General features: G+C 58.1%; 89 protein-coding genes, 8 tRNA genes and 3 pseudogenes (2 of these 100 running past the window's edge). 48 read left to right on the top strand and 52 right to left on the bottom strand.

Annotated elements, in window-relative coordinates; all coding sequences use genetic code 11:
- Positions 1–1,593, top strand: partial view of a carboxy terminal-processing peptidase gene (locus tag OQ460_RS08165; protein ID WP_410021319.1) — the 3' portion only. 483 nt of this gene lie to the left of the window's left edge; the window shows 1,593 of its 2,076 coding nt (coding positions 484–2,076); its start codon lies beyond the left edge, outside the window; it ends in the stop codon at positions 1,591–1,593.
- A 188-nt stretch (positions 1,594–1,781) separates the two neighbouring features.
- Here the strand turns inward: OQ460_RS08165 and OQ460_RS08160 are convergent, their stop codons facing one another.
- The 5 genes from OQ460_RS08160 to OQ460_RS08140 all read right to left on the bottom strand — a co-directional run bounded on the left by OQ460_RS08160 (position 1,782) and on the right by OQ460_RS08140 (position 4,492).
- Positions 1,782–2,168, bottom strand: coding sequence for a tetratricopeptide repeat protein (locus OQ460_RS08160; RefSeq protein WP_410021951.1), 387 nt, complete (start codon positions 2,166–2,168; stop codon positions 1,782–1,784).
- Between the two features lies 1 nt (position 2,169).
- Positions 2,170–2,541 carry a hypothetical protein gene (locus OQ460_RS08155; protein WP_410021318.1) on the bottom strand — a complete coding sequence of 124 codons (372 nt, stop codon included), beginning with the start codon at positions 2,539–2,541 and terminating at the stop codon, positions 2,170–2,172.
- Positions 2,538–2,879: a helix-turn-helix domain-containing protein gene (locus OQ460_RS08150; protein WP_410021317.1), complete on the bottom strand. Its 342-nt coding sequence runs from the start codon at positions 2,877–2,879 to the stop codon at positions 2,538–2,540. The genes OQ460_RS08155 and OQ460_RS08150 overlap by 4 nt, the downstream gene beginning before the upstream one ends.
- Before the next feature lie 96 nt (positions 2,880–2,975).
- Positions 2,976–3,431: a YkvA family protein gene (locus OQ460_RS08145; protein WP_410021950.1), complete on the bottom strand. Its 456-nt coding sequence runs from the start codon at positions 3,429–3,431 to the stop codon at positions 2,976–2,978.
- Positions 3,432–3,754: 323 nt separating this feature from the next.
- Positions 3,755–4,492: an FKBP-type peptidyl-prolyl cis-trans isomerase gene (locus tag OQ460_RS08140; protein ID WP_410021316.1), complete on the bottom strand. Its 738-nt coding sequence runs from the start codon at positions 4,490–4,492 to the stop codon at positions 3,755–3,757.
- Between the two features lie 257 nt (positions 4,493–4,749).
- Here OQ460_RS08140 and OQ460_RS08135 point away from each other — a divergent pair, with 257 nt between their 5' ends.
- Together OQ460_RS08135 and OQ460_RS08130 are read left to right on the top strand one after the other, a co-directional pair.
- Positions 4,750–6,558 (top strand): di-heme-cytochrome C peroxidase, encoded by a 1,809-nt coding sequence (locus OQ460_RS08135; protein ID WP_410021315.1) that lies wholly within the window; start codon positions 4,750–4,752, stop codon positions 6,556–6,558.
- A 29-nt stretch (positions 6,559–6,587) separates the two neighbouring features.
- The gene (locus OQ460_RS08130) at positions 6,588–7,724 is read left to right on the top strand and encodes a catalase family protein (protein WP_410021314.1); all 1,137 of its coding nucleotides are present in this window, start codon (positions 6,588–6,590) and stop codon (positions 7,722–7,724) included.
- Between the two features lie 98 nt (positions 7,725–7,822).
- Here OQ460_RS08130 and OQ460_RS08125 read toward each other — a convergent pair.
- A tRNA-Asp gene (locus OQ460_RS08125) sits at positions 7,823–7,899 on the bottom strand.
- A gap of 19 nt (positions 7,900–7,918) precedes the next feature.
- A tRNA-Val gene (locus OQ460_RS08120) sits at positions 7,919–7,994 on the bottom strand.
- A gap of 243 nt (positions 7,995–8,237) precedes the next feature.
- On the opposite strand from OQ460_RS08120, the pseudogene OQ460_RS08115 reads away from it, so the two are divergent.
- Positions 8,238–8,441 (top strand): annotated as a pseudogene (locus OQ460_RS08115) (hypothetical protein); the annotation flags it as partial.
- A gap of 154 nt (positions 8,442–8,595) precedes the next feature.
- Here OQ460_RS08115 and OQ460_RS08110 read toward each other — a convergent pair.
- Positions 8,596–8,672, bottom strand: a tRNA-Asp gene (locus tag OQ460_RS08110).
- A 19-nt stretch (positions 8,673–8,691) separates the two neighbouring features.
- A tRNA-Val gene (locus tag OQ460_RS08105) sits at positions 8,692–8,767 on the bottom strand.
- 160 nt (positions 8,768–8,927) lie between these two features.
- Here OQ460_RS08105 and rdgC point away from each other — a divergent pair.
- The 3 genes from rdgC (at position 8,928) to sugE (ending at position 11,405) form a co-directional block, all read left to right on the top strand.
- Positions 8,928–9,848, top strand: coding sequence for a recombination-associated protein RdgC (gene rdgC, locus OQ460_RS08100; protein ID WP_169898978.1), 921 nt, complete (start codon positions 8,928–8,930; stop codon positions 9,846–9,848).
- 159 nt (positions 9,849–10,007) lie between these two features.
- Positions 10,008–10,973 (top strand): bile acid:sodium symporter family protein, encoded by a 966-nt coding sequence (locus OQ460_RS08095; RefSeq protein ID WP_410021313.1) that lies wholly within the window; start codon positions 10,008–10,010, stop codon positions 10,971–10,973.
- 117 nt (positions 10,974–11,090) lie between these two features.
- A complete protein-coding gene (gene sugE, locus OQ460_RS08090) occupies positions 11,091–11,405 on the top strand; it encodes a quaternary ammonium compound efflux SMR transporter SugE (RefSeq protein WP_410021312.1) in 315 nt (104 codons plus the stop codon).
- 75 nt (positions 11,406–11,480) lie between these two features.
- On the opposite strand, the gene OQ460_RS08085 is transcribed toward sugE, so the two are convergent.
- The 4 genes from OQ460_RS08085 to OQ460_RS08070 all read right to left on the bottom strand — a co-directional run bounded on the left by OQ460_RS08085 (position 11,481) and on the right by OQ460_RS08070 (position 16,234).
- Entirely contained in the window at positions 11,481–13,355 is a 1,875-nt protein-coding gene (locus tag OQ460_RS08085; RefSeq protein ID WP_410021311.1) for an MFS transporter, read from the bottom strand.
- A 67-nt stretch (positions 13,356–13,422) separates the two neighbouring features.
- Positions 13,423–14,577: a TDT family transporter gene (locus OQ460_RS08080; protein WP_410021310.1), complete on the bottom strand. Its 1,155-nt coding sequence runs from the start codon at positions 14,575–14,577 to the stop codon at positions 13,423–13,425.
- A 106-nt stretch (positions 14,578–14,683) separates the two neighbouring features.
- Complete coding sequence (locus OQ460_RS08075) at positions 14,684–14,995, bottom strand: cupin (protein ID WP_410021309.1); 312 nt, start codon at positions 14,993–14,995, stop codon at positions 14,684–14,686.
- Positions 14,996–15,040: 45 nt separating this feature from the next.
- Complete coding sequence (locus tag OQ460_RS08070; protein WP_410021308.1) at positions 15,041–16,234, bottom strand: MFS transporter; 1,194 nt, start codon at positions 16,232–16,234, stop codon at positions 15,041–15,043.
- A gap of 90 nt (positions 16,235–16,324) precedes the next feature.
- Here OQ460_RS08070 and OQ460_RS08065 point away from each other — a divergent pair, with 90 nt between their 5' ends.
- Positions 16,325–16,891: a TetR/AcrR family transcriptional regulator gene (locus OQ460_RS08065; protein ID WP_410021307.1), complete on the top strand. Its 567-nt coding sequence runs from the start codon at positions 16,325–16,327 to the stop codon at positions 16,889–16,891.
- Positions 16,892–17,009: 118 nt separating this feature from the next.
- Here OQ460_RS08065 and OQ460_RS08060 read toward each other — a convergent pair whose 3' ends face one another.
- The 4 genes from OQ460_RS08060 to OQ460_RS08045 all read right to left on the bottom strand — a co-directional run bounded on the left by OQ460_RS08060 (position 17,010) and on the right by OQ460_RS08045 (position 20,174).
- The gene (locus OQ460_RS08060; RefSeq protein WP_410021306.1) at positions 17,010–17,789 is read right to left on the bottom strand and encodes an ABC transporter permease; all 780 of its coding nucleotides are present in this window, start codon (positions 17,787–17,789) and stop codon (positions 17,010–17,012) included.
- Positions 17,786–18,718 carry an ABC transporter ATP-binding protein gene (locus tag OQ460_RS08055; protein ID WP_410021305.1) on the bottom strand — a complete coding sequence of 311 codons (933 nt, stop codon included), beginning with the start codon at positions 18,716–18,718 and terminating at the stop codon, positions 17,786–17,788. The genes OQ460_RS08060 and OQ460_RS08055 overlap by 4 nt, the downstream gene beginning before the upstream one ends.
- Before the next feature lie 135 nt (positions 18,719–18,853).
- Positions 18,854–19,471, bottom strand: a complete 618-nt coding sequence (locus OQ460_RS08050; RefSeq protein WP_410021304.1) for a glutathione S-transferase family protein — start codon at positions 19,469–19,471, stop codon at positions 18,854–18,856.
- 43 nt (positions 19,472–19,514) lie between these two features.
- The gene (locus OQ460_RS08045) at positions 19,515–20,174 is read right to left on the bottom strand and encodes a transglutaminase-like domain-containing protein (protein WP_410021303.1); all 660 of its coding nucleotides are present in this window, start codon (positions 20,172–20,174) and stop codon (positions 19,515–19,517) included.
- A gap of 199 nt (positions 20,175–20,373) precedes the next feature.
- On the opposite strand from OQ460_RS08045, the gene OQ460_RS08040 reads away from it, so the two are divergent.
- Complete coding sequence (locus tag OQ460_RS08040; protein ID WP_410021302.1) at positions 20,374–22,821, top strand: acyl-CoA dehydrogenase; 2,448 nt, start codon at positions 20,374–20,376, stop codon at positions 22,819–22,821.
- Between the two features lie 75 nt (positions 22,822–22,896).
- The gene (locus OQ460_RS08035) at positions 22,897–23,304 is read left to right on the top strand and encodes a PA2817 family protein (RefSeq protein ID WP_410021301.1); all 408 of its coding nucleotides are present in this window, start codon (positions 22,897–22,899) and stop codon (positions 23,302–23,304) included.
- 2 nt (positions 23,305–23,306) lie between these two features.
- Here the strand turns inward: OQ460_RS08035 and OQ460_RS08030 are convergent, their stop codons facing one another.
- A complete protein-coding gene (locus OQ460_RS08030) occupies positions 23,307–24,266 on the bottom strand; it encodes a LysR family transcriptional regulator (RefSeq protein ID WP_410021300.1) in 960 nt (319 codons plus the stop codon).
- A gap of 89 nt (positions 24,267–24,355) precedes the next feature.
- Here OQ460_RS08030 and OQ460_RS08025 point away from each other — a divergent pair, with 89 nt between their 5' ends.
- Positions 24,356–24,982, top strand: coding sequence for an alanyl-tRNA editing protein (locus OQ460_RS08025; RefSeq protein ID WP_410021299.1), 627 nt, complete (start codon positions 24,356–24,358; stop codon positions 24,980–24,982).
- A 180-nt stretch (positions 24,983–25,162) separates the two neighbouring features.
- Complete coding sequence (locus OQ460_RS08020) at positions 25,163–26,902, top strand: dipeptidase (RefSeq protein ID WP_410021298.1); 1,740 nt, start codon at positions 25,163–25,165, stop codon at positions 26,900–26,902.
- Between the two features lie 103 nt (positions 26,903–27,005).
- Here OQ460_RS08020 and OQ460_RS08015 read toward each other — a convergent pair.
- From OQ460_RS08015 to OQ460_RS08000, 4 genes are all read right to left on the bottom strand, one after another.
- Positions 27,006–27,081, bottom strand: a tRNA-Gly gene (locus tag OQ460_RS08015).
- Positions 27,082–27,083: 2 nt separating this feature from the next.
- Positions 27,084–27,159, bottom strand: a tRNA-Glu gene (locus OQ460_RS08010).
- 104 nt (positions 27,160–27,263) lie between these two features.
- Positions 27,264–27,339: transfer RNA gene (locus OQ460_RS08005), tRNA-Gly, on the bottom strand.
- A 2-nt stretch (positions 27,340–27,341) separates the two neighbouring features.
- Positions 27,342–27,417: transfer RNA gene (locus OQ460_RS08000), tRNA-Glu, on the bottom strand.
- Between the two features lie 369 nt (positions 27,418–27,786).
- Between OQ460_RS08000 and OQ460_RS07995 the strand changes: the two genes are divergently transcribed.
- Positions 27,787–28,545, top strand: coding sequence for a hypothetical protein (locus OQ460_RS07995; protein WP_410021297.1), 759 nt, complete (start codon positions 27,787–27,789; stop codon positions 28,543–28,545).
- 123 nt (positions 28,546–28,668) lie between these two features.
- A complete protein-coding gene (locus tag OQ460_RS07990) occupies positions 28,669–29,481 on the top strand; it encodes an alpha/beta fold hydrolase (RefSeq protein WP_410021296.1) in 813 nt (270 codons plus the stop codon).
- Positions 29,482–29,737: 256 nt separating this feature from the next.
- On the opposite strand, the pseudogene OQ460_RS07985 reads toward OQ460_RS07990, so the two are convergent.
- A pseudogene (locus tag OQ460_RS07985) lies at positions 29,738–31,161 on the bottom strand (PLP-dependent aminotransferase family protein).
- Between the two features lie 206 nt (positions 31,162–31,367).
- Complete coding sequence (locus tag OQ460_RS07980) at positions 31,368–32,129, bottom strand: SDR family oxidoreductase (RefSeq protein WP_410021295.1); 762 nt, start codon at positions 32,127–32,129, stop codon at positions 31,368–31,370.
- Positions 32,130–32,354: 225 nt separating this feature from the next.
- Between OQ460_RS07980 and OQ460_RS07975 the strand changes: the two genes are divergently transcribed.
- Positions 32,355–33,362: an NADP-dependent oxidoreductase gene (locus OQ460_RS07975; protein WP_410021294.1), complete on the top strand. Its 1,008-nt coding sequence runs from the start codon at positions 32,355–32,357 to the stop codon at positions 33,360–33,362.
- A 40-nt stretch (positions 33,363–33,402) separates the two neighbouring features.
- Here the strand turns inward: OQ460_RS07975 and pyrF are convergent, their stop codons facing one another.
- From pyrF to OQ460_RS07925, 10 genes are all read right to left on the bottom strand, one after another.
- Positions 33,403–34,101: an orotidine-5'-phosphate decarboxylase gene (gene pyrF / locus OQ460_RS07970; RefSeq protein WP_410021293.1), complete on the bottom strand. Its 699-nt coding sequence runs from the start codon at positions 34,099–34,101 to the stop codon at positions 33,403–33,405.
- A gap of 119 nt (positions 34,102–34,220) precedes the next feature.
- Positions 34,221–35,282: an AI-2E family transporter gene (locus OQ460_RS07965; RefSeq protein WP_410021292.1), complete on the bottom strand. Its 1,062-nt coding sequence runs from the start codon at positions 35,280–35,282 to the stop codon at positions 34,221–34,223.
- Positions 35,283–35,354: 72 nt separating this feature from the next.
- Entirely contained in the window at positions 35,355–36,173 is an 819-nt protein-coding gene (locus OQ460_RS07960; protein WP_410021291.1) for a DUF4892 domain-containing protein, read from the bottom strand.
- A gap of 102 nt (positions 36,174–36,275) precedes the next feature.
- The gene (locus tag OQ460_RS07955) at positions 36,276–37,130 is read right to left on the bottom strand and encodes an alpha/beta hydrolase (protein WP_410021290.1); all 855 of its coding nucleotides are present in this window, start codon (positions 37,128–37,130) and stop codon (positions 36,276–36,278) included.
- Positions 37,127–37,936: an alpha/beta fold hydrolase gene (locus tag OQ460_RS07950; RefSeq protein ID WP_410021289.1), complete on the bottom strand. Its 810-nt coding sequence runs from the start codon at positions 37,934–37,936 to the stop codon at positions 37,127–37,129. The genes OQ460_RS07955 and OQ460_RS07950 overlap by 4 nt, the downstream gene beginning before the upstream one ends.
- A gap of 97 nt (positions 37,937–38,033) precedes the next feature.
- Positions 38,034–38,477: a hotdog fold thioesterase gene (locus OQ460_RS07945; RefSeq protein ID WP_410021288.1), complete on the bottom strand. Its 444-nt coding sequence runs from the start codon at positions 38,475–38,477 to the stop codon at positions 38,034–38,036.
- A 30-nt stretch (positions 38,478–38,507) separates the two neighbouring features.
- Entirely contained in the window at positions 38,508–40,175 is a 1,668-nt protein-coding gene (locus tag OQ460_RS07940; RefSeq protein ID WP_410021287.1) for an AMP-binding protein, read from the bottom strand.
- A gap of 143 nt (positions 40,176–40,318) precedes the next feature.
- Positions 40,319–41,563, bottom strand: a complete 1,245-nt coding sequence (locus tag OQ460_RS07935) for a lipoprotein-releasing ABC transporter permease subunit (RefSeq protein ID WP_410021286.1) — start codon at positions 41,561–41,563, stop codon at positions 40,319–40,321.
- Positions 41,564–41,621: 58 nt separating this feature from the next.
- Positions 41,622–42,305, bottom strand: coding sequence for a lipoprotein-releasing ABC transporter ATP-binding protein LolD (lolD, locus tag OQ460_RS07930; RefSeq protein ID WP_165447422.1), 684 nt, complete (start codon positions 42,303–42,305; stop codon positions 41,622–41,624).
- Positions 42,306–42,312: 7 nt separating this feature from the next.
- Positions 42,313–43,563: a lipoprotein-releasing ABC transporter permease subunit gene (locus OQ460_RS07925; RefSeq protein WP_410021285.1), complete on the bottom strand. Its 1,251-nt coding sequence runs from the start codon at positions 43,561–43,563 to the stop codon at positions 42,313–42,315.
- 94 nt (positions 43,564–43,657) lie between these two features.
- On the opposite strand from OQ460_RS07925, the gene OQ460_RS07920 reads away from it, so the two are divergent.
- Positions 43,658–44,242, top strand: coding sequence for a PilZ domain-containing protein (locus OQ460_RS07920; protein ID WP_410021284.1), 585 nt, complete (start codon positions 43,658–43,660; stop codon positions 44,240–44,242).
- A gap of 43 nt (positions 44,243–44,285) precedes the next feature.
- Positions 44,286–45,008 carry a glycerophosphodiester phosphodiesterase gene (locus OQ460_RS07915; RefSeq protein WP_410021283.1) on the top strand — a complete coding sequence of 241 codons (723 nt, stop codon included), beginning with the start codon at positions 44,286–44,288 and terminating at the stop codon, positions 45,006–45,008.
- A 42-nt stretch (positions 45,009–45,050) separates the two neighbouring features.
- Here the strand turns inward: OQ460_RS07915 and sthA are convergent, their stop codons facing one another.
- Both sthA and OQ460_RS07905 read right to left on the bottom strand, forming a co-directional pair.
- Complete coding sequence (sthA, locus tag OQ460_RS07910; RefSeq protein ID WP_339530484.1) at positions 45,051–46,445, bottom strand: Si-specific NAD(P)(+) transhydrogenase; 1,395 nt, start codon at positions 46,443–46,445, stop codon at positions 45,051–45,053.
- 190 nt (positions 46,446–46,635) lie between these two features.
- The gene (locus tag OQ460_RS07905) at positions 46,636–47,649 is read right to left on the bottom strand and encodes an FAD:protein FMN transferase (protein WP_410021282.1); all 1,014 of its coding nucleotides are present in this window, start codon (positions 47,647–47,649) and stop codon (positions 46,636–46,638) included.
- A gap of 265 nt (positions 47,650–47,914) precedes the next feature.
- On the opposite strand from OQ460_RS07905, the gene OQ460_RS07900 reads away from it, so the two are divergent.
- Complete coding sequence (locus tag OQ460_RS07900) at positions 47,915–49,213, top strand: MFS transporter (protein WP_410021281.1); 1,299 nt, start codon at positions 47,915–47,917, stop codon at positions 49,211–49,213.
- A 171-nt stretch (positions 49,214–49,384) separates the two neighbouring features.
- Here the strand turns inward: OQ460_RS07900 and OQ460_RS07895 are convergent, their stop codons facing one another.
- On the bottom strand, positions 49,385–50,848 hold the full coding sequence (locus tag OQ460_RS07895) for a glyceraldehyde-3-phosphate dehydrogenase (protein WP_410021280.1): 1,464 nt from the start codon (positions 50,846–50,848) through the stop codon (positions 49,385–49,387).
- 338 nt (positions 50,849–51,186) lie between these two features.
- Between OQ460_RS07895 and mfd the strand changes: the two genes are divergently transcribed.
- From mfd to OQ460_RS07880, 3 genes are read left to right on the top strand one after another with little or no spacing between them, the layout of a single operon-like run.
- Positions 51,187–54,636: a transcription-repair coupling factor gene (mfd, locus tag OQ460_RS07890; protein WP_410021279.1), complete on the top strand. Its 3,450-nt coding sequence runs from the start codon at positions 51,187–51,189 to the stop codon at positions 54,634–54,636.
- Between the two features lie 10 nt (positions 54,637–54,646).
- Entirely contained in the window at positions 54,647–55,216 is a 570-nt protein-coding gene (locus OQ460_RS07885) for a CsiV family protein (RefSeq protein ID WP_410021278.1), read from the top strand.
- A gap of 9 nt (positions 55,217–55,225) precedes the next feature.
- Positions 55,226–57,919, top strand: coding sequence for an SNF2-related protein (locus OQ460_RS07880; protein WP_410021277.1), 2,694 nt, complete (start codon positions 55,226–55,228; stop codon positions 57,917–57,919).
- A gap of 19 nt (positions 57,920–57,938) precedes the next feature.
- Here the strand turns inward: OQ460_RS07880 and nagZ are convergent, their stop codons facing one another.
- Together nagZ and OQ460_RS07870 are read right to left on the bottom strand one after the other, a co-directional pair.
- The gene (nagZ, locus tag OQ460_RS07875; RefSeq protein WP_410021276.1) at positions 57,939–58,949 is read right to left on the bottom strand and encodes a beta-N-acetylhexosaminidase; all 1,011 of its coding nucleotides are present in this window, start codon (positions 58,947–58,949) and stop codon (positions 57,939–57,941) included.
- A gap of 156 nt (positions 58,950–59,105) precedes the next feature.
- Entirely contained in the window at positions 59,106–59,813 is a 708-nt protein-coding gene (locus OQ460_RS07870; RefSeq protein WP_410021275.1) for a TetR/AcrR family transcriptional regulator, read from the bottom strand.
- A gap of 262 nt (positions 59,814–60,075) precedes the next feature.
- On the opposite strand from OQ460_RS07870, the gene lexA reads away from it, so the two are divergent.
- Positions 60,076–60,684, top strand: coding sequence for a transcriptional repressor LexA (lexA, locus tag OQ460_RS07865; protein WP_003172575.1), 609 nt, complete (start codon positions 60,076–60,078; stop codon positions 60,682–60,684).
- Positions 60,685–60,694: 10 nt separating this feature from the next.
- Complete coding sequence (gene sulA, locus OQ460_RS07860) at positions 60,695–61,168, top strand: SOS-induced cell division inhibitor SulA (RefSeq protein WP_410021274.1); 474 nt, start codon at positions 60,695–60,697, stop codon at positions 61,166–61,168.
- 156 nt (positions 61,169–61,324) lie between these two features.
- On the opposite strand, the gene OQ460_RS07855 is transcribed toward sulA, so the two are convergent.
- From OQ460_RS07855 to OQ460_RS07825, 7 genes are all read right to left on the bottom strand, one after another.
- Entirely contained in the window at positions 61,325–61,558 is a 234-nt protein-coding gene (locus tag OQ460_RS07855) for a hypothetical protein (protein ID WP_410021273.1), read from the bottom strand.
- A 101-nt stretch (positions 61,559–61,659) separates the two neighbouring features.
- Positions 61,660–62,181 carry a DUF6586 family protein gene (locus OQ460_RS07850; RefSeq protein WP_410021272.1) on the bottom strand — a complete coding sequence of 174 codons (522 nt, stop codon included), beginning with the start codon at positions 62,179–62,181 and terminating at the stop codon, positions 61,660–61,662.
- 86 nt (positions 62,182–62,267) lie between these two features.
- Entirely contained in the window at positions 62,268–64,889 is a 2,622-nt protein-coding gene (topA, locus tag OQ460_RS07845) for a type I DNA topoisomerase (RefSeq protein ID WP_410021271.1), read from the bottom strand.
- Positions 64,890–65,003: 114 nt separating this feature from the next.
- Positions 65,004–65,240, bottom strand: coding sequence for a DUF1653 domain-containing protein (locus OQ460_RS07840; RefSeq protein ID WP_410021270.1), 237 nt, complete (start codon positions 65,238–65,240; stop codon positions 65,004–65,006).
- Between the two features lie 96 nt (positions 65,241–65,336).
- Positions 65,337–66,512 carry an acetyl-CoA C-acyltransferase FadA gene (gene fadA / locus OQ460_RS07835; RefSeq protein WP_029300086.1) on the bottom strand — a complete coding sequence of 392 codons (1,176 nt, stop codon included), beginning with the start codon at positions 66,510–66,512 and terminating at the stop codon, positions 65,337–65,339.
- Positions 66,513–66,541: 29 nt separating this feature from the next.
- Positions 66,542–68,689 (bottom strand): fatty acid oxidation complex subunit alpha FadB, encoded by a 2,148-nt coding sequence (gene fadB / locus OQ460_RS07830; protein ID WP_410021269.1) that lies wholly within the window; start codon positions 68,687–68,689, stop codon positions 66,542–66,544.
- Positions 68,690–69,089: 400 nt separating this feature from the next.
- Positions 69,090–69,527, bottom strand: coding sequence for a hypothetical protein (locus OQ460_RS07825; RefSeq protein WP_410021268.1), 438 nt, complete (start codon positions 69,525–69,527; stop codon positions 69,090–69,092).
- A 105-nt stretch (positions 69,528–69,632) separates the two neighbouring features.
- On the opposite strand from OQ460_RS07825, the gene OQ460_RS07820 reads away from it, so the two are divergent.
- Positions 69,633–70,073 carry a universal stress protein gene (locus OQ460_RS07820; RefSeq protein WP_410021267.1) on the top strand — a complete coding sequence of 147 codons (441 nt, stop codon included), beginning with the start codon at positions 69,633–69,635 and terminating at the stop codon, positions 70,071–70,073.
- Between the two features lie 182 nt (positions 70,074–70,255).
- Here OQ460_RS07820 and OQ460_RS07815 read toward each other — a convergent pair whose 3' ends face one another.
- Positions 70,256–72,175 carry an ATP-binding cassette domain-containing protein gene (locus tag OQ460_RS07815; protein ID WP_410021266.1) on the bottom strand — a complete coding sequence of 640 codons (1,920 nt, stop codon included), beginning with the start codon at positions 72,173–72,175 and terminating at the stop codon, positions 70,256–70,258.
- A gap of 213 nt (positions 72,176–72,388) precedes the next feature.
- On the opposite strand from OQ460_RS07815, the gene OQ460_RS07810 reads away from it, so the two are divergent.
- Complete coding sequence (locus tag OQ460_RS07810; RefSeq protein ID WP_410021265.1) at positions 72,389–74,317, top strand: transglycosylase SLT domain-containing protein; 1,929 nt, start codon at positions 72,389–72,391, stop codon at positions 74,315–74,317.
- Between the two features lie 54 nt (positions 74,318–74,371).
- Here the strand turns inward: OQ460_RS07810 and OQ460_RS07805 are convergent, their stop codons facing one another.
- Positions 74,372–76,138 carry an ABC transporter transmembrane domain-containing protein gene (locus OQ460_RS07805; protein ID WP_410021264.1) on the bottom strand — a complete coding sequence of 589 codons (1,767 nt, stop codon included), beginning with the start codon at positions 76,136–76,138 and terminating at the stop codon, positions 74,372–74,374.
- A 253-nt stretch (positions 76,139–76,391) separates the two neighbouring features.
- Here OQ460_RS07805 and OQ460_RS07800 point away from each other — a divergent pair, with 253 nt between their 5' ends.
- The gene (locus tag OQ460_RS07800; RefSeq protein WP_410021263.1) at positions 76,392–76,565 is read left to right on the top strand and encodes a PA1571 family protein; all 174 of its coding nucleotides are present in this window, start codon (positions 76,392–76,394) and stop codon (positions 76,563–76,565) included.
- Positions 76,566–76,698: 133 nt separating this feature from the next.
- Here OQ460_RS07800 and pdxB read toward each other — a convergent pair whose 3' ends face one another.
- A complete protein-coding gene (gene pdxB, locus OQ460_RS07795; RefSeq protein ID WP_410021262.1) occupies positions 76,699–77,847 on the bottom strand; it encodes a 4-phosphoerythronate dehydrogenase PdxB in 1,149 nt (382 codons plus the stop codon).
- A 144-nt stretch (positions 77,848–77,991) separates the two neighbouring features.
- Between pdxB and OQ460_RS07790 the strand changes: the two genes are divergently transcribed.
- Positions 77,992–79,374: an MATE family efflux transporter gene (locus OQ460_RS07790; RefSeq protein WP_410021261.1), complete on the top strand. Its 1,383-nt coding sequence runs from the start codon at positions 77,992–77,994 to the stop codon at positions 79,372–79,374.
- Here the strand turns inward: OQ460_RS07790 and tusA are convergent.
- Positions 79,371–79,622, bottom strand: a complete 252-nt coding sequence (gene tusA / locus OQ460_RS07785; RefSeq protein ID WP_410021260.1) for a sulfurtransferase TusA — start codon at positions 79,620–79,622, stop codon at positions 79,371–79,373. The genes OQ460_RS07790 and tusA overlap by 4 nt on opposite strands.
- 18 nt (positions 79,623–79,640) lie before the next feature.
- Positions 79,641–80,714 (bottom strand): 23S rRNA (cytidine(2498)-2'-O)-methyltransferase RlmM, encoded by a 1,074-nt coding sequence (rlmM, locus tag OQ460_RS07780; RefSeq protein WP_410021259.1) that lies wholly within the window; start codon positions 80,712–80,714, stop codon positions 79,641–79,643.
- A 192-nt stretch (positions 80,715–80,906) separates the two neighbouring features.
- On the opposite strand from rlmM, the gene acnA reads away from it, so the two are divergent.
- From acnA to OQ460_RS07730, 10 genes and pseudogenes are all read left to right on the top strand, one after another.
- Positions 80,907–83,648, top strand: a complete 2,742-nt coding sequence (gene acnA / locus OQ460_RS07775) for an aconitate hydratase AcnA (protein WP_410021258.1) — start codon at positions 80,907–80,909, stop codon at positions 83,646–83,648.
- 743 nt (positions 83,649–84,391) lie between these two features.
- The gene (gene wecB, locus OQ460_RS07770; RefSeq protein ID WP_410021257.1) at positions 84,392–85,546 is read left to right on the top strand and encodes a non-hydrolyzing UDP-N-acetylglucosamine 2-epimerase; all 1,155 of its coding nucleotides are present in this window, start codon (positions 84,392–84,394) and stop codon (positions 85,544–85,546) included.
- The gene (gene wecC / locus OQ460_RS07765) at positions 85,543–86,805 is read left to right on the top strand and encodes a UDP-N-acetyl-D-mannosamine dehydrogenase (RefSeq protein ID WP_410021256.1); all 1,263 of its coding nucleotides are present in this window, start codon (positions 85,543–85,545) and stop codon (positions 86,803–86,805) included. The genes wecB and wecC overlap by 4 nt, the downstream gene beginning before the upstream one ends.
- 14 nt (positions 86,806–86,819) lie before the next feature.
- Positions 86,820–92,939: a methyltransferase domain-containing protein gene (locus OQ460_RS07760; RefSeq protein ID WP_410021255.1), complete on the top strand. Its 6,120-nt coding sequence runs from the start codon at positions 86,820–86,822 to the stop codon at positions 92,937–92,939.
- 55 nt (positions 92,940–92,994) lie between these two features.
- On the top strand, positions 92,995–93,414 hold the full coding sequence (locus tag OQ460_RS07755; protein ID WP_410021254.1) for a hypothetical protein: 420 nt from the start codon (positions 92,995–92,997) through the stop codon (positions 93,412–93,414).
- Between the two features lie 93 nt (positions 93,415–93,507).
- The gene (locus tag OQ460_RS07750) at positions 93,508–95,241 is read left to right on the top strand and encodes a hypothetical protein (RefSeq protein ID WP_410021253.1); all 1,734 of its coding nucleotides are present in this window, start codon (positions 93,508–93,510) and stop codon (positions 95,239–95,241) included.
- A 12-nt stretch (positions 95,242–95,253) separates the two neighbouring features.
- The gene (locus OQ460_RS07745; protein WP_410021252.1) at positions 95,254–96,504 is read left to right on the top strand and encodes a glycosyltransferase family 4 protein; all 1,251 of its coding nucleotides are present in this window, start codon (positions 95,254–95,256) and stop codon (positions 96,502–96,504) included.
- Positions 96,501–97,808 carry a glycosyltransferase family 4 protein gene (locus tag OQ460_RS07740; RefSeq protein ID WP_410021251.1) on the top strand — a complete coding sequence of 436 codons (1,308 nt, stop codon included), beginning with the start codon at positions 96,501–96,503 and terminating at the stop codon, positions 97,806–97,808. The genes OQ460_RS07745 and OQ460_RS07740 overlap by 4 nt, the downstream gene beginning before the upstream one ends.
- Positions 97,809–97,940: 132 nt before the next feature.
- Complete coding sequence (locus tag OQ460_RS07735; protein ID WP_410021250.1) at positions 97,941–99,506, top strand: methyl-accepting chemotaxis protein; 1,566 nt, start codon at positions 97,941–97,943, stop codon at positions 99,504–99,506.
- Between the two features lie 1,233 nt (positions 99,507–100,739).
- A pseudogene (locus OQ460_RS07730) lies at positions 100,740–102,638 on the top strand (acyltransferase family protein).
- Positions 102,639–102,985: 347 nt separating this feature from the next.
- Here OQ460_RS07730 and OQ460_RS07725 read toward each other — a convergent pair.
- The gene (locus tag OQ460_RS07725; RefSeq protein WP_410021249.1) at positions 102,986–103,702 is read right to left on the bottom strand and encodes an alpha/beta family hydrolase; all 717 of its coding nucleotides are present in this window, start codon (positions 103,700–103,702) and stop codon (positions 102,986–102,988) included.
- A 79-nt stretch (positions 103,703–103,781) separates the two neighbouring features.
- On the opposite strand from OQ460_RS07725, the gene ccoN (OQ460_RS07720) reads away from it, so the two are divergent.
- From ccoN (OQ460_RS07720) to OQ460_RS07670, 11 genes are all read left to right on the top strand, one after another.
- Positions 103,782–105,206: a cytochrome-c oxidase, cbb3-type subunit I gene (ccoN, locus tag OQ460_RS07720; protein WP_410021248.1), complete on the top strand. Its 1,425-nt coding sequence runs from the start codon at positions 103,782–103,784 to the stop codon at positions 105,204–105,206.
- A gap of 10 nt (positions 105,207–105,216) precedes the next feature.
- Positions 105,217–105,825: a cytochrome-c oxidase, cbb3-type subunit II gene (gene ccoO / locus OQ460_RS07715; protein ID WP_029300055.1), complete on the top strand. Its 609-nt coding sequence runs from the start codon at positions 105,217–105,219 to the stop codon at positions 105,823–105,825.
- Positions 105,826–105,828: 3 nt separating this feature from the next.
- A complete protein-coding gene (locus OQ460_RS07710) occupies positions 105,829–106,047 on the top strand; it encodes a cbb3-type cytochrome oxidase subunit 3 (RefSeq protein WP_029300053.1) in 219 nt (72 codons plus the stop codon).
- Positions 106,044–106,991, top strand: a complete 948-nt coding sequence (ccoP, locus tag OQ460_RS07705; protein ID WP_410021247.1) for a cytochrome-c oxidase, cbb3-type subunit III — start codon at positions 106,044–106,046, stop codon at positions 106,989–106,991. The genes OQ460_RS07710 and ccoP (OQ460_RS07705) overlap by 4 nt, the downstream gene beginning before the upstream one ends.
- Positions 106,992–107,340: 349 nt before the next feature.
- Positions 107,341–108,783: a cytochrome-c oxidase, cbb3-type subunit I gene (gene ccoN / locus OQ460_RS07700; protein ID WP_410021246.1), complete on the top strand. Its 1,443-nt coding sequence runs from the start codon at positions 107,341–107,343 to the stop codon at positions 108,781–108,783.
- On the top strand, positions 108,783–109,391 hold the full coding sequence (ccoO, locus tag OQ460_RS07695) for a cytochrome-c oxidase, cbb3-type subunit II (RefSeq protein ID WP_410021245.1): 609 nt from the start codon (positions 108,783–108,785) through the stop codon (positions 109,389–109,391). The genes ccoN (OQ460_RS07700) and ccoO (OQ460_RS07695) overlap by 1 nt, the downstream gene beginning before the upstream one ends.
- Before the next feature lie 5 nt (positions 109,392–109,396).
- The gene (locus tag OQ460_RS07690; protein ID WP_003175465.1) at positions 109,397–109,582 is read left to right on the top strand and encodes a CcoQ/FixQ family Cbb3-type cytochrome c oxidase assembly chaperone; all 186 of its coding nucleotides are present in this window, start codon (positions 109,397–109,399) and stop codon (positions 109,580–109,582) included.
- Positions 109,579–110,556 carry a cytochrome-c oxidase, cbb3-type subunit III gene (gene ccoP / locus OQ460_RS07685; RefSeq protein ID WP_410021244.1) on the top strand — a complete coding sequence of 326 codons (978 nt, stop codon included), beginning with the start codon at positions 109,579–109,581 and terminating at the stop codon, positions 110,554–110,556. The genes OQ460_RS07690 and ccoP (OQ460_RS07685) overlap by 4 nt, the downstream gene beginning before the upstream one ends.
- 347 nt (positions 110,557–110,903) lie before the next feature.
- Complete coding sequence (gene ccoG / locus OQ460_RS07680; protein ID WP_410021243.1) at positions 110,904–112,319, top strand: cytochrome c oxidase accessory protein CcoG; 1,416 nt, start codon at positions 110,904–110,906, stop codon at positions 112,317–112,319.
- 14 nt (positions 112,320–112,333) lie between these two features.
- A complete protein-coding gene (locus tag OQ460_RS07675) occupies positions 112,334–112,873 on the top strand; it encodes a FixH family protein (RefSeq protein ID WP_410021242.1) in 540 nt (179 codons plus the stop codon).
- A gap of 113 nt (positions 112,874–112,986) precedes the next feature.
- Positions 112,987–115,343: the 5' portion of a heavy metal translocating P-type ATPase gene (locus tag OQ460_RS07670; RefSeq protein ID WP_410021241.1), read on the top strand. The gene runs 94 nt beyond the window's last position; 2,357 of the gene's 2,451 nt are visible here — the first part of the coding sequence; it begins with the start codon at positions 112,987–112,989; its stop codon lies off the right edge, out of view.

The following is a 115,343-nucleotide window of genomic DNA, read 5'->3' as shown; positions in this document are numbered from 1 at the left end:
CTGGATGACCTGTGGCGCAAACGTGTCAAGGATGAAGTGCTGCGTCTGAAGATAGCCGGCAAAGAGCCCAAGGCGATCCAGGAACTGTTGACCAAGCGCTACAAGAATCAACTGGCACGCTTGAACCAGACCCGCGCTGAAGACATCTTCCAGGCCTACATCAATACCTTCGCGATGTCCTACGATCCGCACACCAATTATCTGTCGCCAGATAACGCGGAAAATTTCGATATCAACATGAGTCTATCCCTGGAAGGCATCGGTGCCGTCCTGCAAAGCGACAATGACCAGGTCAAGATCGTGCGCCTGGTACCGGCTGGCCCTGCGGACAAGACCAAGCAAGTCGCCCCGGCGGACAAGATCATCGGCGTGGCCCAGGCCGACAAAGAAATGGTCGACGTGGTCGGCTGGCGCCTGGACGAAGTGGTCAAGCTGATCCGTGGGCCCAAAGGCAGCGTGGTGCGCCTGGAAGTGATTCCGCACACCAATGCACCGAACGACCAGACCAGCAAAGTCGTGTCTATCACTCGTGAAGCGGTGAAGCTGGAAGACCAAGCGGTGAAGAAGTCAGTGCTCAACCTCAAGCAGGATGGCAAGGACTACAAGCTGGGCGTCATTGAAATCCCGGCCTTCTACCTCGATTTCAAGGCGTTCCGTGCCGGCGACCCCGACTACAAGAGCACCACTCGCGACGTCAAGAAGCTGCTGACTGAACTGCAGAAAGAGAAAGTAAATGGCGTCGTCATCGACCTGCGCAACAACGGTGGCGGCTCGTTGCAGGAAGCCACCGAACTGACCAGCCTGTTTATCGACAAAGGCCCGACCGTCCTGGTGCGCAACGCAGATGGCCGCGTGGATGTACTGGAAGACGAAAACCGCGGCGCCTTCTACAAAGGGCCGATGGCACTGCTGGTCAACCGTCTCTCGGCCTCGGCCTCGGAGATCTTCGCCGGTGCGATGCAGGACTATCACCGCGCGCTGATCGTCGGCGGGCAGACCTTCGGCAAAGGCACCGTGCAGACCATTCAGCCACTCAATCATGGTGAGCTGAAACTGACCCTGGCCAAATTCTACCGGGTTTCCGGACAGAGCACCCAGCATCAGGGCGTGCTGCCGGACATCGATTTCCCATCACTCATCGACACCAAGGAAATCGGCGAAAGCGCCCTGCCCGAAGCCATGCCGTGGGATACAATCCGCCCGGCCATCAAGCCTGCGTCGGACCCGTTCAAACCGTACCTGGCCCAGCTCAAGGACAACCATGACGCGCGCTCCGCCAAGGATGCCGAGTTCGTGTTTATCCGCGACAAGCTGGCCTTGGCGACGAAGCTGATGGCCGAGAAAACCGTCAGCCTCAATGAAGTGGATCGTCGTGCGCAGCACACCAGCATCGAGAATCAACAGCTTGCCCTGGAAAACACCCGCCGCAAGGCCAAAGGTGAAGACCCGCTCAAAGAGCTGAAGAAAGAAGATGAAGATGCGCTGCCTACCGAGCCGGAAAAGACCAAGCCGGAAGATGATGCCTACCTGAGCGAGACCGGGCGGATTCTGTTGGACTACCTAAAGATCAGCAAGACGGTAGCCAAGCAGTAGCCGATGGCAGTTTGATGTGATCGCAGGCAGATCATCAAATAGAGATCACTCTCGTGAAAAAAGACCGGTCGCCCCAGGCACCGGTCTTTTTTTCGATACCAAGAACGCCATGGCCGAACATCTGAACGATTCTGGCGAGGCTATTTCGGCCTGCGGTTATGGTCCGGATCGCGCCCGACCTGTGGCGATCAGAGTTGTTCCAGGCGGATCTGCGCGAGCGGGTGTCCGGCCTTGGCAGCGATTCTCCACCAGCGCGCGGCCTCTACCGGGTCTGGCGCCTTGCCCAGGCTACCCGCCAGGCTCAATACGCCAATCTGATACGCGGCTTTGCCGTCGCCAGCCTGCGCCGCCAGGCGCAGCAACCGTACGCCCTCTTCGCGAGCACCCAGGCCTTGGCCGCGAAAGGTCAGGATATGCCCGTAGAAGCTCTGCGCTGGCACATGACCGAGGTTGGCCATGCGTGCGAACTGACCCTCCAGCCAGCGCCAACCCCACGCTTGGTGCATCAACCAGGACCAGTGAAATAATTTGCGTGCCAGCCAGTAGCCGGCATGCGCCTTGAGTTTCCAGAACATGTCAGGCCTGCACTGTTTCAGGGTATTCATACTCAAAAACCCGGACCACTTCCGAGGCATGCCACGACGCGGCAGCCACGCCATCGGAGGGCCCGCAAAAGCGTCCAAGGCGCTCGACACACTCAAAAAAACCCGTGCGGGGCAAGCGGCTGGCCCCTTGGCTGATCACCAAAGAACTGCGCAATGGCTGATCGGCCTTGGCATCCAGGGCCGCCAGATGCTCCAGTGCAGCCGTCAGGGTTTGCATGGCCGGTGTTGGAAACTGCAGGCGCTCCAACAATGCGCGATAAGTCAAAAGGTGTCGCTGGCGCCGCGCCTGATCAAGTTCGTTGAGCAATCCATCCCAATGTTGACGGCTGATGCGCACGCTCACATGTCTTCCCTCCAACCGGCGATTCCCAATTCCCAGGCCAGACTGCGGCGAATAGCAGCATCCGGCTGGCGCTCGCCACTTTCAATCAGCCCCAGGTAAGACGGGCTGATGCCCACAGTACGCGATAGCGCTTCGATAGCCAGGCCCTTGGCTTCACGCAAGTTGCGCAGGTGCGCCAGTGGGCGAAAATCCTGCCCGGAAGCGGCGTCGGGTGTGCTTGAAGAAGGCATCGGCGCCTGTTGCTGTAGGCCGGCAGCTTTTAACAGCGCCTCGTATTGAGCCCATTGCAGAACCGCGTATTCGGGCTCGCCGTCCCGTGAAATTATTTGAATATCCATGACTGCCCCGTAGGATTACAGCACTTACTCAGTAAGTACTTTCCTTAGGAGTGTAATCCTAACAGTCCTGAAGAGCGCAGCGGGATAGTTGGCTGTTCAGTTTTTTTTCAGGTTTTCCTCCTGCAAAAGCTCAGGCGTGGCAGGCAAGCGCTCCACCACCACTAGTTTTTCCGGGCTCTGACGTTCACGCCAGACACGAAAAGCACTGAGTTCGCCATCCAGGGTTTTCATGATCCAAGCCAGTACGGCAATGTCGTCCAGCATGCCGAACATCGGCAGAAAGTCTGGGATCGCATCGATCGGGCTGAGGAAGTACATCAGGCCTGCCACCACCGACACCAGTGCCTTGGGGCTGATCGCACGGTACTCGCCGCGCCAGTATGCCAGGCACAAGGCCTGGAGCAGTTTCAGATCATCCTTGAGCTTACCCAACCGGCCACCTTGGCTGGAGCCTTTGGCAGCGACCGCGAACAATAACGTCGGCAAGCGACCGCGACCGATCAAGCGTGCGGCCAAGGGTAGGAAACGGGCGAAATTCCAGGGTGCTTTCATCATCACTCCAGTTCCAGGCAAGAGAAAAGGTTATCCACACAACTTGTGGATAACCTTGTGAACAGAGCGCATTTTCACGGCTGAAAGCCCCGTTTTACAAGGGCCACAGTCAGATCGGGCGTTTTTTGCGCACATAAAAAAAACCCAAGATTTCATTGACTTGGGGAGCATCTGCGGCTAACCGCGCCCAACTTCCCATCTGACTGCTCTAAGTCGCAGGGGTTCGTTTGGATTTGCACAGGCTCGCAGCAGATACCGGCAAATCCATCATCCAGATACAACAACGCCCCGTCGAGACGGGGCGCTGCGTGTTCAGATGCCGCTTACTTGGCAGCCGGTGCTTCCGGTGCTTCTGGAGCCTCAGCCTTGGCCGGGTCCTTGATAGCCAGCAGCTCCAGGTCGAACACCAGCACGGAATTGGCTGGAATCGCCGGGCTCGGGCTCTGGGCGCCGTAGGCCAGGTCAGACGGGATGTACAGCTTGTACTTTTCGCCGACGTGCATCAGTTGCAGGCCTTCGACCCAACCCGGAATCACGCCGCTGACCGGCAGGTCAATCGGGCTACCGCGATCCACGGAGCTGTCAAAGGTAGTGCCGTTAGTCAGCTTGCCGGTGTAGTGCACAGTCACTACGTCAGTCGGCTTTGGCTGGGCGCCGTCGGCTTTCTTCACGACTTCGTACTGCAGGCCCGAAGCGGTAGTGACGACACCTGCTTTCTTGCCGTTTTCTTCAAGGAATTTCTTGCCGGCAGTTGCCGACTCTTCACTCAGCTTGGTCATACGTTCTTCGGCACGCTTTTGCAGTGCGGCGAACGCCTCGACCAGCTCGTCATCCTTGAGCTTCTGCTCTTTCTTGCCGACGGCATCTTCAATGCCCTGGGCAACCGCTTTGGAGTCCAGGTCGTCCATGCCTTCCTGGGCCAGACTCTTGCCCATGTTCAGGCCGATACCGTAGGAAGCTTTCTGCGCCGGGGTTTTCAGCTCTACGCTGGTCTGCGAATCACAACCCGCAAGTACCAGGCTAACCAGGGCCACCGCCGCCGCCAACCGATGCTGTTTCATGCTATTTCCTTGTTCATGCGCCAAAAGGGCATTCGAATAAAGTCGCGAGCTTATCAGGCGGCCACGACCAATGGCTACCGGCATGTGAGCAGGAAATATCTGATAAGTTCACGTGTTTAAAAGCATTTTCATCTGTTTCAGGGCCTGCGAGCGGACAGCATGAGCGCTGAAATCGGCGCAATACACCGATCATGGCCACTTGCCGCATACTGTACGCAATGGCATAAGAACCAAACAACTCGACAAGGATAGTTATCTTGCGCACTTTTTCCCGTGTATTACTCCTGCTCGCGGCATTGCTGGCACTGATCCTGGCCGTGGTGCTCTATTACACCGTCAACCCGAAACTGCCCGACTACGTGCCTGTCCAGCAGGTGCATTACCAGGATCAGTGGAGCGCCACCGATCGCCAGACCTATTACTTCACGCCGCAGGGCACACAAGTCAAGGGCTTGCGCTATGAGTGGTTCACCGCCCTGGAACTGCCGTTTAACGAACAGCGTTTTGCCACGCCCGCGTACCTGGCGCGCTTCGGTTTTCTGGTGGACCCCGGACAACAGGCCACGCCCCTGAACCCCGGTAACCTGCCAGTGGGCTTTACCCGACATAAAAACCCGGGCAGCAATGAGCAGTTTCTCGACATCACCTGCGCCGCCTGCCACACCGGCGAGCTGCGCTTCAACGGTCAGGCCCTGCGCATCGACGGCGGCGCAGCCCAACATGTGCTGCCTTCCAGCGTACCGACCTTGCGTGGCGGAAGTTTCGGACAGGCCTTGGTAGCCAGCCTCGCCGCCACTTACTACAACCCCTGGAAGTTCAAGCGCTTTGCCCGCAATGTGCTGGGAGATCAGTACGAGACCCAGTACGATCAATTGCGCCAGGACTTCAAGACGTCCCTGGATACCTTTCTCAAGGTCGCCTGGAATGACACACACCGCGGCCTCTACCCCACTGAAGAAGGCCCGGGCCGCACCGATGCATTCGGCCGCATTGCCAATGCAAGTTTTGGTGACGCCATTTCTCCCGACAACTACCGTGTTGCCAACGCGCCAGTGGATTACCCGCAACTGTGGGACATGTGGACATTCGATTGGGTGCAATGGAACGGCTCGGCCCAGCAGCCGATGGCCCGCAATATCGGGGAAGCGCTCGGCGTTGGTGCGACCCTGGCCTTTTTCGACAGCGCCGGCCAACCGCTCAAGGGTGATGCGCGCTATCCATCCAGCGTGCGCGTTCGCGACCTGAACCTCATTGAGGAAACCCTGCAACGGCTCAAGCCACCCACCTGGCCTGAAGAACTGTTCGGCGCCATCGACAAACCTTTGGCTGCACAAGGCCGCACCCTGTTCAGTGAAAACTGCGCCGGTTGCCACGTACCTGCCGTCACGCAAGAAAACGGCCGCCTGGTGCAACAACTGAAAATGCTCCCGGTGGAGGTAATCGGCACCGATCCCGGCAGTGCCAATAACATTGCAGATCATCGCTACGACCTCAGCGCACTGCAGTGGGATACTGCAGAGCTGGCGCAGTTGAACGTCGAGCTGCACCCGACGCCCACTGAGCCTCTGGACCTGCGCAACCTGTCGGTGGCCAAGGGCCTGGCCTACGTCACCGCGTTCGTCGAAGAACACGCCTATCGCGCCGCTGGCGTGACCCCGGCTGAGCGCCCTCGACTGGACGGATTCGGCTTGCCTATTGGTGTACTCGAACAGCGGGCCTACAAGGCTCGCCCGCTGGCCGGCGTATGGGCCACACCGCCGTTCCTGCACAACGGCTCGGTGCCAACGATCTATCAGTTGCTCTCGCCTCAGGATGAGCGCAGTCGCACCTTCTATAAAGGCACCTTCGATTACGACCCGAGTCATTTAGGCTATCGCACTGAAGCCTTTAAAAACGCATTCCAGTTCGATACCAGCATCACCGGCAACCACAATAGCGGCCACGAATTCCGTGCCGGCAAGCGTGGCAACGGGGTTATTGGTCGCGAGCTTGCACCGCAGGAGCGCTGGGCGCTGCTGGAATACTTGAAAGTACTGGGCGGCCCACTGGAGCAACAACTGCCATGACCTCCCCTCTTCGCCAAAAGGATCGTTCAATGCTCGCTCGACTGTGGCTGCGCCTTGGCGCATTTTTCGGCAAAACCCTGTTGTGGCTAATCGGCCTTGGTTTACTTGGCTGGTTGCTTTCCACACTGTGGTTCGCCTGGCGCCACAGCGGACCGGTCTCGCCGAACGAGCAGATTCCTGCGGGGGAAGCTGCAATGACCCAAGGCATCATTCAAACCGCCGTACGCATCGTCGATCAGCACCGTGAGGGCACCCGCTACCTGCGTGATGCCCATGCCAAGGCCCATGGCTGCGTAAAGGCCGAAGTCAGCGTACTGGCGGATCTCGACCCGGCGTTGCGTCAGGGGGTGTTTGCCGAACCGGGCAAGACCTGGCAGGCGATGATGCGCCTGTCCAACGGCAATGCCTATCCGCAATTCGACAGCATCCGCGATGCTCGTGGCATGGCGATCAAGCTGCTGGCCGTGCCGGGCAAGCAACTGCTGGCCGATCAGCAGGCGCGTACGGAACAGGACTTTGTGATGTTCAGTCACCCGAACTTTTTCGTCAGTGATGTGGCTGAGTATGCCCAGAACGTCGGCGCCCAGGCCGATGGCAAGAAGGTGATGGCATTCTTCCCGAGCATCGATCCGCGCAGTTGGCAGGTGCGGCATTTGTTTATCGCCCTGGCAACCCTGGCGCCAGCGCCGGCCAGCCCGACACAGACCACCTACTTTTCGGTATCGCCCTACAAGTTCGGCGCGGCCAATGCCAAATTCCGTGTCGCACCAGACCCACAAGGCTGCCCGCACTATGACTTGCCGCAGCAGAATCAGGCGCTGCCGAATTTCTTGCGCAGCGCCTTGAGCCAGCAATTGTCCACCGACCGCGTGGATGCCTGCTTTGTACTGCAGATCCAGCGCCAGGACCCGCAGAAGTACATGCCCATCGAGGACACCAGCATCGAGTGGAAGGAAAGCGACGCGCCGTACGAAACCGTGGCCCGTGTGCGCATTCCCGCGCAGGATTTTGATACCCCGGCGCAGAACCTGGCGTGTGACAACCAGTCGTTCAACCCTTGGTTCGGTATCGAAGAGCATCGGCCAATCGGCGGGATCAACCGCCTGCGCAAGGCGGTGTACGAGGCCGTCAGCGACTATCGCCATAGCCATAATGCGCAGCAGTGATCAGGCCCGCCGTCACGGAATGGCGGGCACAAAAAAGCCCGCTATATAAGCGGGCTTTGCGTGGCGACCTGGCGTTCAGCGTTCCAGATAACCGAATATGGCGCAGCGGACGGGACTCGAACCCGCGACCCCCGGCGTGACAGGCCGGTATTCTAACCGACTGAACTACCGCTGCGCGTAACACATCAAGCGAATGGTGGGTGATGACGGGATCGAACCGCCGACCCTCTGCTTGTAAGGCAGATGCTCTCCCAGCTGAGCTAATCACCCTTCACTTTCGGTGTGGGCCGCATCATATACGAAAAAATCGCAATGTGTTGATTTAAATGCATTTTATTAAAAATAAATTTTTGCGCGCCCCAAGCACGCACGAAGCACACGCTTCTGGCGCTCAAACGCGACTCTATTGCGCTACCCGGCCACAGGCATGACAATTAAAAACCTTTCTCAATAACGCCCAGATCACACCGATACCTGTGGAGCGTGGGCTAGCAGGACATCCACAACAACTCACACAAGGGCTATGAAGAGTTTTCCCAGCAAGCCTACTGGCTGGTGGACCTGATGAGCCGCTATCAGATCAGCAAGAACGGGTCGGCGACGCTTAATCTCAATAATATTTTCGACAAGTCCTACAACACCAACATCGGCTTCTACAACTCCGCTGCTTACGGCGAGCCACGCAATGTCATGGTGAGTACATGCTGGAATTTCTAAACGCCCAATAAAAATGCCCCCGACTATTGGAAATAGTTCGGGGGCATTTTTATGAGTACCCAGGTATTTTGACAAAACCCAGACAGCAAAAAGCCCGCTCGATGAGCAGGCTTTTTGTGGTGACCTGGCGTTCAGCGTTCCAGATAACCGAATATGGCGCAGCGGACGGGACTCGAACCCGCGACCCCCGGCGTGACAGGCCGGTATTCTAACCGACTGAACTACCGCTGCGCGTAACACATCAAGCGAATGGTGGGTGATGACGGGATCGAACCGCCGACCCTCTGCTTGTAAGGCAGATGCTCTCCCAGCTGAGCTAATCACCCTTCACTTTCGGTGTGGCGCGCATTCTACGGAGCGGCCCAACCTCTGGCAAGCACTTTCTTAAATCTTTTTTTTCAGGCCTTCCAATGGCTTAGGCGGGGTTGGCCTCAGACGCTACGAAGAGAATAATGCCCCCCTTTGTGTAAAGGAGAGACTCACCCCATGTGGTTCAAGAACCTGCTTATCTATCGCCTGACCCAAGATCTGCCTGTTGATGCCGAGGCGCTGGAAACTGCAATGGCCACCAAACCGGCGCGCCCTTGTGCAAGCCAGGAGTTGACCACTTACGGTTTCGTCGCCCCGTTCGGTAAAGGTGAAGACGCGCCACTGGTACACGTCAGCGGCGATTTCCTGCTGATCGCCGCACGCAAGGAAGAACGTATCCTGCCGGGCAGCGTTGTGCGTGACGCGGTGAAGGAAAAGGTCGAGGAGATCGAGGCCGAGCAAATGCGCAAGGTCTATAAAAAGGAACGCGACCAGATCAAGGACGAAATCATCCAGGCGTTCCTGCCTCGTGCCTTTATCCGTCGCTCGTCGACCTTCGCTGCCATCGCGCCGAAACAGGGCCTGATCCTGGTCAATTCGGCCAGCCCCAAGCGCGCCGAAGACTTGTTGTCGACCCTGCGCGAAGTGATTGGCACCCTGCCCGTGCGTCCACTGACCGTAAAAACCGCGCCGACAGCGATCATGACTGACTGGGTGACCACGCAAAAACCAGCCGATGACTTCTTCGTGCTCGACGAGTGCGAGTTGCGCGACACCCACGAAGACGGCGGCATTGTGCGCTGCAAGCGCCAGGACCTGACCGGCGAAGAAATCCAGCTGCACCTGACCACCGGCAAAGTCGTGACCCAGCTATCCCTGGCCTGGCAGGACAAGTTGTCCTTCATGCTCGACGATAAAATGACAGTCAAGCGTCTGAAATTCGAAGACCTGCTGCAAGACCAGGCCGAACAGGACGGCGGCGACGAGGCCCTGGGCCAATTGGATGCCAGCTTTACTCTGATGATGCTGACATTTGGAGACTTCTTGCCGGCGCTAATCGAAGCCCTGGGCGGCGAAGAAACCCCACAAGGCATTTAAGCCTGGCGAAGATCAAAAATGTAGGAACGGGCTTGCTCGCGATTGCAGTGAATCAGCTTGCACATGTGTTGATTGACACACCGCAATCGCGAGCAAGCCCGCCCCCACATTTTGATCCAGTGCTCACCCGACTACCTCTCTAATAATAAGGACATTCCCATGCGCGCACTCGCCGCCTTGAGCCGCTTCGTCGGCAATACCTTCGCCTACTGGGTGCTGATATTTGCCGTGCTCGCCTTCCTGCAGCCCAGCTGGTTTATCGGCCTGAAAGGTGCCATCGTCCCGCTGTTGGGGCTGGTGATGTTCGGCATGGGGCTGACCCTCAAGCTTGCAGATTTCGCGGAGGTTGCCCGCCATCCATGGCGAGTGGCCCTGGGCGTGGTCGCACAATTTGTGATCATGCCGTGCGTGGCCTGGCTACTGTGCCAGGCCTTCAACCTGCCTGCGGAAATTGCCGTGGGCGTGATTCTGGTCGGTTGCTGCCCAAGCGGCACCTCATCCAATGTCATGACCTGGCTGGGCCGTGGCGACTTGGCGCTGTCGGTGGCCATCTCCTCGATCACCACCCTCCTTGCCCCGTTTCTGACGCCCGCGCTGATCTGGATGCTGGCCTCGGCCTGGTTGCCGGTATCGTTCATGGAACTGTTCTGGTCAATCCTGCAGATGGTGTTGCTACCCATTGTGCTCGGTGTATTGGCACAACGCCTGCTGGGTGAACGCGTACGCCATGCCGTCGAGGTGCTGCCGCTGGTTTCAGTGGTCAGCATCGTAATCATCGTCGCGGCCGTGGTAGCTGCGAGCCAGGCGAAAATCGCCGAGTCAGGCCTGCTGATCATGGCCGTGGTAATGCTGCACAACAGCTTTGGTTACCTGCTCGGTTACCTCACTGCTCGTGTATTCAGGCTGCCGATGCCGCAGCGCAAGTCCTTGGCGCTGGAAGTCGGCATGCAGAACTCGGGGCTGGGCGCCGCCCTGGCGAGTGCGCACTTTTCGCCACTGGCGGCCGTGCCCAGCGCGCTGTTCAGCGTCTGGCACAATATTTCGGGAGCATTGCTGTCCACGTACTTCCGGCGCATGAGCGAGAAAGAAGACCGTGACCTGCTGGCCCGATCACGCCCGGACTGACACCTGAAGCTTGATCGCACGCAGGATTTTGGGCACTCTGACGAACTTCGCGGGGACGACCCCGCGACTCGATCGAGTGCCTATCCGGGGACGACCCCATCCACTGATGGAGACATCATGTCCTGGATCATTCTGTTTTTTGCCGGCCTGTTTGAAATCGGCTGGGCCGTCGGCCTGAAATACACCGATGGCTTCAGCAAGCCCCTGCCTACCGCACTGACGATTGGCGCCATGGCTATCAGCCTTGGTCTGTTGGGGCTGGCAATGAAGGAGTTGCCGCTGGGCACCGCCTATGCCATCTGGACCGGAGTCGGTGCAGTGGGCACGGTGATCGCCGGGATCATTCTGTTCGGCGAGTCCATGGCGTTGTTCCGCCTGGCCAGTGTGGCGTTGATCATTTGCGGGCTGGTTGGACTCAAGATCAGCACTTAAGTTGTTTTCAGCGCCTTTGCGGGCTGGGGCCCGGACATGCCTCCCCAGCCCCATTGCCTGCAATGAAGCCAAACGCTAGCGGACACTCCCTCGCAACCCCCCCACCACCCCCTGCAACTGCGCAGGCGTCGCAGCCTCGAGCGCTATCGGCTCGCCCGCCACCAGCGTCACCCGCGACCAGATGCGGTGAAAGAACCCCTTGTTCGGATCCCGACTGAAAAAGCTTCCCCACAGGCCTTGCAACGCCAAAGGAATCACCGGCACCGGCGTTTCTTCGAGGATGCGTGTCACACCCCCACGGAACTCATCGATCTCACCATCGGCAGTCAGCTTGCCTTCCGGGAAAATGCATACCAGCTCGCCCTCTTTCAGGTACTGGGCGATCCTGGTGAAAGCCTGCTCATAAATCTGAATATCTTCGTTGCGCCCGGCAATCGGGATCGTGCCAGCGGTACGGAAGATAAAGTTGAGCACCGGCAAACGGTAAATTTTGTAATACATCACAAAGCGAATCGGCCGACGCACTGCGCCGCCAATCAGCAACGCATCGACAAACGAAACATGGTTGCACACCAGCAACGCCGCGCCTTCGTCCGGGATGTTTTCCAAATTACGGTGCTGCACGCGGTACATGGAATGGCTGAGCAGCCAGATCATGAAGCGCATGGTGAATTCGGGAACAATCTTGAAGATGTAGGTGTTGACCGCAATGTTGAGCAACGACACCACCAGGAACAGCTCGGGGATCGACAGCTTGGCCATGCTCAGCAGCACAATCGAGACAATTGCCGAGACCACCATGAACAGCGCATTCAGAATATTGTTTGCAGCAATCACCCGCGCCCGCTCGTTTTCGGCGGTCCGCGACTGGATCAGCGCGTACAACGGCACAATATAGAAGCCGCCGAACACCCCAAGACCAAGGATATCCAGCAACACCCACCATGCCTGGCCATAACCGAGCACGGCGAGCCAGTCATTGGCCTGCACGTTCTGCGCAAAGCTGCCCGAATGCCACCACAACAGCAGGCCGAACACGGTGAGCCCGAACGAGCCAAAGGGCACGAGGCCGATTTCTACCTTGCGTCCGGAAAGCTTCTCGCAGAGCATCGAACCGAGGGCGATACCTACCGAGAACACCGTGAGGATCAAGGTAACCACGGTCTCGTCGCCGTACATCCACTCCTTGGCATACGCCGGGATCTGTGTCAGGTAGATCGCACCGACAAACCAGAACCACGAGTTGCCGACAATCGAACGCGACACAGCCGGCGTCTGGCCCAGACCCAGGCGCAAGGTGGCCCAGGACTGGCTGAAGATATTCCAGTTCAAGCGCATCTGGGGAGTCGAGGCCGCCGCGCGCGGAATGCCGCGACTGGCCAGGTAACCCAACACCGCGATACCGACTATGGCGCCGGACACCAGCGGTGCGTAATGGGTGGAAGACATCATGATGCCAGCACCAATGGTCCCGGCCAGGATCGCCAGGAAAGTGCCCATTTCCACCAGGCCGTTGCCGCCCACCAATTCATCTTCACGCAATGCCTGCGGCATGATCGAATACTTCACCGGGCCAAACAACGCAGAGTGGGTGCCCATGGCAAACAGCGCCAACAGCATCAACTCAAGGTGGTTGGTCATGAAGCCCACGGCGCCGACGGCCATGATCACGATCTCACCCAGCTTGATCGCGCGAATCAATGCATCCTTGTTGAATTTCTCACCAAACTGCCCGGCCAGGGCCGAAAACAGAAAGAACGGCAAAATAAACAGCAAAGCGCACACGTTGACCCAGATCGAACGGTCACCTTCAATGGCCAACTTGTAGAGAATGGCCAGGATCAACGACTGCTTGAAGATATTGTCGTTGAACGCACCCAGTGCCTGAGTAATGAAAAACGGCAGGAAACGCCGTTTGCGCAGCAAGGTGAATTGCGAGGGATGGCTCATCGTCCGTGTTCCTGCGTGGCCTGGAGGTTGTTATGGATTTTCCGGCCACGACTTTACCTAATCCTGATTACTTATTCCCTAAACCTGCAATGCAAGGTGAAACAAACAGCTCGCCTTTGTAGGCACCTTGCACTGTGCGCCTGGCGACAATCAGCCACATCACGGCCAGGGCGGCGACCAGCACACTGCCAGCAACGCTGAAAAACGCCAGGTGCAAAGTACTTCCCAATTTCAAGGTGGTCAGGGCATACACCCCCAGCGGGAAGGTAAACCCCCACCAGCCCAGATTGAAGGGAATGCCCGTGCGCAGGTAACGCAGCGTGATCAGCACTGCGATCAACATCCACCACAGGCCCAGCCCCCAAAGGGTTATGCCGGCGACCAGCCCCAAGCCTTGGGCAATTTCACCAATACCAACAAAACCATTGGCGGCGAAGATCAGCGGTGCGTCATTGCCCAACAGCAACATGCCAAGGGCACCGGTGCCAATCGGGCCGAGGGCCAACCAACTCGAGGCAGCCATATTGGCGTGGGGCAGTTTATGCAAGGCCATGCGCAACATCAGGATTGTCAGGATGCTGAACGCCACCGGCAGGGAAAACGCCCAAAGCACGTAGCTGGTAACCAGCATCACCAATTGCGAATGCGCGTCGGCCAGATGCGGCGCCAGCAACCCCCCGCTGGCGGCAGCGACTTCGGCGGCCACGACCGGCAACAGCCAGACGGCAGTCATCTGGTCGATGCTGTGTTCCTGGCGAGTGAACATCATGTACGGGATCAATACCCCGCAAGCCAGCGACATGGCCACGTCCAGCCACCACAAGACCTCAGCCAGTTGCACTACGCCATCGCCCCAGCGCGGCAGGCCGAACAGCAGCAGTCCATTGATAATGGTTGCCAGACCCATGGGAATGGTGCCAAAGAACATCGAAACCGTAGAGTGCCCGAAGATCCGCCGCGCCTCGTGGAAAAACATCACCCAGCGCGCGGTGTACAGAGCACTGAACAACCCAAACAGCAAGACTGTCAGCAGCCACAGTCCTTGCGCGATGAGGTGTACGCCCGGCAGGTCGATGGGCAACTGGGCCAAGGCCAGGGCCAATACCCCGGTGCCCATGGTGACCGCGAACCAGTTCGGGGTGAATTGACGAATCACTTCCCGGGGGCTGACCAGATGGCTGAACGGTTTGTAGGGGTTGGTGATGCTATTGGGGCACGTCATGGCTAACTCCTCTTCCTCGTATGAGGTTGAGACCATGATAGAAGCAAATCGAATATCTATATAACGGGTAATTTCTCTATAAGTTATCTATTTTGCTTATATAGAGTTATTCGCTGCCTTCTGATTCAACCACCAGAATCCGCGCCACTCCCTGCGGGTGGGCCACATGTTCGGTGCCTGCACCGGCGTAGAAAATGTCGCCGCTGTTCAGTTGCGCGCTGTGCTCGATGCCGTTCTCACGGTAGTGCATCTGTACCTGGCCATCGAGCACCACAAACACTTCCTGCCCATCGTTGATGTGCCAGCGGTACGGTTGGTCAGTCCAGTGCAAGCGGGTGGTGATCCCATTCATATTGGCAATATCCAGCGCTTCCCAGGCACGGCTGCCGGTGAATTCCTTGCTGCGGATTATCTTCATGGGTGGATCTCGATCAGGCTCGACAAGATGGTCGATAGTACTGGCTCAACTGCGCGACGTCGCCCTGCGCCTGCCAGCATCCTGCAGGTTCAAGCCGATCAAGGCACCGAGCGCTAACACAATCAGCACCGCGCCATAGCCATCAGTGGTGGCGATCAAGCCAAAGCTGCGGGTCAGATTGCCCGCCAACAGGGTGGGCAGGCAGAACGCCAGGTAACTCAACACATAGAATGCCGACATCAAGCCCGCACGCTCGTGGGGCAACGCCAGCGGTACGACACTGCGCAAGGCGCCGAGAAAACCGGCGCCGAATCCGCTACCGGCTATCAAGGTTGCGAAGAAAAACAACGTCAGGCTGCCGGTGTGAACGGCAACCAGGATCAGCGCGACACCCATCGCCAGCAGCCTCGCCCCCAGACGCAAGACTTTGTCCGCCGGCTGATGGCGCAAGCTGAAAATCATCAGCGCACCACTTAGCGTCAGCACCGCAACCAATGCGCCACCGACCAGATTGGAGGTCGATCCGGTTGCGGCCCGCACCAGCGAAGGCGCCAAAGACAGGTAAAAACCTCCCATCGCCCAGACCGCGATATCCACCGGTAACGATAACCACAGGGCACGACGCGCCTGGGACGGCACATGCAAGGTCGGCCGAAGCGAGGCAAGCGCCCCTGGGATACGACTCACACTTTCCGGCAGGCGCCAGACGTAGACGCCTTGCACGAGCATCAAGGCAAACAGTGCACCGTAGACCAACTGGGTAGGCAACGGTGCAAACTCCACCAGCAAACTGCTGCCCATCGCGCCACATGCCATGCCCAGCAACGGCGTAAGGCTATTGACCAGCGGCCCCTGCTGGCGGTCAATATCGAGCAGCGCAGCGCCCAGCACGGCAGTCGCCATACCCGTGGCAAACCCTTGCAAGGTCCTGGCAGCGATCAACCAGGCGACGCTGTCGGCGTTGATAAACAGCAGCATGGCAATCATCTCCAGCACCAATGCGACAAAGATCACTGGCTTGCGCCCCAGATGATCGGACAGCGAGCCGACTGTCAGCAACGCCATCAACAGACTCAAGGCGTAAACGCCAAAAATCAGGGTCAGGGTACCGGAGGAAAAGTGCAGGCCTTCCTGATAAAGGTGATACAAGGGCGTCGGCGCGCTGGAGGCAGCGAGGAAGGTCAGCAAGGTGATCGCCAGGAACACCAGGCTGAAACGCCGAGAGGTAATGCTGGACATGGGCAAACTCCGCTAAAGCTAATATTTTGCTTTTGTGAAGTGTGCTACCACTGCCAGCTTAAAGCAAATTCTTTGTGTTAAGGTCGCAGCATGGCAATAAAAGAAGGCCTTCGCCCGGGGGGCCGCAGCGCCCGGGTCCAGGAATCAGTGCATACGGCGGTACGCGAACTGCTGCAGGAGCAGGAACGAGCCAGTATCACCGTGCCGCAAATCGCCACGCGCGCGGGTGTCACACCCTCCACTATCTATCGGCGCTGGGGCGACCTTGCGGCCCTGCTCGCGGACGTCGCGCTGGCACGCCTGCGGCCCGACAGCGAACCGGCCGACACCGGCAGCCTGCGGGGCGACCTGCAAGCCTGGGCCGAGCAATACCTGGACGAGATGAGTTCGGAACCGGGGCGCAATATGATGCGCGACGTGCAATGCAGCCAGACGCCGGGATACTGCGTGACAATCCTTGGCGGGCAGTTGCAGGCCATCCTGGATCGCTATGCCGACAGCGCCGGGCCCCTCCCCAGCGTCGAGCACCTGATCAACCTGCTGGCGGCGCCGACGGTGTTCAGGGTTCTGTTCTCGACAGCGCCGTTGAGTGTGGAGGAGTTGCATCAGCTTATAGAGCTGGCGCTGGCCCCCTCGCTCCCCAATCCAAGCAGCTAGCTAAGCGAAGGCAATGCTCAAGATGGCGAAAATCAAATGTGGGAGCTGTCTCGCCCTGCGAGACAGCTCCCACACTGGTTTGCCGCACTTGTGGGAGACCGTTTTTTTCAAGGCACAATCAAGTCCGCATCCCGCGCCCACTCACCAGCAATCGCGCGCAACCGATGTACAACACTACGGTGGCCACTAGCATGAAAGTGATCGCCACGCTGATTCTGATATCCGACACCCCCAGGATCCCGTAACGAAACGCATTGACCATGTGCAGCACCGGGTTGGCCAGCGAGACCGTCTGCCAGAATGGCGGCAGCAATGTAATGGAGTAGAACACCCCGCCCAGGTAGGTCAACGGCGTGAGTACAAATGTCGGGATGATGGAGATGTCATCAAAGTTGCGCGCAAAAACCGCGTTGATGAACCCCAGCAGCGAAAAGATGGTTGCCGTCAGCACCACCACCAGAATGGTCACGCCCAGGTGATGCACCTGCAACTCGGTGAAGAACATCGACAGGATCGTCACGATCACCCCGACCATCAAGCCGCGCAGCACGCCACCCAAGGTGTAGCCGATCAGAATGGTGTGGGGCGACACGGGCGACACCATCAATTCCTCTATGGAACGCTGGAATTTGCTGCCGAAGAAACTCGACACCACGTTACCGTAGGAGTTGGTGATCACCGACATCATGATCAGGCCAGGCACGATATATTCCATATAGGTGAAACCACCCATATCGCCAATCTGCCGGCCAATCAGGTTACCGAAAATCACAAAGTACAGAACCATGGTGATCGCCGGTGGCAGCAGGGTTTGCGGCCAGATCCGGGTAAAGCGCTTCACTTCGCGGTAGACAATGGTTTGCAGCGCAACGAGGTTGGGTTGCAGTTCGGAACTCATACCGCCACCTTCGCCAGATTTTTCTCCACCAGGGACACGAATAACTCCTCGAGGCGATTGGTTTTGTTGCGCAAGCTCAACACTTCGATGTTCTGGGTTGCCAACTGAGCGAACAGCGCGGTAATGCCGACGGCTTTGTCCACCTGAACCTCCAGGGTATGACTGTTCACCAGCCGACTCGGGTAACCGAGCAATTGCGGTGGTACCGACAAATTGTTTTTCAAGTCCAACAGGAACGTCTCGACATGCAACTGGCCGAGCAAGTTACGCATACTGGTATTTTCGACAATGACGCCGTGGTCGATGATGCCAATGTTGCGGCACAGCTGCTCAGCCTCCTCCAGATAGTGGGTAGTGAGGATAATGGTGATGCCCTTTTCATTCAGCTCGGTGAGAAAGGACCACATTGAGCGTCGCAACTCTATGTCCACACCCGCAGTCGGTTCGTCGAGAATCAGCAAGCGCGGTTCGTGCACCAACGCACGGGCGATCATCAACCGACGCTTCATGCCGCCGGACAGAGAGCGTGAAGGCACGTCGCGCTTGTCCCACAGGCCCAGTTGCGTGAGGTATTGCTCGGCGCGGTCCTTGGCAACCTTCGGCGGGATGCCGTAATAGCCCGCTTGGGTCACGACGATATCGAAGGTCTTTTCAAACTGGTTGAAATTGAACTCCTGGGGCACCACGCCAATGCTGCGCTTGAGCGCGGCCGGGGATTTGTCCAGGTCGTGACCAAAGATATTCACGGTGCCGCTGGTCTTGTTGACCAGAGTCGAAAGAATGCCGATGGTGGTGGATTTTCCGGCGCCGTTGGGACCGAGCAAGGCGAAAAAATCACCTTCGGCGACATCCAGATCGATACCACTCAAGGCCTGGAAACCGTTGCCGTACGTTTTGGTTAACTGCCGGATGGACAGAGCGGAACTCATATCGGATTACGCACCAAGAAGAAGGGAGAGATGAAGTAGATAAGGGCGCGTCGCATCAAATGCAACGGCGCCGCATGGTAGGCATGGTGCTGGCCCGCGCCGCACAAGTACAGTCACCTGTATTAATAGTCAGTATTAAGTCAACGCGGTCATAACCGCCTTGCGGTAGGCTGCACGTTGTTGCAAACGTCGATACCAGGCCTCTAGCGCGGGCATTGCAGGGCGCTCGATGGGCATCTCGAACCAGGCGTAGATAAAGCTGCCCAAGGGGATATCACCCATGCCGATCTCGGCGCCGGACAGATATGGCTGCGTGGACAGGGTCTGCTCGACTGTCTGCAACACCTCGATGCAAGCTTGGCGGCCGGCGTGGATGGCGTCCCAGTTCTGCTTCTCGGCGGGAGTACGCAACACCCCCCAGAATACGGTTTTGAAGGGCTCGGCGAAGGTCGAGGTGGTCCAGTCCATCCACTTTTCCGCATTGGCCCGGGCCTTCAAGTCGCTCGGATACCAACCCGATTCCTGCTTGGCGCACAGATAACGCACGATGGTATTGGATTCCCACAGCACGAAGTCGCCGTCCTCGATCATCGGCACCCGGCCATTGGGGTTCAACGCGCGATATTGTGGGGTATCGACCACACCAAAAGCCCCGCCCGCATCAATTGCCTCATAGTCCAGGCCAAGTTCCTCGGCGCACCACAGGGCTTTCCTGACGTTTGACGAATTTTTACGACCCCAGATCTTCAGCATGACCGCTCCCCGATGGATGAATGCCGGGGCAGCATACGCCGGTTCAGCCGCGGCTTAAATCGTCCTGCATATCCCCCAGCAGTTGCGGCATCTGTTCGCCAAACAGGTGCGGGTAACATTTTTCCAGGTGAGCGAAGAAAAATTCTTCAGGCACATCGGCAAATTGCCCGTGGTCCACCACGTACTCCATGGAGCGCTGGCCCTTGCGGTTGAACGGGTGGAAAACACTGTCGTTGATCCCATCAAAATCCAGTGGTGGCACATCGAATAACTCGCACAGTTGCTGGTTGAACGCCGGAGTGGCCTTGACCCAATGGCCCTGCAAATACAACTCGGTGTAGCCGTGCATGGCGAACACGTCACTTTTGAGCAGCTCAATCAAACGCGGGGTCGACAAGTGATTACGCACATCGGCCAGGCCAATGCGTGACGGTATGCCGCAATGCCGGGCACAAGCGGCCAGCAATGTGGCCTTGGGCACGCAATAACTCTGGCCTGCGGCCAACGCGTAGCTGGCACTGAGGGTCTGCGGATCCCGACTGAAGGTGTATGGGTTGTAGCGCACCGCCTCACGCACGGCGTAATAGAGGCTGACTGCCTGGTCACGCGGGTCGAGGCTAAAACCACGATGTTGTTCAGCGAACTCCACCACCGCAGGGTGGTCACTATCGATGAAGCGGCTGGGACGCAAGTACGCTTTCATGGGGACTTTCTCCGAGGCGGACCTGAAGTCTAACCACAGGTCCGGCCCTGGGATAACGACGATTCGGCCAAATGTCGGCGCCTCACGCCTATGACTGAATCGTACTTCCCGGCACAACACGTAACACCCTCGGCACGCGCTTTTTCGGATGCCGACTAAGCTTTGAGGGTGTTTTGCCCCTGGTTTCGGAGGAATGAATATGCTGTTGTTGTGGATACTGGTTCTGGTGCTTGCCATTGCCTACCTGGCACACCGCCGCACCGCGCCCCTGCCTGCCCTGGGTGTGGTGGCCGTCTTCCTGCTGGCGATGGGCGCCTTCAGCCATGCACCGGGCTGGCTGCTGCTGGTTTTCTGGATATTGCTGGTGATGGTCGCCGCGCCACTGTTACTACCGGACCTGCGTCGCCGGTATTTCACCGCACCGCTGTTTACCTGGTTCCAGAAAGTATTGCCACCGATGTCCGAGACCGAGCGCGACGCAATCGACGCCGGTACCGTCTGGTGGGACGGCGAGCTGTTCAGCGGTCGCCCCGACTGGGACAAACTGTTGGCCTATCCCAAGGCGCAACTGACCGAAGAGGAACAGGCGTTTATCGACGGCCCCACCGAAGAACTGTGCGCCATGGTCACGGACTGGGAAATTGGCCAGGCCATGGACCTTCCGCCCGCGGCCTGGGAGCACATCAAACAACATGGCTTCTTCGCCCTGATCATTCCCAAGGAGTTTGGCGGCAAGGGCTTCTCCGCCTACGCCCACTCCCAGGTCGCGATGAAACTGGCGACCCGCAGCGGCGACCTTGCCTCCACCGTGATGGTCCCCAACTCGCTGGGCCCGGCCGAATTGCTGCTGCATTACGGCACCGATGAACAACGTAATCACTACCTTCCGCGCCTGGCCCGTGGCGACGATATCCCGTGCTTTGCCCTTACCGGCCCGCTGGCGGGTTCCGATGCCGGCGCCATGCCCGACACCGGCGTGATCTGCAAAGGGGAATGGGAAGGCAAGGAAACCCTCGGCCTGCGCCTGAACTGGGAAAAGCGCTATATCACCCTTGGCCCGGTAGCTACCTTGCTGGGCCTGGCCTTCAAGGCCTACGACCCTGATCATCTGTTGAGCGATGAAGAAGACCTAGGCATCAGCCTGGCGCTGATCCCCACCGACACACCTGGAGTGGAAATCGGCCGTCGTCACCTGCCATTGGGTGCGGCGTTCATGAACGGCCCCAACTCGGGCAAGGACGTGTTCATTCCGCTGGATTTCCTGATCGGCGGCCAGGACATGCTCGGCAAGGGCTGGATGATGTTGATGAACTGCCTGTCTGTCGGCCGTTCGATCTCTCTGCCCGCAGTGGGTACCGGCGCAGCCAAGTTCACCAGCCTGGTGACCGGCCAATACGCTCAGGTACGCGAACAGTTCAACGTGCCGCTGTCGGCATTCGAAGGCATCCAGGAAGCACTGGCACGCATTGGCGGCAACGCCTGGCTGATGGATAGCGCACGGATACTCACCGCCAATGCCGTTGACCTCGGGGAAAAACCCTCGGTGCTTTCGGCAATCCTCAAGTACCACCTGACCGAGCGCGGCCGCGAGTGCATCAGCCACGCAATGGATGTACACGGCGGCAAAGGCATCATCATGGGGCCCAATAACTACCTGGGTCGCAGTTGGCAAGGGGCGCCGATTTTCATCACCGTGGAAGGCGCAAATATCCTGTCGCGCAACCTGATGATCTTCGGCCAGGGGGCTATTCGCTGCCATCCCTTTGTTCTCAAGGAAATGGCACTGGCCGGTCGTGAAGATCATGACCAGGCCCTCAAGGAGTTCGATGGCCTGCTGTTGCAGCACATCGGTTTTGCCGTCAGCAACGCCGCCAGCACCCTGATCTTGAACCTCGGCCTGGGACATTTCGAAAAAGCCCCGGGCAACCGCCTCAGCCAAGGTTACTTCCGCGCCCTCAACCGCCAGGCCGCTGCATTTGCGTTGCTGGCCGACCTGAGCATGATGCTGCTGGGTGGCGAATTGAAGCGTCGGGAACGCCTGTCGGCACGGCTGGGCGATGTGCTCAGCCATATGTACCTGGCCTCGGCGGCACTCAAGCGCTACCACGACCTTGATTCCCCTGAGCATTTGGAGCCGCTGTTTGCCTGGGCCATGGAAGAAAGCCTGGGCCAGTCGGAACGGGCGCTGGATGAACTGCTCGACAATTTCCCCAACAAGGTGCTGGGTTGCCTGTTGCGAGTGATCGTGTTCCCGTTCGGTCGTCGCCACAAAGGCCCTTCCGATGCGCTGGATGCCGAAGTCGCGGCGGTGATTGGCCGTGCCAAGGGCGATCCGACCCTCGAAGCGTTGTTGGCCGGTTGCTATCGCCCACAATCGGCCGAGGACCCGGTGGGCGCATTGCAACATGCCTACGATCTGCTGGGCGCAAGCCATCCACTGCAGAAAAAACTCCACGGCGCCCTCAAGAGCGGCCAGGTCAAACCGAACGCCGGGGAAAACGCCATCGACGCCGCACTGCAGGCAGGCGCACTGCAGCCGGCCGAGGCGCAGACGCTACATGATGCTGAGTCGGCGCGGCGCAAGGTGATTGATGTGGATGATTTCAGCAAGGAGGAACTCGCCCAAGCGCCAGGTAGAGTCCGCTGAACCCGGCGGTCATATAAAAACGGGCGCGGGAGTTATATACTCCCGCGCCCGTTTTTGCTTTTGAGGACTTATCTCGTGTCCAACGTCGTTGCCGATCATCTCGTCTTGCTCGACCACCTGCGCAGTATCCTGGTTGCCGTCGGCGAAGCCGAGCAGGTTCCCGAGGAAAGCCACTCGCTGTTCCTGGAACGCTTTGATGAGCTGCGCGCCCTGCTGCCTATCGACCCTATCGAAAGCCAGTATCTGGGCCAGGACCTGATGAGCCAGGTCATCCTGCGCTACCCGCAGATTGCTCACCTGGTACCTCGCGACCTACTGTGGTTCTTTGGCGGTGATTGCCTGCACTTTATGCCAGACGAAGAGCTGGATCTGTACCAAGCTCTGGAAGAACGCCGCTATGAAGCCGAGCAGAACGACGAACCGTTCGACTGGAATCAGGAAAAGCAACTACTGTCCATGCCCGACGACCAGTCCAAGCACTGATTTCATGCAGGAGCTGGCTTGCCGGCTCCTGCCTGTCGACGCAATGTCGGCTCTTTCGCCATACACTCCACCAGATAATCAATAAACACCCGCAACTTGGGTGGCAGATACCGCGTAGGCGAATGCAGCAACCAGGCATCGCCGTGGTATGAAGCAATAAAGTCCCACTCAGGTAACACCTGCACCAATCTTCCAGCGTCCAACGCATGTCGCGCTGTAAAGTACGGCAAGCTAGCTATCCCCACATCCTGCAACACCGCATCCAGCCGAACACCAGTATGGTTGGCCGCATAGCGCCCGCGCACCCCGACAGCCACCGACTTGCCATCCTGACGAAATTTCCAGCGCGCATCGCCCGGCGTCTCACCCAGATAAATGCAACTGTGCTCCAAAAGGTCCCGGGGGTGCCCAGGCGTACCGTGCCCAGCCAGATAATGCGGGGTGGCGCAGAGCAGGTGTTCGACAGGCAGCAACTGCCGACCCACCAAGCCCGGCGGCGGACTGTCGGTGATGCGGATACTCAGGTCGACGTTGTCATCGATCATATCCACATGCCGGTCTTCCAGGATCAAATGCACATCCACCTTGGGATAGCGCCGCAAGAACTCCGGCATATGCGGATGCACCACAAACCGCCCCACCGCCTTGGGCACGCTGACCCGCACCAGACCTTCGGCTTCATGGGTGTACTGACCGCTGATTTCCATCACCGAGCGCGCCGCATTAACCATCTCCTGACAGCGCCGCAAGACCTCTTCACCGCCTTCACTCAGGCGCAACTTGCGAGTGGTGCGTTGCAGCAAACGAGTGGCCAGGGCTTTTTCCAGGCGCGAGATACTGCGGCTCACAGCGGACGGTGACGCCCCCAATTGGCGCGCGGCCTCAGAGAAGCTGCCGGTTTCCACCACCTTGACGAAAATCGCCATCTCGTTCAGCAACGGCAAAGGAAGATTGATGCTCATAGTGCACAAGTCCATTGAATTCTCAGTGGATTATCACCCATTAACGCACTACTTATACTGGCAGACAGAACTTTGGATGGATGTAGATAATGACCGAGCGCCTGTTTTTCACCCATGACCACCTGACTGCCGATGTCGAGGTGCTGGAATGCACGCCCTCTGACGAGCTATTTGCAGTAGTACTGCAATCAACCCCCTTTCATCCTCAGGGCGGCGGCCAGCCATCCGACACCGGTTGGCTGGGAGCCAGCCAAATGCTGAAAGTTGTACAGGAAGCCGACCGAATCGTGCATTACGTCGACCAGCCGCTCAAGCTTGGTACGACGCAGGCGCGTGTCGACGGCACGCGTCGAGCCCTGCATACCCGCCTGCATTCCGCTGGACATTTGATCGGCAATGCCGGGGAAAGCCTGGGCTGGATGCCAATCAAGGCCCACCATTGGCCAGGCGAAGGCAAGATCACGTTTGTGCGCGGGGAGTCAGCGCAAACCATCGATGCGGGCGTATTGCAGCGCCAGGTCAATCAATGGATCAACGCAGATTTACCTCGGCATATGCTGCTGGACGGCAACACACGGAAAATTGGCTTCGGTGAACTGCCGGCCTATGCCTGTGGTGGCACTCATGTGCAGACCCTGGCGCAGGTGGGCGAAATCAGCATTCTCGCCCTATCGGAGAAAAAGGGAGCGCTGTCGGTGCGCTACACCATTGATTGAGCCCTCGCTCATAAATGCTAGACGCAGGTTTTGCTTGCAAGCGACGTTTTGATGCTTGCATCGGCAATACACACCCCATGCCCTCCCCTCTGCTTCCTGGCTGGTGATAATGTGTGGAGATGTTTCTGACATATAAATCAGAAGCCTCCACAAACTATCTGCGAAGGAATGCCAACAACTATGGATTTTTCACTCAAGCACCTGGCCGCCGCAACCCTGATGGTCGCCAGCCTGTCGGCGTTTACGGCCCCTGCCTTTGCCAATATCACACCGCAACAAAGCGCGACCATCCTCAAGACTTTCGATGACGCATCGGTCAAGGACTTCCGTGCATTCCTCGCCAACCTGGCCAAGAGCGACGTAGCCAAAACCGCCGGTCTCGGTCCAGCAATCAAGACCTTCCTTGATAAGCAGGCGCTTTCAACTGAACAACGGAACGAAATCCATCGCCTGCTCGGCCTTTATGCACGGGTGAAGTATGGCGCCGCTGCGACCGAGACCTTGCGTGAACTGGTGGCCATCCCGACTTTCCAGGTTGAAGGCCTGGCCCAACACGACAATCCTGAATTCATCAAGATCGCCGACAAGATCAAGGACCTCGCCCAGTCTTTTAACCTGAACTTTCGCAACGTCGATAACCGCGTCTATGAAATTTCCCTGGAAAGCACCGGCGACCAGGTAGTTGGCATTCACGCCCATGCCGATGTGGTTCCGGTGACACCTGAAAATTGGGTGCTGGCTGATGGCACCAAACTTGATCCTTTCAAGGTCACGTTGATCGGTGACCGCATGTATGGCCGTGGCACCGAGGATGACAAGAACGGCATTGTAGTGACGCTGTATGCCATGAAGGTCATCAAGGAAGAAAACCTGCCGCTGGCGAGAAACTTCAAGCTGCTGGTGGACACCACCGAAGAAACCACCGGTGCCGCCATCCCTTATTACTTTGAACGCAACCCCACGCCGAGCTACAACCTGGCCCTGGACGGCGGCTACCCGGTGGTGATTGCCGAAAAAGGCTATGGCACCGTCATGGCGAGCTTTACCAAGCGCAAGGCAGAGGGCGAAGGTGCCGAAATCATCTCAATGACCGGTGGCCTGGCAACCAACCAGATCCCATCGGCTTCGGTGGCTATGCTGCGCAGTGCCAAGCCCGCCGAATTGGCCACCGACCTGCAAAAGGCCGGTGCTGCCTACGCCAGGGCCAACGGTGCTGATTTCAAGGTGCAAGCCAAAGTAGTCGGCGAGGAGGTCAAGCTGACAGTGACCGGTGTCTCCGCCCACTCCTCCGACCCCGAATCGGGCATCAACCCGGTAGCCAGGATGCTCGACCTCATCAACAGCCTGGACGGTAAAGTGGCACTTAAACGCAACGAAATTACCGATGCGGCCCGCTACGCTGCAGACAACTGGGGCCTGGACTACCTCGGTGGCAAGCTGGGCGTAGGTTTCTCGGATGCCTTTATGGGACCGCTGACTGCCTCCCTGACATTTGTCGGCATGGATGAAAAAGCCTTCAAGCTGGCGGTCAACCTGCGGGTGCCGAAAGGCAAGTCACCAGAAGTACTCAAGAAGGAAATCGCCGACAAGCTCACGGCCTGGAGCAACAAGACCCATATCGCGCCGACCTTCGACTACTCGATCGCCGAGCCGATGTACCGCAACCCAGAGGGGGAATGGGTCAAGGCGTTGCTGGCGGTGGCCACGGAAAACCTGGGCATGGAACACAAGTTCGGCACCTCGGCCGGCGCAACATCAGTGCATGAACTGCCCAACGGCGTGCAGTTTGGCCTGGCCCGGCCTGAAGCAAAGTACACCGGGCATACCGATAATGAGTTCAAGACTGTCGAGCAATTTCTGCTGGATCTGCAGATCGTGACTGAGATGATGGGACGTATCGGGCAATTGCCGAAACTCTGATCAGGATGTCTGGACCCGCGTTGCAGGCGGGTCCAGCCCCCCACCCACAAATCGCCGGCAAACAAAAACGCCGCTCATTACTGAGCGGCGTTTTTATTGAATATGGAGCGGGAAACGAGACTCGAACTCGCGACCCCGACCTTGGCAAGGTCGTGCTCTACCAACTGAGCTATTCCCGCAATGGCGTCCCCTAGGGGACTCGAACCCCTGTTACCGCCGTGAAAGGGCGGTGTCCTAGGCCACTAGACGAAGGGGACACGCTAACTGAAACACATGGTGTGTATTCCAGTGCCCAGACCCTAGCCCGAAGACTTGGTCCTGGTTTCACTCAGTGTCGCCCGAAAGCAACACTGCTTAAATTTGGAGCGGGAAACGAGACTCGAACTCGCGACCCCGACCTTGGCAAGGTCGTGCTCTACCAACTGAGCTATTCCCGCAATGGCGTCCCCTAGGGGACTCGAACCCCTGTTACCGCCGTGAAAGGGCGGTGTCCTAGGCCACTAGACGAAGGGGACACACGTACAACATTCACTACTTACCGCGTTTCGCTGTGTGCTTTACGCTGTAAGTGGCGCGCATTCTATGGATGGATTGAAAGGTCGTCAACCCCCAAGGATAAATTTATTTAAATCAATGACTTCGCCCTGCTTTAACAGCGCGGGCGGGGTTTCTCGCGATACAGGGTTTGGCGCCTATATTCTGGCACCCGACAAGGCGCTATAGTTCGCACCAGCAGATGATGGCAATGTGCATCTACAGAGGAACGCCTACTTATATATAGGGGAAAGACTGCTCAACTCGTCGAACAGTCCTATCCGCCACATGCCTCAATCACTACACTTTAACGCCCCCCCCATAAAGAGGTCACACCGGTGACACCACTCATGATCACCCTGCTGGTAGTAACCGGGATCGTAATATTGATCGCCATTGGCTACATGAACCATGTGGTGGAAAACAATAAACTGGAAAAGGCCCGAGCTCAGATCGAGCTCAACGACCGGTTACGCCGCTGTGGCGAGATCACCGAAACCTTCCCCGGCCAGCTGATGACTCCGGCACTCAAATTGCTGCTGACGCGTCTGGAATTGAACGTCAACCAGCGCATGCTTCACCTCAATAAATCCAGCGCGACTCTCAAGGCGCGTATCGCGGAACTTGAGGCGCTGATCGGCCAGGGTGAATCAATTCCGGTAAACAACCCGCCCGGCCCGATCCAGACCGAAGCCAAGGCCAAGGATGTGCGTTTTCTGTTAGAGGCGCTTCACGGTCAGGTAACTCGTGCAGCCCAGGACGGCTTCTTGCCGAACAATGAAGCCAAGTACTGGATCAAGGAGATTCGCCACCTGCTGGTGCTGCTGCACATCGAATTTTTCAACAACCTCGGCCAGCACGCCTTGCAACAGACTCAACCCGGCCAGGCGCGCCTGGCGTTCGAACGCGGCGTGCAATATCTGCGCAAACAGCCAGAACCTGCGGCATACAGCCAACAGTTGCGAGCGCTGGAAGCACAGTTGGCCCGTGCCAATGCCATGGTGCTGACCAATAGCCAGCCGGTCGCGGACGAGGTCAATGAGTTGACCGAAGGTTTAAAAGTCGTGGATGCGGACGCCGACTGGAAAAAGAAAGCCATTTACGACTGATCCCTTCCCGCCTTGCCTACGGGCGTAGATACTTTGCGCCCGAGCCATCACTTTGCATCTATCCCTTGGCGCGCAACTCGCGTAAAAAAGTGCACTTCCTTCTGTTAACGAAAGAGGCCCGCTATGCCCTTCGTCGTCATTGATGATCAACCACTGCATTACCTGGACCAAGGCCACGGCCCAGCGGTCCTGCTTGGCTCAAGTTATCTGTGGGACGGCAATATGTGGGCGCCGCAGATAGAGGCCCTGTCGCAACAGTACCGAGTAATTGTTCCCGAGCTTTGGGGCCATGGCGAATCAGGTCAGTTACCTACCTCCGTGCAATCCCTTGACGACCTCGCACGCCAGGCCCTGGCCCTGCTGGACCATCTGGACATCGCACACATCAATCTGGTGGGCTTATCGGTCGGTGGCATGTGGGCCGCACGCCTGGCGTTGCAAGTTCCTGAGCGGATCAACAGCTTGGTGCTGATGGACACCTATCTCGGTGCAGAACCCGAGGCGGCCCGCCAATATTACTTCTCGCTGCTCAAGATGATCGAGGATGCGGGCGCCATCCCCGAGTCGTTGCTGGATGTGATCGCCCCCATCTTCTTCCGCCCATGCATCGATCGCGAGTCCGCGCTGTATCAGGATTTTCGCCAGGCGTTGCAGAACTTTTCCAAAGAACGCCTGCTACAAAGCATCGTCCCTCTTGGACGACTGATCTTTAGCCGCACCAATATTCTGGATCAACTGCCACACTTGGACGCGAACACCACCTTGGTGATGTGCGGTGAGCATGACAAGCCACGACCACCCGCCGAGGCCCGGGAAATGGCCGACCTCATCGGCTGTTCATTGAAATTGATCCCCGACGCGGGCCATATTTCCTGCCGGGAAAACCCTGACTTCGTCAATGAGGCACTGCTCACTTTCCTGGTCAATCACGCCTGATCAAAGACGACAGCGCCCCACCGACCATTCCATACCAGGCCCTTGGCCTGGGTCAGTTCGACGGACTCGTCGAACACCTAGCGGTAGGCGTCGAGGGGCGTAACTTCAGCAAACCACTGCTGAGCGAGGACATGCCTTTGAGGCTTTTGAATCGATGGCCGATGGTTTGCAGTAATCACAAGCCCGGTATCCATGCCGCGAGATTCGCAACCGCAAGCCAGGCACACAAGACGTCAGCCCCCGTTAATGGCAAAAACTATATCTGCGTCGCTTTCAAAATGGTGGACTCGATCCTGCAGGGCCCATGGCCCGGAACAGCGCCTGCGCGCGCCGATCACCGGCATACGCTACATTGATCCGCTGCCAATCACTGCGCTCGCCCGTCGGGCTGAACAAGGCGCCAGGCGAAAGCAGGACCCCGAGCCGACGAGCATGGGCATGCAGTGTCGAACGCTCCTCCACACCTGGCCTCGCCCAAAGAAACATCCCCCCCGCCGGCACGGCAAAAACCTCCCACTCTTCGTCCTCCAGCAGTTGCAAGGTCGTCGCCATTTCTACGCTCAATCGCCGACGCAAACGCTGGACCCATTTGCGATAAGTGCCATTGGCCAGAAGCGTAGCCACCACGGCTTCGGCAAAGCGCGATGTGCCCATGCCAGTCAACGTCTTGACCTTGACCAGTTGCGCAATGGTGGCCTCGTTGGCGGTGAGATAGCCGACCCGCAGCGCGCTGCTCAGCGTCTTGGAAAAACTCGCGACGTAGATAACCCTATCGTCATGCGGCAAGGCGGCCAGCCGGGTACACGACGCATGTTGCAGGTCTCCGTAGACATCTTCCTCGATGATCAGGAAATCCCGCGCATGCGCCAGTTGCAGCAAACGCTCCGCCACCAACAATGAAAGGCTGGTGCCGGTCGGGTTGTGGTAAAGACTGTTGATGAACAGGCATTTGGGATGATGAATTGCCAGCAACGCTTCCAGGACCTGCAGATCCGGTCCACTGCGTGTCCTGGGCACCTCCAGCAACTTGACCCCGTGAAAGGTCAGCAAACTATAAAGATTGCCGTAGCCTGGGCTTTCGATCACGACCGTATCGCCGGCCTTGAGGAGCGTGCGTATCAACAAGTCCAGGGCATGACTGGCACCGTGAGTCGTCAGAATGCGGTCGACGCTGGAAGCCACTTGGATCTGGGTCAGGCGCTTGAGCAATTGCTCGCGCAACACTGGCAACCCAAGAGGCGTGCTGTAGTTGAATACCCCGGCAATGTCGGTACGGGTAATTTCACGAATCGCATAACTGATGTCGTCGTTCTCGCGCCAGGAGTCCGGCAACCATCCACATCCCAGCTTCAACTCGCCCAACGGACTATCGGTAAACACGCCCCAGTCCCGCTCCGCACCTTCATACCATTGGCATTCCGTGGCCGGGCCGCTGACAGCAGGCTGCGCCGCGACGAAAAAAACCGAACCGTGCCTTGAGGCTAACAGCCCTTCGGCCACCATTCGATCGAACGCCTCGATAACGCTGGACTGGCTGAGCAAATTGTCATGGGCCAACTGCCGGATGGAAGGCAGGCGTGTTCCAGGACTGACTCCACTTTCCCGAATCCACGCGGCCACCGCGCTGACAATCTGCTGAACCACCGGGATCAGGGCTTGCCGATTGATCTCCAAATCCATGAGCCATCCCCTTTTAACTGTTTGGCATTTAACTCAAACCAGTTAAGCACAGATGCCCCTGAAGACCTTGCCCATAATTTTATTAAAGCTTTGATTTTATTGAGTTTTTTACCTATTGAAACACAATGGATCGAGGCATCTGGCCATCTGCGGAAAGGTCTCACAGACTTCCAAAAGGCTTTCTGAATGCTGTTGGGCATCAGGTCCTAGATGGCCGTCGCACCACCGTCCACCGCCAGGGCGTGACCGGTGGTGAACGCCGCACCATCGCAACATAAGTAAAGGACCGCACTGGCAATTTCCTCGACCTTGCCGATACGCCCGACCGGGTGCATGGCGGCGGCAAAATCCGCCTTGCGCGGATCGGCTTCATGGGCTCGGCGGAACATATCGGTATCGATCACCGCCGGGCATACGGCATTGACGCGAATCTTCTTTTTCGCGTACTCAATCGCCGCCGACTTGGTCAAGCCAATTACCGCGTGCTTGGAGGCTGCATAAATACTCATCTTCGGTGCTGCGCCCAATCCTGCCACCGATGCCGTGTTGACGATGGCCCCGCCACCCTGGGCCAACAACAGTGGCAACTGGTATTTCATGCACAACCACACACCCTTGACGTTAACCCCCATGATGGCGTCGAACTCATCCAACGTGCCGTCCGCCAGCTTGCCTTTCTCGATTTCAATTCCGGCATTGTTGAACGCATAGTCCAACCGACCATAGACGGCGATCACCCGCTGCATCAGGTGCTGTACATCCGCTTCTTCGGTAACGTTACACCTTACGAACACAGCGCTGCCGCCCGCCCGGTGGATCAACGCGACCGTTTCCTCGCCGCCCACCATGTCCAGGTCGGCGACTACTACCTTCAAACCTTCATTAGCAAATGCCAGTGCCGTAGCGCGGCCAATACCTGCTGCGGCACCCGTCACCAGGGCAACCTGGCCGGAAAACGTCATACTCATGCTTATGTCCCTGGATGTTGAATCGTCGGCCCAGCATAGCCAGCGCGCACAACCGAACGTCAGCACTATCAAAAGGCCAGTTAGGCTTTCATGCGCCACAGTGATAAGTGTGTCGACCGCACTATCAATCCAGCCTATCGACAAGCATTCGCACTCATCGATCAAGCTTGCTCCCCGCGTCGGGAGGGGCTATCACTCTAGGCTCATTTATCCAGAGTCGCTGCCATGACTGCCCAGACCAATCGCCAATTTCTTCTCGCCAAACGCCCGGTCGGCGCGGCCACGCGGGATACATTCAGCTATCAGGAAGTGCCGGTGGGCGCCGTTCAGGACGGCCAGATCCTGGTACGCAACGAGTATTTGTCCCTCGACCCGGCCATGCGTGGCTGGATGAATGAAGGCAAGTCCTATATCCCACCCGTGGGCATCGGCGAAGTCATGCGCGCACTGGGCGTCGGACAGGTTATCGCTTCGAACAACCCGAAATTCAACGTGGGCGATTACGTCAACGGCGCGTTGGGCGTGCAGGACTACTTCCTGGGCGAGCCCCGTGGTTTCTATATGGTCGATCCCAAACTGGCACCGCTGCCGCTTTATCTGTCGGCGCTGGGCATGACCGGAATGACCGCCTACTTTGCCCTGCTCGATACCGGCGCGCCGAAAGCTGGGGAAACCGTGGTGATTTCCGGCGCTGCCGGCGCAGTGGGCAGCATCGCCGGGCAGATCGCCAAGATCAAAGGCTGTCGAGTTGTGGGCATTGCCGGAGGAGCCGACAAATGCAGGTTTTTGCTCGATGAGCTGGGGTTTGACGCGGCCATCGACTACAAAAGCGAAGACGTGGCGACCGGCCTCAAGCGCGAGTGCCCGAAAGGCGTAGACGTGTACTTCGATAACGTTGGCGGTGACATTCTCGACGCCGTACTGAACCGTCTGGCCTTGAAGGCACGGGTGGTGATCTGCGGCGCCATCAGCCAATACAACAACAAGGAAGCCGTGAAAGGGCCGTCCAATTATTTGTCACTGCTGGTCAACCGGGCGCGCATGGAAGGGTTTGTGGTGATGGATCACGCCGCGAACTTTGCGGCAGCCGGGCAGGAGATGGCTGGCTGGATGGCTCAGGGCAAGCTCAAGAGCAAGGAAGATATTGTCCAGGGGCTGGAGACGTTCCCGGAAACGCTGATGAAACTGTTCAACGGCGAGAACTTTGGCAAGTTGGTGTTGAAAGTCAGCTAAGCCTGTGGGGGGGGGCCGGTGAACCGCCCCCCACACCAGATCAGGCGATCTGGGCAACTACCGCCGCCAACGCCTTGGCCGGATCGGCCGCCTGACTGATCGGGCGGCCGATAACCAGGTAATCGGAGCCTGCATCCAACGCCTGGCGTGGCGTCAGGATCCGTCGCTGGTCATCCTGGGCGCTGCCCGCCGGGCGAATTCCCGGTGTCACCAATTGCAGCGACGGGTGGGCAGCCTTCAACGCCTGGGCTTCCAGCGCCGAACATACCAGGCCATCCAGGCCGGCCTTCTGCGCCAGGGCCGCCAGGCGCAGCACTTGTTCCTGCGGCTCGATATCCAGGCCGATCCCGGCCAGGTCTTCACGTTCCATGCTGGTCAGCACGGTCACGCCGATCAGCAACGGCTTGGGACCGCTGCGCTGCTCCAGCACTTCGCGGCAGGCCGACATCATGCGCAGACCACCGGAACAATGCACGTTGACCATCCACACGCCCATCTCGGCTGCAGCCTTGACCGCCATCGCGGTGGTGTTGGGGATGTCATGGAATTTCAGGTCGAGGAATACTTCGAAGCCTTTGTCACGCAAGGTGCCCACAATTTCGGCGGCGCAACTGGTGAACAGCTCCTTGCCGACCTTGACCCGGCAAAGCTTGGGGTCCAACTGGTCAGCCAGCTTCAGTGCGGCGTCACGGGTGGGGTAATCCAGGGCGACGATGATAGGAGTCTGGCAGACGGACATTGGAATGGGCTCTCTGGCAAGTCGAAATCGGCGCGGATTGTAGCGCAAGCAGCGCCCTTGCGGGATCCGATGATCAGTAAATCGTCAGGATCCGCGGATTTTGTCCGCGCCTGGGGCGGCTACCCCACCTCATCTTCCCGTCGCACCTGAGCCTGGCTGGCGCTCCAATCAGTCAACAGACTATAAGCCACCGCCAACAATGTCGGCCCGATAAACAACCCGATGAAGCCGAACGCAATCAACCCACCGAATACCCCAAGCAATACGATCACCAGCGGCAGGTTACCACCACGACTGATCAGATAAGGCTTGAGCACGTTGTCCACGCCGCTGATGATGAAGGTCCCCCAGACACCGAGGAACACCGCATAGGTGTAATCGCCCTTGAACACCAGCCAAGCCGTGGCAGGAATCCACACCAGCGGTGGTCCCATGGGTATCAGGCTCAACAGAAAAGTGACGACCCCCAACACCAGGGCCCCCGGCACGCCGGCAATCAGGAAACCGACCAGCGCCAGCAATGCCTGGGCCGCTGCCGTACCAATCACACCGTTGACCACCCGCTGCACCGTACCGGCAACCAGTTCGATGTAGTATCCGGCACGGTCGCCGATCAACCGTTCCAGCAACCGATGGACGAACATCGCCAGACGCGGCCCGTCCCGGTAGAAAAAGAACACGAACACCAAACTCAGGGTCAGTTCCAGAATGCCGCCGCCAATCTGCGCGCTACGCGCCAGCAACCAGTTGCCGACCTGTCCCAGATAGGGCTTGATCGTGACCATCAAGGCGGCGCCCTGCTGATCGATGCTGTCCCACATGCCCAACAGGCGCTCGCCGACAAAGGGAATGGACCCCAACCAGGTTGGTGCCTGAGGCAAGCCATCGACCTGGATATCCTTGATCAACGCCACGGCGTCACGCACATGGTCCGCCAGGTTGAACCCCAGCCACACCAGCGGCACAGCCACCAACAGCATCCACCCCAGCGTCAGGATCCCCGCTGCCAGGGATTCACGGCCACCCAGCGTACGGGTCAGCAGACGCATCAGTGGCCAACTGGCAAACGCCAGCACCGCGCCCCAGAACAGCGCCGACCAGAACGGCGCCATCACCCAGAAGCTGGCACCAAACAGCACCAGGAGCAGGATCTGCACCAGCAGGCGATCGTTGTTGAGCATGTGGTCTCTCGAGAAAAAGTCGTTAGGAGCAGAGTTTAGGCGAACGGCGCGGGTCCGCTCGCCCTGGAGTAGTCAGCGAATCAATTGCAGGCGCAAACCCTTGGCTTCGGAAGCAATGGTTTCCAGCCGCGCAGCTCGTACGCCCTTGCCGATCAAGCCCTCACGCCAGGTTTCAGCATTTGGCCCGGTCAAACTGACCCGCAAAGTGGTATCCAGGTTCAACCCGCGGGAGATCAGCGTGAGCCAGGTGGGGTCAAGCTCGCCGCCCAGATTGGGAAAATCCAGCTCGCCGGTGCTTTTCAGTTCACGCAACAGCGTGGCAGACGTAGGCAGCAATACCGGCATGGGGGTGCTGGCATCCAGTTGCTCGACATGCAGATATGCCCGGCGATTGCCCCTGGTGATGCCATACAGTGCAACCAAGGAGTTGTCCTGTGGCGCGGCGAGGCGTAGCAGCAGGAACTCCTGCTGGCCGTCGGCGCCCACCAGCTTGGCACTGCCCAGCACATCGTTGGCCCACAGGCTGCTTTCGCCGCAATCACGGGCCTGGCACCAGAACAACAGTTGCGCACCCTGCTCTTGCAGCGCCTCACGCGTGGCCTTGAAGGCAGCGCTGGAGGTATGTTCGACAGGCAGTTCGTAGGTAATGCCAGTAACCTGGCCGCGAGCAGTGGCTTGGCCGTCATAGCGCAACTTGCCGCTGATCTTGCGGATCGCCCCCATCGGGTAGATGCGTTCCTTGTCTTCGGCCGGGCGGTAATCGACGATTTGTGCATCAACCGGACGAGTTACGGACGGAAGATCCTGGCTCCCCGGCAAGTCTGCGGCAAACACCAACGGGCTAAAACAGCACAGCCCCAGAAAACGGATAACGCCTTTGGTCCTGATCATCGGATGGATGCGCCTGGGCCGTTGGATGCCTTCACATTGTTCAGATTGCTCATGGTTGACTCCCTTTCAATCCGCCCAGCCTCGGCAGTTGATCGCCCCAAGTCAAGGCGTGGTGAAAAACCGATTGAAACAGTCTGCAACAAGCATGGCGCCCGACTCGTCGTTAAGGTGTAAATGATGGCCACCAGCAAGCGTCGCTACCGAAAAAGGCAGTTGGGAAAGCAATTCGGAATGTTTCGCCAGCATGCCGTCTTCTGCGACTACCAATTGCGTCGGGCAGGCGACCCGCCGCACGAAAGCCATGGCCTGCTCTTGCGTCAAGCGCATCGGCGAGGCCAGGGTCAAGCGACTGTCGCTGCGCCAGGTGTAGCCACCCGGTACTGGCATCAAGCCCCGCTGTGCCAGCAGTTCGGCGGCTTCACGGCTGACCGCCACGACGCCCTTCATCCGCGCCTCCACAGCCCGGTCGAGAGTGCCATACACCGGTTTGCGCTTGTACTGCAGGCTCAGTTGCGCCTGCAGCGCCATGCCCAGGCGCTCGGCCGCATTCTCGCCGGTGTCGGTTGGCGGGATCAGGCCATCGATCAATCCCAGATGCGTCACGCGTTCGGGCAAGGCGCCGGCCAGCACCAGGGAAACAATGGCGCCAAGGGAATGCCCAAGTAATGCGAAACGTTTCAAGCCCAGCTGTTCGGCGACTTGCAGTACATCGTGGACATAATCCCACAGGGCATAACCCGCCCCTGCGGGTCGATGGGCCGAATGACCGTGGCCCGCCATGTCCAGGGCAATAATGCGCAAGCCGTGCAGTTTCGGCGCCAGCCGCGCAAAGCTGTTGGCGTTGTCCAGCCAGCCATGCAGGGCGATCACCGGCAAGCCATCTTCAGGCCCGAACAGATGTGCGGCCAATTCAATATGCGGCAGGCTGAGGCGCACCTCTTCAACGTGGCTGATCATGCGCAACTACGCTCACGCTCGCGGGCTTCCCAGCGACTGAACAGATTCTTGATCAAGGTCGCGGTGTCTTGCGGGCGCTCGAGGGGAAACATATGGCCGCCGGGCATGGTCAGCATTTCACCCAGAGGCAGGCGCGCAACGCTGCTGGCATGGTGACGCATCACCACCCGGCTTTGTCGGCCACGCACTACTGCCAACGGCACTTTCAGTTGCCGGGCATGACCAGGACTGGTGTGCGGTACGCCCCGGTAGATGCTGATTTCGGTCGCAGGATCAAAACGCAGGCGCAGGCGATCGCCCACCTGATGCAAACCGTGTTGCAGGTAGGCTTCCAGGCATTGCGGATCAAAACCGCGAAACAGCGACTTACCCGAAAAGTAATGACGTGCGGCGTCCATGTCGATGAACTCTTCACGACGCCCGAGGGTCCGGCCTGCCGGCGTCAGGCGGTCGATAAAACCAAGCCGCTTGGCGGCGCGAATCACCCAGCGATCCGCCAGCGTCAACACCGGTGAGTCAAGCATGACCACGCCGCGGTACAGTTGTGGGCAACGCAGAGCTGCATGCAGATGCAACACGCCTCCCAATGAGTGCCCGACGCCCCACACCGGTACAGGCTGCTGCTCAAGGTGGTAGATCAGTTCATCCACCAGGTTCTGCCAATTGTCATCCACCGGAAACCTCGGGTCATGACCGTGCAGCGGCAGGTGCGCCACCGCATATTCCGGGGCGAGGGCATCGAATAATTTGCCGTAGGTCGCCGAGGGAAAGCCATTGGCATGCGTGAAAAACACCTGTTGCGACATAACCCGTCCATCATTGAAAACAGAAGTGGATTGTCCCCACGCTTGGCCGCAACAGCAATGACTGTAACTGCCAGGAATGATGACACTCACGCCACGCCTATCGCGCCGGCGGGCTCTCGCCCAGAGGCACCACGGCCATGGTCAGGCGTGATATGCAACTGGGCTTGCCCGCGTCGCTGGTCAGGCGGATATCCCAGACATGCGTCGTGCGCCCGATATGGACGGCCCTGGCCACCGCCGTCACCCGCCCTGAACGCAAGCCGCGCAGGTGGTTGGCGTTTATTTCCAGGCCCACGCAATAGAACTTGCTGGGGTCGATGCACAGGTAACTGGCCATGGAACCGACGGTTTCGGCCAGTACCACCGAGGCGCCGCCGTGCAACAACCCGTAGGGCTGATGCGTGCGATGGTCGATCACCATGCTGGCTGTCAGTGATTCGTCGTCAAACCCTTCAAAACGAATATCCAGCACTTCACCAATGGTGTTTTTCTGGACCGCATTCAATTGCTCAATATCGGGAACGGTGCGCCACAGACTCATTGCAGTGTCCTTATTGATTTTATCGGGCGCTCAATCCTGCCACAGCACGACCTCGGAACGCTCGCTCCAGGCTTGGAACTGTGCACCGTATTTTGATTCGATCACGTTGCGCTTGATCTTCAATGTAGGCGTCAAGAACCCGTTCTCCACCGCCCAGCTGTCTTTTACCACTACCAGTTGGTGCAAGCGCTCATGTTTATCCAGCACCTGATTGACCTCCTCCAGCAAGCGTTCCAGGCTAGCCTGCAATGAAGCGCGAGCTGCCCCGGCGGCCTCTTGCATACCCACCGCAGAAAGCACACACAAGCCCATCGGGGCGCTCAAGCCATCGCCGACCACACATACCTGCTCGATCCGACCGTGCTCGGCCAAGCGGTTTTCGATGGGGGCCGGTGCGACATACTTGCCTTTGCTGGTCTTGAAGATTTCCTTGAGGCGCCCAGTCAACCGCAGACGGCCATCGCTATCTTGCTCGCCCTTGTCGCCGGTGCGCAGGAAACCGTCGTCGGTAATCGTCTCGGCGGTTTTCTGTGGGTCCTTGAAGTAACCGAGCATGGTCGCACCGCTACGGACCTGGACTTCGCCGTTTGGATCGATCCGCACCTCGACCTGCGGACACGGCAGGCCGATCCAGCCGATTTTCTGCTGTCCAGGGCGACAGATATGCGAATAACCGCAGCTTTCCGTCATGCCATAAACCTCCAGTACATCCAGACCCAGGCGCGAGTACCAGCGCAATAGCGCCTCGGGCACCGGTGCTGCTCCCGAAAGCGCTACGCGTAGTGCGTCCAGCCCCAGCCCGGCAAGCACCTTGCGCCCTATCCGCTTGCCGATAAAAGGCAGGCGCAACAGCCTTTCCAGGCGTTCTTGCGGGATTTTGCCGTAGACGCCCATCTGGAACTTGGTCCAGATCCGCGGAACGCCAAACAAAGCCGTCGGCCGTGCGCGCCGCAGGTCGATGAGGAAGGTGTCGAGGCTTTCGGCGAAAAACACCGTTTGTCCGGTATAGATCGAAGCCATTTCCACAAACATGCGCTCGGCAACATGGCACAGCGGCAAGTAGGACAGCAGGCGATCCCCTTCGCCCAAACCAAACAACTCAGTGCCCCGGGTGGCGGCGAACCCCAGCGTGGCGAAACTGTGCATGACCCCTTTTGGTAAACCGGTGGTGCCCGAGGTGTAGATGATGGTGGCCAGGTCTGAAGCCGCAGGCGCAGGATCATCCTGGATCGGGGAACAGGTTTGCAGATCGGCCCACGTAAAATCGAACGCGCCCTCCGGGCATAGTGGCAGGCTGATGGTCGGCAGCCCGGCTTTTACTCCGGGAGCCATGGCCGGCCAATCGTCGAGTTTGCCGACAAACACCAGAACCGCTTCGGAATGCTCCAGCACGTGGGCAACCGACTCGGCGGTGAGATTGGGATACAGCGGCACAGAAACATGCCCAGCCATCCAGATCGCCAGGTCGGCAATGATCCAGTGCGCGCAGTTCTTCGAGATCAGGGCTATGTGCGAACCCTGGGGCAGCTCCTGCGCTCGTAGCCAATGAGCGGCGCAACGGGCCTGGTGCCCGACCTCGCCCCAGGTGAGGGTCTGCACCTGGCCCCCGCCCGTAGGTTGAACCAGAAACGGTTGGCGCGGATGCCGCGCTTCACGCTCGAAGAAAGCCTGCAACGGCAAACGAAAAGCGACAGACATGGGACGCGCTCCTGTGCGTGCTGAGGATAGCCAACCAAGCACTTGCTCGGGTGACTATTCCATGCACAAAGGAGCACTGCAAGAGCTGGCTGGCACTACCTTGACCAAATGTGTGGGCTTGCTCGCGATAGCAGCCTTAAGCGCTACGAATACCTGAGCGCATACGCCGGCTCAATCTTGGCCGCGCGATACGCCGGATAAATCGTCGCCAAAAAGCTCAGTACAAAGCCGGCACTGCAAATCAACAGCACATCCCCGCCCTGCAACTCCGAAGGCAGGTTGCTGACGAAGTACACGTCCGAGCTGAAGATGTGCTGCCCGGTCACGCGTTCCACCCAGCCCACCAGCTCACTGACATTCAGCGCGGCAATCACACCAAGCACGCCGCCAATCAAGGTGCCGACAACCCCGATCACCGTGCCCTGAACCATGAAGATCGCCATGATCTGGCGTGGTGTCGCGCCGATGGTGCGCAAGATCGCAATATCTGCCCCCTTGTCGTTCACCACCATGATCAACGTGGCAATGATATTGAACGCAGCGACGGCGACGATCATCAGCAGAAGCAAGCCGATCATGGTCTTTTCCATCTTCATGGCACTGAACAGGCTGCCTTGGGTGTGCGTCCAGTCGTCCGCCTTGTAGGCCGCTCCCAGGGCAGTGGCGATGTCCGCCGAAACCTTGGGCGCCGCGTACAGATCCTTCACCGCCAGGCGCACGCTTTGTACCTGGTTCGGCTGCCAATGCAGCATGTGTGCAGCATCGGCCACATGGATCAAAGCCATCGAACCATCCAGCTCCGCACCGACCTTGAACACACCCACCACATTCAAGCGCTGCATACGCGGCGTGATGCCACCCGGGGCACTGCTGATCTCAGGAACGATCAACGTCAGTTTGTCACCGACATTCAAGCGGAAGCGACGGGCCGTGATTTCACCGATCACCACGCCGAACTCACCCGGCTGCAGATTCTCCAACTGCCCCTGGACAATATGCTGGGCGACGATGGACACCTTGCCTTCCTGGGCCGGATCGATACCGCTGATCTGGATCGGCTGCATCGCTCCTTTATAAGACAACATGCCTTCCATTTCGGTGAACGGCACGGCGGCCGTCACTTCTGGATTTTTCAGCGCGGCGGCGGCCACAGGCTGCCAATCGCTGATCGGGTTGACGCCGACGATGGTCGCGTGAGGCACCATGCCGAGAATGCGTGAGCTCATTTCCCGCTGGAACCCGTTCATCACCGACAACACCACGATCATCGCCAACACGCCGAGGGCGAGGCCGATCATCGAGGTCATCGAGATAAACGAAACAAAACGGTTGCGGCGCTTGGCGCGGGTATAGCGCGTGCCGATGAAAATCGATAACGGTCTGAACATTCGCGGGCACCGTTGAAAAAATGGAAAACCCGACGTCCGGCGTCGGGCTTGAAACAGGTCAGATGGCGACCAGATGACCTTCCTGCAGGTGCAACACGCGGTCCATCTGCCGGGCCATGCTCATGTCATGGGTCACCACCAGGAACGCGGTGCGCATCTGGGTGCTCAGCTCCAGCATCAAGTCCTTGATGCCTTGGGCGGTATGGGAGTCGAGGTTGCCAGTGGGCTCGTCGAGCATCACCAGGCCTGGATTGTTGACCAGAGCACGGGCGATCGCCACGCGCTGGCGCTCACCACCGGACAGTTCCGCCGGTTTGTGCTCTAGACGATGACCGAGCCCGACCCGCTCCAGCAGCGCCGTGGCACGTTGACGGGCCTCGGGAATCGCGGTCTTGCCGATCAACAGCGGCATGCAGACGTTTTCCAGCGCCGTGAACTCCGGCAGCAGATGGTGAAACTGGTACACAAAGCCCAGGGAACGGTTGCGCAACTGGCCGCGCGCGCGCTCGTTCAAGGCCGACAGCTCTTCACCGGCCAGCCACACACTGCCCTGGGACGGCGTATCGAGGCCGCCCAACAGGTTAAGCAAGGTACTTTTGCCAGAACCGGAACTGCCGACGATGGCAACGCGCTCGCCCGGGTGCAGCTCCAGCTGCAGATTGGAAAGCACCACCACGGATTCCGGGCCTTCCTCGTAGGATTTGCCCAGGTTGCGGCAGCTCAGGATTGCTTTTTCACTCATGCCCGATTCACTCATAACGTAAAGCCTGCGCTGGCTGGGTACGTGCCGCGCGCCAGGCTGGATATAGGGTGGCAAGGAAACTCAGGACCAGCGCGGCGCCGCCGACCATCAACACGTCCTGGCTCTGCACCTGGGACGGCAAGTAGTCGATGAAATAGACATCCGCGTTGAGAAACTTGTGGCCGATCAGCGCTTCAAGACCGGCAATGGCAGCACTGACGTTCAGCGCGGCGAGAATGCCCACCGCAGTGCCGATCAGGGTACCAACCACGCCAATCACGGTGCCCTGTACCATAAAGATCGCCATGATCTGCCCCGGCGTGGCGCCAAGGGTGCGCAGGATTGCGATATCGCCCTTTTTGTCATTCACCACCATCACCAGAGTGGAGATGATGTTGAATGCCGCCACCGCGACAATCAGCAGCAATAACAGACCGATCATGGCTTTTTCCATGCGGATGGCCTGGTACAGGTTGCCGTGGGTGCGTGTCCAGTCGCGGGCGTAATACTGGCTTTCACCCAAATGCTGGGCGATTTCCCAGGAGGTGCGTGGTGCGTCGAACAGGTCGTTGAATTTCAGACGCAGGCCTTGTACCTGATCCGGCTTCCAGCGGTGCAGGCGGGCCAGGTCGGTGAGGTTGGTCAGGCCGAGGAAGCCGTCGATCTCGCCTGCGCCGACATGAAAGATGCCCACCACGGTAAAGCGCTTCATGCGCGGAAACATGCCGGCCGGGGTCACGGTGACTTCCGGCGCGACGAAGGTCAGCTTGTCGCCAATGCCCACGCCCAGCTTGGCCGCAGCCCGATCGCCAATGACGATGCCAAAGCTGCCGGGCGACAAGTTGTCCAGTTTGCCCTGCTGCATGAACTGATCAATGATCGAGACCTTGCGCTCCTGAGCCGGGTCGATGGCGTTGAGCAGGACTTTCTGCACCTTGCCATCGTGGGTCAACAGCCCCTGCATCTGGGTGAACGGCGCAACCGCCAGGACCTTGGGGTTCTGCTTGACCTTATCGGCCAGGCTTTGCCAGTCGCCGAGCGGTTCGCCCGACTCGATAGTCGCGTGGGGCACCATGCCCAGCACGCGGGTGCGCATTTCATGATCGAAGCCGTTCATCACCGAAAGCACCACGATCATCACGACAACACCAAGGGCGAGTCCGATCATGGAGGTCAAGGAAATGAACGACACAAAATGATTGCGACGCTTTGCACGGGTATAACGCGTGCCGATAAATACGAAGAGAGGTCTGAACATGTCGGGGCTTGTTCGGAGGAAAAGAAGACGTCCCTGTGGCGGGGTCTGGTAAGCAGCTTTACACTCAGACCATTACCGCAACCCGGGGTTCGCCATGACGACATTAGATGAAGAAGATCGCCGCGAATACTACCGTATCGACGACATGATCGCACTTCAAATCAGCAGCCTGTCGGTGGCGCAGGCCATGGGCAAGGAAGTGTTGCTGGATGATTCCCCGCTGTTCAACCTGCTCAGTGAATTACACCTGAGTGAATTTGAATCCCAGCACCTGCTGCGCCAGATCGGCGAACGCGATCGTACCCTTGCCGCCTTCCTCAAAGTGCAGAACAAACGCATGGATCTGCTCAGCCAGGTCATGGCCCACAGCCTCCTAGGCGAGATCGGCACGCCGCAGCCGGTGGTCATTTCCGAAGGCGGTATCGACTTCCAGCACCCTGCGATGCTGTCTCCCGGTTCCCACCTGGCGATCAAGCTGGTGCTGATGCCCCAGGCGCTGGGCCTGCTGCTGCGTGCCAAAGTCACGCATTGCGAACTGAAGGCTGACGGTTTTGACGTCTGCACCGAGTTTGAATCCATGACTGATGCCCAACGCCAACTGCTGGCACGCTACATTTTGCAGAAACAGGCCCAGGAACGACGCCTGGCCTTGGAACAAAGCGACGGCCAAGACACCTGAATTCGTATTTATCCAGCCAGAAAACCTGGCGCAAGGAGCAACTGTGACCCTGATTTATGGCCACCGCGGCGCTAAAGGCGAAGCACCGGAAAACACCCTGACCAGCTTCCAGCAGTGCCTCAAGCACGGCGTACGCCGCTGCGAGCTGGACTTGCACCTGTCCATGGACGGTGAGCTGATGGTCATCCACGATCCGACCCTCAAGCGCACTGCCGATCGACGCGCCAAGGTGGTGGAATACAACGCTGCCGACCTGGTGAGGATGGATGCGCGCAAAGGCGGTCCCGGCTGGATCACGCCCTGCCCGATCCCGCGCCTGGAAGAACTGTTCGAAAAGTGCGACTTCGATCACTGGCAACTGGAAGTCAAAAGCGCTTCACGCACTCGCGCCGCGACCACCGTGCTGGCGATTCGGGAAATGGCCGTGCGGTTCGGCATCATGGACAAGATCACTGTGACCTCCAGCTCGCGGGAAGTTCTGAAAGCAGCACTGGAGCTGACACCAGACCTGTCTCGGGGGCTGGTGGCGGAATATGCCTGGCTCGACCCACTGAAGGTCGCGCAAAACTATGGCTGTGAGATTCTGGCGTTGAACTGGACGCTGTGTACCCCCGAGCGCCTGGAAAAAGCCCAGCGCCAGGGTTTGCACGTATCGGTGTGGACAGTCAACGAACCCGCGCTGATGCGCAGGCTCGCCGACTTCGGCGTAGATAGCCTGATTACAGACTTTCCCGGTTTGGCCACTGCCACCCTCGGGAATTACTGAAATCGGTCTCCCCGGCCGGCTCAGGCCACCGGCCGGAGCCGCTCAAAAAAGCCGGTTGAGGCCGTCGTAGGCGGCTACCCGATAGGCTTCGGCCATGGTCGGGTAGTTGAACGTGGTGTTGACAAAATACTTGAGGGTATTTTGCTCGCCCGGCTGGTTCATGATCGCCTGGCCAATGTGCACGATCTCCGAAGCCTGGTAGCCGAAGCAATGTACACCGAGGACTTCCAGGGTCTCGCGATGGAACAGAATCTTCAGCATGCCCTGGGGCTCACCGGCAATCTGCGCACGCGCCATGCTCTTGAAGAACGCCTTGCCCACTTCGTAAGGCACCTTGGCCTTGGTCAGCTCGTTCTCGTTCTTGCCGATGGAGCTGATCTCGGGAATCGTGTAGATCCCGGTCGGCACATCGTTGACGTAGCGCCAGCTGCCATTGTCGACGATGCTGCCAGCAGCCGAACGCCCCTGGTCATGGGCGGCACTGGCCAGGCTGGGCCAGCCAATGACGTCACCGGCACCGTAGATATTGGTGACGCAAGTGCGGTAGTTCTCATCGACTTCGATCTGGCCACGGCTGTTGACCTTGACCCCGATGTTTTCCATGCCCAGCTTGTCAGTGTTGCCGGTACGACCATTGCACCAGAGCAAGGCATCGGCCTTGATCTTCTTGCCGGACTTGAGGTGCAGGATCACACCATTGTCCAGGCCTTCAACGCGGTCATATTCTTCGTTGTGGCGCACGGTGATGTTGTTGTTGCTGAAGTGGTAGCTCAACGCCTGGGAGATTTCCGAGTCGAGGAAGCTCAGCAACTGGTCGCGGTTATCCACCAATTCCACCAATACACCCAGGCCACTGAAGATCGAGGCGTATTCACAGCCAATCACGCCGGCGCCGTAGATGATCAGTTTGCGCGGGGTGTGGCCCAGGCTGAGAATAGTGTCGCTATCGTAGATACGCGGGTGGTGGAAATCGATATCAGCCGGGCGATAAGGCCGCGAACCAGTGGCGATGATGATGTGCTTGGCCACCAGCTTCTCGACCACGCCATTGGCGCAGACCACCTCGACGGTTTGCTCGTCGGCGAAGCTGCCGGTGCCGAAGAACAGGTCGACGCGGTTACGGGCGTAGTAGCCGGTACGCGAGGCGACTTGCTTGGAAATGACTTTCTCGGCGCTTTTGAGTACGTCCGGAAACGAGAACCAGCGTGGCTCACCAATGGCCCGGAACATCGGGTTGGTGTTGAACTGCATGATCTGGCGCACCGAGTGACGCAAGGCCTTGGACGGGATGGTGCCCAGGTGGGTGCAGTTACCGCCGACCTGGCGGCGGCTATCGACCATCGCCACCTTGCGCCCTGCTTTGGCGGCGTTCATCGCCGCACCTTCTCCAGCCGGGCCGGAACCCAGTACCACCACGTCGTAGTTGTAGACAGCCATGCGTACTCCTCAGAACAGGCCAGGACGCACGGTTGGGCGCCTGGCTAAATCATGCCGCGGCCAGCGGTCATGAAGGATCAAATAGGCTCATGTGTGTGAGCCGGGGCACAGTCTATAGAACGCTCAACGCCGCGCACATTAACCCTTGGTCGCGTCGTAGGCCAGTTTTGCCTTTACTACATAGTAATTGTTACGGCTTGGCCGCCGTCAGCTGCTCGAACACCTTGTTACTGCGTGTGACGAAAGCACTCCCCTCACGCATCACAAAAAACACCGCGATCCGGTGTTCTTCTGCGTAGTTCCAACCCTCTTCAGGCCCCAGCACCAACAGCAAGGTCGACAACCCATCTGCCATCAATGCCGAAGGAGCCAACACCGTGACCGACGCCAACTGATGGGTGATCGGCGCCCCGCTGCGGGCATCGAGGGTATGGGAATAGCGGCGACCATCCTGCTGGAAATAATTGCGATAGTCACCTGAAGTAGACACGCCGAAACCGTCCACCGCGATAATACGCTCGGCTACCTGCTGATCGTCGCGGGGTTCTTCAAGACCTACGCGCCAGGGCGCCCCGTCGGGTTTACGCCCGGCAGCCTTGAGCTCCCCGGTCACTTCGACCAGGTACCGGTCAATACCCAACTGCTCTAGCCGTTCGGCGATTCGATCCACCGTGTGACCGGCGGCGATGCTGTTGAAGTCCACCTGGACGGCCGCATCCTTGCACAACTGGCTGCCCGCGATCCGCAGGTGCTGGTGACCGACGCGCAGGCGCGCCTGGGCCAACGCCATGGGCTCCGGTATTTTTATCTCCCGCGCCTGCGGGCCGAACCCCCACAGGTTCAGCAGCGGCTCGACGGTCAGGTCAAACGCCCCGCCGCTGGCCTGGGACAACTGTTCGCCGGTCCGTACCAAGTGCAGGATCGGTTCGGGCATCGGCCGGCAACTGTTGGCCGGCAGGTCGTTGAAATGTTCGATATCGGAATCGCTGCGATAGGTCGACATCTGCCGGTCGACCTCGCCAAGAATGCTCTGCACCTGCGGCTGCAAATCACTGGTGGCCGGCGTGCCGGGATTGCGGACATATTTGATCGAATAGGTGCTGCCCATGGTCTGGCCGCCAAAAGCTTCCAGGGACTCACTGGCGCCGCAGCCCCCCAGCATCCCCAGCACAGCCCCCACCACGGCGTATCGCAAACCGCCCATAAGACACACAACCTTATCGCTGTTGAAACTGAATGAAGCCGCACTCAAGCATATTTCCGAGCGGACCATTATGCGGCATGTCGCCGCCTGACGCGGGTTGAGCAGGCTCGAAAAAATAGCCAGCTTGCTAACGGTTTTTCTTGCTTCGCTCTTATCTATACACATATGGTTACAAAAATCTTGAACGCCACCACGCGCCCAGATCTGTAGCACGGACGAACACCAAGCAGGGATTTCCAACACGATAGCCAGTTGAGTAAATGACATGTCCAGCACTACGGGCAAAGGCAAGGCGATCTTTCGCGTTGTCAGCGGTAACTTCCTCGAAATGTTCGATTTCATGGTCTATGGCTTCTACGCCACGGCCATCGCCAAGACCTTCTTCCCTGCCGACAGCGCCTTTGCGTCCCTGATGCTGTCCCTTGCGACCTTTGGAGCCGGGTTCCTCATGCGCCCGCTTGGAGCGATTTTCCTCGGTGCCTACATCGACCGCCACGGCCGTAAAAAAGGCCTGGTAATCACCCTAGTCATGATGGCCGCGGGTACGGTCCTGATCGCTTGCGTTCCCGGCTACGCCACTCTGGGGGTGGCCGCACCGCTGATTGTACTGTTTGGTCGCTTACTGCAAGGCTTTTCTGCAGGTGTCGAGCTGGGCGGGGTCTCGGTGTACCTGGCGGAGATCGCTACACCGGGACGCAAGGGGTTTTTCGTCAGTTGGCAGTCCGCCAGTCAACAAGCCGCGGTGGTGTTCGCCGGCCTGTTGGGTGTATGCCTGAATCACTGGCTGAGCCCCGAAGAAATGGGTGAGTGGGGCTGGCGCGTGCCGTTCCTGATCGGTTGCCTGATTGTGCCCGTGATCTTCGTGATTCGCCGCTCCCTGGAAGAAACCCCTGAATTCCAGGCGCGTAAACATCGCCCTACCCTGCAGGAAATCATCCGCTCTATCGGTCAAAACTTCGGCATCGTCCTGGCCGGCATGGCGCTGGTGGTGATGACTACCGTGTCGTTCTACCTGATCACCGCCTACACCCCGACCTTCGGCAAGGCCGAGCTGCACCTGTCAGACCTGGATGCACTACTGGTCACCGTGTGCATCGGCCTGTCGAACTTCTTTTGGCTGCCGGTGATGGGCGCGGTGTCTGACAAAGTTGGCCGCAAGCCCCTACTGCTGGGAGCGACCATTCTGGCGATCCTGACGGCGTATCCGGCCCTGTCATGGCTGGTGGCCAATCCGAGCTTCAGCCATCTGCTGATCGTCGAACTGTGGCTGTCATTCCTCTATGGCTCGTATAACGGTGCCATGGTAGTAGCCCTGACCGAGATTATGCCGTTGGAAGTGCGCACCACCGGCTTCTCCCTGGCCTACAGCCTGGCGACCGCGACCTTTGGTGGCTTTACCCCGGCGGCCTGCACCTACCTGATCCATGTGCTGGATAACAAGGCCGCGCCGGGAATCTGGCTCAGCGGTGCGGCGGTGCTGGGGCTGGTGGCAACCTTGGTGCTGTTCAAAGGCAATCGGCATGCACTGCGCACGGCGCAGGCCTCGGTGGTTGGCGGCACCTGATAGATTGCCAATCGCGAGCAGGCCGCCCCCACATTTGACCGCATTCCAAGGACGTACTCGATCACATGTGGGAGCGGGCTTGCTCGCGATGAGGCCTTCAAACCCAACACAAAATTCCCAGGTACAAAAAAGCCCCGAACCAGTCGGGGCTTTTTCATTCAACGCTGTGGCTTAGCGCGGAAACGCAGGTGGGTTGACCCCAGCCATGTCTTCCATCACGCGAACTACCTGGCAGCTGTAGCCGAACTCGTTGTCGTACCAAACGTACAGTACAACGCGGTTGTCCTGGGTAATGGTCGCTTCCGCGTCCACCACACCGGCGTGGCGCGAGCCAACGAAGTCGGTGGAAACCACTTCCTGGGAATTGACGTAGTCGATTTGCTTGTGCAGGTCGGAGTGCAGCGCCATGTAGCGCAGGTACTCGTTCATCTCTTCACGGGTGGCGGCTTTCTCAAGGTTGAGGTTGAGAATGGCCATCGACACGTTCGGCGTCGGCACACGAATCGCGTTGCCGGTCAGCTTGCCGGCCAGCTCAGGCAAGGCCTTGGCAGCAGCGGTGGCAGCACCGGTCTCGGTGATCACCATGTTCAGCGCGGCGCTGCGGCCACGGCGATCGCCCTTGTGGAAGTTGTCGATCAGGTTCTGGTCGTTGGTGTACGAGTGAACGGTTTCAACGTGGCCGTTGACGATGCCGAACTTGTCATTCACTGCCTTGAGCACCGGCACGATAGCGTTGGTGGTGCAGGAGGCAGCGGACACGATCTTGTCGTCAGCGGTGATTTCAGCGTGGTTGATGCCGTGAACGATGTTCTTGAGCTTGCCCTTGCCAGGCGCAGTCAATACAACGCGGTCGATACCCGGGCAGGCCAGGTGCTGGCCCAGGCCGTCGGCATCACGCCATACGCCGGTGTTATCCACCAGCAGGGCGTTCTGGATGCCGTACCGGGTGTAATCCACCTCGGTCGGGTTCTTCGCGTAGATCACCTGGATCAGGTTGCCGTTGGCGGTGATGGTGTTGTTTTCTTCGTCAATGGTAATGGTGCCATTGAACGAACCGTGCACCGAGTCACGACGCAGCAGGCTGGCGCGCTTGGTCAGGTCATTCTCGGCGCCTTTGCGCACGACAATGGCACGTAGGCGCAGGCCGTCGCCGCCACCGGTTTTCTCGATCAGGATGCGCGCCAGCAGACGGCCGATACGACCGAAACCGTAGAGGACGACGTCGGTGCCTTTACGCGCGGCAGCATTTTGCTGGCCAACCACGTCAGCCATTTCTTCGCGCACGAACTGCTCGGCGGTACGGCCATTGCCTTCATTGCGGAATTTGTAGGCCAGCTTGCCCAGGTCTACCGAAGCCGCGCCGAGCTTGAGCTCGCTCATGGCCTTGAGCAGTGGGAATGTTTCGTGGACGGAGAGTTCGCTGTCGTCGGCAGAGCGGTGGCGAGCAAAGCGATGAGCCTTGAGAATCGCGATGACTGACTGGTTGATCAGGCTGCGGCCATAGATCGAGCTAACCACATTGTTATTGCGGTAAAGCTGGCCGATAAGCGGAATCATCGCTTCTGCGAGTGCTTCACGGTCGATCCATTCACCAAGACACTGGTCGGGCTTCTGAGTCACGGGAACCTTCCACATGTAGGGGCTGAAAAAAGGGGCTACATTATGCCGCCCGACCGCCCCCCAAGCAATGCGCGAACCGCAACAAAACCCCTTGCAAAAAAAAACAACCGCGCCGCAGGCCAGTAAATACGCGGCTTGCAGAACACCCTCCAGAGAATGCCGCCCACGACTTGTCCGTAACCCTCCGAAATATACATGCATTTGGGCACTACATATTGAGTCAGAACCCGGCTTTGTTTGTCTTAGCCACTACATTTCCTACAAACCGCATTAGACACAGTCAGCAACTGACAGGCGGCACTCCGGGCCGTTACAATTACCGACTTTGTCGCAACGCTGGAGCTCAAACATCCGTGCCCGTCCTGCGTCTACCGCTACTCCCTGCCGAAGCAGGTAAACAGCATTGGGGCAACTTGCCCGGTGCCGCCCTGAGCCTGGCCATCGCCGAGGCTGCCAGCGCAGCCAAGCGCTTTACCCTGCTGCTGACCGCCGACAGCCAAAGCGCTGAACGACTGGAGCAGGAGCTGAGCTTCTTCGCCCCCGATTTGCCGGTACTGCATTTTCCGGACTGGGAAACCCTGCCCTACGATCTGTTCTCGCCGCATCAGGACATCATCTCCCAGCGCATCGCCAGCCTGTACCGCCTGCCGGAACTCGCCCATGGTGTGCTGGTAGTGCCGATCACCACCGCCCTGCACCGCCTGGCACCGACCAAGTTCCTGCTGGGCAGCAGCCTGGTGCTGGATATCGGCCAGAAGCTCGACGTGGAACAAATGCGCACGCGCCTTGAAGCCAGCGGCTACCGTTGTGTCGACACGGTGTACGAGCACGGCGAGTTCGCAGTGCGTGGGGCGCTGATCGATCTGTTCCCGATGGGCAGCAAACTGCCTTATCGGATCGACCTGTTCGATGACGAAATCGAAACCCTGCGCACCTTCGATCCGGAAAACCAGCGTTCCATCGACAAGGTCGAGTCGGTCAAGCTGCTGCCAGCCCGGGAATTCCCGCTGCAAAAAGACGCAGTGACGCGCTTCAAGGCGCGCTTTCGCGAGCGTTTTGACGTGGACTTCCGTCGCTGCCCGATCTTTCAAGACCTGAGCAGCGGGATTACACCGGCCGGTATCGAGTACTACCTGCCGCTGTTCTTCGATGAAACCTCGACCCTATTCGATTACCTACCCCAGGACACCCAAGTGTTCTCCCTGCCCGGCATCGAGCAGGCGGCGGAGAACTTCTGGAACGATGTGCGAAACCGCTATGAAGAGCGTCGCGTCGACCCGGCCCGCCCTTTATTGCCGCCCGCGGAATTGTTCCTGCCGGTGGAAGACTGCTTCGCCCGCCTGAAAAACTGGCCGCGCGTAGTCGCCAGCCAGCAGGACGTGGAAACCGGTGTTGGCCGTGAGCGTTTCCCCGCACAAGCGCTGCCAGACCTGGCGATCCAGGCCAAGGCCAACCAACCACTGGAAGCGCTCTCCAACTTCCTCGGCGACTTCCCTGGCCGCGTGCTGTTCACTGCCGAATCCGCCGGCCGCCGCGAAGTGCTGCTGGAACTGCTCGAACGCCTGAAACTGCGGCCCAAAACCGTAGACAGTTGGCCAGACTTTGTCGCCAGCAAGGATCGGCTGGCGATCACTATTGCACCGCTGGACGAAGGCCTGGTACTGAACGACCCGGCCCTGGCGCTGATAGCCGAAAGCCCGCTGTTCGGTCAACGCGTGATGCAGCGCAGACGTCGGGAAAAGCGCGCCGACGCCAACAACGATGCGGTAATCAAGAACCTCACCGAACTGCGCGAAGGCGCGCCGGTAGTGCATATCGACCACGGTGTCGGGCGTTACCTGGGGTTGGCGACTCTAGAGATCGATAACCAGACCGCCGAATTCCTCACCATGGAATACGCCGAGGGCGCGAAGCTCTACGTACCCGTGGCCAACCTGCACCTGATCGCCCGCTACACCGGCAGCGACGATGCCCTGGCGCCGCTACACCGCCTGGGCTCCGAAACCTGGCAGAAAGCCAAGCGCAAAGCCGCAGAGCAGGTGCGTGACGTGGCCGCCGAACTGCTCGACATCTATGCCCGGCGTGCCGCTCGCGAGGGCTACGCCTTCGCCGATCCGAAGGCCGACTACGCGACGTTCAGCGCCGGCTTCGCCTTTGAAGAAACCCCGGACCAGCAAACCACCATCGACGCCGTGCGCGCCGACATGCTGGCGCCCAAACCGATGGACCGCCTGGTCTGCGGCGACGTGGGCTTCGGCAAGACCGAAGTGGCGATGCGCGCAGCCTTCATTGCGGTGCACGGCGGTCGCCAGGTGGCGATTCTCGTCCCCACCACCCTGCTCGCCCAGCAGCACTACAACAGCTTTCGTGACCGCTTTGCCGATTGGCCGGTGACTGTGGAAGTGATGAGCCGCTTCAAGTCCGCCAAGGAGGTCAACGCAGCGGTCGCTGACTTGGCAGAAGGCAAGATCGACATCGTGATCGGCACCCACAAACTGCTGTCGGACGATGTAAAGATCAAGAACCTGGGCCTGGTGATCATCGACGAAGAACATCGCTTTGGCGTGCGCCAGAAAGAACAGCTCAAGGCCCTGCGCAGTGAGGTCGACATCCTGACCCTCACCGCCACGCCGATCCCACGCACGCTGAACATGGCGGTGTCTGGCATGCGCGACCTGTCGATCATTGCCACGCCGCCCGCGCGGCGCCTGTCGGTGCGCACCTTCGTCATGGAGCAGAACAAAAGCACGGTCAAGGAAGCGTTGCTGCGGGAGCTGCTGCGAGGCGGGCAGGTTTATTACCTGCACAACGACGTCAAGACCATCGAGAAATGCGCCGCCGACCTGGCCGAACTAGTGCCGGAAGCACGGATCGCCATCGGCCACGGGCAGATGCGCGAACGCGAACTCGAGCAGGTGATGAGCGACTTCTACCACAAGCGTTTCAACGTGCTGATCGCCTCGACCATCATCGAAACCGGCATCGACGTGCCAAGCGCCAACACCATTATCATCGAGCGGGCCGACAAGTTCGGCCTGGCGCAGTTACACCAGTTGCGCGGCCGGGTCGGGCGCAGCCACCACCAGGCGTATGCGTATTTACTCACACCGCCGCGCCAGCAGATCACCTCCGACGCCGAAAAGCGTCTGGAAGCTATCGCCAACACCCAGGACCTGGGGGCAGGCTTCGTGCTGGCCACCAACGACCTTGAAATCCGTGGTGCCGGCGAACTGCTGGGGGACGGCCAGAGCGGGCAGATCCAGGCGGTCGGCTTCACGCTGTACATGGAAATGCTCGAGCGCGCGGTGAAAGCCATCCGCAAGGGCGAACAACCGAACCTTGACCAACCGCTGGGCGGTGGCCCGGAAATCAACCTGCGCTTGCCGGCGTTGATTCCCGAAGACTACTTGCCGGACGTTCATGCGCGACTGATCTTGTATAAGCGCATCGCCTCAGCCACCGACGAAGAAGGCCTCAAGGACCTGCAAGTGGAGATGATCGACCGCTTCGGCCTGCTACCGGAACCGACCAAGAACCTGGTACGCCTGACGCTGCTCAAATTGCAGGCCGAGCAACTGGGCATCAAGAAAGTCGATGCCGGCCCCCAGGGTGGACGCATCGAGTTTGAAGCGCAGACCCCCGTGGATCCGCTGGTATTGATCAAGCTGATTCAGGGCCAACCTAATCGCTACAAGTTCGAAGGCGCAACGCTGTTCAAATTCATGGTGCCAATGGAACGCGCCGAAGAACGCTTTAATACATTGGAGGCGCTGTTTGAGCGCCTCATCCCGAAAACTGCCTGAAGGACGCCCCATGCGCCTGCTTCGTATCCTGAGTCTGTTGTTGGTGGTCGCTGCACCTTCGGCATTTGCCGACAGCCTCTATCAGGTGGAGATGATCCTGATCCGCCAGAATGCGGAGCCGGTGATCAACAGCCGCCCGGCCCCGGAAGACTGGGATGTCGGGGCGCCACGCCAGGGCAGCGAAAAGCCCAGCCCGCCACGCCTGAACAACATCGTCGAAAAACTTCGGGCCAACAGCGACTACACCGTGCTGCTGCACAAAGCCTGGGAGCAGAACCTCGGCGAGCAGTCGGTCAAGATAAGAGTCACCGACGGCCAGGAGCAATACAGCCAATTCCCTATCGAAGGCGTGCTGAACCTGCAACTGGGGCGCTTCACTAATATCGATGCCGATTTCTGGATCAACCGGTTCGACGACAACGGCAGCATCGTTGCCAGCGAGCATTTGAGCCAGAAAGACGTGCGCACCAAGAACAACCAGCTCAACTACCTGGACGGCGGCCACTTGGCCCTGCTGATCAAGGTCACCTCCTTGACCGCCAAACCGCCCAGCGCGCCACCGCTCGACCTTCAGGACTGACATAGCGCCATGCCCCTGCCGTCGTCGCTGACCAAGCCCCTGGCGCCTTCATGGGCCAACCGTTTCAAAGAGCAAAGCCTTGAGCGCGGTCGACGCTACGCTCTGGAAAACCGCGTACGGATTGTCGAGTCCGGTGACAGCACCATTATTGCCAGTTGCGAAGGCTCGGGGTCCAATGTCTATCGCCAGACGATCACCCTGCGCGAGTCGGCCAAGGGCATGTTGATCCTGGTGGACAGTCGCTGTAGCTGCCCCGTACATACCAATTGCAAGCACATCGCGGCAGTACTGCTCAAGGTCCAGGAAACCCTGGCCTACCCCGCAGCCGCCAAGGATGCCGAGTTGCTGGAGAAGCTGCAGGCAGTGCTGGACAACCGCGTGGCACTGCCGCAAGTGATCCTCGATGATGTTCAGCCCATCCCGCGCCTATGGCTGGCGAGCATCGAGTTCAGCGCCTTTGAGCCGCGTAACGGCAAGATGCAGCGTTACATCCAACACCGGGCTGCGCTGTCCTTCAACTATCAGGGTAACTACGTCAGCGGCCATAAGAACGCAGACATTATTGTGCGCGAGGAAACCCGGAGCCTGCGGGTCAAGCGGCACCCCGAAACCGAACAACGGTTTCGTGAACGGCTAAGACTGCTAGGTTTCAAGATTGCCACCCGCCAGAGCAAGGCCCTGCCGGAAAGCGCTGGCGAATTGTTTGAGATGGTCAACGACAGCGCCTGGCTGAACTTCACCCTCAACGCCTCGCCCACATTGCGCGACGAAGGCTGGGAATTACAGATTGACGAGGATTTCGGCTTCGACTTGAGCCCTGTCGATGACTGGTACGCCAGCGTCGAGGAGTCAGCAGAACGCGACTGGTTCGACCTGGAGCTTGGCATCATCGTCAACGGCCAACGGCTGAGCCTGCTGCCGATCCTGCTGAACCTGATGCGCTCCCACACCGAAATCCTCAACCCGGAAAAGCTCGCCCGCCGCCGCGATGACGAACTGATCCTGGTTCATATTCCCGGCCTGCCAAATGACGGCCACGGCCCGCTGCAGGTTGCACTGCCCTATGGACGACTGAAACCGGTGCTTGCGACCCTTGGCGAGTTCTACCTGCAAGAACCGGGCACCACTGCCCTGCGCCTGGCCAAGGCCGACGCGATCCGCCTCAATCCGCTGGAAGACCTGCCACTGCAATGGGAAGGTGGCGAACAGATCCGCAACTTTGCCCAACGCCTGCGCAATATCAAGAATTTCAGCGCCGTCGCACCCGCGGGCCTGAACGCTACCTTGCGCCCTTATCAACTCGAAGGCCTGAGCTGGATGCAATCATTGCGACAGCTTGAAGTGGGCGGGATTCTTGCGGACGACATGGGCCTGGGCAAGACCCTGCAAACCCTGGCGCATATTCTCAGCGAAAAAATCGCCGGGCGCCTGGATCGCCCCTGCATGGTGGTGATGCCCACCAGCCTGATCCCCAACTGGCTTGACGAAGCGGCGCACTTCACGCCACAGCTCAAGGTCCTTGCGCTGTATGGTGCCGGGCGCAAGAAGCATTTTGCCGAACTGCACAATTACGACCTGCTGCTGACCACCTATGCACTGCTGCCCAAAGACGTCGAAACTCTCGCCGCGCTGCCGCTGCATGTCCTGATCCTGGATGAAGCCCAATACATCAAGAACCCCACCAGCAAGGCCGCACAGGCTGCCCGCGAGCTGAATGCCCGCCAGCGCCTGTGCCTGAGTGGTACGCCGCTGGAAAACCACTTGGGCGAACTCTGGTCGCTTTTCCACTTCCTGCTGCCAGGCTGGCTGGGGGACGTGAAAAACTTCAACCGCGACTACCGCGTCCCCATCGAAAAACGCGGCAGCGAAGTGCGATTGCAACACCTCAATGCTCGGATCAAGCCATTCCTGTTGCGCCGTACCAAGGAAGAGGTAGCGACCGAACTGCCGCCCAAGACGGAAATTATCCACTGGGTCGACCTCAACGAAGCCCAGCGCGACGTATACGAAACCATGCGCCTGGCAATGGACAAGAAGGTCCGCGACGAGATCACTCGCAAGGGCGTGGCCCGTAGCCAGATCATTATCCTGGAAGCATTGCTCAAGTTGCGACAGGTCTGTTGCGACCTGCGACTGGTGAACGACGCCAACCTGCCTGCACGCGGCAGCAGTTCCGGCAAGCTCGATAGCTTGATGGAGATGCTTGAAGAGTTATTTGCCGAGGGTCGCAGGATACTGCTGTTTTCCCAGTTCACTTCCATGCTCGGCCTGATTGAGGCCGAGCTGAAAAAACGCGGTGTCGCCTACGCGCTATTGACCGGCCAGACCCGGGATCGGCGCACACCGGTTAGAGATTTCCAAAGCGGTAAGCTGCAGATTTTTCTGATCAGCCTGAAGGCTGGTGGCGTAGGGCTGAACCTGACAGAAGCAGACACGGTGATCCACTACGACCCCTGGTGGAACCCGGCCACGGAAAACCAGGCCACTGACCGTGCGTATCGCATTGGCCAGGAGAAACCGGTGTTCGTCTACAAAATGATTGCCCGGGGTACAGTGGAAGAAAAGATTCAGGCACTACAGCAAGAAAAGTCTGACCTTGCTGCAGGCGTACTGGATGGCCGTACCACCGGAGATTGGAAGCTGGGCAATGACGACATAGAAGCGCTATTTGCCCCGCTGCCCAACAAGCAGGAAAAAAGGTAACCCCTAAATACGCGGGTCGTCACTCGATCAATTGAGCCTCGCGCAACGCGCCAAGGGCCGCCAGCCAACGTGGATCCTGCTTGTAATCCGTTGAAGCAATGGCTTGCCCGCGCATCCGCGCGATGCGCGCCGATGGCGTGACCTTCATCCGTTGCGCAGCAGTCAGCGCCAATTCAGCGGCCGCGCGGTCGTTGCACACCAATCCCATGTCACATCCCGCCGTCAAGGCAGCTTCAATACGACTGGCAGCGTCCCCCACCACATGCGCACCAGCCATGGACAGGTCATCGCTGAAAATCACCCCGTCGAACTGCAATTCGCCACGCAGGATGTCCTGCAACCAACGACGCGAAAACCCCGCGGGCTTGTTGTCGACCTGCGGGTAAATGACATGAGCCGGCATCACCGCCGCCAACTGCTTGCTCAACCGAGCGAACGGCACCAGATCATTGGCGCGGATCTGCTCCAGGCTGCGCTCATCATTGGGAATCGCGACGTGGGAGTCTGCCTCGGCCCAGCCATGACCCGGAAAATGCTTGCCGGTAGCCGCCATGCCCGCGCCATTCATGCCACGGATAAAAGCTCCAGCCAATAACGCGGCACGCTCGGGATCACCTTCAAACGACCGGGTGCCCACGACGGCGCTACGCTGAAAATCCAGATCCAGTACCGGGGCAAAGCTCAAATCCAGGCCTGCAGCCAGCACTTCCGTGGCCATGACCCAGCCACATTGCTCGGCCAGGAATTCGGCGTTCGGGTTGTCTGCCAGGGCGCGCATGGCCGGCAAGCGCACGAAACCCTGGCGCAGGCGCTGAACCCGCCCGCCTTCCTGATCGACTGCCAGTAGCAGATCCGGGCGCACGGCACGAATGGCGGCGCTCAATTCACGCACCTGGCGCGGGTGTTCGATATTGCGCGCAAAAATGATCAGCCCACCCACTTCAGGTTGACGCAACAAGTGGCGATCTTCAGCCGTCAACCAGGTACCGGCCACGTCTACCATCAAAGAGCCTTGCAGGACAGCAGTCATAAACTTTCCTTAAATAACGCGCGCAACCCGTCGCACCACCAGGGTCTGGCCTGGCACTGAATGTTCAAAAGAACGACGGGGTGTGGGATAAACATTTGGAATCGGCATGGGCGGCTAGCTTAGCGGATGCAAGCAGTCACGCCCACCCGCAAACAGTTAAACCTTGGCCGCGGCAGGCACCGACTTGCTGCGTGGGCGTAACTGCGCGGCAGCCATTGCCTGATCGGTAACACCTGTTTCAGCGCGCATCCCTGCAGCCAGGAACGGCACCATCAGGCGCATGACCTGCTCGATCGAAGTGTTGACGCCAAAATCGGTTTCGGCAATCGCCCGCAAAGCCTTGATCCCGGACATGCTGAACGCTGCCGCACCAAGCATGAAATGCACGCGCCAGAACAGTTCGATCGGAGGAATACGCGGGGCGGCCTCATTGACCAGCAACATGTAGCGGCGGAACACTTTGCCGTACATATCCTCCAGATAACGTCGCAGGTGGCCCTGGCTCTGGCTGAAGGCCAGGCCGAGCAGGCGCATGAAGATAGACAGGTCATTGCCACTGCGCGGCTGCACCACCAACGCCTGCTCGACCAGGATTTCCAGCAGGTCCTCCAGGCTCGGTTTAATGTCGGGCTTGGCTTGGCGACGTTCCAGCTCACGATCGAGACTGACACAAAAAGGCCCCAGGAAACGTGAGAACACCGCCTGGATCAAAGCCTTTTTTGAACCGAAATGGTAGTTCACTGCAGCAAGATTGACCCCAGCCTTGCTAGTGATCAGCCGCAATGAAGTTTCAGCAAATCCTTTTTCCGCGAACAACTGCTCGGCAGCATCGAGAATGCGTTCAACGGTTTCCGACTGGGCCATGGCTACTCCGCCTGACAAACACTTGTTTGAAACATACGTTTCACAATGTGTAATGTCAAGCCTGCGGGGCCGTTTTCCGGCTGGGTAGTCACTTGTGCGCCGCTTATTTAATCACATCTTCGAGAGGATGTAGGCAGCGCTGTTCCAGGCGTTTTGGAGACTGGCAGATGACCGTCTGGCGGCGTCAAGGAAAACGGTGATTGCCAAGCGCGATTCACTGTATATAATCCCAGTCACTGTATAAAAAGACAGAGCGATCAACATGCTAAAACTGACGCCACGCCAAGCTGAGATTCTCGCTTTTATCAAGCGCTGCCTCGACGATAACGGCTATCCGCCAACCCGCGCCGAAATTGCCTTGGAGCTGGGTTTCAAATCCCCCAACGCTGCCGAAGAACACCTGAAGGCCCTTGCCCGCAAAGGGGCAATCGAAATGACGCCAGGGGCTTCCCGAGGCATTCGTATTCCGGGCTTCGAGGCCAAGGCCGACGAATCGACACTGCCCATCATCGGTCGTGTTGCCGCCGGCGCCCCCATCCTGGCACAACAACACGTCGAGGAATCCTGCAACATCAACCCGACGTTCTTTCACCCTCGCGCCGATTACCTGCTACGGGTCCACGGCATGAGCATGAAGGATGTCGGCATCTTTGACGGCGACCTACTGGCCGTGCATACCACGCGCGAAGCCCGCAATGGCCAGATCGTCGTTGCGCGTATCGGTGACGAAGTGACAGTCAAACGCTTCAAGCGCGAAGGCAGCAAGGTCTGGCTCCTGGCCGAAAACCCAGAGTTCGCACCAATTGAAGTGAACCTGAAAGACCAGGATTTGGTGATCGAAGGCTTGAGTGTCGGCGTTATTCGCCGCTAACGGAGGCATCATGCAGTTCCCACACGCCCAGCAACACACACAATTGCCACTGTTCGAGGCCTTCTTGGCCCAGCCGCTGGCTCCCAGCCTCAAGGAAACGGTTGAATCCCCGTGGATCAACGACCCCGAGGTATTCAGTGAATTGTCGTTGCGCGGCGCTGCCGGGAACTGCCTGAGCTTGCTGGCCCCCATTCTTCGCGAACTGAGCCAGGAACAGGATGCTCGGTGGCTGACCCTGATAGCACCACCGTCAAGCCTGACCCAGACCTGGCTGCGAGATGCAGGCTTGAACCGCGAGCGCATCCTGCTGCTGCAACCTCGAGGCACTCAGAGCGCACAACAATTGGCGTGCGAAGCCTTGCGTCTGGGGCGTAGCCACACAGTAGTCAGTTGGCTGAACCCGTTGAACCCAACAGCCAAGCAGCAATTGATCAGCGCTGCTCGCACAGGCGATGCACAAAGCTTGAACATTCGATTGGGATAAGTCTGGAGCAACGCGCAATGCGTATCCGGGCACCGCTTACAGACCGTCCGATTGCAGCCCTGACGCTTAGTCAGTGCCTGCGATGGACGCAAGGCTTCTACAGAATTGAGAAGCCGATTTTGTAACCTTAACCTTGCAAAAAACCGACAAACGGACTCAGTGAAGTACGCGCGGGCCATCGTCTTTCTCTGGCTCGCCTTCGGCAAGGCGCCCTGCCATCTGCACACCAACGCTCAACATGGCCTTTGCCACTTCCACATGCTGGCCTTGCAGGAATGCTTTAGCGTCATCAGAAAAGTCCAAAGTCACCAGAGAACCCTCGTCCTCAGCCCTGCGCAGCTCAATTCGGCCGTCAGGCAATTCAACAATTTCCAGAAAGGACGTTGGCATAAAAATCTGTTCTCCACGAAAGCGCGGGATTATATCAGTCTTGTGGCGAGTGGGCTTGCCACAGTAAGCGTCAGCGTCCTTGTTCGATGATCATCGGCCGCTCAGCACTCGTTCAACCCTTCCCGAAACCGAAGCGCCAGTTTCTTCAACTCCTGACGCCAGCTTTCCATATCCTCACGACTCAACGGCTTTGGCTCGTCCTGCGCCATTGAAACCGCCACGATCAGCGGCTGAGTTACATCGCCCTTGGGAACATGAGGCACGCGTGGCGGCTGGAACATGTCGCTATGTGCCTTGAGCAGGCGCGCCACCCAGCTGTCGGGGCTCTGGGCCATTTCCACCAGTTCGGCCAATTCAGGGATGGCCATGGTCTCCAGCACTTCGCGGGCAATGATCATTTCCGCACGCGCCGCGCCGGCCTGAGGCAAGCGATAGAACCCGGCGATTTCATGACACAGGCCGAGTAAGGCGCCATACAAATGGAACAACGCTGCTTCACGCCCTGCCTGGACCAGAGCGATAGCATTCATCTCCTTCCCGTCCTCGGCACGACCAAGGGCTTCCAGGGACAAACCCGCGAAATAGATCTTCTGATTGGTACGGGTATAGAGTTCGTTGGCCATAACGGCAATCTCCACAACGAATAGGCGTGATGCTGGCGACTCTGCAGGCGCGAGCTTGCTCGCGCCTGCAGGTGCAGGTTAGCGGATCAAGCGCCCTGGCGCTTGTCCTCGACCTTCCACTTGCTTCCATCGTAGAACGCCTTCCAGCCCGTAGGCTTGCCATCCACCTCGGTCTGCACGTATTGCTCTTTGGTCTTGCGACTGTAACGGATCACGGCCGGACGACCATCGGGGTCCTTCTTCGGCGCTTCGCAAAGGAAGTGATACTTAGGATCAATTTCGTCCTTGTGCGGCACGATCTCCAGCACCAACGGCGCACGTGTCTCGCGATTTTTCGGAAACTGGCTGGCAGCCAGGAACAGGCCAGAAGCGCCATCACGCAGGATGTAAGTATCGTTGACCTTCTCGCACTTGAGTTCCGGCATCTTCACCGGATCCATCTTCGGCGGCGCCGCATCACCGCTTTTCAGCAGTTTGCGAGTGTTCTTGCACGTCGGGTTAGTGCAACCGAAGAACTTGCCGAATCGACCCGTCTTGAGCTGCATCTCACTGCCACACTTGTCGCATTCCAGGCTCGGACCTTCGTAGCCCTTGATACGGTAAGTGCCTTCTTCGATCTCGTAGCCGTTGCAATCGGGGTTGTTACCGCAGATGTGCAGCTTGTGCTTCTCGTCCAGCAGGTAGGCATCCATCGCCGTGCTGCAGATCGGGCAACGATGCTTGCCACGCAGTACCAGCGACTCGGACTCCCCCTCGTCATCGGCCGCAATTTCATCGCCCGGCACCAGGTTGACGGTTGCCTTGCAGCGCTCTTTCGGTGGCAGGCTGTAACCCGAACAACCCAGGAACACACCGGTAGACGCGGTACGGATCTGCATAGGACGACCGCAAGTCAGGCACGGAATATCCGTCATCACTGGCTGGTTGGCCCGCATGCCGCTCTCGGGGCTCTCCGCCACTTCGAGTTTTTTCTTGAAGTCGCCGTAGAACTCGTCGAGCACGTTTTTCCAGTCGCGCTCGCCTTGAGCCACGTCATCGAGGTTCTCTTCCATACCGGCGGTGAAGCCGTAGTCCATCAGGTTGGAGAAACTCTCGGACAAACGTTCAGTGACGATATCGCCCATCTTTTCCGAATAGAAACGCCGGTTGTGCAGCGCCACGTAGCCGCGATCCTGGATGGTGGAAATAATCGCAGCGTACGTCGAAGGACGACCGATACCACGCTTTTCCATTTCCTTGACCAGACTGGCTTCCGAATAACGCGCCGGCGGCTTGGTGAAGTGCTGGGACGGGTCGAGCTTGATCAACTTCAACACATCGCCCTGGGCCATGTCCGGCAGCACATCGTCATCGCCAGGCTTAGCGATTTGCGGCATCACACGGGTGTAGCCATCGAACTTGAGGATGCGGCCCTTGGCGCGCAGCTCGAAGTCCCCGGCACCGACACTGACGGTGGTGGACAGGTATTGCGCCGGCAGCATCTGGCAGGCCAGGAACTGGCGCCAGATCAGCTCGTAGAGGCGCTCAGCGTCGCGCTCCATGCCACTGAGCTTGCTTGGCTCGGTATTGGCGTCGGACGGTCGAATTGCTTCGTGAGCCTCTTGCGCGCCTTCCTTGCTGCTGTAGACGTTCGGGGATTCCGGCAGGTATTTCTTGCCGAACTCACTTTCAATATAGGTACGCGCCATCGCCACCGCATCCACCGAAAGGTTGGTAGAGTCGGTACGCATGTAAGTGATGTAGCCCGCTTCGTACAAACGCTGGGCCATCATCATGGTCTTCTTCACCCCGAACCCCAGGCGATTGCTGGCAGCCTGTTGCAAGGTGGAGGTGATGAACGGCGCTGACGGCTTGCTGCTGGTAGGCTTGTCTTCGCGCTTGATGATGCTGTAGCTGGAAGCCTTGAGCTTTTCCAGCGCAGCCATGGCCTGGGCTTCGTTGAGCGGCTTGAAGGCTTCGCCGTTCTCACGGGCCACGTCAAAGCGCACGGTTGCGCCCTTGGCTGTGCCGAGGTCGGCGTGGACTTCCCAATATTCTTCAGGGTTGAACGCACGAATCTCACGCTCACGCTCTACCACCAACTTCACCGCGACCGATTGCACCCGGCCGGCGGACAGGCCGCGGGCAATCTTCGCCCACAGCAGTGGCGAAACCATGTAGCCCACAACGCGATCGAGGAAGCGCCGCGCCTGCTGGGCGTTGACGCGATCAATATCCAGCTCGCCCGGCTTGGAGAAGGCTTCCTGGATGGCTTTCTTGGTGATTTCGTTGAACACCACGCGCTTGTAGCGGCTGTCATCACCACCAATGGCTTCCCGCAGGTGCCAGGCAATGGCTTCCCCTTCGCGGTCCAAGTCCGTTGCGAGATAGATGGTGTCAGCATCCTTGGCGAGCCGGCGCAGCTCTTCGATGACCTTTTCCTTGCCCGGCAGGATCTCGTACTTGGCTTTCCAGCCATGATCAGGATCGACACCCATGCGCGAGACCAACTGCTTGCGGGCTTTCTCTTTTGGCGAGAGCACCGGGCCTTCGCCCGCAGCGGCCTTGCCACGCTTGGCGGCAGGCTCCTTGCTGGCACTCGCCGAGCCGCTCGTGGGCAAGTCGCGGATATGGCCGATACTCGACTTCACCACGTACTCGTTGCCCAAGTACTTGTTGATGGTCTTGGCCTTAGCCGGGGATTCCACAATGACCAGCGATTTGCCCATGGATCGGAAAATTCCTGAATTCGAGAAGTGAAAGGCGGTTGGCGCCTGACGCGGCAACGCTATATATAGTGGCAACAGAGTGAGGTCAAGCGCAGCATCCTGCGCGACCTGCCGTTATTGCCCTGAAAAAAGACTGGGTTCGGCCTGGATCAAAGCAAAGCGCGGGACCTGTTCGCCGTCAACCTCGACGGTCTCCAGGAACATACTCAAGGGACGCACCCAAAAGCCGTAATCACCATACAGTGCTTGGTAAAACACCACTTGCTCTTCGGTCTCGGAATGCCGCGCCACGTTAAAAACGCGGTACTGCGGACCTTTATAATGCTGGTAGAGCCCGGGTTCGACTTTCATGCTCTGGCTCCTCACAAATCTTGTTAAAAAAAATATAAAAAAAACCCAAAAAACAAAAACCGGGGCACTGGGCCCCGGCTTCCATCAACCCAACGCTTAAACGCGTTCGAAGACGGTGGAGATGCCTTGGCCCAAGCCAATGCACATGGTAGCTACCCCGAGGTTGCCGCCATTTTGCTTCATCACGTTGAGCAACGTGCCGGAGATACGTGCACCGGAGCACCCGAATGGGTGGCCCAGGGCAATCGCGCCGCCGTGCAGGTTAACCTTCTCATTCATCTTGTCGAGTACTTTCAAATCTTTCAGCACGGGCAAGGCCTGTGCGGCGAAAGCTTCGTTGAGTTCGAAGAAGTCGATATCGGAGATGCTCAGGCCCGCGCGCTTCAAGGCTTTTTGTGTCGCCGGTACTGGACCATAGCCCATGATCGCCGGGTCCACACCCGCTACGGCCATGGAACGGATCACCGCCAGAGGCTGGATCCCCAGGTCCTGGGCGCGCTGAGCCGACATCACGATCATGCACGAAGCGCCGTCGGTGATTTGCGACGAAGTACCGGCTGTCACGGTGCCACCCTTTGGATTGAACGCCGGCTTGAGGGCCGCCAGGCTTTCCAGGGTGGTATCCGGACGAATGGTTTCGTCGTAGTCGAACAGTTTCAGGAAACCGTTCTCGTCGTAACCGTTCATCGGGATGATCTCATCCTTGAACTTCCCTTCCAGGGTCGCCTTGTGGGCAAGCTGGTGGGAGCGCAGGCCGAAGGCGTCCTGGGCTTCACGAGTGATGCCGTGCATCTTGCCAAGCATTTCCGCAGTCAGGCCCATCATGCCCGAGGCTTTCGCCGCGTACAGGGACATGTGCGGGTTCGGATCGACGCCATGCATCATGCTGACGTGGCCCATGTGCTCCACACCACCGACCACGAACACATCACCGTTGCCGGTCATGATCGCCTGGGCAGCAGTGTGCAACGCGCTCATGGACGAACCACACAACCGGCTGACGGTCTGGCCGGCAGCGGTGTGCGGGATCTGGGTCATCAGCGACGCCATGCGCGCGATGTTCCAGCCCTGCTCCAGGGTCTGGTTCACACACCCCCAGATCACGTCCTCGACTTCGTTCGGGTCGACCTTGACGTTGCGCTCCAGCAGTTTGCTGATCAAGTGTGCCGACATGTCCTCGGCGCGGGTGTTGCGGTGCATGCCGCCCTTGGAGCGGCCCATCGGAGTACGACCGAAGTCGACAATCACGACGTCTCTTGGATTCAAGCTCATAAATATTCTCGCTCTAGTCGTTTGGGCGCTTAACCGAAGAAGCTCTGACCGTTCTTGGCCATCTCACGCAGCTTCGCGGTCGGGTGGTACAGCGGGCCCAAATCAGCGTATTGATCAGCCAGGGCAACGAACTCGGCCACACCGATGGAATCGATATAACGCAACGCACCGCCACGGAATGGAGGGAAACCAATACCGTAGACCAGGCCCATATCGGCTTCGGCAGCGGTTTCAACGATGCCGTCTTCCAGGCAACGTACAGTTTCCAGGCACAGTGCGATCATCATCCAGTTGATGATGTCCTCGTCGGACACCTCACGCTGCTCGTAGACGATTGGCGCGAGGACCTCGTGCACAGACGGGTCGGCAACTTTCTTCTGCTTGCCCTTCTTGTCGGTCTCGTAGGCGTAGAAACCCTTGCCATTCTTCTGGCCCAGGCGCTTGGCTTCGTAGAGCGCGTCGACAGCCGAACGGCGGTCGTCTTTCATGCGGTCCGGGAAACCTTCAGCCATTACGTCACGGCCGTGATGGCCAGTGTCGATACCGACCACGTCCATCAGGTACGCCGGGCCCATTGGCCAGCCGAATTTTTCCATGACCTTATCGATGCGCACAAAGTCCACACCAGCGCTCACCAGCTTGGCGAAACCGCCGAAGTACGGGAACAGCACGCGGTTGACCAAAAAGCCCGGGCAGTCGTTGACCACAATAGGGTTCTTGCCCATTTTCTTGGCGTAGGCCACGGTGGTGGCAACGGCCAGCTCGCTGGACTTCTCGCCACGGATCACTTCCACCAGCGGCATCATGTGCACCGGGTTGAAGAAGTGCATGCCGACGAAGTTTTCCGGACGCTTGAGGGCCTTGGCCAGCAACGTGATGGAAATGGTCGAGGTGTTGGACGCCAGAATGGTGTCTTCCTTGACCTGAGCTTCGACTTCAGCCAATACCGCCTGCTTGACCTTCGGATTCTCGACAACCGCTTCGACCACCAGGTCGACGTGACCGAAATCACCGTAGGACAGCGTAGGACGAATACCGTTAAGCACTTCAGCCATTTTTGCAGCGGTCATGCGACCTTTATCAACGCGGCCCACCAGCAGTTTTGCGGCTTCCGCCAGGCCCTGCTCGATCCCGTGTTCGTTGATGTCTTTCATCAGGATCGGCGTGCCTTTGGACGCCGACTGATAGGCGATACCGCCACCCATGATACCGGCGCCGAGTACGGCGGCCTGTTTCACTTCCTTGGCGATTTCGTCATAGGCCTTGGCCTTTTTCTTCAGTTCCTGATCGTTCAGGAACAAGCCGATCAGGCTCTGGGCAGCCGAGGTTTTCGCCAATTTGACGAAGCCTGCAGCTTCCACTTCCAGGGCTTTGTCGCGACCGAAGTTAGCAGCCTTCTGGATGGTCTTGATCGCTTCGACCGGCGCCGGGTAGTTCGGGCCGGCCTGGCCAGCCACAAAACCCTTGGCGGTTTCGAACGACATCATTTGTTCGATGGCGTTGAGCTTGAGCTTTTCCAGCTTCGGCTGACGCTTGGCCTTGTAGTCAAACTCGCCGCTGATGGCGCCTTTGACCAGGCTCAATGCGGCTTCAGCGAGCTTCTCGGGCGCCACTACTGCGTCGACAGCGCCGACTTTCAGCGCGTCTTCAGCAGCGTTTTCCTTACCGGCGGCGATCCACTCAATGGCGTTGTCGGCACCAATGATGCGCGGCAGGCGCACGGTACCGCCGAAGCCTGGGTAGATGCCCAGCTTGACTTCCGGCAGGCCGACTTTCGCAGTGCTGGCCATGATGCGGAAATCTGCGGCCAGGCACATTTCCAGACCGCCGCCCAGCGCGATGCCATTGATCGCGGCAACGGTCGGTACGTTGAGGTCTTCGAAGTCGCTGAAAATCTTGTTGGCTTCGAGGTTGCCAGCCACCAGCTCGGCATCGGGCAGCTTGAAGTTGTCGACGAATTCAGTGATGTCGGCGCCGACGATAAACACGTCCTTGCCGCTGGAGACGATCACACCTTTGATCGATGCATCAGCCTTGATGGTATCTACAGCCTGACGCAATTCGTTCAGGGTTAGACGGTTGAACTTGTTGACGGACTCACCCTTGAGGTCGAATTTCAATTCGACGATGCCACTTTCAAGAGCCTTAACCGTGATGGCTTTACCTTCGTAAATCATCAACTGATCTCCACGATATGGAAGCTAAACAGTACACGTCGAGCGCAGGCCTCAGCGTAGACACTGACGTTACCGTCGATGCTAACGCTAATTCGCCAGGCACACCCGCCAACGCGATAGTCGGGATTCTGTACGAACAGTCTGAAAGACAAACGCTCAATTCATACGCCCGTTTGATTTGGGTACGCCACCTTCATCCAATTGACGACAATTGTCAATCGCTCGCAAGAGCCGTAAAAACGCGACTTTGCAGTCACTTCGCAACCGCGATGGCAGATCAATATGCGGGCATTCACAGAATCAATAATCAGAGAATTACTAAGAAGGCTATACGGGCGACGGGCACCCGGCCTGGCTTTTCGGTAGGAGTGAGCCAGCTCGCTGCTACGATGGGATTGTGTCAGGCCAGCGCCTTGAGCAACGCATTGATAGCCTGCAAGTCATTCGCATCACCCTTCTCTCCCCAGCACAAAGCGATCATTTGCCTGTCCGCCTCGACCTTGTAGACATTGGCCGGCAGCGTTGAAAAATGCGGCAACAACTTTTCATCAACACACACCTCCTGCCATTGGTTGACCCACACCCCTGGCTTCAACTGCCAATAACTCCAGGTCGAAGGTTTGTTCCCGCGGCGTGGTCGATGGTACTGCGCACAGGGGCTGGGCGGCTCTTGCTGGAGCCAGTGCGGCCACTCCTGGGGCGTCAGCTGCATGGCCAGGCCGATACGGCGGGCTTCCATGCGCAGCGCCATGCGCCCGCTCTGATGGCGCGATGGGCGCAGCCATGCCAGGGGGCTCAGGACCACTACAAGGATTGACACCACTATCCAGACCGTCATATGTGTACTCCCGAATTTGTAGATGAGCGGATTTGACCTGACGCAACCCCATCCGCCTCAAAGCAGCCATACTGAACTTATTGCAGTCCCCTGGAGGAACGCCTCATGTCATACGAACATATTCTGGTCGCCGTGGACCTGACCGAAGAGTGCGATCCGGTGATCAAGCGCGCTCGGGCATTTGCCGTCGCCAGCGGCGCCAAACTGTCGCTGGTGCATATTGTCGAGCCAATGGCCATGGCCTTTGGCGGCGACGTCCCCATGGACCTTTCCCAGTTGCAACAACAACAGTTTGACCAGGCCAAAGAGCGCCTGGACCGCTTGATCGTCAAATACCCCGAGGTGATCAAGGAAAACTCTCACCTCACTTACGGCCAGCCGCGCCAGGAAATCCATCACCTGGCCAAGGAACAGAACTGCGACCTGATCGTGGTTGGCAGCCATGGCCGCCATGGCCTGGCGTTGCTGCTGGGCTCCACCGCCAACGATGTATTGCACGGTGCGCCTTGCGATGTGCTGGCGGTGAAGCTAGTGAAGAATACTTAAGAACACTGGAGACCCCTGTGGGAGCGGGCCTGCTCGCGAAAGCGGTGTATCAGTCGCCAGATGCATCAACTGACAGACCGCTTTCGCGAGCAAGCCCGCTCCCACATTTGAAACGGTATTTCATATAAAAAGCCCGGTGTTCATCCACATGAACACCGGGCTTTTTAATGCTCTGGAATCACTCAGGCATCCAGCTCGGCCCAACGTTCAACCAGCGCATCCAGCTCTTTGTTCAACTGTTCAAGGGACGCAATGACCTTCGCGGTTTCCGCCCCAGGACGCAGATAGAACCCCGCGTCCGCCATTTCAGCCTCAACGGCGGCGATCTGCTTTTCCTTGGCGTCGATATCGCCCGGCAAGGCTTCCAGCTCACGCTGCAGCTTGTAGCTGAGTTTCTTCTTGGCAGCCGGAGCAGCGTCCTGGGCAGGCGCAGCGGCCGCAACCGGTGTAACCACCGCAGAATTCAAGTCGGCCTTGCCGGACTTGCTTTCGGTCACGCCCAACAGGCGCGGCGAGCCGCCCTGACGCAGCCAGTCCTGATAACCACCGACGTACTCGCGAACCTTGCCTTCGCCTTCGAAGACCAGCGTGCTGGTGACCACGTTATCGAGGAATGCCCGGTCGTGACTGACCATCAGCACGGTGCCATTGAAGGTCAGCAAGACCTCTTCGAGCAGCTCGAGGGTTTCCACATCCAGGTCGTTGGTCGGTTCGTCGAGCACCAGCAGGTTGGCTGGCTTGCTGAACAGCTTGGCCAACAACAGGCGCGCACGCTCACCGCCAGACAGCGCCTTGACCGGGGTGCGGGCACGCTGCGGGCTGAACAGGAAGTCACCCAGATAGCTCAGCACATGACGGCTCTGGCCATCGATATCGATGAAATCGCGGCCTTCGGCAACGTTGTCGATGACGGTTTTTTCCAGGTCCAACTGGTGACGCAACTGGTCGAAGTAGGCCACGTCAATGCGCGTCCCCTCCTCCACGGTGCCGCTGGTCGGTTGCAGACCGCTGAGCATCAGCTTGAGCAAAGTGGTTTTGCCGGTACCGTTGGCACCCAGCAGGCCGATGCGATCGCCGCGCTGCAGGACCATGGAGAAGTCCTTGATCAAGAACGGACCATCCGGGTGATGGAAGCTGACATTCTCCAGCACCATGACCTGCTTGCCCGACTTGTCGGCCGTATCGAGTTGGATATTGGCCTTGCCGGTACGCTCGCGACGCTCGCTGCGCTCAACGCGCAGGGCCTTGAGTGCACGCACGCGGCCTTCGTTACGGGTGCGACGGGCCTTGATACCCTGGCGGATCCAGACCTCTTCCTGAGCCAGTTTTTTATCAAACAGTGCATTCGCGGTTTCTTCGGCAGCCAGAGCGGCTTCCTTATGCACCAGGAAGCTGGCGTAGTCGCCGTTCCAGTCGATCAGGCCGCCACGATCCAGTTCCAGGATGCGGGTGGCCAGGTTTTGCAGGAAGGAACGGTCGTGCGTGATAAACAGCACGGCGCCCTGGAAGTCCTTGAGGGCTTCTTCCAGCCAGGCGATTGCACCGATATCCAGGTGGTTGGTCGGCTCATCGAGCAACAGCAGGTCCGGTTCGGAAACCAGGGCCTGGGCCAGCAGGACGCGACGACGCCAGCCGCCGGACAATTCGGCGAGGGTTTTGTCGGCCGGCAGCTGCAGGCGACTCAAGGTACTGTCGACCAGTTGCTGCAAGCGCCAGCCATCACGGGCTTCGAGGTCTTGCTGGACATGCATCAGCTTGTCCAGGTCGGCATCGGTGACGATGTTCTGGCTCAGGTGATGGTATTGGGCGAGCAACGCGCCGACACCGTCCAGGCCTTCGGCGACCACGTCGAACACAGTCCGTCCGTCGGCCACTGGCAATTCTTGCGGTAATTCGCCGATCTTGAGGCCGGGCGCGCGCCATACAGAGCCTTCATCGGGCTTCTGATCGCCTTTTACCAGCTTCATCATGCTGGATTTGCCAGTGCCGTTGCGGCCGATGATGCACACCCGCTCACCACGGGCGATCTGCCAGGACACCTTGTCCAACAACGGCATAGCGCCGAAAGCAAGGGACACATCGCTGAATTTGAGCAGGGTCATGAGCTTCTCCAAAAACCGGGCGCGCATTCTACCTGAGTTGGGGGCTGAAGCGGCCGGCATTTTCACCTGCGACACGTTCTGAAGGACATTTCCCAATAACTTGAACGAAGCACCTGGCAAAGCTTTCACCGGTCACTGGCAAAAGGCTAAGCTAGGGACAATCAGTGTCGACCCGCGTCGGCACTAGTCCTGATTTCTTTGCACGGACGTCTCATGCGCAGTCGCCTTTTCAGTTTCTTATCTTGCCTGCTTCTTTCTACCACCGCCGTTCAAAGCGCCCAGGCCGTGGATTTGACCACCCAACGTCAATATTACGATCAAGCCAAGCGCGCGCTGGCCAAGGGCGATACCGGGCCCTACATGCAATACAGCAGCGCGCTGGCAGATTATCCGCTGACGCCGTACCTGGCGTATGACGAACTCACCGCCCGCCTGAAGTCCGCCAGCAATCAGGAAATCGAACAGTTCCTGGCCAAACATGGCGACCTGCCCCAGGCCAACTGGATGAAACTGCGCTGGTTACGCTGGCTGGCCGAGCGCGGCGACTGGCAGACCTTCGAAAAATACTACGATGCCAATCTCAACTTCACAGAACTGGACTGCCTCCACGGTCAATATCAGTTGAGCCACAACCTCAAGGCCGAGGGCTACGCCAGCGCCGAAAAACTGTGGCAGACGGGCAAATCCCAACCGGCTGCCTGCGATGCACTGTTCGCCCAGTGGTCCGCGGCGGGCCAACTGACTGAACAGAAACGCTGGCAGCGCACCAAACTGGCTGCCGAGGCCCGCAACTATGCGCTGGCCAACAGCCTGGTCAAAACCTTGAGCACCCTTGCCCCCCAAGGTCGCCTGATGGTCGATGTCGCGCAAAAGCCAGATTTGCTGAGCAACCCGGCCCGCTTCCAGCCTGCCTCCGAGGCCATGTCCGACGCGGTCGGCCTGGGTCTTCGCCGCCTGGCACGCCAGAACCCGGAAAAAGCCATGGCGTTGCTGGACGGTTACGCCGCCAGCATGCACTTCTCCCGTGACGAAAAGGTTTCCATTGCCCGAGAGATCGGCTTGACCCTGGCGCGACGCTTCGACCCGCGCGCGCTGGACGTAATGACCAAATACGACCCGGAACTGCAAGACAACACGGTCTCCGAATGGCGCATGCGCCTGCTGTTACGCCTGGCACGCTGGGAAGACGCCTATCAACTGACCCGCAAGCTGCCCCAGGACCTGGCCACCACCAGCCGGTGGCGCTACTGGCAGGCCCGCGCCCTGGAACTGGCTGAACCCAAGAACCCCCAGCCTTTGGTGCTATACAAGGACCTGGCCCGCGAGCGCGATTTCTATGGCTTTCTGGCGGCAGATCGCTCCCAGGCCCCGTACCAACTGAATAATCGCCCCTTGGTGATGAGCCAGACGCTGATCAAAAAAGTACGCAACACACCCGGTGTGCGGCGCGCCCTGGAGTTCTACGCTCGTGGCCAGATCGTTGATGGGCGTCGCGAGTGGTACCACGTCAGCCGTCACTTCAACCGTGACGAAATGGTCGCCCAGGCCAAACTCGCCTACGACATGAAATGGTATTTCCCGGCGATCCGTACCATCAGCCAGGCGAAGTACTGGGACGACCTGGATATTCGCTTCCCCATGGCCCATCGCGACACACTGGTGCGGGAAGCCAAGGTACGTGGCCTGCATTCCAGCTGGGTATTCGCCATCACTCGTCAGGAAAGCGCCTTCATGGACGACGCCCGTTCTGGCGTAGGCGCCAGCGGCCTGATGCAACTGATGCCCGCCACCGCCAAGGAAACCGCACGCAAGTTCAGCATCCCGCTGGCTTCGCCCCGCCAGGTGCTGGACCCGGACACAAACATCCGACTCGGGGCCGCGTACCTGAGCCAGGTCCATAGCCAGTTCAATGGCAACCGCGTCCTCGCTTCCGCTGCCTACAATGCCGGCCCCGGCCGCGTACGCCAATGGCTGCGGGGTGCCGACCACCTGAGTTTCGATGTGTGGGTAGAAAGCATTCCTTTCGACGAAACTCGGCAATATGTGCAGAACGTGCTGTCTTATTCGGTCATCTATGGCCAGAAGCTCAACTCACCACAACCACTGGTGGACTGGCATGAACGCTACTTCGATGATCAGTAGCAGAGGGGCAGCCGCAAGCTACAAGCTTGAAGCTTGAAGCTTGCGACTTGCAGCTTAAGCCCCATCATGCCCATCGCTGAACTGCAGCGCCGCCAGCCGTGCATATAAAGGATTGCTGGCAATCAACTGCTGATGAGTGCCCACGGCCACCACTTTCCCCTGATCCATCACCGCGATCCGGTCGGCGTTTTTCACCGTGGCCAGGCGATGGGCAATCACCAGCGTGGTACGCCCCTGCATCAATTGCGGCAGCGCCTGCTGGATCAGGTGCTCACTCTGGGCATCAAGGGCACTGGTGGCCTCATCCAGCAGCAGGATCGGTGCATCCACCAGCAACGCCCGGGCAATCGCCAGACGCTGGCGCTGCCCACCAGAGAGGCCAGTGCCGCCATCGCCCAGGTGCGTGCGATAACCGTCAGGCATTTGCAGGATAAAGTCATGTGCATGGGCGATACGCGCCGCCGCCTCGACTTCGGCAAAAGTGGCCGTCGGGTTGCCGTAACGAATGTTCTCCTCGACGCTGCCAAAAAACAGCGCCGGGCTCTGGGAGACGAGCGCGTAGCAGCGGCGCGCGTCCAGCGGGTCCAGCGCGGTCAATGGCTGGCCTTCCAACAGGATGCGACCTTGTTGTGGATCATAGAACCGCAGCAATAGGTCGAAGATCGTTGATTTTCCAGCACCGGACGGCCCGACCAAGGCCAGGGTTTCGCCAGCCTTGATGGTCAGGTCCAGGCCGTCGATGGCATATCGGTCGGGCCGCGACGGATAGGAAAAACGCAGGTCCTGCAGCTCCAGCCGACCACTGATTCGCTCAGGTAGTGTGACCAACCCACTGGCAGGTGCCTGGATTTCATTGCTCGACTGCAGCAGTTCGGCAATTCGCTCCGCCGCGCCAGCCGCTCGCTGCAACTCGCCAATCACTTCGCTCAACGTGCCGAAGGCGCTGCCGACAATCAGGCTGTAAAACACAAAGGCCGCCAGCTCGCCCCCGGAAATACGCCCGGCAATCACATCCATGCCCCCAACCCAAAGCATCACACCCACAGCGCCCAGCACCAGCATGATCACCAGGGTAATCAGCCAGGCTCGCTGGACGATGCGTTTGCGAGCAGTGGCGAACGCCTCTTCCACCGTGATGGCGAATCGCTGCTCATCCTGCATCTGATGGTTGTAGGCCTGCACAGTCTTGATCTGGCCGAGAGTCTCGGAAACATAACTGCCGACATCGGCAATACGATCCTGGCTCAGCCGCGACAAGCTACGCACGCGCCTGCCGAAAACTAGGATCGGTGCCAGGACCAATGGCAACGCCACCACGACAATGCTGGTGAGCTTGGGATTGGTTATAAACAGCAGCACCACACCACCGATCACCATCAGTGCATTGCGCAGGAACAACGACAGCGAAGAACCGATGACCGACTGCAACAAGGTGGTGTCGGCGGTCAATCGCGACTGGATCTCGGAACTGCGATTGTTTTCGTAGAATCCCGGGTGCAGGTAGATCAGGTGGTTGAATACTTGACGGCGAATATCCGCGACACAGCGCTCGCCGATCCACGATACCAGGTAAAAGCGGGTAAACGTCCCCACCGCCAAGCCCAGAACCAGCACCATGAACAGGCCTATGGACTGGTTGAGCAGGTGCGGTGACTGGGTCATGAAACCTTGATCGACCAATAAACGGATCCCCTGGCCCATGGACAAGGTAATGCCTGCGGTGACAATCAGTGCCAACAAGGCACCCAAAGCCTGCCAGCGATAAGGGGCAATAAAGCGACCGGCCAGGCGAATGGCGCGGCGTTGACGGGCAGAGAGCATGGAAACATCACCTGATTGGATACAGCCTCAAGCCTACACCGCAATCGGACAGGACTTGGGCAAATCATAATGAGTCGGGTTAATTATGCCCGGCGTGGTCGGGCCCTAGAGGTTATCGTTCTAAAGTGCAACTGGAAATCCAGCGGGATTTCTGCTGGACTGTGCGCTCGAACCGTTGATCGTGTAAGGAGTTGTAATAGCTCGGTCACGCGGGGGAGTTAAAGTAGGAACACAACCTGATGAGGAGACAGGCATGTCCTTGCAAACCAGCAGCACTGACAAAGTTGAAGTAATCCGCCAGCAGCAGGCATTACCTTGCTCGTATATCGATGCCCAAGGCCGCGAAGTGCCGATTACCGAGGAGATGATCCAGAGTGCGTGCGCGGACCTGGAAAAGAAACTGGTCAAGCCTGCCCGACAAGGCTGATATACCCGGAATTGACCTGCAGAACCAATGCCGATTTATCGTAGGAACGAGCTTGCTCGCGAAGAACTCAAGGGCACCGCGCTTATCCTGATACACGGGTTATCGTTGACGTTTTTCGCGAGCAAGAACAGCATCAAGCCCCCACGGCAGACGCACCCAACGCCGAGACAATCCTTGATAAGTCCTTCGACTCGCCATTGATCCGCACCTTCAACCCATCAATTTCCCTGCGCAACGGATAATGCTTGCGAAGCAGGTCGAACGCCTGGCGCTGCTCGTCCACACGCCCCATCAGGCTGCGCCGAAAATCCGCATCGTCCCGACGCGGGTCATAAACACCGCGACACAGCATGGCCAGAGCCCACGCCGGATCGGCGTGGGCATTGAGGCTGACTTCGGCCAGCCACGGCTGTGGCAACAAATCGCTCAATTGAATGCTCGCCGCCTGACCGAGATGCTCGCAAAACGCCTGGTAGATCTGCGCGGTGCCGCGCTGCTTGCCGTCCAGGCTGTAACCCGCGATGTGCGGGGTTGCCAGCACGCACAGATCAGCCAATTCGACATCCACCTCAGGCTCGCCCTCCCACACGTCCAACACCGCCTGTAAATCTTCACGAGCCAGCAACACGTCCTTGAGCGCGGCGTTATCCACCACCGCACCACGACTGGCATTGATCAGCCAGGCACCAGACTTGAGCTGATTCAGGCGCTGACGATCAAACAGGTGCCAGGTCGAGCCGCTACCGGATTTTTTCAATGGCGTATGCAAACTGATGACATCGCACTGCTCGATGATCTGCTCCAGACTGACGTAGTCACCGTCCTCGGCCATCTGTCGCGGCGGATCGCACACCAGCACCTTCCAGCCCAGGCCTTCGAGCACCTTGACCAGGCGGCCGCCCACTGCGCCTGCGCCCACCACGCCATAGGTGCGCTGGTTCAGGTCGGCGCCCTCGATTTCGGCCAGGGTCAGCAGGCTGCCCAGCACGTAGTCGACCACACCTCGGGCGTTGCAACCCGGTGCGCTGGACCATTGGATACCGGCTTTTTGCAAGTAGTCGAGGTCCAGGTGATCAGTTCCGATGGTGCACGTGCCGACAAAACGCACTGGCGTGCCTTCAAGCAGCGCACGGTTGACGTTGGTCACCGAACGCACCAACAGCACATCGGCCTGTTCGAGGGTGGCGCGGTCGATGGATCGGCCAGGCACCCGGCGAATCTCACCGAAGCCTTCAAAGAACTCATCGAGCAGCGGAATATTTTCGTCGGCAACAATCAGCATGGCAGGCTCCTTTGGCGGATCAGTAGTGTACAGGCAGGGGCCGCTGCAACGTTTACAAATCAGCAACACAGGTTTTTTCCTGACTGACACGTCAAGGCGTAGAATCCGTCGTCCTGCGCTTCCCCCCTTATCGGACACCAGCTCGTGAACACTGCCACTTCCACCCTCTCCCGCCCCGCCCGCGTCCGCCTGGAGGTCCGCAACCTGCTGGCCCTGGCCCTGCCGATCATGATCGGGCAACTGGCAACCACCGCCATGGGCTTTGTCGACGCGGTAATGGCCGGACGTGTCAGCTCGCGAGACCTTGCAGCCGTAGCCCTGGGCAACTCGATCTGGATTCCGGTGTATCTGTTGATGACCGGCACCCTGCTGGCCACCACCCCCAAAGTCGCCCAGCGTTTTGGCGCCGGTAACCACCGCGAGATCGGCCCGTTGGTGCGCCAGTCTATGTGGTTGGGACTGATGGTCGGGATTATCGCGTTATTGTTGCTGATCAGCGCCGAACCGATCCTGCGCGCCATGAACGTCGATCCTGAACTGATCGCACCGTGCATGGGCTATCTGCACGGAATTGCTTCAGGCATGCCGGCCGTTGCACTGTATTACGTATTGCGCTGTTTCAGTGACGGGCTGGGGCGCACACGCCCAAGCATGGTTCTGGGCCTTTGTGGACTGGCGCTGAACATTCCGCTCAATTACATATTCATCTATGGCCATTTTGGCGTGCCGGCCATGGGCGGCGTCGGTTGCGGCTGGGCCACGGCGATTGTGATGTGGGTGATGATGCTCGGCCTGGCCGGCTGGACCCGCTGGGCGCCGGTGTATCACGCCAGCGAACTGTTCAAGCGTTTCGACTGGCCGCAATGGACGGTGATCAAACGCATATTGAGCATCGGCCTGCCGATCGGCATCGCGATCTTTGCCGAGTCGAGCATCTTTGCAGTGATTGCCCTGCTGATCGGCAGCCTCGGTGCAACCGTGGTGGCTGGACACCAGATTGCCCTGAACTTCAGCTCCCTGGTGTTCATGATTCCTTACTCCTTGAGCATGGCGGTGACCGTGCGCGTCGGCCAGGCCCTGGGCCGTGGCGAACCACGTGAGGCGCGCTTTGCCGCCGGCGTAGGGATGGGCACTGCACTGGCCTATGCCTGCGTGTCTTGCGGCTTGATGTTGGTGTTCCGCGAACAGATCGCCACGATCTACACCTCAGACCCCCTGGCGATCCAGGTGGCGGCGACGCTGATTGTGTTTGCCGCGCTATTCCAGTTTTCCGACGCGATCCAGGTCACTGCGGCTGGCGCCTTGCGTGGGTATCAGGACACCCGGGTGACCATGGTCCTGACCCTGTTCGCCTATTGGGGCGTGGGCCTGCCTGTGGGCTATGCATTGGGGCTGACCGACTGGTTGGGCCAGGCCAACGGCCCGAGCGGCTTGTGGCAGGGACTGATCGTTGGCTTGAGCTGTGCGGCGGCCATGTTGCTGGTGCGCCTGGCACGCAGTGCGCGCCGGCGCATTCACGCAGCTTAATCGGACTTCTTGCGAATCCAGTACAGATAGGTACCCGCCTGTTCTTGCTGTTCCACGAGTTCATGGTCGAGGAACACACAAAACTTGGGAATGTCGCGACGGGTCGACGGATCGGTCGCGATCACCTTGAGCAGGCCACCCGGCGCCAGGTCACGGATGTGCTGGTGCAGCATCATCACCGGCTCCGGGCAGTTGAGGCCAGTGGCGTCGAGGGTGCCGTCGACGGCGGTATCCAAAATATTGCTCATCGTTTACTCCTGCAAGGTTCAACGGGCCTTGGTTTTCTTCACATCCAAACGACGCAAATGGCACGTCACTTCCTCGCGGTCGTGGTACAGCTGCTTGCAGCCGATTTCCACGCGAATGCCGCGCGCCTTGAAACCGTCCTCGATCCGCTCCAACAGACGCTTCACTTCGGCATAACGCTGTTTCATCGGCAGTTTGAGGTTAACCACCGCTTCACGGCAATGGCCTTCGCCGATCCAGGTTTCCAACAACGCGGCATTGCGCGCCGGCTTCTCGACGATATCGCAGACCATCCAATCCACCGGTTGCTTGGGCGTGAAGGTAAAGCCATCCGCCATCAAATGCTGCACCAGGCCGGTATCCATCAGGCTTTCGGCCATCGGCCCGTTATCGATGGCCGTGACCAACATGCCACGATTGACCAACTGCCAGGTCCAGCCGCCTGGTGCGGCGCCCAGGTCAACGCCAGTCATATCGCCGTGCAGACGGTCTTCCCACTGATCACGAGGGATAAAGTGGTGCCAGGCCTCTTCCAGCTTCAAGGTCGAGCGGCTCGGCGCGTCGCGAGGGAATTTCAGGCGAGGAATGCCCATTGGCCACATCGCCGAGTTGTTCGACTCGGCCAGCCCCATGAATACTTCGCGACCGCTTTTGAAGGTCAGCAACAGTCGCGGCTTGCTGGCGTCCTCCACCAACCGGCCGGCGGCCAACAGCGCCTTGCGCAGGTGGCCTTCGAATTTTTTGCAGAAGTTCGACAGTTCCTTGCCATCGTTGGTGTCGACCATCTCCAGCCACAGGCTGCCGCACACAGGAAAACTGTGCAGGTGGGCGAGGATCACGCTGATGCGATCGGTTTCCGGCAGGTCGATAAAGACCCCACGCGCCCACTGCCGCGGGAAGATCAGCTCGGCAAAACGCTGGCCGTGCATCAGGCGCTGGGCGCCCTCTTCTTCAGTGCAGATAAATTCGGCGCAAGCGCTGCCGGTCTTGGCCTTGGCATAGCCCGAGACATTAAGGCGAGCGGCATGCTCCGCGATCTCGGAACAGACTTCGCCTTCAAAGCCCGGGCGGCAGTGCATAAAAAGGGTGTTCATTGACTCTCCTGGATCACCGACCTTGCTCTGGCGCAAAGCCTGTCATGAAAACGCGCGCATGATAGCTGACTTCGGAACCTTGGTTATGCCCATAGAGTCCAGTTATTAGCCACCTACCTAAAACAGCGCTAGGTTAGAAGCTCTGTCCGTCCCGTCAGGTCCGTAGCCGTGCGGATCATAAGGAGTCATGTAATGTCATCCCTTGATAGCCTGAGTACCCTTAAGACACTTGAAATAGACAACACGACGTACCACTACTTCAGCCTGCCCGAGGCCGCCAAGAGCCTGGGTGACCTGGATAAGCTGCCGATGTCACTCAAGGTGCTGCTGGAAAACCTGTTGCGCTGGGAGGACGAAAAAACCGTCACCGGCGCAGACCTCAAGGCGATTGCCGCCTGGCTCAAGGAGCGCCGCTCGGACCGCGAGATCCAGTACCGCCCGGCGCGAGTGCTGATGCAAGACTTCACCGGCGTCCCAGCGGTAGTCGACCTGGCTGCCATGCGCGCCGCCATGGCCAAGGCTGGTGGCGATCCGCAGCGCATCAACCCGTTATCACCGGTGGATCTGGTGATTGACCACTCGGTGATGGTCGACAAGTTTGGCAACGCCGAGGCGTTCGAACAGAACGTCGATATCGAGATGCAGCGCAACGGCGAACGCTATGCCTTTCTGCGCTGGGGCCAAAGCGCCTTCGATAATTTCAGCGTAGTGCCGCCCGGCACCGGTATCTGCCACCAGGTGAACCTGGAATACCTGGGCCGCACGGTGTGGACCAAGGACGAAGACGGCCGCACGTATGCCTTCCCTGACACGCTGGTCGGCACCGATTCTCACACCACCATGATCAACGGTCTCGGCGTACTGGGTTGGGGCGTGGGTGGGATCGAGGCGGAAGCGGCGATGCTTGGCCAACCGGTGTCGATGCTGATCCCTGAAGTCATCGGCTTCAAGCTCACCGGCAAACTCAAGGAAGGCATCACCGCCACCGACCTGGTGCTGACCGTGACGCAGATGCTGCGCAAAAAAGGCGTGGTCGGCAAATTCGTCGAGTTTTATGGTGATGGCCTCGCCGACCTGCCGCTGGCCGACCGCGCCACCATCGCCAACATGGCACCGGAATATGGCGCCACCTGTGGTTTTTTCCCGGTGGACGAGGTGACGTTGGACTACTTGCGACTGTCGGGTCGCCCGACAGCAACGGTCAAGCTGGTGGAGGCCTACACCAAAGCCCAAGGCCTGTGGCGCAACGCGGGCCAGGAGCCGGTGTTCACTGACAGCCTGGCCTTGGACATGGGCACCGTAGAGGCCAGCCTTGCCGGGCCGAAACGTCCTCAGGATCGTGTATCGCTACCCGATGTGGGCCAGGCGTTCAGCGACTTCCTCGATTTGCAGTTCAAGCCAACCAGCAAGGAAGAAGGTCGCCTGGAAAGCGAAGGTGGCGGTGGCGTCGCGGTGGGCAATGCCGATCTGGTAGGCGAAGCGGACTACGACTTCGAAGGCCAGACCTATCGCCTGAAAAATGGCGCCGTAGTAATCGCTGCAATTACCTCCTGCACCAATACCTCCAATCCAAGTGTAATGATGGCAGCCGGCCTGGTAGCGAAGAAAGCCGTGGAAAAAGGCCTGACTCGCAAGCCGTGGGTAAAAACCTCACTGGCGCCCGGCTCCAAGGTCGTTACTGATTATTACAAGGCCGCCGGCCTGACTCAGTACCTGAATCAACTGGGTTTCGACCTGGTGGGTTATGGCTGCACTACGTGTATCGGCAACTCAGGCCCCCTGCCGGACCCCATCGAGAAAGCCATCCAGAAAGCCGACCTCGCCGTCGCGTCGGTGCTATCCGGCAACCGTAACTTCGAAGGCCGCGTGCATCCGCTGGTGAAAACCAACTGGCTGGCCTCGCCCCCCCTCGTCGTGGCGTATGCGCTGGCCGGGACTGTACGTATCGACATCAGCAGTGAGCCCCTGGGCGAAGGCAAGGATGGCAAGCCGGTGTACCTGCGGGACATCTGGCCCAGCAGCCAGGAAATCGCCGACGCCGTGGCACAAGTCAGTACCGGCATGTTCCACAAGGAATATGCCGAAGTGTTTGCAGGCGATGAACAGTGGCAAGCCATCGAAGTCCCGCAGGCGGCGACTTACGTGTGGCAGAAAGACTCTACCTATATCCAGCACCCACCGTTCTTCGATGACATCGCCGGCCCCTTGCCGGTGATCAAGGATATACAGGGTGCCAATGTCCTGGCCTTGCTCGCAGACTCAGTGACCACTGACCACATCTCCCCTGCCGGCAACATCAAGGCCGACAGCCCGGCCGGACGCTACTTGCGCGAACAGGGCGTCGAACCGCGAGACTTCAACTCCTACGGTTCGCGCCGGGGCAACCATGAAGTGATGATGCGCGGCACCTTCGCCAACATCCGTATCCGCAACGAAATGCTGGGGGGCGAAGAAGGCGGCAATACGCTGTATATCCCCACTGGCGAAAAAATGTCGATCTACGAGGCGGCGATGAAGTACCAGGCATCCGGCACGCCACTGGTGGTTGTCGCAGGCCAGGAGTATGGCACCGGCTCCAGCCGCGACTGGGCGGCCAAGGGTACCAATCTACTGGGGGTCAAGGCGGTAATCGCCGAGAGCTTCGAGCGGATTCACCGCTCCAACCTGGTAGGCATGGGCGTGTTGCCGCTGCAGTTCAAACTGGACCAGAACCGCAAGAGCCTGAAGCTGACAGGCAAGGAAAAGATCGACACTCTTGGACTGACGGGCGCAACGCTTGGCCCAAGAATGAATCTTGCCTTGGTGATAACCCGTGAAGATGGCAGCCATGAGAAGGTCGACGTACTGTGCCGCATCGATACGCTGAACGAAGTCGAGTACTTCAAGGCAGGGGGAATCTTGCATTATGTGCTGCGACAATTGATCGCCTCATAAGGCGCCTTGCCTGACAAGACACCGCCTTGGGCGGTGTCTTCATTTTTTGGCCGCTCTGATCGGCGCTGCAACCGACCTCTGTTCAGCAGAGCGGTCGAGGTAAAGTTGAACGAATTGCTGCCGATAACGGCAGAGGAACGAACATTCAGCAAGCTCTGCAGTAGCCTATCAATATCCAAAAGCCATATTTTTACGCTGCGTAGACTCAATTCTCGGATGCATCCACACCGCAATGTGATTTTTTTGTAACTGCTTAATGCAGAAAAAAGAAATCCGCGATTTCCAGCAGCCCAGTCAGAAAAAGTCAGAAAAACCCGAGAAATATAAGAAACTCCCTACATACACAGCCATTTATCTGTAAACCTGCAAACCCGCAACGGGAAAAAACTGCCCATCGCTTTATTTGTTTTATAGCCATTTGTAAAGTGAAACGATGTGAATTTTCTTGATGGCACAGGGCGCCCAAGATGATATCGTTCTTTCCGCGTAGGCGTTGTCACCAAACAGCCACCAATAGAGCATGAAGGTGTTCCTGCGCAAATTGTGGAGTCGTTATGGCCACGGAGTGCGCTAAAGCAACACCTCTTGCCACCTCTCACATACACCAACTCAGTTGCGCGATACCGCACCTGCGGCTTTCTGCATTCGTTTTTTGCCTCTGGAATGGATTCCCGGCTGCGCTTTGAAGTGCGCCGCATCCTGACATGGGTTCACCGTCATATCTGTAGTAGAGGTGTTCAACTATGCCCATCAAGACCTTGTCCATTTTCGGAACCCGGCCCGAAGCCATTAAAATGGCACCTCTGGCCCTGCAACTGGCGAGCGACGTGCGTTTCGATGCGAAAGTGTGTGTCACCGCCCAGCACCGCGAAATGCTCGATCAAGTGCTTGAGCTGTTTGACCTCACGCCGGATTTCGATCTGAACATCATGAAGCCTGGGCAAACACTGACAGACGTGACGACAGCGATCCTGCAAGGACTCAAGCCAGTCCTGGAAGCGTTCAAGCCTGATGTGATCCTTGTGCATGGCGACACCGCGACCACTTTCGCCGCCAGCCTGGCAGCTTATTACCAGCAGATTCCGATTGCCCACGTCGAAGCGGGCTTGCGTACCAACGATCTCTACTCGCCCTGGCCGGAAGAAGGTAATCGCCGCTTGACCGGCAGCCTGGCGACGCTTCATTTCGCACCGACTGAAACATCGCGGCAAAACCTGCTCCGAGAAGGGATCGCCTCCTCGGCGATTCACGTGACAGGCAATACGGTAATCGACGCACTGCTCAGCATTGTCGAAAGACTGGACAGCCCGGCATCGAAGCTACAGGCACAGTTCGACGAACAGTTCGCGTTTTTGCCCCGTGACCATCGCATGGTCCTGATCACCGGCCATCGCCGCGAAAACTTCGGTGGCGGCTTCGAGCGCATTTGCCAGGCCCTGGCCAATACCGCCCGGGAGTTTCCGGACGTCGAGTTCGTTTACCCCGTGCATCTGAATCCCAACGTGCGCGAACCCGTGCAACGCTTGCTGGCAGATATCGGCAACGTGCATCTGATCGAGCCCCTGGACTACCTGCCGTTCGTTTACCTGATGACCCGTTCCTACCTGATCCTCACTGACTCCGGTGGCATTCAGGAAGAGGCACCTGCGCTGGGCAAACCCGTGCTGGTCATGCGTGACACCACCGAACGGCCTGAAGCCGTGGATGCGGGCACTGTCAAGCTCGTAGGTACCGAAGTCGACTCAATTACCCACCATCTCAGCGAACTGCTGAGTGATGAAATCGCTTATCAAAAAATGAGCTTTGCCCATAACCCTTATGGTGATGGCAAGGCATGTGCCTATATCCGTGAGGCACTGATGGTTCTGGCCGTTCAACAAAATGAGACTGCAGCATGAATTTCCCGCGTATTTCGGTCATTGGACTCGGTTACATCGGCCTGCCAACAGCAGCCATCTTTGCCTCGCGCAAAAAGCAAGTGATTGGCGTTGACGTCAACCAGCGTGCAGTGGACACCATTAACCGCGGCGAGATTCATATCGTCGAACCCGATCTCGACATGCTGGTGCATGCCGCTGTCACCGAAGGCTACCTGCGGGCGACTACCGTTGCCGAACCGGCCGATGCGTTCCTGATTGCGGTACCGACCCCATTCAAGGAAGACCACGAACCGGATCTGAGCTACATCGAGGCCGCAAGCAAGTCGATTGCCAAGGTCCTGAAGAAAAACGACCTGGTTATCCTGGAGTCGACCTCCCCGGTCGGTGCCACCGAAAGCATGGCCCAGTGGCTTGCCGAAGCGCGCCCGGACCTGACTTTCCCGGCCACCCACGGCGAAGATTCCGACATTCGCATCGCCCACTGCCCTGAGCGCGTGCTGCCCGGCCACGTCCTGCGCGAACTGGTTGCCAACGACCGCATCATCGGCGGCATGACACCCAAGTGCTCGGAAGCCGCAGTGCGCCTTTACCGCGCGTTTGTCGAAGGCGAGTGCATCATCACCGACACCCGTACGGCCGAGATGTGCAAGCTCACCGAAAACAGCTTTCGTGACGTCAACATCGCGTTCGCCAACGAGCTGTCGATGATTTGCGCCGAGCTGAAGATCAACCCTTGGGAGCTGATTCGCCTGGCCAATCATCACCCACGCGTGAATATCCTGCAGCCCGGCCCCGGCGTCGGTGGTCACTGCATTGCCGTCGACCCTTGGTTTATCGTTAGCAAAACCCCGGAACTGGCCCGCCTGATCCGCAGTGCCCGCGAGGTCAACGACCAGAAGCCGCAATGGGTCATTCAACAAGTGAAGCTGGCGGTAGCCGAGTATTTGCTCAGCCACCCGGAGCAATCTGCCAGCAGCGTTCGCATCGCATGCTATGGCCTGGCGTTCAAACCGGACATCGATGACCTGCGTGAAAGCCCGTCGCTCAATATCGCACGTCAACTAAGTGATGAACTGGGCGTCGAACTGCAATTAATCGAGCCTAACATCGAAGAATTGCCCGCCGACCTAGCCAAGCACCAGTTGGTAGACGCCGCCTACGCCCTGGACAGTGCTCATATTCACGTGTTGCTGGTTAAACACCGTGAGTTCACCAGCATGGCCAAGATGCGTGATAACGCCATTGTGATCGATGCCGCAGGCGTGTTTGCTGCCTGACAAGAGAATTGAAGATGACTAGCGCCCAACTCCCCATGCAGCCGGAAGCCCCCACCGCACTGGCAGACATTCACGACCGTGTAATGGAGGCTTACTACGGGAAGTTGGGTGAGCATTTCATGCGCGAAACCCAGACACGTATCCATTGGATCTGTGCACAGGTTTCGGGCAAAAGCGTACTCGACGTCGGCTGCTCCCAAGGCATCGTACCGCTACTTTTGGCCCGCGAAGGCTGCGACGTGATCGGCGTCGATACCAGCCCCCAGGCCATTGAAGAAGCCAAGTCGTACATGGCGGCCGAGCCGGCCCACGTGCAGGCAAAAGTGTCCTACGTGAACGCTGACTTTCTGTCGCTGAACGTCCAGGACGCGGAACCCGACACCATCGTCATCAGCGAAGTGCTCGAACACCTGGTTCGCCCGGAAATGTTCATCGAAAAAGCCGCTGCGCTGCTCAAGCCCGATGGTCGACTCATTATTACCGTGCCGTTTGGGGTCAATGACTTCATCGATCACAAGCACACGTTCTATTTGCTCGAACCCTTCCGCCTGCTGAACGAACACCTGCACATCACCCAGATCAAAGTGCTGGGCAAGTGGTTGGGAATGGTGGCGATCAAGAAGAGCGAGGCAACAGCACCTGCCGACGCACAGTTGAGCATGGAGCAGATCCAGAACCTGGAAAAAGCCTTCGAAGCGATCGAGCGCAATCTGCAAAACAGCCTCACCAGCACAAACAAAAGCCTGGCCGAAGCCAACAAGAAGTACCGTGCCGCCACTGAGCAAATCGCCCTGCTCAAGCCCCAGGCGCAAAAGGCTGAAGAACTCACGAAGAAAACCCTGGCCCAGGAAGCCGCTCTTGCCGAGCAGGCCGATATCAAGCTGCGCCTGGAAGAAGCCAACAAGAAATACCGCACTGCCAGCGAACAAGTACAACAGCTCAAGTCACAACTGGCTGAGCTGGAAAGCACCACGAGCCCGCGCCTTGAGCAAAACGACAAAGAACTGTCCGAGCTGCGCTCTCGACTCGAGGCTGCGCAAGAGCAGCTGAAGCAAACGCAAGCGCAGCACGATTCGCTGAAGGCACAACTGCAAGCGCTGCAAGCAGAAAGCCAGCTGCAGCTTGAGCAAAAAGACAAAGAGCTTGGCGAACTGCGCCCACGGTTTGAACAGACCCGGGAGCTGCTGCAGGACACTCAGGCAAAGCACGACCTGCTCCAGGCACAACTGGAAACGTTGCAAGCAGAAAGCCTGTTGGAGCTTGAGCACAAAGATAAAGAGCTTGGCGAACTGCGTCCACGGTTTGACGAAAACCGGGAGCTGTTGCAAGACACTCAGGCACAGTACGACCTGCTCAAAGCACAATTGACGGCATTGCAAGCAGAAAGTCAGCTGGAGCTTGAGCAAAAAGATAATGAGCTTGGCGATCTGCGCCCACGGTTTGACGAGATCCAGCAGCAGCTGCAAGACACTCAAGCCCGGCACGACTTGCTCAAGGCGCAACTGCAAGCGCTGCAAGCAGAGCATCAGTTGGAACTTGAGCAAAAAGAGCAGCAACTGGCGCAGTTGCAGGCACTGACTCAGGAATCACAAACCCTGGCGGCCCAGAACGTTCGCCTGCAGGAGCAACTGACAGAGGAGCAGGCGGGGCGCCATCAAGCCGAGACCGCGCGAATCAGCATCAGCCATGATGCCGAGCAACAACTGCATGCCCATGAAGCTATCCAGGCACGCCTGGAGGAAGACATCGACACGCTGCTGCTGCAAGTCGACGATCTGAACAACCTTCACGAACGGGAAATGCAAGAGCTGAATAATGAACTCAAGGAGTGCCGTGCTCGTATCACCGAGCTTGCCGGCCTCCTTGAACACGAGCGCTCTATCCGTCCGCTGCTGGAAAGTGAACTGGCCACCTGCGAAGCCCATGTGGCGCAAATGGACAGGGAGCTGCAGGTCAAGACCGATCAACACCTGGTTGTTTCCAACCAGTTTGAAAGCGAGCGCAGCGCCAGGCAACAACTGGAATTGACAATTAACGAACTTGAGCACCAAGCCCAGGAAGCGTTGCTACAAGGAGAGAAGCTCGCCATGCGCCTACAACAGCAAACCAATGCCCTCGAAGATCTTCGTCAGCAAAATGCCGACCTGCAGGAATTGGCACAACGGGAACTGCGCAGTCGCGAAACGGCCGAGCAGCAACTGGCAACGGCTCAGGAACAAGCACAGCTTGAACTGGCGAACCGCGAGGCCGCCGAGCAGTTGCTGGCAACTGCCCAGGAACAGGCACAGCTTGAACTGGCGAACCGCGAGGCCGCCGAGCAGTTGCTGGCAACTGCCCAGGATCAATGGCGCCAGCAACAGGCTGACCTCCTGGAGCAGATACAACTGGAACGGTCGAGCCGCGAGGCTACCGACCAGTTACTGGCAACGACCCAAGAACAATGGAGCGATGCCCGTCAGCGGATGGAAAGCGAGCTGACGTCCTCCAAAGGCTGGATCGAGGCTGCCAATCAGAAATATCGCGAAGTCACAGGCAAACAAATCCCGCACCTGAAGACCAATCTGGAAAAGCTGCTTGAGCAAACAACCGCTCAACAGCAGAAGATCGAAGAGCTCAACGACAACCTGCATCGCGCCAATGCCAAACGCCACTTGGCTGAGCAGCGCTTGATCAAGACCCGTTCGAGCCTCACCTATCAGTTGGGCTACCAACTGAAGGCCAGCGCCAGCTCGCTGGGCGGGATCATTCGCCTGCCAGGCACGCTGTTCAACCTGTACCGCCAGGCCAGCAAGAGCCGCAAGGACACCACCCAGAAAGCCATCGGCTTCGACCGCCCGACCGCCCTGCTGCCCGCACCACAACACATCACCAATACTGCCGCCCTGCCCGCTGCATTGGGCGATACCGAGTACGTGCGCAATCGCCTGCTCAACCACGAACAGAACAATGCTGCCTCGCTGAAAGTCGCCTGTGTGATGGACGAGTTCACCTACGGCTCCTATCGCCATGAATGCAACCTGCTGCAACTGACACCAGAAGGCTGGCACGCGCAATTGCAACAGTTCCAGCCAGAACTGGTGTTTATCGAGTCTGCCTGGCGTGGCAAGGATGATTTGTGGGGGAGCAAGGTCGGCCATAACAGCCAGGAGTTGCAGGACATCCTGAAGTGGTGCAAAGACCACAAGGTGCCGTCGGTTTTCTGGAACAAGGAAGACCCGGTCCACTTCGAGACCTTCCTGTCCACCGCCAAGCAGTTCGACTTCGTGTTCACCACCGACATCGACTGCATTCACCGCTACAAAGGCGCACTGGGGCACGAACGTGTGTACCTGCTGCCTTTCGCCTGCCAACCGGCAGTGCATAACCCGGTTGAGCTGTACGAGCGCAAAGACGCGTTCTGCTTTGCCGGCGCCTACTACGCCCGCTACCCGGAACGTACCCGCGACCTGGGCAACTTTGTCAGCGAGTTGCCGCGCTTCCGTCCGCTGGAGATTTTCGACCGCAACTTCGGCAAGAACGACGCCAATTATCAGTTCCCTGAGCAATACCAGCCGTACATCGTTGGTACATTGAGCTTCGAGCAAATTGACCGGGCCTATAAGGGATATCGCTACGCGATCAACCTCAACTCGATCAAACAGTCGCAGTCGATGTTCGCCCGCCGGGTCTTTGAACTGCTCGGTTCCAACACCGTTACCGTCAGCAACTTCTCACGCGGTGTGCGCCTGTTGTTTGGTGATTTGGTGATTACCACCGACAGCGGCCCGGAAATGTTGCGTCGCCTGAATACCCTGGCCGGTAACGAGCGAGACAGCGACAAACTGCGCCTGGCAGCCCTGCGCAAAGTGATGCAAGAGCACACTTACGCGCACCGCCTTGGCTATGTAATGAGCAAGGTGACCGGCAAGGCCCAGCAAGACGACCTGCCGCACGTTTGCATCCTTGCCGATGCCGCCAACAGTGCCGAAGTCGAAGCCCTGACCCAACACTTGCAACGCCAGCGCTACACCAACCTGAGCATGCACGTGGTGGTCAACGACACCGTCGGTAAAACCGCAGTCAAAGACCCACGTGTGAAGCTGATCTCCCGTAAACAGCTGAGAAAGATCAGCCTGGGAGAACTGGCGGGCGACGCGCCCTTGTTCGCCGCAATGGTCAGCGAAGACTATTATGGCCCCAACTACATGCTCGATATGGTTCTGGCAACGCGCTACAACCAGGCCCAAGTGATCGGCAAAGTGACCCATTACGTTCGCGACGCACAGGGTGTTCACCTGCAAAACCCAGGTCAGGCCTATCGCCGTCCGCGCAGTATTGCTGCACGCGCTGCGCTGATCAAAACCAGCCTGATCGCCCAGCAGCCCGCCGCCGAGTGGCTGAAGAAACTTGCGACGCTGCACTACGAATACGAGCAGTCGCTGGCTATCGACGCGTTCAACTACTGCAAGAATGCCGCCGGCGCCAACGCGCAGGAAGTGACCAGCATGGTGGACGATCTTGATCTGTACACCGGCATCACCATCGACGAGTTGCAAAGCCGCGCCGAAGCGATCAAGCCACTGGAAGTCAGCCACACCTGTGCAGAAATCAGTGGTCGCGACCTGGCAGCGATGTTCGGACCGATCCGCAGCAAGCAAGTGGAAGAGTACATCGACGCGGATACCTGGCAGATCACCTCCTCCCTCGCCGATGGCAAGCACGAGTACCACTATGCCAAGCACGAGCTGGCTGTCGACGAACTGATGAAGGACGAACAACTCAAACTGTTCCTCGACGCGACACCCGGCCTGAACATCCAGTTGGTCGTGCTGTTCCTCGACGCGCAGAAGCAACGCATCAGCCATGTCATGCAGTACGCCAACCGCAATCAGACCAGCGACGTCCCGCCAGAGGCCGCCTACATCCGCCTGGGAATCCGTGCGTATTCCAATGGCAGTGCCGGCATCAAGGCCCTGGTCCTTGGACATCGTGACCTGCAGCCGTCTGAAATGCTTGCCAAGTCCGATTACCTATTGCTGACCAACCATTACCCGTCCTACGACGATCTATACCGCAATGGATTCGTGCATACCCGCGTTACGGCATACCAGGAACAGGGCGTCAACGTAGACGTATTCCGCCTGCGCAAAAACGAGCCGGTCAGCTACCACGAATTCGAAAACGTCGACGTCATGACAGGTTCCCAGGCCACCCTGGCGAAAATGCTTGAATCGGGCGCCTACAAAACCATCCTGGTGCACTTCCTGGACCCCGACATGTGGGAAGTCCTGCGCCGGCACCTCAACACCACCAAGGTTATCGTCTGGGTGCATGGCGCCGAGATTCAGCCGTGGTGGCGCCGCGAGTACAACTTCACCACCGAAGCACAACTGGCTCTGGGCAAGCTCGACAGTGACAAACGCATGAGTTTCTGGCGCAACCTGCTGCAACCCATGCCGACAAACCTGAAGCTGGTGTTTGTATCCCGTTACTTCGCTGAAGAAGTGATGGAAGACCTTGGGTTCCGTCTGCCGGAAAGCCAATACGAGATCATTCACAACCCGATCAACACCGAGCTGTTCTCCTACGTGGAAAAGCCGGTTGAACAGCGCAAGAAGATCTTGTCGATTCGCCCGTATGCCTCACGCACCTACGCCAACGACTTAAGCGTCAAAGCCATCCAGTTGCTCGCACAGAAGCCTTGGTTCAACGAGCTGGAATTCCGGATGATTGGCGATGGCCCTCTGTTTGAAGAAACGCTGGCACCGTTGCGGCAGTATTCGAATGTGCAGATACAAAAGGGCTATTTGAAACAGAAAGAGATTGCCGAACTGCACAAGGAATACGGAGTGTTCCTGTGCCCTAGTCGCATGGATACTCAAGGTGTGTCGCGTGATGAGGCAATGGCTTCCGGGTTAGTCCCTATAACTAACAGCGTCGCGGCGATCCCCGAGTTCCTTGACCAAGACTGTGGCTTTCTGTCCGACTCCGAATCTTTCACGGGATTAAGTGATGGTATTGAAGCAATGGTTCTGAACGCAAAGCTCTTCACGGAAATGTCTCTAAATGCTAGAAAGCGGGTCACAATGCAAAGTAACAAGACACATGTTTCAAAATCCGAGCTGAAAATAATTGGTGACACCACCAGCAAATGAAAGCAAGCAAAAAACCAAACCACTTGAAAATCAAAGTCGAATAGAGCACTTAAACATGAAAAAAACATTAGCCTTACTTAGCATCCTGTTCACCCTCTCTGCTTGCGAGGACACAAAAAAAGTTGATGAGAAAGCTGTCAACGCTACCGAGCAGAAGAGCAATCTGATACTCAAAGACGGCACACCGATCAACCTGACCGGAACAATCGTAAAAACAACGACAAAAAAAGATGGTGCGATCGAAGTCATCACTCACACGGTTAAGTTTGATTCAGGATCAAAGATTGCAGAAAATTCGGTATACAGCATATTATCGAAACAGGGCTATACACGAAAAGTAATTGAGAGCACTGATGAAAAATTCAAGGTCCATTACTACAAAAAAGATCAACCTACTATCGGTAGCGTTTATCTAGAAAAGTCTGACCAGGCAGGTCAATCATCTGTGCTTTCCATCTATTGGAGAATTATATAAATAAAGCCCACCAATTACAGACCACTGCCGCAGACTAACTTTTAGAGTAGAGGAAAAAAAATTGCCCACCCCGAAGCACGTGAAGAACTGAAGATGACTAGCCTTCAAAATGCTATAAAATCGACAGCCGGCTGGTGCTTCTCGCTTGGCCGGAAATTCATGGGTGTGACTCCAACCTCTACTCTAATTGTGCAAGCAGCGAGCCTATCTGCACAAATTTTATTGGTCTTAACATTTTTTCTGCCCATTAAAATACTTATATTATTAGGATCAGATGCGATTCCGCACTACTACCCTGCCTACTTTAGAGCCTTGGAAAAGTCCCACTTAATAATGGGACTTAGTGCGCTCGCCTTAGCTTGCTACTTTTTATATTTAATATCGGAACTTGCGGTTTCATTTTTCTCAAAAAAGGGAGCCAAAAAGCTATTAGCACAAAGTGCCAAATTAACTCTATTTGAGAAACAGCAGTTACTCGCAACTCAAGCATATGAAAAGTTCACCCGTGCGTTATCAGCAGGAACTTTTGCCGCCATCACCTTCTTGGTATTAAGCTATATCTACCCGTCACTACTAATAGTTTCCATCCTTTATATTGCGACTATGCTATTACTTATAACGACCCTTCACAACAGAAGTACGACCGTGCGTAGGCTGCTGAGCGTTCACTACAGAGTCATATTGAATGTACTAGCCTCCGTTGGATTTCTCATGACGTTTCTCTTCATGATTGCAGACTTCCTTTTTATGACTCCACCAAAAATATTTGCTGCCTTAATTGCCTTGCTTTTGATCAGACAGGGGATGTCGCGAGTTGCCGTATTACTACAAAATCTAACTTCTCTTCGCTCGCAATATAGGCAGATAAATGCATTATTTTTTCATGGCCAGCAACTTGTAACCAACACCACTAACCACACCATCCAGACGAAAAGACTTCTGGATGAAGAACAGAGGTGCATTTGGATCCAAGAGGCGATGAACTGCATCACTCCAAAAAAATCAAATCTGCGCAACACTTCATGGCATCAGATTGGCCGAAGCAATATATACTCCTTCGAAGCACGATTCGAATCAGATGATGACCCGTGCGAAAAAAATTATCTATTCAAACTTTTTGATAGCAATAGTTTTTCACTAGCCGAACAAGAGCGCACATTGCTAACTTGCGTCTATGGCATTCCCGCTCCAATTTTTCTCGGAGAAACAAAAGTAGAGAACCTTACATGCCACGTTTTTCAACTTGAAAACTATCGAAAAGCAATGCCTAAGGAATTCGGAACCGGAACAACTTCAATCAATAGCGCATTGCTCGCAATCGAACCATCGGAGGCCCTAAAGAAACGTTTCAGCCGCTCCCATTTATTTCTTGAACAACGTCTCTCCGATGAGTTACTAACTAGTCTTTCCATCGTTGCCACGCCCCAGCAATCGATCACGTTGACGCTTTTCTCCGAGAAGTACGACATACTCAAACAAGTTCTCTCCCAACTTCCACGCCAGATCATATCACTGAATACAACACCGGATACTCTACTCATATCCGACACTGGCGATACCTGCCTAAGTCACTGGGCAGGCTGGAAAATGGAGCCAGTTGGTGCCAACTGGCCAATAGGCGAACGTGCCAAATTGGAACAAGCATTTCGCCAAGCGCTACTTAAGCGTCCAAGTCTTGCTGATGTTCCAGTAGATGCAGTGACACTGTGCACACTCACTTATGCTTTCGAAAGCCTGTGCCAACGCGCCAGATATGTTGAGGCCATTTCGCTATTGCCTGAGATGCTTGAGAAACTTGAAGCCATAGAGACTTATATCGTTGAATAGAGATAATACGCTGTGACCCGCATAGCAATGATCGTCTGGAATGAGTTCCGCAACGACGCCCGTGTATTAAAAGAAGCCCAGACGCTTCAATCTGCCGGTTACGCCGTCACCGTGTTTGCCCTGCATACACCCGGCGTGACTCAGGAGAAGGAGACACTGCAAGGCGGTATCAAGGTGGTACGCGTGGCGCGCAGTCCGTTGTGGAAGTTGCGCAAGACCAGGACTGGCGCTGAGGTGGGTGCGGCTACCCCGCCTGCTGCCAGTGGCGCCATTGGCCGCTTGAGCCCGGCCAAGCAAGTGTTGCGGATAATTGCACGCTTATGGACACATGCCGGGTTGCTGACGCGGATCGCCTGGCATCGGGCGGCGGTGGTCCATGCCCATGACGTCAATACACTGCCAACGGCCTGGCTGGCAGCCAAGCTCAGCGGGGCTCGGGTGGTGTATGACGCTCATGAAATCAGCACCAGCCGCGAAGGCTATAACAGCTTTCGTGGATTGGTCGCGCGGGTCGAAGCTGCATTGATGCCGCGGGTTCAGGGCACCATTACCACCACGGATGCACGGGCGAAGTTCTTTGCGCGTGCCTATGGCATTCCTCGCCCGATGGTGTTGCAGAACCGACCGCGCCTGACTGTCAGCCCGGCCAGCCAGCGGATCCGCGAGGAACTGCAGTTGCAGCAACCCTGGCCCATCGTGATCTACCAGGGCGGTTTGCAGCAGGGGCGCGGCCTGGAGCGACTGGTACGTATCGCGGCCTCGGTGAAGAACGCCTACTTTGTGTTCATTGGCGGCGGCAGGCTGACCGCGCCATTGACCGCGCTGAGCCAGGAACTTGAGCTGACCGAGCGAGTACATTTCATCCCGACGGTATCCTTGGCAGACCTGCCCAGCTACACCGCATCTGCCGATATCGGTGTGCAACCTATCGAAAATACGTGCCTGAACCACTTCACTACCGACTCCAATAAATTATTCGAATACTTGATTGCCGGCCTGCCCGTCGTCGCGACCGACCTGCCGGAGATCCGCCGTATCGTCAGGGCCCATGACATCGGTTTGCTGGTGCGTGAAAGCGACGATCAACAACTGATCGACGCACTGAATCGTTTAGTCAATGACCCGATGCTGCGCCAGACACTGGCAGCAAATGCTGCAAACGCCGCGAAGCAACTGAACTGGGAGCAACAGGAAGCACAACTGGTCAGCCTGTATGGCTGCGTCCTCAAGGACCAACCTTATTGCGCTGAAGCCGGCCAATGACAGTGCGCATTCTGCTCCTGAGCTTCTACTACCCGCCTGATCTGGCGGCGGGTTCATTCAGGGCCGAGGCGCTGGTGCGGGCATTGCTCGAGCAAAATAACTGCCAATTGCATATTGATCTGATTACCACACAACCCAATCGGTATCACTCCTACAATGCGCCGGCCGATAGTTCTCAAGGGATCTCGCGGCTCTCGATCAACCGGATCGACCTACCCACTCATAAAAATGGTGTAGTCGACCAGGCCAAGGCGTTCGCCGCCTACGCGCTGGGAGCCCACAAAGCCACCAAAGGCAAAGATTACGATTTGGTGGTGGCCTCCTCTTCGCGCCTGATGACCGCCGCCCTCGGCGCTTCGATTTCATTCAAAAGCAAAACGCCGCTTTATCTCGATATCCGCGATATCTTCGTCGAGACCTTGCCAGAGCTGTTTCCAGGGATGGTCGGCAGAGCCATGACGTATTTCTTCTCCTGGGTGGAGCGCCTGACTATTCGCCAGGCGACTCAGGTCAACCTGATTTCACCGGGCTTTCTGGGTTACTTCAACGAGCGTTACCCGAACAAGGTCTTCTCCACCCACACCAATGGTGTCGATGACCTTTTCCTGGAACCGCTGGGTAAGCGCGAAAAATCCGATGTGCCGTCGACCGAGTTGAAAATCGTGTATGCGGGAAATATCGGTGCAGGCCAAGGGCTGGAACATATCATCCCGGCGATGGCAGAACAGTTGAAGGGTATCGCCCATTTCTATGTCATCGGTGACGGCGGCGCGGCCGGCAAGCTACGTCGTGCACTGGAAAGCAAAAACGTATCAAACGTCAAAATGATCGCGCCAACCAAACGCTCGAATCTGGTGGATTATTACGAGCAGGCAGACGTGCTTTTTTTACACCTTAATACGTTCAAGTCGTTTCAACGGGTGCTGCCTTCCAAATTGTTTGAGTATGCCGCTACAGGCAAACCCATCCTGGCGGGCCTGGCGGGTTATGCAAAGCAGTTCACCAAGTCCAAGATTGCCAATGCCACGGTGTTTGAACCTGGCGATATCGAAGGCGCAATCAAGGCGCTGAAGCGCCTGGACCTGACCTCCATCAGCAGGGCCTCCTTCGTGCAGGATTACTCCCGGGTTTCGATCCAGCAGCGCATGGCGCTGGATGTACTGGGGACGCCTGAACTGGATAATGCAAAAACCTCCTGGTACCTGCGCTTCAAACGCTGGCTTTTCATCCAGATAGATTGGATTGGCGCAGCCTGCCGCTACCCGGTAATGGCCGAAGTCCTGACCGCTTCCTTCCTGGGTTGAGCGACACCGTCTTTTCGCATCAGCAAGGTATTCCTCGACCCACGATCAGCGTTTTCCCACGCAGGAAAGTTTCTTTTCAACAATTCCCCCAGCCTGCCGACAACCTGTCAAAGCCTTGCGGATTGAATCAATATGCGTAACAACCAGCCCGTTACCCAGCGCGAACGTACCTTCCCCGCTCAGCAACGGTTGATCTCCACTACCGATGCCAAAGGTGTGATTACTTACTGCAACGACGCGTTTGTCGAAATCAGCGGGTTTTCCCGGGAGGAGCTGTCACGCGCCCCGCACAACCTGGTTCGTCACCCGGACGTGCCTCCCGCGGTTTTCGCACATATGTGGGCGACGCTCAAACAAGGCCTGCCATGGATGGGCATCGTTAAAAACCGTTGCAAGACTGGCGATCACTATTGGGTCAATGCCTATGTGACGCCGGTCTTCGAGGGCGCTCAGGTAGTCGGTTATGAGTCGGTGCGCGTCAAACCTACTGCCGAGCAGATCCGCCGCGCCGAAGCGCTGTACCAGCGTATCAACAAGGGCAAGTCGGCCATTCCAAGCAGTGACAGATGGCTGCCGGTGCTGCAGGACTGGCTGCCGTTTATCCTGGTCAGCCAACTGAGTTTCCTGATCGGCATCTGGCTCGATTCCCATTGGGGTTTTGCCCTGGCCGCCGCACTTTCCGTACCGCTGGGCCTGTTGGGCCTGACGTGGCAGCAACGTGGTCTGAAGAGATTGCTGCGCCTGGCCGAGCAAACCACTTCCGACCCATTGATCGCGCAGATGTACACCGACAGCCGTGGCGCACAGGCACGCCTGGAGATGTCGATCCTCAGCCAGGAAGCACGGCTTAAGACATGTCTGACGCGCTTGCAGGACACCGCCGAGCATCTTAATCAGCAGGCTGCACAATCCAATACGCTGGCCCACAACAGCTCCACCGGACTGGAGCGCCAACGGGTAGAAACCGAACAAGTTGCCACCGCCATCAACCAAATGGCCGCGACGACCCAGGAAGTCGCCAGCCACGTGCAACGCACAGCCGATGCCACCCAGGAAGCCAATCGCCTGACCAGCCGAGGCCGCGATATCGCCGGGGAAACCCGCGAAGCCATCCAGCGCTTGTCGGTGGTCGTCGGGGAAACCGGCGCCACGGTGACCCAACTGGCCAAGGACAGTGACGAAATCGGTGGCGTGGTGGATGTGATCAAAGGCATCGCCGACCAGACCAACCTGCTGGCCCTGAATGCGGCTATCGAAGCAGCGCGTGCTGGCGAGATGGGCCGTGGTTTTGCGGTGGTCGCCGACGAAGTACGACAGTTGGCCCAGCGCACCAGCGAATCCACCGGGCAGATCCACGCACTGATCGCCAAACTGCAACAGACCGCCGGCACCGCCGTACAAACCATGGACGCCGGGCACCGCCAGGCCGAAGAAGGCGTGGCGCGGGTTATGGAAGCGGATCAGGCGCTGGCGGGCATCAGCGAAGCCGTGGCGCATATCACCGACATGACCACCCAGATCGCGGCTGCCACCGAAGAGCAGAGTTCTGTGGCCGAAGAAATCAGCCGCAACATCAGCACCATCGCCCTGCTGGCGGACCAGACGTCGGAACAGGCCTTGAACTCGGCAAAGTTGAGCGAGGAGCTGACGCATACGGCGAATACGCAATATTCGTTGGTGGAGCGGTTTAACCGGTAAAGCCGGATAAGCCTCACTAGCAGGCCAACTCCACGCTTGAGTGTACCTACCACTCGATGCGGGGGTTGGCCTAAGCCGTGAGCCGATAGAATCCACTCGGCCACGCCAGCTTCGAAAGACTCGGAAAAATCCACATTTACGCTAGCGCAGATGCAAAAGCGTGAAAATCATGTATTGGGAAGAGCAACGTCTTTCCAATTGCACATACATAGATTGCTGATGTGAATGCGGTTGCCTTGGCCAGTAGTAAATCCGTTTGTCGCTGTCAGACCTGCTCCGTCAAGAAACGCAGCATACTCGCTAGGCTCCACCCGGGAGCCTTCCGTGGAGGGAAACTCAAACGAGAGGTAGTTTGCACCGTTAGCTAGCCAGTTCGGCAATGTAACCATTTCATTGTAGGTGCCCGCAGCTCCAACTACAGTCCAGCGCCCGACCAGGGGAGCGTAGTTTCTGAGCGCGGCGATGACAGCACCGAATCCGCCAAGAGGGCGGTCTGCACTCAGTCCATCGCCTGTCCCATTCGGAGCCATGTAAAGTCTGTTACTTTCCGTATTTGAAAGCTGCAGGTGAAACACATCAGAACCAGCCTTAATGGCGCCCGCCCCTACATGACGTACGGAGTGCAAATCTGGAATGCTCGATGTGCTTATCGACGGTGAAAGTGTTGCTGGCCAGTACAAATCAGCCCCAAGAGCTTCGCGGCAGCTACGGCAGACTCGATGTGGTGTTGGTTGGATGTGCGCTGCCATCCACTGGCGTTTTCACATAGTCATTAAGCGACACGCAGTCCCGAAGCCTTTGCTGCACCGTCCTGACGATCTCTTCAGGAGCATTAGGCATATACAGAACGTCAGCCGAACTGATTGAAAGCCCATCGCCCAAGTGTTGAGGATCAGCAGCAGTACCGTTTGTATTAAGTGTCATGCTTGAAGCTCCGCCTGAAGGTAAAAATGCCCGCACTGGGATTCTGAGTGGTACTGAGCTGGCTGGCGTTTCAGTCAGCGAGAGCTGCGGGTTAGGAGAATTGAGGCCTGATCGTTGCACGATGCCAATTTGCCTTCACTTCTGTATAGTAGCGCTGCTTTTTAGGAAAGGGCTGCACGCTTGCACCTGTTTTTAGGTGAGCGGTTTAGATGCATTACCCACCCTGCCAACGGAATGGAAGTCTTACGTATAGAAATTTGAAGACCGTCCACTCTCAACAACAATTCACATTATTCTAGTGAACACGAAATGACATACATAAGACATGATATTCAAGCGCTTAGAGGGCTTGCTGTTGCACTGGTAGTGCTGGACCATATAGGTCTTCAATATCTGAAAAATGGCTTTCTGGGCGTTGATATATTTTTTGTCATTTCCGGATTCCTAATCACTGGAATCATATGCAAAAAAATTAAAGAAGATAATTTTTCGTTCGCTGATTTTTACCTCAGAAGGGCTCGAAGACTTCTCCCATCAGCATTTGCTGTTATTATACTAACCTCCATCGGATCTATTTTTTTTCTTAACTCTATTGAGCTTCAAGATCTCGAGTCGCAAATCATCGGCGCTTTAACCTTTAGTATCAACTTTGTGCTCTGGGGCCAGACGGGTTATTTTGACATAGCCGCAAACTTCAAACCTCTATTACATCTCTGGTCACTCGCTGTAGAAGAACAGTTTTATCTTGTTCTTCCTTTCATCCTGATCATTACCCCGCAACGCTTCTGGCCATGGATGATTGGCCTGCTTATAGTGCTAAGCTTGGCAATATGCATTTACCTCTTGGGAACTGACCGAAGCGCCGCTTTTTACCTATTGCCATCGCGAGCATGGGAATTGCTTTTAGGATCCGTCGGAGCACTAATAGCCCACAACAATAAAATCAAATCAATTTCAAAAGCTGCTCTTATCCCAGCAATTTTAGCATTGATTACAATACAATTCGTCGACACCGGCTTTCCACATCCAGGCCTAGACGCGGTCATAGTTTGCGCAGCAACACTTTTTATCATCTTGGCCGCGGGCAAAAAACTTAACGACTCTGCGCTACTAACGCCACTAGCCAAGCTAGGCGACATCTCCTATCCCCTGTACTTGGTTCATTGGCCAATCATCGTATTTATGAACAGCTCATATATAGGGCCTATCCCCATTACCGTTAAGGCCGGTGCTATAGTGCTCTCTATAACCTTAGCAATTGTGATTCATAGATATCTGGAAAACCCACTACGCTTCGCAGGCCAGCGCCCAGCGCCTACATTTGCCGCATATGCTTGTGCCGCAACTGCTGTTCTGGTGTTTCACCTCGCGCTAATTTCTGCCTCAAAACCGGAAATTGACTTTGTAGAGAATCGGGTACCTAACAGGGGGCTTGACAAGTCCTGCGATAGTCCAAAATTCAATGATAGCGACAAGTGCAAAACCAGTAACTCGCCAAGCACGCTTGTATGGGGTGACTCGTTTGCTATGCATTTGGTGCCTGGCTTAGCACAGGCTCAAAAAATTGATCTTCGCCAAGCAACCTTTAGTGCGTGCCCTCCTTTTTTAGGCGTCTCTCCATACAACACAAAAAATCCGAATCCCAAAAAAGTTGAGAACTGCATTAATTTTAACGATTCGGTCTTTGACTTTGTGAAAGCACACAGCGAAATCAAAACCGTTATAATTGGTGCATCATTTGCCCAATATGCCAACCCAGGTTCTAAAAACTCCAACAGGCAACCAGACGGAAGCATCGAACTTTCCGACACGGGCCTATAATCGCTTAAGAAAAATATGCGACACACAATAGAATCTATTAAGTCTCACGGAAAAAATGTTGTAGTAATTTCATCAACACCGGGAATAACCACAAACAATCTGCTTTGCATGGAAAGAACTTTAAGTAAAAAAATCACTTTCGGCGAAACCGGTGATTGTAACAAACCGCGCGCGACGTATGACAAACAAACAAAAAACATAAGAGAGTTCTATACATTTGTTGAATCCGAACTAAACACTAAAGTTATCAAGCTTTCCGACACACTCTGCAATGATATGTCTTGCGTTAGCATCATAGACAACACTCCTATATATCGAGATGAGGGGCACCTGAGTAAAGTAGGGTCAATCAAAATCTTCGAAATGGCAGAACCAGTAATCAATTGACTGAGTGTACGGGCAATACCGAGAGGTCATTGCTCGAGTCCAGCCTGGGGAAACAAATTCACGCATAACAATTTTAACTATCACAGAGATATTGTATAATGGAGGGCAACTAAGCATAGTCAGACCCGCGATTTTAGGAGAGAAAACTGTGAAAGACGGATTAATCCCTAACTTATAAAAGCATCTGAGAAATTAAAAACAAGGGCTTCAATACGCCCTTGTTTTTTTATAAGTTCAATTATAAAGATCCAAACCCACCATAAAGCTCAGGACATTCATCTCCGGACTTCAAGGCCGTGCGGTCTTGGTGCGGTACATAGCAAGTCCCAAAAATAAAGATCGCATTTTCAAACTGTAAGATTCATGGGTCGTTTACGAGTATTTAAAAATACTGTAACCCTCCCCGCCGCAACCTCCAAATGCTGCTCATGACTAACCCCCGACGCCTTCAACGGCTTCAAATCATGATCCCCCGTCGCCAGCCACATCACTTCAATACTCGGCGACAGTTCATATCCCTCTACCGTCGCTCGGTTCCCCAGCGCATCCCGTTCACCTTGCACAATCAACGTTGGTGTCTTCAGACCGGCCAGGTGTTCGACCCGGGGTTTTTCCGGTTTGCCCACCGCATAGAACGGATAGCCCAGGCACACCAGTGCGTCAGCGCCGAGTTCGTCGGCCAGTAGACTGGCCATTCGTCCGCCCATGGACTTGCCGCCGATGGCGAGGCGACCCGTGACATGGCGTCGCACCCCGGCATATACCTGGCGCCAGCATTCCAAGAGTTTTGGTGCCGGATTCGGGGGGCGTTTGCCGCCGTCCAATCGGCGCTGGGCCATGTAGGGAAACTCGAAGCGCAATACGTTGACGCCATGCCCGGCAAGGCGTGTAGCCATGTCGTCCATGAAACCCGAGTCCATCGGTGCGCCGGCGCCGTGGGCCAGGATCAATGTCGGGGCTTGGCCTGGGGGCGTGCCCGATGCGGGGTTCCATAGCCAGCCGCGTTCACGCACATGTTGCGCCCATTGATCCCCGTCAATACTGGCCTTGTGCTCTTTGCCCATGCTTGCCTCGCTTTTTAGTCTGCCTATAACTCCAGCCCAAGTGCCGCACTGGCTTGGGTTGAACCGTGGATGGGGAACCATGAACACTACTTTAAGTACCGCCTATAACTACAAGGTGGTCCGCCAATTCGCCATTATGACGGTGGTGTGGGGCATCGTCGGCATGGGGCTCGGGGTTTTTCTCGCCGCCCAGTTGGTATGGCCCGAACTCAACTTCAATCTGCCTTGGACCAGTTTCGGTCGATTGCGCCCGCTGCACACCAATGCGGTGATCTTCGCCTTTGGTGGTTGCGCGCTGTTTGCCAGCTCTTTCTACTCGGTGCAGCGTACCTGCCAGACCCAGCTGTTCGCGCCGAAAATCGCCGCGTTCTGCTTCTGGGGCTGGCAGTTGGTGATTGTGCTGGCCGCGATTACCTTGCCACTGGGTTACACCAGTTCCAAGGAGTACGCCGAGCTGGAATGGCCGATCGATATCCTGATCACCATCGTCTGGGTCGCCTACGCCATTGTGTTCTTCGGCACGGTGATGAAGCGCAACACCAAGCATATCTATGTCGGTAACTGGTTCTTCGGTGGGTTCATCATCACCGTGGCGATCCTGCATATTGTCAACAATATGGAAATCCCGGTCAGCCTGACCAAGTCCTACTCGCTGTACGGCGGTGCGACGGATGCCATGGTGCAGTGGTGGTATGGGCATAACGCCGTAGGTTTCTTCCTGACGGCCGGCTTTTTGGGAATGATGTACTACTTCGTGCCGAAACAGGCCGAGCGCCCGGTTTACTCCTATCGCTTGTCCATCGTGCACTTCTGGGCGCTGATCACCCTGTATATCTGGGCAGGCCCGCACCACTTGCACTACACCGCGCTGCCGGACTGGGCGCAGTCGCTGGGCATGGTGATGTCGCTGGTCCTGCTGGCGCCGAGCTGGGGCGGCATGATCAACGGCATGATGACCCTGTCGGGTGCCTGGCATAAGCTGCGCAGCGACCCGATCCTGCGCTTTCTCGTGGTTTCCCTGGCGTTCTACGGCATGTCGACCTTTGAAGGCCCGATGATGGCGATCAAGACCGTCAATGCCCTGTCCCACTACACCGACTGGACCATCGGCCACGTACATGCCGGCGCCCTCGGTTGGGTGGCGATGATTTCCATCGGCGCGCTGTACCACATGATCCCGAAAGTCTTCGGGCGCGAGCAGATGTACAGCCTCGGCCTGATCAACGCGCATTTCTGGCTGGCCACTATCGGCACCGTGCTCTACATCGCTTCGATGTGGGTCAACGGTATCGCCCAGGGCCTGATGTGGCGTGCGGTCAACGAAGACGGCACCCTGACCTACTCCTTCGTCGAAACCCTGGTGGCCAGCCACCCAGGCTTCATTGTGCGGTTGGTGGGCGGTGCGGTCTTCCTCAGCGGCATGTTCCTGATGGCTTACAACACTTGGCGCACCGTGCGTTCGGCGCAACCTGCCGAAATCACCGCTGCGGCGCAGATGGCCTGAGGAGTCCGTGATGAAACACGAAACGATTGAAAAGAACGTCGGCCTGCTGATGCTGCTGATGGTGCTCGCCGTGAGCATCGGCGGCCTGACGCAGATCGTCCCGCTGTTCTTCCAGGACGTGACCAACAAGCCGGTGGAAGGCATGAAGCCCTACACCGCGCTGCAACTGGAAGGCCGCGACATTTACATCCGTGAAGGCTGCGTCCAATGCCATTCGCAGATGATCCGGCCGTTCCGCGCCGAGACCGAACGCTACGGCCACTACTCGGTCGCCGGTGAAAGCGTGTGGGATCACCCGTTCCTGTGGGGCTCCAAACGCACCGGCCCGGACCTGGCACGCGTGGGCGCACGCTACTCCGACGACTGGCACCGCGCGCATTTGTACAACCCGCGCAACGTCGTACCCGAGTCGAAGATGCCGGCCTATCCATGGCTGGTGACCGCCCAGGTCGACAGCAGCCACACCGAAACCAAGCTCAAAGTCATGCGCACCCTCGGCGTGCCGTACACCGATGCGGATATCACCGCTGCGGTGGACAGCCTCAAGGGCAAGACCGAAATGGACGCACTGGTCTCCTACCTGCAAGTGCTCGGCACTGCGATCAAGAGCAAGAGGTGAACCATGGGTTTTGAACTGGATACCGGAATGATCCGCGGCCTCGGCACGCTGGTGGTGGCGATTGCTTTCATCGGTCTGTCCCTGTGGGTGTTCAACTCCAAGCGCAACCCGGAGTTCGCCGAAGCCTGCCTGCTGCCATTTGCCGATGAACCCAAGCCTGATGCCATTGGCACCCCATCCGACGCTCAAGAAGAGCCTGTAACAAGGAGCATTCGGCCATGACTACCTTTTGGAGTACATGGATCTGTGTACTGACCCTCGGCAGCCTGATCGGCCTGACCTGGCTGCTGTTCGGCACCCGCCGTGGCGAAACCAAAGGCAGCGTCGACCAGACCATGGGCCACGCGTTCGACGGCATCGAGGAGTACGACAATCCCTTGCCGCAATGGTGGTTCCTGTTGTTCGCCGGCACCCTGGTGTTTGCCGTCGGCTACCTGATCCTCTATCCGGGCCTGGGCAATTGGAAAGGCGTGTTGCCGGGCTATGAAGACGGCTGGACGCAGACCAAGGAGTGGGACAAGGAAATGGCCAGGGCAGACGCCAAGTTCGGGCCGATCTTCGCCAAGTTTGCGGCCATGCCCGTAGAAGAGGTGGCCAAAGACCCGCAAGCCTTGAAAATGGGCGGGCGCCTGTTTGCCTCCAACTGCGCGGTGTGCCACGGCTCCGATGCCAAGGGCGCCTATGGCTTCCCGAACCTGGCGGATGCGAACTGGCGCTGGGGCGGCTCGGCGGAGGCGATCAAGCTGAGCATCATGAACGGTCGCCATGCGGCGATGCCGGCCTGGGGTGAAGTGCTGGGCGAGGACGGTGTAAAAAACGTCGCGGCCTACGTGCGCCATGACCTGGCCAAGTTGCCGCTGCCGGCTGACAGCAAGGTCGACCTGGCTGCCGGCCAGCAAGCGTTCAACACCACGTGCGTCGCTTGCCATGGCGCTGAAGGCCACGGCGTCGAAGCCATGGGCGCGCCGAACCTGACGCAACCTGCCGGCTTTATCTACGGCACCAGCCTGGCGCAGTTGCAGCAAACCATCCGCCACGGTCGCCAGGGCCAGATGCCAGCCCAGGAAGCCTTGCAAGGCAATGACAAGGTTCACCTGCTGGCGGCCTATGTCTACAGCCTGTCCCACGATGCTGATGGCGCAACGCCTGAAAGCCCTGCCCAATAACCGCTGACTGCCGCTCCGATCCGGGGCGGCAACCGGTTTTGCACGCGACCAAGTGTCACACCCTCCCAAAACACACCTTTCCCCTCCTGCCATTCGGGTCTACGCTTTCCTCCACAGCGGACTGGTTCTGGCGTACGCGGCTACAATCGTCGCGACCTGAAAAAAATCCTGTCCACTTGATCAGCTTTATATTTCGGATTTTGTCCTTACACCAAACATGGAAAGGGCGCAGAATCTGGTTTGGAACGCATTGACGCAGGTCAGCGTTACGTTGCAATGGCACTTCGCTTTCTCCATACTTGCGACCGATTTTTATCCTAATAAAACACCTAAACCGTGGAACCTTAGAATGAGCACAGCAATCAGTCCGACTGCTTATAACTATAAGGTAGTCCGCCAGTTCGCCATCATGACGGTGGTCTGGGGGATCCTTGGCATGGGGCTCGGTGTCTTCATCGCCTCGCAACTGGTCTGGCCGGAGTTGAACTTCGACTTGCCATGGACGACGTTTGGACGCCTACGCCCGCTGCACACCAACCTGGTGATCTTCGCCTTCGGCGGATGTGCACTGTTTGCCACTTCGTACTATGTCGTGCAGCGAACCTGCCAGACGCGACTGATTTCCGACGGCCTCGCCGCCTTCACCTTCTGGGGCTGGCAAGCAGTTATCGTCGGCGCCATCATCACCCTGCCAATGGGCTTCACCACCACCAAGGAATACGCGGAATTGGAATGGCCACTTGCCATCCTTCTGGCGATTGTCTGGGTGACCTACGGCATCGTGTTCTTTGGCACCATCGTCAAGCGCAAGACCAAGCACATTTATGTCGGCAACTGGTTCTACGGTGCGTTTATCGTGGTGACGGCGATGCTGCACATCGTCAACCACGCGTCACTGCCGGTGAGTTTCTTCAAGTCCTACTCGGCGTACGCCGGTGCGACCGATGCGATGATCCAGTGGTGGTACGGCCACAACGCTGTGGGCTTCTTCCTCACCACTGGCTTCCTGGGGATGATGTACTACTTCGTGCCCAAGCAGGCCGAGCGTCCGATCTACTCCTATCGCCTGTCCATCGTCCACTTCTGGGCGCTGATCACCCTGTACATCTGGGCCGGTCCGCACCACTTGCACTACACCGCGCTGCCGGATTGGGCGCAATCGCTGGGCATGGCCATGTCGATCATCCTGCTGGCTCCGAGCTGGGGCGGCATGATCAACGGCATGATGACCCTGTCGGGCGCCTGGCATAAGCTGCGCACCGACCCGATCCTGCGTTTCCTCGTGGTATCGCTGGCGTTCTACGGCATGTCGACCTTCGAAGGCCCGATGATGGCGATCAAGACCGTCAACGCCCTGTCCCACTACACTGACTGGACCATCGGCCACGTACACGCCGGGGCCCTGGGCTGGGTAGCGATGATCTCGATCGGCGCGCTGTACCACATGATTCCCAAGCTCTACGGCCGGGCGCAGATGCACAGCACCAGCCTGATCAATACCCACTTCTGGCTGGCCACGATCGGCACCGTGCTTTACATCGCTTCGATGTGGGTCAACGGCATCACCCAAGGCCTGATGTGGCGTGCCATCAACGATGACGGCACCCTCACCTACTCCTTCGTCGAAGCGCTGCAAGCCAGCCATCCTGGCTTCATCGTTCGCGCCCTCGGTGGTGCGTTCTTTGCCAGCGGCATGCTGTTCATGGCCTACAACGTCTGGCGCACCGTGCGTGCCTCGAACGCTGTAGAAGCTGAAGCCGCCGCCAAGATCGCCGTCGTGGGAGCTCACTGATGAAGCATGAAGCAGTAGAGAAGAATATCGGCCTGCTGGCCTTCTTCATGGTCATCGCCGTGAGTATCGGCGGCCTGACCCAGATCGTTCCGCTGTTTTTCCAGGACGTGACCAACAAGCCGGTGGAAGGCATGAAGCCGCGCACCGCCCTTGAACTGGAAGGCCGCGACATCTACATCGCCAACGGTTGTGTCGGCTGCCACTCGCAGATGATCCGTCCGTTCCGTGCCGAAACCGAACGCTACGGCCACTATTCGGTCGCCGGTGAAAGCGTATGGGACCACCCATTCCTGTGGGGTTCCAAGCGTACCGGCCCGGACCTGGCCCGTGTGGGCGGTCGTTACTCCGATGACTGGCAGCGTGCGCACTTGTACAACCCGCGCAACGTGGTGCCCGAATCGAAAATGCCGGCGTACCCGTTCCTCGTGGAAAACAAGCTCGACGGCAAAGACACTGCGAAAAAAATGGAAGTCTTGCGCACTTTGGGCGTGCCTTACACCGATGAAGACATCGCCGGTGCCCAGGCCGCGGTAAAGGGCAAGACCGAAATGGACGCGCTGGTGGCCTATCTGCAAGGCCTGGGCACCATCATCAAAAGCAAACGGTGATCTGAATGGATATCGGGATGATTCGAGGCCTGGGCACCGTTGTCGTGATGGTGGCCTTTATCGGCCTGGCCTTGTGGGTGTTCAGCCCCAAGCGCAAGTCAGAGTTTGAAGACGCGACCTTGCTGCCTTTTGCGGATGATCCCGAAGCCATCAAGCACGTCGAGCAAGCTTCTAGGAGTAACAAAGAATGACTACGTTCTGGAGTCTGTACGTCACAGTCCTCAGTCTGGGTACCATTTTTGCCCTGACCTGGCTGCTGCTGTCGACCCGCAAGGGCCAGCGCGCCGAGCAAACGGACGAGACGGTTGGCCACTCGTTCGACGGGATCGAGGAATACGACAACCCGCTGCCAAAGTGGTGGTTCATGCTGTTCGTCGGCACCATCATTTTTGCCCTGGGTTACCTGGTGCTATACCCGGGCCTGGGCAACTGGAAAGGCCTGCTGCCGGGCTACGCCTACCTCGATAATGACAAGCAAACCTCGTTCGCCAACGGTCAGACCGGCTGGACTGGCGTTCACGAATGGGAAAAGGAAATGGCGCGCTCGGATGCCAAGTTTGGTCCGATCTTCGCCAAGTTCGCCTCGATGCCCATTGAGGAAGTCGCCAAGGACCCGCAAGCACTGAAGATGGGTGGACGCCTGTTCGCTTCCAACTGCTCGGTATGCCACGGTTCCGACGCCAAGGGCGCCTATGGCTTCCCGAACCTCACCGACGCTGACTGGCGCTGGGGTGGCGAACCGGAAACCATCAAGGCATCCATCATGGGGGGCCGCCATGCGGTCATGCCTGGCTGGGCCGCAGTGGTGGGTGAACAAGGCGTGGCCGACGTGGCCGGTTATGTGCTGACCCAGCTCGACGGCCGCAAACTGCCGGAAGGCGCCAAGGCCGACGTGGCCAACGGCGAGAAACTCTTCGCGGCCAACTGCGTGGCCTGTCACGGCCCGACCGGCAAAGGTACTCCAGCGATGGGCGCACCCGACCTGACTCATCCGGGCGCGTTCATCTACGGTTCGAGCTTCGCGCAACTGCAGCAGACCATCCGTTACGGCCGCCAGGGCCAGATGCCTGCGCAAGAGCATTTGCAAGGCAACGACAAGGTGCATTTGCTGGCGGCGTATGTTTACAGCCTGTCCCACGGGGACAAGAAGGCTGATGCCGAATAAGGCAAGACGCTAAAAAAACGGCCCTGTCAGCACATACTGACAGGGCCGTTTTTGCTTCGGACTGAATGCTGCGATGAACAGCCACAACGACCAATCTCCCACACTTAGCCTGTTCGTAAGTGGTAGACCGCGGCGCTCACTCACCACATCGGCTAAAACCGCCCATACTCAACCTGTCAATTGATCCAGGTCACTTACACCATCATTTGATTTCCCCCAACGCGACCAAAGGTCGCACCCTTTCACCAGGACTACAGGCGTATCATTACGCCACTGCAACACCCTTATTTTGACCCCGGCTGGCACGTACTGGCCGAGGCAAATCTCCACTGCCGTGGGATGTAATGATGAGCGACCAGATTCCCGTACATGACGTTACACCGCCTGCCAAAAAAGCCAGCAACAGCGTCGATCTCTACGCCTCGCGGGAGAAAATCTACACTCGCGCCTTCACCGGTCTGTTCCGTAACTTGCGCATGCTCGGGGGTGCCGGCCTATTCCTGCTGTACTTCGGTACGGTGTGGCTGAACTGGGGCGGACACCAAGCCGTCTGGTGGAACCTGCCAGAGCGTAAATTCTTCATCTTCGGTGCGACATTCTGGCCACAGGACTTCATCCTGCTGTCGGGCATCCTGATCATTTCAGCGTTTGGCCTGTTTTTCATCACGGTGTATGCAGGCCGTATCTGGTGCGGCTACACCTGCCCGCAGAGCGTGTGGACCTGGATCTACATGTGGTGCGAAAAGGTTACCGAAGGCGACCGCAACCAGCGTATCAAGCTGGACAAGGCGCCGATGAGCACCAACAAGTTCCTGCGCAAACTGAGCAAACACACGTTGTGGCTGTTGATCGGTTTTGTCACCGGCATGACCTTTGTCGGCTATTTCTCACCAATCCGGGAGCTGGTGTTCGAGTTCTTCACCGGGCAGGCCGATGGCTGGTCGTATTTCTGGGTCGGCTTCTTCACCCTCGCCACTTACGGCAACGCCGGCTGGCTGCGCGAGCAAGTGTGCATCTACATGTGTCCGTACGCGCGCTTCCAGAGCGTGATGTTCGACAAGGACACCCTGATCGTTTCCTACGACCCGCGCCGTGGCGAAGCCCGTGGCCCGCGTAAAAAGGGCGTGGACTACAAGGCTCAGGGACTGGGGGATTGCATCGACTGCACCATGTGTGTGCAGGTCTGCCCCACCGGTATCGACATCCGCGACGGCCTGCAGATCGAATGCATTGGCTGCGCCGCCTGCATCGACGCCTGCGACGCCATCATGGACAAGATGGACTACCCTCGCGGGTTGATCAGCTACACCACCGAGCACAATCTGTCCGGGCAAAAGACCCACAAGTTGCGCCCGCGCCTGATCGGTTACGCGCTGGTGCTGCTGGCGATGATGAGCCTGTTGGCGACTGCGTTCTTCATGCGCTCGCTGGTGGGTTTCGACGTGAGCAAGGACCGGGTGCTGTTCCGCGAAAATGCCGAAGGACGGATCGAGAACGTCTATAGCCTGAAAATCATGAACAAGGACCAGCACGACCACACCTACCTGCTGGACGCCACCGGCCTGCCGGACCTCAAGCTGCAAGGCCGACGCGAGATCAAGGTCGCCGCCGGGGAGATCTTCACCATGCCGGTAGAACTGTCGAGCGCACCGGAACAAATGCCGTCGACCACCAACGAGGTGAAATTCATCCTCAAGGATGCTGACGATGAGAGTATCCACGTTGAAGCCAAGAGCCGGTTCATCGGCCCACAAAATCGTTGAAAGAGAGCAGAACAATGCCCGTAGCAACTGCCGCTAGCCCCTGGTACAAGCATCTCTGGCCCTGGATCATCATTGGCATCCTGGCCTGTTCGGTGACCTTGACCTTGTCCATGGTCACCATCGCGGTGAACAACCCGGACAACCTGGTCAACGATAACTACTACGAGGCAGGCAAAGGCATCAACCGCTCCCTTGATCGCGAGCGCCTGGCGCAAACCCTGCAAATGCGCGCCAAGATGCACCTGGATGAGCTGACCGGCGAAGTGGAACTGTACCTGACAGGCAACAGCGGGCCTGCCACCCTGGAATTGAACCTGATTTCCCCCACCCAGCCGGAGAAAGACCGCAAGGTCGTGCTTACTCGCAGCGAGAGCGAAGCGGGGCGTTACATCGGCCAGGTTACCGACAAAGTCGAGGGCCGTCGCTTCGTTGAGCTGCTGGGGGTGGAAGGCAACACGGTCTGGCGCATGTTTGAAGAGGAAGAAGTCAGCCACGGCAAAGACTTGCAGTTGGGTGATGAGCCGTTGCAAGGTGCTGAAGACCTGAAGAACTAAAGCCTGCGCTTCGCGCATCGCGGGCCAGCCCGCCCCCCACAGGAGACCGCGGTCAAATGTGGAAGCGGGCTGGCCCGCGATGAGGCCCTCCCCGCCCACACAGATCCAAACCCATGACCACCCCAACTCCCTGCTACCACTGCGCCCTCCCCGTCCCGCCCGGCAGCCGGTTCACCGCCGTGATTCTCGGACAGCCGCGCGAGCTGTGCTGCCCGGGTTGCCAGGCGGTGGCCGAGGCGATTGTCGCGGGTGGCCTGGAGAGCTATTACCAGCACCGCAGCGAAGCTTCTGCCAACCCCGAAGCCCTGCCGGTACAACTGCTGGACGAACTGGCGCTATACGACCGTGCCGATGTGCAAAAACCGTTCGTACGTCATGCGGGCGATCAGGCCGAAGCCACCTTGCTGATGGAAGGCATCAGTTGCGCCGCCTGTGGCTGGCTGATCGAAAAACACCTGCGCCGGCTGCCAGCGGTGGCCGAGGCACGCTTGAACCTGTCCAACCATCGCTTGCACGTCAGTTGGAACGCCGCACAATTACCCTTGAGCCAGCTCCTGGGCGAACTTCGCGATATTGGTTATGCCGCCCACCCCTATCAAGCCGACCGCGCCGCCGAACAATTGGCCGGTGAAAATCGCCTGGCCTTGCGCCAGTTGGGTGTCGCCGGGCTGCTGTGGTTCCAGGCGATGATGGCAACCATGGCCACCTGGCCGGAATTCAATATCGACCTCAGCCCCGAACTGCATGTGATCCTGCGCTGGGTCGCGCTGTTTCTCACCACCCCCATCGTGTTCTACAGCTGTGCACCGTTCTTCAAAGGCGCAATGCGTGACCTGCGTACCCGCCACCTGACCATGGACGTCTCGGTATCCCTGGCGATTGGTGGGGCATATCTGGCGGGGATCTGGACCGCGATCACCGGGGTCGGCGAACTGTATTTCGATGCTGTGGGCATGTTCGCGCTGTTTTTGCTGGCGGGGCGCTATCTGGAGCGGCGGGCTCGGGAACGCACCGCTGCGGCCACCGCGCAGTTGGTCAATCTGCTCCCGGCTTCATGCCTGCGCCTGAAAAGCGATGGCCAGAGCGAACGCATCCTGCTGACAGAACTGGGCCTCGGTGATCGGGTGCTGGTGCATCCGGGCGCGGTCCTGCCGGCCGACGGAGTGATTCTCGATGGCCAGTCGAGCATTGATGAATCCCTGCTGACCGGTGAATACCTGCCACAGGCCCGGCAAACCGGTGATACCGTCACCGCCGGCACCCTCAACGTCGAAGGTGCGCTGACTGTCGAGGTGCGCGCCCTGGGCCACGACACACGCCTGTCCGCGATCGTGCGCCTGCTGGAGCGGGCCCAAGCGGAAAAACCACGCCTGGCCGAAATAGCTGACCGCGCCGCGCAATGGTTCCTGCTTTGTTCGCTGATCGCCGCTGCCGTGATTGGCCTGCTGTGGTGGGAGCTGGACGCCTCGCGAGCGTTCTGGATCGTGCTGGCCATGCTGGTCGCCACCTGCCCTTGCGCGCTGTCCCTGGCGACCCCCACCGCACTCACCGCCGCTACCGGCACCCTGCACAAACTCGGCCTGCTGCTGACTCGCGGCCATGTGCTGGAGGGCCTGAACCAGATCGACACGGTGATTTTCGACAAGACCGGCACGCTGACCGAAGGGCGCCTGGCCCTGCGCGCCATCCGACCACTGGGCACGCTGGGCAGCGACCCGTGCCTGGCCCTGGCCGCCGCCCTCGAAAACCGTTCCGAACACCCGATTGCCCGGGCCTTCGGGCGCGCACCGCTGGCGGCCGATGAGGTACTCAGCACACCAGGCCTGGGCCTCGAAGGCCGCGTGGGCGAACGCCTGCTGCGTATCGGCCAGCCCGGATTCGTCTGCGAACTGAGCGGCTGTGCGATTCCCGCCTCCCCACAAGACGCCGGCCAATGGCTGCTGCTGGGTGACACCAGCGGTGCCCTGGCCTGGTTTGTCCTCGATGATCGCCTGCGCAGTGATGCACCGGCACTGCTGGCGGCCTGCAAGGCGCGGGGCTGGCGTACATTACTCCTGTCGGGCGACAGCTCACCGATGGTTGCCAGCGTGGCGGCCGAACTGGGCATCGACGAAGCCCATGGCGGCCTGCGCCCCGACGACAAGTTGCAAGTGCTGCAACAACTGCACAAGGAAGGCCGCAAGGTATTGATGCTCGGCGATGGAGTTAACGATGTGCCGGTACTTGCCGCTGCCGACATCAGCGTGGCGATGGGCTCGGCCACCGACCTTGCGAAAACCAGCGCCGATGCAGTGCTGCTGTCCAACCGTCTTGATGCGTTGGTGCAAGCTTTCAGCCTGGCGCGACGTACCCGTCGCGTGATCATTGAAAACCTGCTGTGGGCGGGACTGTACAATGGCCTTATGTTGCCGTTTGCCGCCCTTGGTTGGATCACGCCGATCTGGGCTGCAATTGGCATGTCCCTCAGTTC

It is taken from the genome of Pseudomonas imrae (assembly GCF_046352735.2).
Taxonomy (GTDB): Bacteria; Pseudomonadota; Gammaproteobacteria; order Pseudomonadales; family Pseudomonadaceae; genus Aquipseudomonas; species Aquipseudomonas imrae.
This window is presented reverse-complemented; position numbering and strand designations above follow the sequence as displayed.

Bases quoted from the DNA above. Each gene is read 5' to 3' on its own strand.
- OQ460_RS07965 (WP_410021292.1), bottom strand. From the start codon at position 35,282: ATGCTCAACAACGATCGCCTGCTGGTGCAGATCCTGCTCCTGGTGCTG.
- OQ460_RS07975 (WP_410021294.1), top strand. From the start codon at position 32,355: ATGACTGCCCAGACCAATCGCCAATTTCTTCTCGCCAAACGCCCGGTC.
- OQ460_RS07990 (WP_410021296.1), top strand. From the start codon at position 28,669: ATGCCCTTCGTCGTCATTGATGATCAACCACTGCATTACCTGGACCAA.
- OQ460_RS08145 (WP_410021950.1), bottom strand. From the start codon at position 3,431: ATGAAAGCACCCTGGAATTTCGCCCGTTTCCTACCCTTGGCCGCACGC.
- OQ460_RS07825 (WP_410021268.1), bottom strand. From the start codon at position 69,527: ATGACGGTCTGGATAGTGGTGTCAATCCTTGTAGTGGTCCTGAGCCCC.
- OQ460_RS07925 (WP_410021285.1), bottom strand. From the start codon at position 43,563: ATGTTCAGACCTCTCTTCGTATTTATCGGCACGCGTTATACCCGTGCA.
- tusA (WP_410021260.1), bottom strand. From the start codon at position 79,622: ATGAGCAATATTTTGGATACCGCCGTCGACGGCACCCTCGACGCCACT.
- OQ460_RS07960 (WP_410021291.1), bottom strand. From the start codon at position 36,173: ATGATCAGGACCAAAGGCGTTATCCGTTTTCTGGGGCTGTGCTGTTTT.
- OQ460_RS07955 (WP_410021290.1), bottom strand. From the start codon at position 37,130: ATGATCAGCCACGTTGAAGAGGTGCGCCTCAGCCTGCCGCATATTGAA.
- OQ460_RS07850 (WP_410021272.1), bottom strand. From the start codon at position 62,181: ATGGCCAACGAACTCTATACCCGTACCAATCAGAAGATCTATTTCGCG.
- nagZ (WP_410021276.1), bottom strand. From the start codon at position 58,949: ATGACTGCTGTCCTGCAAGGCTCTTTGATGGTAGACGTGGCCGGTACC.
- OQ460_RS07945 (WP_410021288.1), bottom strand. From the start codon at position 38,477: ATGAGTCTGTGGCGCACCGTTCCCGATATTGAGCAATTGAATGCGGTC.
- OQ460_RS08050 (WP_410021304.1), bottom strand. From the start codon at position 19,471: ATGCTGAAGATCTGGGGTCGTAAAAATTCGTCAAACGTCAGGAAAGCC.
- pyrF (WP_410021293.1), bottom strand. From the start codon at position 34,101: ATGTCCGTCTGCCAGACTCCTATCATCGTCGCCCTGGATTACCCCACC.
- ccoN (WP_410021246.1), top strand. From the start codon at position 107,341: ATGAGCACAGCAATCAGTCCGACTGCTTATAACTATAAGGTAGTCCGC.
- ccoN (WP_410021248.1), top strand. From the start codon at position 103,782: ATGAACACTACTTTAAGTACCGCCTATAACTACAAGGTGGTCCGCCAA.
- lexA (WP_003172575.1), top strand. From the start codon at position 60,076: ATGCTAAAACTGACGCCACGCCAAGCTGAGATTCTCGCTTTTATCAAG.
- OQ460_RS08030 (WP_410021300.1), bottom strand. From the start codon at position 24,266: ATGAGCATCAATCTTCCTTTGCCGTTGCTGAACGAGATGGCGATTTTC.
- OQ460_RS07735 (WP_410021250.1), top strand. From the start codon at position 97,941: ATGCGTAACAACCAGCCCGTTACCCAGCGCGAACGTACCTTCCCCGCT.
- OQ460_RS07740 (WP_410021251.1), top strand. From the start codon at position 96,501: ATGACAGTGCGCATTCTGCTCCTGAGCTTCTACTACCCGCCTGATCTG.
- OQ460_RS07760 (WP_410021255.1), top strand. From the start codon at position 86,820: ATGACTAGCGCCCAACTCCCCATGCAGCCGGAAGCCCCCACCGCACTG.
- sulA (WP_410021274.1), top strand. From the start codon at position 60,695: ATGCAGTTCCCACACGCCCAGCAACACACACAATTGCCACTGTTCGAG.
- OQ460_RS08055 (WP_410021305.1), bottom strand. From the start codon at position 18,718: ATGAGTTCCGCTCTGTCCATCCGGCAGTTAACCAAAACGTACGGCAAC.
- OQ460_RS07690 (WP_003175465.1), top strand. From the start codon at position 109,397: ATGGATATCGGGATGATTCGAGGCCTGGGCACCGTTGTCGTGATGGTG.
- OQ460_RS07935 (WP_410021286.1), bottom strand. From the start codon at position 41,563: ATGTTCAGACCGTTATCGATTTTCATCGGCACGCGCTATACCCGCGCC.
- OQ460_RS07895 (WP_410021280.1), bottom strand. From the start codon at position 50,848: ATGTGGAAGGTTCCCGTGACTCAGAAGCCCGACCAGTGTCTTGGTGAA.
- OQ460_RS07815 (WP_410021266.1), bottom strand. From the start codon at position 72,175: ATGACCCTGCTCAAATTCAGCGATGTGTCCCTTGCTTTCGGCGCTATG.
- OQ460_RS08070 (WP_410021308.1), bottom strand. From the start codon at position 16,234: ATGTCCAGCATTACCTCTCGGCGTTTCAGCCTGGTGTTCCTGGCGATC.
- OQ460_RS07810 (WP_410021265.1), top strand. From the start codon at position 72,389: ATGCGCAGTCGCCTTTTCAGTTTCTTATCTTGCCTGCTTCTTTCTACC.
- OQ460_RS07800 (WP_410021263.1), top strand. From the start codon at position 76,392: ATGTCCTTGCAAACCAGCAGCACTGACAAAGTTGAAGTAATCCGCCAG.
- pdxB (WP_410021262.1), bottom strand. From the start codon at position 77,847: ATGCTGATTGTTGCCGACGAAAATATTCCGCTGCTCGATGAGTTCTTT.
- OQ460_RS07900 (WP_410021281.1), top strand. From the start codon at position 47,915: ATGTCCAGCACTACGGGCAAAGGCAAGGCGATCTTTCGCGTTGTCAGC.
- OQ460_RS07950 (WP_410021289.1), bottom strand. From the start codon at position 37,936: ATGTCGCAACAGGTGTTTTTCACGCATGCCAATGGCTTTCCCTCGGCG.
- ccoP (WP_410021247.1), top strand. From the start codon at position 106,044: ATGACTACCTTTTGGAGTACATGGATCTGTGTACTGACCCTCGGCAGC.
- OQ460_RS07820 (WP_410021267.1), top strand. From the start codon at position 69,633: ATGTCATACGAACATATTCTGGTCGCCGTGGACCTGACCGAAGAGTGC.
- OQ460_RS08065 (WP_410021307.1), top strand. From the start codon at position 16,325: ATGGCAATAAAAGAAGGCCTTCGCCCGGGGGGCCGCAGCGCCCGGGTC.
- OQ460_RS08085 (WP_410021311.1), bottom strand. From the start codon at position 13,355: ATGAGCCATCCCTCGCAATTCACCTTGCTGCGCAAACGGCGTTTCCTG.
- OQ460_RS07995 (WP_410021297.1), top strand. From the start codon at position 27,787: ATGATCACCCTGCTGGTAGTAACCGGGATCGTAATATTGATCGCCATT.
- OQ460_RS08150 (WP_410021317.1), bottom strand. From the start codon at position 2,879: ATGGATATTCAAATAATTTCACGGGACGGCGAGCCCGAATACGCGGTT.
- OQ460_RS07710 (WP_029300053.1), top strand. From the start codon at position 105,829: ATGGGTTTTGAACTGGATACCGGAATGATCCGCGGCCTCGGCACGCTG.
- OQ460_RS07880 (WP_410021277.1), top strand. From the start codon at position 55,226: ATGCCCCTGCCGTCGTCGCTGACCAAGCCCCTGGCGCCTTCATGGGCC.
- OQ460_RS07755 (WP_410021254.1), top strand. From the start codon at position 92,995: ATGAAAAAAACATTAGCCTTACTTAGCATCCTGTTCACCCTCTCTGCT.
- OQ460_RS07920 (WP_410021284.1), top strand. From the start codon at position 43,658: ATGACGACATTAGATGAAGAAGATCGCCGCGAATACTACCGTATCGAC.
- topA (WP_410021271.1), bottom strand. From the start codon at position 64,889: ATGGGCAAATCGCTGGTCATTGTGGAATCCCCGGCTAAGGCCAAGACC.
- sugE (WP_410021312.1), top strand. From the start codon at position 11,091: ATGTCCTGGATCATTCTGTTTTTTGCCGGCCTGTTTGAAATCGGCTGG.
- OQ460_RS08130 (WP_410021314.1), top strand. From the start codon at position 6,588: ATGCTCGCTCGACTGTGGCTGCGCCTTGGCGCATTTTTCGGCAAAACC.
- rlmM (WP_410021259.1), bottom strand. From the start codon at position 80,714: ATGAACACCCTTTTTATGCACTGCCGCCCGGGCTTTGAAGGCGAAGTC.
- OQ460_RS08160 (WP_410021951.1), bottom strand. From the start codon at position 2,168: ATGTTCTGGAAACTCAAGGCGCATGCCGGCTACTGGCTGGCACGCAAA.
- rdgC (WP_169898978.1), top strand. From the start codon at position 8,928: ATGTGGTTCAAGAACCTGCTTATCTATCGCCTGACCCAAGATCTGCCT.
- OQ460_RS08140 (WP_410021316.1), bottom strand. From the start codon at position 4,492: ATGAAACAGCATCGGTTGGCGGCGGCGGTGGCCCTGGTTAGCCTGGTA.
- OQ460_RS08045 (WP_410021303.1), bottom strand. From the start codon at position 20,174: ATGAAAGCGTACTTGCGTCCCAGCCGCTTCATCGATAGTGACCACCCT.
- OQ460_RS07725 (WP_410021249.1), bottom strand. From the start codon at position 103,702: ATGGGCAAAGAGCACAAGGCCAGTATTGACGGGGATCAATGGGCGCAA.
- OQ460_RS07870 (WP_410021275.1), bottom strand. From the start codon at position 59,813: ATGGCCCAGTCGGAAACCGTTGAACGCATTCTCGATGCTGCCGAGCAG.
- OQ460_RS07940 (WP_410021287.1), bottom strand. From the start codon at position 40,175: ATGTCTGTCGCTTTTCGTTTGCCGTTGCAGGCTTTCTTCGAGCGTGAA.
- sthA (WP_339530484.1), bottom strand. From the start codon at position 46,445: ATGGCTGTCTACAACTACGACGTGGTGGTACTGGGTTCCGGCCCGGCT.
- OQ460_RS08040 (WP_410021302.1), top strand. From the start codon at position 20,374: ATGCTGTTGTTGTGGATACTGGTTCTGGTGCTTGCCATTGCCTACCTG.
- OQ460_RS08060 (WP_410021306.1), bottom strand. From the start codon at position 17,789: ATGAGTTCCGAACTGCAACCCAACCTCGTTGCGCTGCAAACCATTGTC.
- OQ460_RS07885 (WP_410021278.1), top strand. From the start codon at position 54,647: ATGCGCCTGCTTCGTATCCTGAGTCTGTTGTTGGTGGTCGCTGCACCT.
- OQ460_RS08025 (WP_410021299.1), top strand. From the start codon at position 24,356: ATGACCGAGCGCCTGTTTTTCACCCATGACCACCTGACTGCCGATGTC.
- OQ460_RS07805 (WP_410021264.1), bottom strand. From the start codon at position 76,138: ATGCTCTCTGCCCGTCAACGCCGCGCCATTCGCCTGGCCGGTCGCTTT.
- OQ460_RS07840 (WP_410021270.1), bottom strand. From the start codon at position 65,240: ATGAAAGTCGAACCCGGGCTCTACCAGCATTATAAAGGTCCGCAGTAC.
- ccoP (WP_410021244.1), top strand. From the start codon at position 109,579: ATGACTACGTTCTGGAGTCTGTACGTCACAGTCCTCAGTCTGGGTACC.
- OQ460_RS07675 (WP_410021242.1), top strand. From the start codon at position 112,334: ATGCCCGTAGCAACTGCCGCTAGCCCCTGGTACAAGCATCTCTGGCCC.
- fadA (WP_029300086.1), bottom strand. From the start codon at position 66,512: ATGAGCTTGAATCCAAGAGACGTCGTGATTGTCGACTTCGGTCGTACT.
- OQ460_RS07855 (WP_410021273.1), bottom strand. From the start codon at position 61,558: ATGCCAACGTCCTTTCTGGAAATTGTTGAATTGCCTGACGGCCGAATT.
- OQ460_RS07905 (WP_410021282.1), bottom strand. From the start codon at position 47,649: ATGGGCGGTTTGCGATACGCCGTGGTGGGGGCTGTGCTGGGGATGCTG.
- ccoO (WP_410021245.1), top strand. From the start codon at position 108,783: ATGAAGCATGAAGCAGTAGAGAAGAATATCGGCCTGCTGGCCTTCTTC.
- OQ460_RS08095 (WP_410021313.1), top strand. From the start codon at position 10,008: ATGCGCGCACTCGCCGCCTTGAGCCGCTTCGTCGGCAATACCTTCGCC.
- OQ460_RS07750 (WP_410021253.1), top strand. From the start codon at position 93,508: ATGACTAGCCTTCAAAATGCTATAAAATCGACAGCCGGCTGGTGCTTC.
- OQ460_RS08075 (WP_410021309.1), bottom strand. From the start codon at position 14,995: ATGAAGATAATCCGCAGCAAGGAATTCACCGGCAGCCGTGCCTGGGAA.
- acnA (WP_410021258.1), top strand. From the start codon at position 80,907: ATGTCATCCCTTGATAGCCTGAGTACCCTTAAGACACTTGAAATAGAC.
- fadB (WP_410021269.1), bottom strand. From the start codon at position 68,689: ATGATTTACGAAGGTAAAGCCATCACGGTTAAGGCTCTTGAAAGTGGC.
- ccoG (WP_410021243.1), top strand. From the start codon at position 110,904: ATGAGCGACCAGATTCCCGTACATGACGTTACACCGCCTGCCAAAAAA.
- OQ460_RS08080 (WP_410021310.1), bottom strand. From the start codon at position 14,577: ATGACGTGCCCCAATAGCATCACCAACCCCTACAAACCGTTCAGCCAT.
- wecC (WP_410021256.1), top strand. From the start codon at position 85,543: ATGAATTTCCCGCGTATTTCGGTCATTGGACTCGGTTACATCGGCCTG.
- OQ460_RS08020 (WP_410021298.1), top strand. From the start codon at position 25,163: ATGGATTTTTCACTCAAGCACCTGGCCGCCGCAACCCTGATGGTCGCC.
- OQ460_RS07980 (WP_410021295.1), bottom strand. From the start codon at position 32,129: ATGAGTATGACGTTTTCCGGCCAGGTTGCCCTGGTGACGGGTGCCGCA.
- lolD (WP_165447422.1), bottom strand. From the start codon at position 42,305: ATGAGTGAAAAAGCAATCCTGAGCTGCCGCAACCTGGGCAAATCCTAC.
- ccoO (WP_029300055.1), top strand. From the start codon at position 105,217: ATGAAACACGAAACGATTGAAAAGAACGTCGGCCTGCTGATGCTGCTG.
- wecB (WP_410021257.1), top strand. From the start codon at position 84,392: ATGCCCATCAAGACCTTGTCCATTTTCGGAACCCGGCCCGAAGCCATT.